The 111,039-nt window shown below is 61.2% G+C and carries 116 protein-coding genes and 6 pseudogenes (2 of these 122 running past the window's edge); 60 read left to right on the forward strand and 62 right to left on the reverse strand.

What is annotated here, in order from left to right; all coding sequences use genetic code 11:
* Window positions 1-674, forward strand: the end of a protein-coding gene (locus tag LB516_RS23540) for an NAD-dependent succinate-semialdehyde dehydrogenase (protein ID WP_140663695.1). Its footprint begins 784 nt before the window's first position; only the last 674 of its 1,458 coding nucleotides appear in the window; its start codon lies off the left edge, out of view; it ends in the stop codon at window positions 672-674.
* A gap of 35 nt (window positions 675-709) precedes the next feature.
* Here LB516_RS23540 and LB516_RS23545 read toward each other — a convergent pair whose 3' ends face one another.
* Both LB516_RS23545 and LB516_RS23550 read right to left on the reverse strand, forming a co-directional pair.
* Window positions 710-1,984 carry an NAD(P)/FAD-dependent oxidoreductase gene (locus LB516_RS23545; RefSeq protein ID WP_140663697.1) on the reverse strand — a complete coding sequence of 425 codons (1,275 nt, stop codon included), beginning with the start codon at window positions 1,982-1,984 and terminating at the stop codon, window positions 710-712.
* A 16-nt stretch (window positions 1,985-2,000) separates the two neighbouring features.
* Entirely contained in the window at window positions 2,001-2,669 is a 669-nt protein-coding gene (locus LB516_RS23550) for a haloacid dehalogenase type II (protein ID WP_140663699.1), read from the reverse strand.
* Between LB516_RS23550 and LB516_RS23555 the strand changes: the two genes are divergently transcribed.
* From LB516_RS23555 to LB516_RS23590, 8 genes are all read left to right on the forward strand, one after another.
* Window positions 2,668-2,808: a hypothetical protein gene (locus LB516_RS23555; RefSeq protein ID WP_181173042.1), complete on the forward strand. Its 141-nt coding sequence runs from the start codon at window positions 2,668-2,670 to the stop codon at window positions 2,806-2,808. The two genes, LB516_RS23550 and LB516_RS23555, sit on opposite strands and share 2 nt — an antisense overlap.
* A gap of 181 nt (window positions 2,809-2,989) precedes the next feature.
* Window positions 2,990-3,829, forward strand: a complete 840-nt coding sequence (locus LB516_RS23560) for a GNAT family N-acetyltransferase (RefSeq protein WP_140663701.1) — start codon at window positions 2,990-2,992, stop codon at window positions 3,827-3,829.
* A gap of 13 nt (window positions 3,830-3,842) precedes the next feature.
* Window positions 3,843-5,216 carry an aspartate aminotransferase family protein gene (locus LB516_RS23565; RefSeq protein ID WP_140722094.1) on the forward strand — a complete coding sequence of 458 codons (1,374 nt, stop codon included), beginning with the start codon at window positions 3,843-3,845 and terminating at the stop codon, window positions 5,214-5,216.
* Window positions 5,217-5,483: 267 nt separating this feature from the next.
* A complete protein-coding gene (locus LB516_RS23570; RefSeq protein WP_411969428.1) occupies window positions 5,484-6,176 on the forward strand; it encodes an HAD-IA family hydrolase in 693 nt (230 codons plus the stop codon).
* Between the two features lie 63 nt (window positions 6,177-6,239).
* Entirely contained in the window at window positions 6,240-7,850 is a 1,611-nt protein-coding gene (locus tag LB516_RS23575) for an ABC transporter substrate-binding protein (protein WP_140663706.1), read from the forward strand.
* Between the two features lie 86 nt (window positions 7,851-7,936).
* Window positions 7,937-8,887: an ABC transporter permease gene (locus tag LB516_RS23580; RefSeq protein WP_140663708.1), complete on the forward strand. Its 951-nt coding sequence runs from the start codon at window positions 7,937-7,939 to the stop codon at window positions 8,885-8,887.
* Window positions 8,888-8,889: 2 nt separating this feature from the next.
* A complete protein-coding gene (locus LB516_RS23585) occupies window positions 8,890-9,735 on the forward strand; it encodes an ABC transporter permease (protein ID WP_140664008.1) in 846 nt (281 codons plus the stop codon).
* Window positions 9,732-11,387: an ABC transporter ATP-binding protein gene (locus LB516_RS23590; RefSeq protein ID WP_140722086.1), complete on the forward strand. Its 1,656-nt coding sequence runs from the start codon at window positions 9,732-9,734 to the stop codon at window positions 11,385-11,387. Before LB516_RS23585 ends, LB516_RS23590 begins: the two co-directional genes overlap by 4 nt.
* Window positions 11,388-11,426: 39 nt before the next feature.
* Here LB516_RS23590 and LB516_RS23595 read toward each other — a convergent pair whose 3' ends face one another.
* The 3 genes from LB516_RS23595 to LB516_RS23600 are packed head-to-tail and all read right to left on the reverse strand — an operon-like array spanning window position 11,427 to window position 13,944.
* Window positions 11,427-11,903, reverse strand: coding sequence for an Lrp/AsnC family transcriptional regulator (locus LB516_RS23595; protein ID WP_140663712.1), 477 nt, complete (start codon window positions 11,901-11,903; stop codon window positions 11,427-11,429).
* 9 nt (window positions 11,904-11,912) lie between these two features.
* Complete coding sequence (locus LB516_RS29075; RefSeq protein WP_318011848.1) at window positions 11,913-12,443, reverse strand: hypothetical protein; 531 nt, start codon at window positions 12,441-12,443, stop codon at window positions 11,913-11,915.
* Between the two features lie 37 nt (window positions 12,444-12,480).
* Window positions 12,481-13,944, reverse strand: coding sequence for an NADH:flavin oxidoreductase (locus LB516_RS23600; protein ID WP_318011849.1), 1,464 nt, complete (start codon window positions 13,942-13,944; stop codon window positions 12,481-12,483).
* Window positions 13,945-14,035: 91 nt separating this feature from the next.
* On the opposite strand from LB516_RS23600, the gene LB516_RS23605 reads away from it, so the two are divergent.
* A complete protein-coding gene (locus LB516_RS23605; RefSeq protein WP_224720454.1) occupies window positions 14,036-14,581 on the forward strand; it encodes a LysR family transcriptional regulator in 546 nt (181 codons plus the stop codon).
* Window positions 14,542-14,823: pseudogene (locus LB516_RS23610) on the forward strand (LysR substrate-binding domain-containing protein); the annotation flags it as partial. The gene LB516_RS23605 and the pseudogene LB516_RS23610, both read left to right, overlap by 40 nt.
* Before the next feature lie 174 nt (window positions 14,824-14,997).
* Here the strand turns inward: LB516_RS23610 and LB516_RS23615 are convergent.
* The gene (locus LB516_RS23615; protein WP_127327820.1) at window positions 14,998-15,474 is read right to left on the reverse strand and encodes an Lrp/AsnC family transcriptional regulator; all 477 of its coding nucleotides are present in this window, start codon (window positions 15,472-15,474) and stop codon (window positions 14,998-15,000) included.
* A gap of 221 nt (window positions 15,475-15,695) precedes the next feature.
* On the opposite strand from LB516_RS23615, the gene LB516_RS23620 reads away from it, so the two are divergent.
* Window positions 15,696-17,021 carry an NAD(P)/FAD-dependent oxidoreductase gene (locus LB516_RS23620; protein WP_140663714.1) on the forward strand — a complete coding sequence of 442 codons (1,326 nt, stop codon included), beginning with the start codon at window positions 15,696-15,698 and terminating at the stop codon, window positions 17,019-17,021.
* A gap of 41 nt (window positions 17,022-17,062) precedes the next feature.
* Here the strand turns inward: LB516_RS23620 and LB516_RS23625 are convergent, their stop codons facing one another.
* From LB516_RS23625 to LB516_RS23645, 5 genes are all read right to left on the reverse strand, one after another.
* Window positions 17,063-18,424 (reverse strand): FAD/NAD(P)-binding oxidoreductase, encoded by a 1,362-nt coding sequence (locus LB516_RS23625; RefSeq protein ID WP_140663716.1) that lies wholly within the window; start codon window positions 18,422-18,424, stop codon window positions 17,063-17,065.
* Entirely contained in the window at window positions 18,421-18,723 is a 303-nt protein-coding gene (locus LB516_RS23630; protein WP_140663718.1) for a (2Fe-2S)-binding protein, read from the reverse strand. Before LB516_RS23630 ends, LB516_RS23625 begins: the two co-directional genes overlap by 4 nt.
* Complete coding sequence (locus LB516_RS23635) at window positions 18,720-20,705, reverse strand: hydantoinase B/oxoprolinase family protein (RefSeq protein ID WP_224720455.1); 1,986 nt, start codon at window positions 20,703-20,705, stop codon at window positions 18,720-18,722. The genes LB516_RS23630 and LB516_RS23635 overlap by 4 nt, the downstream gene beginning before the upstream one ends.
* 4 nt (window positions 20,706-20,709) lie before the next feature.
* The gene (locus LB516_RS23640) at window positions 20,710-22,788 is read right to left on the reverse strand and encodes a hydantoinase/oxoprolinase family protein (protein ID WP_140663721.1); all 2,079 of its coding nucleotides are present in this window, start codon (window positions 22,786-22,788) and stop codon (window positions 20,710-20,712) included.
* 89 nt (window positions 22,789-22,877) lie between these two features.
* On the reverse strand, window positions 22,878-23,783 hold the full coding sequence (locus LB516_RS23645) for a LysR family transcriptional regulator (RefSeq protein WP_140663722.1): 906 nt from the start codon (window positions 23,781-23,783) through the stop codon (window positions 22,878-22,880).
* A 115-nt stretch (window positions 23,784-23,898) separates the two neighbouring features.
* Here LB516_RS23645 and LB516_RS23650 point away from each other — a divergent pair, with 115 nt between their 5' ends.
* The 4 genes and pseudogenes from LB516_RS23650 (at window position 23,899) to LB516_RS23665 (ending at window position 28,081) form a co-directional block, all read left to right on the forward strand.
* Window positions 23,899-25,020 carry an NAD(P)/FAD-dependent oxidoreductase gene (locus LB516_RS23650; RefSeq protein ID WP_140722083.1) on the forward strand — a complete coding sequence of 374 codons (1,122 nt, stop codon included), beginning with the start codon at window positions 23,899-23,901 and terminating at the stop codon, window positions 25,018-25,020.
* 255 nt (window positions 25,021-25,275) lie between these two features.
* Window positions 25,276-26,181 (forward strand): serine hydrolase, encoded by a 906-nt coding sequence (locus LB516_RS23655; RefSeq protein WP_140663725.1) that lies wholly within the window; start codon window positions 25,276-25,278, stop codon window positions 26,179-26,181.
* Window positions 26,182-26,583: 402 nt separating this feature from the next.
* Window positions 26,584-26,982, forward strand: a pseudogene (locus tag LB516_RS23660) (AGE family epimerase/isomerase); the annotation flags it as partial.
* 175 nt (window positions 26,983-27,157) lie between these two features.
* Complete coding sequence (locus LB516_RS23665) at window positions 27,158-28,081, forward strand: nucleotidyltransferase and HEPN domain-containing protein (protein WP_140663727.1); 924 nt, start codon at window positions 27,158-27,160, stop codon at window positions 28,079-28,081.
* 249 nt (window positions 28,082-28,330) lie between these two features.
* Here the strand turns inward: LB516_RS23665 and LB516_RS23670 are convergent, their stop codons facing one another.
* The 3 genes and pseudogenes from LB516_RS23670 to LB516_RS23680 all read right to left on the reverse strand — a co-directional run.
* Window positions 28,331-29,416, reverse strand: coding sequence for a recombinase zinc beta ribbon domain-containing protein (locus tag LB516_RS23670; protein ID WP_210242405.1), 1,086 nt, complete (start codon window positions 29,414-29,416; stop codon window positions 28,331-28,333).
* A gap of 289 nt (window positions 29,417-29,705) precedes the next feature.
* Window positions 29,706-30,197 carry a DUF4142 domain-containing protein gene (locus tag LB516_RS23675; protein WP_140663729.1) on the reverse strand — a complete coding sequence of 164 codons (492 nt, stop codon included), beginning with the start codon at window positions 30,195-30,197 and terminating at the stop codon, window positions 29,706-29,708.
* A 189-nt stretch (window positions 30,198-30,386) separates the two neighbouring features.
* Window positions 30,387-30,611, reverse strand: a pseudogene (locus LB516_RS23680) (efflux RND transporter periplasmic adaptor subunit); the annotation flags it as partial.
* A gap of 343 nt (window positions 30,612-30,954) precedes the next feature.
* Here LB516_RS23680 and LB516_RS23685 point away from each other — a divergent pair.
* Window positions 30,955-31,698, forward strand: coding sequence for a cytochrome c oxidase assembly protein (locus tag LB516_RS23685; RefSeq protein ID WP_224720456.1), 744 nt, complete (start codon window positions 30,955-30,957; stop codon window positions 31,696-31,698).
* Complete coding sequence (locus LB516_RS23690) at window positions 31,679-32,092, forward strand: c-type cytochrome (protein WP_140663731.1); 414 nt, start codon at window positions 31,679-31,681, stop codon at window positions 32,090-32,092. The genes LB516_RS23685 and LB516_RS23690 overlap by 20 nt, the downstream gene beginning before the upstream one ends.
* A 3-nt stretch (window positions 32,093-32,095) precedes the next feature.
* Here the strand turns inward: LB516_RS23690 and LB516_RS23695 are convergent, their stop codons facing one another.
* The 4 genes from LB516_RS23695 to LB516_RS23710 are packed head-to-tail and all read right to left on the reverse strand — an operon-like array spanning window position 32,096 to window position 35,791.
* A complete protein-coding gene (locus LB516_RS23695; RefSeq protein WP_140663733.1) occupies window positions 32,096-32,902 on the reverse strand; it encodes an ABC transporter permease in 807 nt (268 codons plus the stop codon).
* Window positions 32,899-33,624 carry an ABC transporter ATP-binding protein gene (locus tag LB516_RS23700; RefSeq protein WP_140663735.1) on the reverse strand — a complete coding sequence of 242 codons (726 nt, stop codon included), beginning with the start codon at window positions 33,622-33,624 and terminating at the stop codon, window positions 32,899-32,901. Before LB516_RS23700 ends, LB516_RS23695 begins: the two co-directional genes overlap by 4 nt.
* Entirely contained in the window at window positions 33,621-34,583 is a 963-nt protein-coding gene (locus LB516_RS23705) for a PQQ-dependent catabolism-associated beta-propeller protein (RefSeq protein ID WP_140663736.1), read from the reverse strand. Before LB516_RS23705 ends, LB516_RS23700 begins: the two co-directional genes overlap by 4 nt.
* The gene (locus LB516_RS23710; RefSeq protein ID WP_140717010.1) at window positions 34,571-35,791 is read right to left on the reverse strand and encodes an ABC transporter substrate-binding protein; all 1,221 of its coding nucleotides are present in this window, start codon (window positions 35,789-35,791) and stop codon (window positions 34,571-34,573) included. Before LB516_RS23710 ends, LB516_RS23705 begins: the two co-directional genes overlap by 13 nt.
* Window positions 35,792-36,095: 304 nt before the next feature.
* On the opposite strand from LB516_RS23710, the gene LB516_RS28960 reads away from it, so the two are divergent.
* From LB516_RS28960 to LB516_RS23765, 12 genes are all read left to right on the forward strand, one after another.
* Window positions 36,096-36,221 carry a hypothetical protein gene (locus LB516_RS28960; protein WP_263492627.1) on the forward strand — a complete coding sequence of 42 codons (126 nt, stop codon included), beginning with the start codon at window positions 36,096-36,098 and terminating at the stop codon, window positions 36,219-36,221.
* A 305-nt stretch (window positions 36,222-36,526) separates the two neighbouring features.
* Window positions 36,527-36,622: a pyrroloquinoline quinone precursor peptide PqqA gene (locus LB516_RS23715; RefSeq protein ID WP_140717012.1), complete on the forward strand. Its 96-nt coding sequence runs from the start codon at window positions 36,527-36,529 to the stop codon at window positions 36,620-36,622.
* Between the two features lie 116 nt (window positions 36,623-36,738).
* On the forward strand, window positions 36,739-37,677 hold the full coding sequence (gene pqqB, locus LB516_RS23720) for a pyrroloquinoline quinone biosynthesis protein PqqB (protein WP_140722077.1): 939 nt from the start codon (window positions 36,739-36,741) through the stop codon (window positions 37,675-37,677).
* Window positions 37,674-38,432 carry a pyrroloquinoline-quinone synthase PqqC gene (pqqC, locus tag LB516_RS23725; protein ID WP_224720457.1) on the forward strand — a complete coding sequence of 253 codons (759 nt, stop codon included), beginning with the start codon at window positions 37,674-37,676 and terminating at the stop codon, window positions 38,430-38,432. The genes pqqB and pqqC overlap by 4 nt, the downstream gene beginning before the upstream one ends.
* The gene (gene pqqD, locus LB516_RS23730) at window positions 38,429-38,725 is read left to right on the forward strand and encodes a pyrroloquinoline quinone biosynthesis peptide chaperone PqqD (RefSeq protein WP_140717018.1); all 297 of its coding nucleotides are present in this window, start codon (window positions 38,429-38,431) and stop codon (window positions 38,723-38,725) included. The genes pqqC and pqqD overlap by 4 nt, the downstream gene beginning before the upstream one ends.
* Window positions 38,722-39,843: a pyrroloquinoline quinone biosynthesis protein PqqE gene (gene pqqE / locus LB516_RS23735; protein WP_140717020.1), complete on the forward strand. Its 1,122-nt coding sequence runs from the start codon at window positions 38,722-38,724 to the stop codon at window positions 39,841-39,843. Before pqqD ends, pqqE begins: the two co-directional genes overlap by 4 nt.
* 946 nt (window positions 39,844-40,789) lie before the next feature.
* Window positions 40,790-41,785 (forward strand): glycosyltransferase family 2 protein, encoded by a 996-nt coding sequence (locus LB516_RS23740; protein ID WP_140620300.1) that lies wholly within the window; start codon window positions 40,790-40,792, stop codon window positions 41,783-41,785.
* 2 nt (window positions 41,786-41,787) lie between these two features.
* Window positions 41,788-43,572 (forward strand): ABC transporter ATP-binding protein, encoded by a 1,785-nt coding sequence (locus tag LB516_RS23745; RefSeq protein WP_224720458.1) that lies wholly within the window; start codon window positions 41,788-41,790, stop codon window positions 43,570-43,572.
* Window positions 43,573-43,576: 4 nt separating this feature from the next.
* Window positions 43,577-44,800, forward strand: a complete 1,224-nt coding sequence (locus LB516_RS23750; protein WP_140722071.1) for a glycosyltransferase family 2 protein — start codon at window positions 43,577-43,579, stop codon at window positions 44,798-44,800.
* A complete protein-coding gene (locus tag LB516_RS23755) occupies window positions 44,797-46,176 on the forward strand; it encodes a glycosyltransferase family 2 protein (RefSeq protein WP_140663752.1) in 1,380 nt (459 codons plus the stop codon). Before LB516_RS23750 ends, LB516_RS23755 begins: the two co-directional genes overlap by 4 nt.
* Complete coding sequence (locus LB516_RS23760) at window positions 46,094-46,834, forward strand: class I SAM-dependent methyltransferase (protein WP_140663754.1); 741 nt, start codon at window positions 46,094-46,096, stop codon at window positions 46,832-46,834. Before LB516_RS23755 ends, LB516_RS23760 begins: the two co-directional genes overlap by 83 nt.
* Before the next feature lie 15 nt (window positions 46,835-46,849).
* On the forward strand, window positions 46,850-48,070 hold the full coding sequence (locus LB516_RS23765) for a glycosyltransferase family 4 protein (RefSeq protein ID WP_140663756.1): 1,221 nt from the start codon (window positions 46,850-46,852) through the stop codon (window positions 48,068-48,070).
* Window positions 48,071-48,080: 10 nt separating this feature from the next.
* On the opposite strand, the gene galE is transcribed toward LB516_RS23765, so the two are convergent.
* The gene (galE, locus tag LB516_RS23770) at window positions 48,081-49,064 is read right to left on the reverse strand and encodes a UDP-glucose 4-epimerase GalE (RefSeq protein ID WP_140663758.1); all 984 of its coding nucleotides are present in this window, start codon (window positions 49,062-49,064) and stop codon (window positions 48,081-48,083) included.
* Entirely contained in the window at window positions 49,061-50,035 is a 975-nt protein-coding gene (locus LB516_RS23775) for a UDP-glucuronic acid decarboxylase family protein (protein ID WP_140722066.1), read from the reverse strand. Before LB516_RS23775 ends, galE begins: the two co-directional genes overlap by 4 nt.
* Window positions 50,036-50,325: 290 nt before the next feature.
* Here LB516_RS23775 and LB516_RS23780 point away from each other — a divergent pair, with 290 nt between their 5' ends.
* The 6 genes and pseudogenes from LB516_RS23780 to LB516_RS23805 all read left to right on the forward strand — a co-directional run bounded on the left by LB516_RS23780 (window position 50,326) and on the right by LB516_RS23805 (window position 56,124).
* Window positions 50,326-50,571 carry a hypothetical protein gene (locus LB516_RS23780; protein WP_140663761.1) on the forward strand — a complete coding sequence of 82 codons (246 nt, stop codon included), beginning with the start codon at window positions 50,326-50,328 and terminating at the stop codon, window positions 50,569-50,571.
* A gap of 253 nt (window positions 50,572-50,824) precedes the next feature.
* The gene (locus LB516_RS23785; protein WP_224720459.1) at window positions 50,825-50,989 is read left to right on the forward strand and encodes a hypothetical protein; all 165 of its coding nucleotides are present in this window, start codon (window positions 50,825-50,827) and stop codon (window positions 50,987-50,989) included.
* Window positions 50,990-51,777: 788 nt separating this feature from the next.
* Window positions 51,778-52,158 (forward strand): hypothetical protein, encoded by a 381-nt coding sequence (locus LB516_RS23790; RefSeq protein WP_140663763.1) that lies wholly within the window; start codon window positions 51,778-51,780, stop codon window positions 52,156-52,158.
* A gap of 431 nt (window positions 52,159-52,589) precedes the next feature.
* On the forward strand, window positions 52,590-54,482 hold the full coding sequence (gene ligD / locus LB516_RS23795; RefSeq protein ID WP_246671868.1) for a DNA ligase D: 1,893 nt from the start codon (window positions 52,590-52,592) through the stop codon (window positions 54,480-54,482).
* Window positions 54,483-54,547: 65 nt separating this feature from the next.
* Window positions 54,548-54,994, forward strand: a pseudogene (locus LB516_RS23800) (AGE family epimerase/isomerase); the annotation flags it as partial.
* 206 nt (window positions 54,995-55,200) lie between these two features.
* On the forward strand, window positions 55,201-56,124 hold the full coding sequence (locus LB516_RS23805; protein WP_140663767.1) for a nucleotidyltransferase and HEPN domain-containing protein: 924 nt from the start codon (window positions 55,201-55,203) through the stop codon (window positions 56,122-56,124).
* Between the two features lie 57 nt (window positions 56,125-56,181).
* On the opposite strand, the gene LB516_RS23810 is transcribed toward LB516_RS23805, so the two are convergent.
* The 4 genes from LB516_RS23810 to LB516_RS23825 all read right to left on the reverse strand — a co-directional run bounded on the left by LB516_RS23810 (window position 56,182) and on the right by LB516_RS23825 (window position 60,250).
* The gene (locus LB516_RS23810) at window positions 56,182-56,946 is read right to left on the reverse strand and encodes an AAA family ATPase (protein WP_140663769.1); all 765 of its coding nucleotides are present in this window, start codon (window positions 56,944-56,946) and stop codon (window positions 56,182-56,184) included.
* Complete coding sequence (locus LB516_RS23815) at window positions 56,943-57,761, reverse strand: hypothetical protein (RefSeq protein WP_140663771.1); 819 nt, start codon at window positions 57,759-57,761, stop codon at window positions 56,943-56,945. Before LB516_RS23815 ends, LB516_RS23810 begins: the two co-directional genes overlap by 4 nt.
* Window positions 57,762-57,810: 49 nt before the next feature.
* Window positions 57,811-58,725: a hypothetical protein gene (locus LB516_RS23820; RefSeq protein WP_140663773.1), complete on the reverse strand. Its 915-nt coding sequence runs from the start codon at window positions 58,723-58,725 to the stop codon at window positions 57,811-57,813.
* A 601-nt stretch (window positions 58,726-59,326) separates the two neighbouring features.
* A complete protein-coding gene (locus tag LB516_RS23825) occupies window positions 59,327-60,250 on the reverse strand; it encodes an SMP-30/gluconolactonase/LRE family protein (RefSeq protein WP_140722063.1) in 924 nt (307 codons plus the stop codon).
* Between the two features lie 133 nt (window positions 60,251-60,383).
* Between LB516_RS23825 and LB516_RS23830 the strand changes: the two genes are divergently transcribed.
* The 3 genes from LB516_RS23830 to LB516_RS23840 are packed head-to-tail and all read left to right on the forward strand — an operon-like array spanning window position 60,384 to window position 64,077.
* Complete coding sequence (locus LB516_RS23830; RefSeq protein ID WP_140663777.1) at window positions 60,384-61,877, forward strand: sugar ABC transporter ATP-binding protein; 1,494 nt, start codon at window positions 60,384-60,386, stop codon at window positions 61,875-61,877.
* 9 nt (window positions 61,878-61,886) lie between these two features.
* Complete coding sequence (locus tag LB516_RS23835) at window positions 61,887-62,966, forward strand: ABC transporter permease (RefSeq protein ID WP_140722061.1); 1,080 nt, start codon at window positions 61,887-61,889, stop codon at window positions 62,964-62,966.
* A gap of 13 nt (window positions 62,967-62,979) precedes the next feature.
* Window positions 62,980-64,077, forward strand: a complete 1,098-nt coding sequence (locus LB516_RS23840) for a substrate-binding domain-containing protein (RefSeq protein ID WP_140663781.1) — start codon at window positions 62,980-62,982, stop codon at window positions 64,075-64,077.
* An 81-nt stretch (window positions 64,078-64,158) separates the two neighbouring features.
* Here the strand turns inward: LB516_RS23840 and LB516_RS23845 are convergent, their stop codons facing one another.
* The 3 genes from LB516_RS23845 to LB516_RS23855 form a co-directional block, all read right to left on the reverse strand.
* A complete protein-coding gene (locus tag LB516_RS23845; RefSeq protein WP_140663782.1) occupies window positions 64,159-65,151 on the reverse strand; it encodes a LacI family DNA-binding transcriptional regulator in 993 nt (330 codons plus the stop codon).
* 74 nt (window positions 65,152-65,225) lie between these two features.
* Window positions 65,226-66,260: an L-idonate 5-dehydrogenase gene (locus LB516_RS23850; RefSeq protein WP_140663784.1), complete on the reverse strand. Its 1,035-nt coding sequence runs from the start codon at window positions 66,258-66,260 to the stop codon at window positions 65,226-65,228.
* A gap of 73 nt (window positions 66,261-66,333) precedes the next feature.
* Window positions 66,334-67,281 (reverse strand): 2-hydroxyacid dehydrogenase, encoded by a 948-nt coding sequence (locus tag LB516_RS23855; protein WP_140722058.1) that lies wholly within the window; start codon window positions 67,279-67,281, stop codon window positions 66,334-66,336.
* Between the two features lie 77 nt (window positions 67,282-67,358).
* On the opposite strand from LB516_RS23855, the gene LB516_RS23860 reads away from it, so the two are divergent.
* The 4 genes from LB516_RS23860 to LB516_RS23875 are packed head-to-tail and all read left to right on the forward strand — an operon-like array spanning window position 67,359 to window position 69,841.
* A complete protein-coding gene (locus LB516_RS23860; RefSeq protein ID WP_140663788.1) occupies window positions 67,359-68,114 on the forward strand; it encodes an SDR family oxidoreductase in 756 nt (251 codons plus the stop codon).
* Between the two features lie 13 nt (window positions 68,115-68,127).
* Window positions 68,128-68,619: a gluconokinase gene (locus LB516_RS23865; RefSeq protein WP_263492628.1), complete on the forward strand. Its 492-nt coding sequence runs from the start codon at window positions 68,128-68,130 to the stop codon at window positions 68,617-68,619.
* The gene (locus LB516_RS23870) at window positions 68,616-69,503 is read left to right on the forward strand and encodes an NAD(P)-dependent oxidoreductase (protein ID WP_140663792.1); all 888 of its coding nucleotides are present in this window, start codon (window positions 68,616-68,618) and stop codon (window positions 69,501-69,503) included. Before LB516_RS23865 ends, LB516_RS23870 begins: the two co-directional genes overlap by 4 nt.
* Entirely contained in the window at window positions 69,500-69,841 is a 342-nt protein-coding gene (locus LB516_RS23875; protein ID WP_140663793.1) for a hypothetical protein, read from the forward strand. The genes LB516_RS23870 and LB516_RS23875 overlap by 4 nt, the downstream gene beginning before the upstream one ends.
* Window positions 69,842-69,847: 6 nt before the next feature.
* Here LB516_RS23875 and LB516_RS23880 read toward each other — a convergent pair.
* From LB516_RS23880 to LB516_RS23895, 4 genes and pseudogenes are all read right to left on the reverse strand, one after another.
* Window positions 69,848-69,991 (reverse strand): annotated as a pseudogene (locus tag LB516_RS23880) (transposase); the annotation flags it as partial.
* Between the two features lie 463 nt (window positions 69,992-70,454).
* Entirely contained in the window at window positions 70,455-71,216 is a 762-nt protein-coding gene (locus tag LB516_RS23885; RefSeq protein WP_140663795.1) for an ATP-binding protein, read from the reverse strand.
* Complete coding sequence (locus LB516_RS23890) at window positions 71,213-72,745, reverse strand: hypothetical protein (protein WP_140722055.1); 1,533 nt, start codon at window positions 72,743-72,745, stop codon at window positions 71,213-71,215. The genes LB516_RS23885 and LB516_RS23890 overlap by 4 nt, the downstream gene beginning before the upstream one ends.
* A complete protein-coding gene (locus LB516_RS23895; protein WP_140663799.1) occupies window positions 72,742-73,179 on the reverse strand; it encodes a hypothetical protein in 438 nt (145 codons plus the stop codon). Before LB516_RS23895 ends, LB516_RS23890 begins: the two co-directional genes overlap by 4 nt.
* Before the next feature lie 885 nt (window positions 73,180-74,064).
* Here LB516_RS23895 and LB516_RS23900 point away from each other — a divergent pair.
* Window positions 74,065-74,451 carry a hypothetical protein gene (locus LB516_RS23900; protein WP_140663801.1) on the forward strand — a complete coding sequence of 129 codons (387 nt, stop codon included), beginning with the start codon at window positions 74,065-74,067 and terminating at the stop codon, window positions 74,449-74,451.
* 928 nt (window positions 74,452-75,379) lie between these two features.
* Window positions 75,380-75,634 (forward strand): hypothetical protein, encoded by a 255-nt coding sequence (locus tag LB516_RS23905; RefSeq protein WP_140663803.1) that lies wholly within the window; start codon window positions 75,380-75,382, stop codon window positions 75,632-75,634.
* A 383-nt stretch (window positions 75,635-76,017) separates the two neighbouring features.
* On the opposite strand, the gene LB516_RS23910 is transcribed toward LB516_RS23905, so the two are convergent.
* The 3 genes from LB516_RS23910 to LB516_RS23920 are packed head-to-tail and all read right to left on the reverse strand — an operon-like array spanning window position 76,018 to window position 77,245.
* Window positions 76,018-76,461, reverse strand: coding sequence for a hypothetical protein (locus tag LB516_RS23910; RefSeq protein ID WP_140663806.1), 444 nt, complete (start codon window positions 76,459-76,461; stop codon window positions 76,018-76,020).
* Window positions 76,458-76,811, reverse strand: a complete 354-nt coding sequence (locus LB516_RS23915; RefSeq protein WP_140663809.1) for a hypothetical protein — start codon at window positions 76,809-76,811, stop codon at window positions 76,458-76,460. Before LB516_RS23915 ends, LB516_RS23910 begins: the two co-directional genes overlap by 4 nt.
* Window positions 76,808-77,245 carry a hypothetical protein gene (locus LB516_RS23920; protein ID WP_140663812.1) on the reverse strand — a complete coding sequence of 146 codons (438 nt, stop codon included), beginning with the start codon at window positions 77,243-77,245 and terminating at the stop codon, window positions 76,808-76,810. Before LB516_RS23920 ends, LB516_RS23915 begins: the two co-directional genes overlap by 4 nt.
* A gap of 420 nt (window positions 77,246-77,665) precedes the next feature.
* Between LB516_RS23920 and LB516_RS23930 the strand changes: the two genes are divergently transcribed.
* Window positions 77,666-78,184, forward strand: coding sequence for a hypothetical protein (locus tag LB516_RS23930; protein WP_140722052.1), 519 nt, complete (start codon window positions 77,666-77,668; stop codon window positions 78,182-78,184).
* 21 nt (window positions 78,185-78,205) lie between these two features.
* Entirely contained in the window at window positions 78,206-78,502 is a 297-nt protein-coding gene (locus LB516_RS23935; protein ID WP_140663821.1) for a hypothetical protein, read from the forward strand.
* Window positions 78,503-79,531: 1,029 nt separating this feature from the next.
* Here the strand turns inward: LB516_RS23935 and LB516_RS23940 are convergent.
* The gene (locus LB516_RS23940) at window positions 79,532-80,392 is read right to left on the reverse strand and encodes an RNA ligase family protein (RefSeq protein ID WP_140663824.1); all 861 of its coding nucleotides are present in this window, start codon (window positions 80,390-80,392) and stop codon (window positions 79,532-79,534) included.
* 121 nt (window positions 80,393-80,513) lie between these two features.
* Between LB516_RS23940 and LB516_RS23945 the strand changes: the two genes are divergently transcribed.
* Both LB516_RS23945 and LB516_RS23950 read left to right on the forward strand, forming a co-directional pair.
* Window positions 80,514-80,702 (forward strand): DUF3606 domain-containing protein, encoded by a 189-nt coding sequence (locus LB516_RS23945; protein WP_140663827.1) that lies wholly within the window; start codon window positions 80,514-80,516, stop codon window positions 80,700-80,702.
* Entirely contained in the window at window positions 80,689-80,928 is a 240-nt protein-coding gene (locus LB516_RS23950; RefSeq protein ID WP_224720462.1) for a hypothetical protein, read from the forward strand. The genes LB516_RS23945 and LB516_RS23950 overlap by 14 nt, the downstream gene beginning before the upstream one ends.
* 745 nt (window positions 80,929-81,673) lie before the next feature.
* Here LB516_RS23950 and LB516_RS23955 read toward each other — a convergent pair.
* Window positions 81,674-82,351, reverse strand: a complete 678-nt coding sequence (locus LB516_RS23955; RefSeq protein ID WP_224720463.1) for an outer membrane protein — start codon at window positions 82,349-82,351, stop codon at window positions 81,674-81,676.
* A 563-nt stretch (window positions 82,352-82,914) separates the two neighbouring features.
* On the opposite strand from LB516_RS23955, the gene LB516_RS23960 reads away from it, so the two are divergent.
* From LB516_RS23960 to LB516_RS23980, 5 genes and pseudogenes are all read left to right on the forward strand, one after another.
* Window positions 82,915-83,415: a hypothetical protein gene (locus LB516_RS23960; RefSeq protein ID WP_224720464.1), complete on the forward strand. Its 501-nt coding sequence runs from the start codon at window positions 82,915-82,917 to the stop codon at window positions 83,413-83,415.
* A gap of 294 nt (window positions 83,416-83,709) precedes the next feature.
* Window positions 83,710-84,044 (forward strand): annotated as a pseudogene (locus tag LB516_RS23965) (hypothetical protein); the annotation flags it as partial.
* Window positions 84,045-84,056: 12 nt separating this feature from the next.
* On the forward strand, window positions 84,057-84,455 hold the full coding sequence (locus LB516_RS23970) for a hypothetical protein (protein ID WP_224720492.1): 399 nt from the start codon (window positions 84,057-84,059) through the stop codon (window positions 84,453-84,455).
* Window positions 84,456-84,607: 152 nt separating this feature from the next.
* Window positions 84,608-84,895 (forward strand): YodC family protein, encoded by a 288-nt coding sequence (locus LB516_RS23975; protein WP_224720465.1) that lies wholly within the window; start codon window positions 84,608-84,610, stop codon window positions 84,893-84,895.
* A 126-nt stretch (window positions 84,896-85,021) separates the two neighbouring features.
* Window positions 85,022-86,248 (forward strand): AAA family ATPase, encoded by a 1,227-nt coding sequence (locus LB516_RS23980; protein WP_224720466.1) that lies wholly within the window; start codon window positions 85,022-85,024, stop codon window positions 86,246-86,248.
* Window positions 86,249-86,343: 95 nt separating this feature from the next.
* Here LB516_RS23980 and LB516_RS23985 read toward each other — a convergent pair whose 3' ends face one another.
* From LB516_RS23985 to LB516_RS24015, 7 genes are all read right to left on the reverse strand, one after another.
* Window positions 86,344-86,598 carry a hypothetical protein gene (locus LB516_RS23985; protein ID WP_224720467.1) on the reverse strand — a complete coding sequence of 85 codons (255 nt, stop codon included), beginning with the start codon at window positions 86,596-86,598 and terminating at the stop codon, window positions 86,344-86,346.
* Window positions 86,599-86,826: 228 nt separating this feature from the next.
* Window positions 86,827-87,834, reverse strand: coding sequence for a phage tail tape measure protein (locus LB516_RS23990; RefSeq protein ID WP_224720468.1), 1,008 nt, complete (start codon window positions 87,832-87,834; stop codon window positions 86,827-86,829).
* Between the two features lie 2 nt (window positions 87,835-87,836).
* Window positions 87,837-88,280, reverse strand: a complete 444-nt coding sequence (locus tag LB516_RS23995; RefSeq protein WP_224720469.1) for a hypothetical protein — start codon at window positions 88,278-88,280, stop codon at window positions 87,837-87,839.
* Window positions 88,277-88,768 (reverse strand): hypothetical protein, encoded by a 492-nt coding sequence (locus tag LB516_RS24000; protein WP_224720470.1) that lies wholly within the window; start codon window positions 88,766-88,768, stop codon window positions 88,277-88,279. The genes LB516_RS23995 and LB516_RS24000 overlap by 4 nt, the downstream gene beginning before the upstream one ends.
* 427 nt (window positions 88,769-89,195) lie before the next feature.
* On the reverse strand, window positions 89,196-89,564 hold the full coding sequence (locus LB516_RS24005) for a hypothetical protein (RefSeq protein ID WP_224720471.1): 369 nt from the start codon (window positions 89,562-89,564) through the stop codon (window positions 89,196-89,198).
* 16 nt (window positions 89,565-89,580) lie between these two features.
* Window positions 89,581-89,970, reverse strand: a complete 390-nt coding sequence (locus LB516_RS24010; RefSeq protein WP_224720472.1) for a hypothetical protein — start codon at window positions 89,968-89,970, stop codon at window positions 89,581-89,583.
* A gap of 110 nt (window positions 89,971-90,080) precedes the next feature.
* On the reverse strand, window positions 90,081-90,401 hold the full coding sequence (locus tag LB516_RS24015; protein ID WP_224720473.1) for a hypothetical protein: 321 nt from the start codon (window positions 90,399-90,401) through the stop codon (window positions 90,081-90,083).
* An 89-nt stretch (window positions 90,402-90,490) separates the two neighbouring features.
* On the opposite strand from LB516_RS24015, the gene LB516_RS24020 reads away from it, so the two are divergent.
* Window positions 90,491-90,700: a hypothetical protein gene (locus LB516_RS24020; RefSeq protein WP_224598841.1), complete on the forward strand. Its 210-nt coding sequence runs from the start codon at window positions 90,491-90,493 to the stop codon at window positions 90,698-90,700.
* 548 nt (window positions 90,701-91,248) lie between these two features.
* Window positions 91,249-91,425: a hypothetical protein gene (locus LB516_RS24025; RefSeq protein WP_181177916.1), complete on the forward strand. Its 177-nt coding sequence runs from the start codon at window positions 91,249-91,251 to the stop codon at window positions 91,423-91,425.
* 208 nt (window positions 91,426-91,633) lie between these two features.
* Here LB516_RS24025 and LB516_RS24030 read toward each other — a convergent pair whose 3' ends face one another.
* The 14 genes from LB516_RS24030 to LB516_RS24095 form a co-directional block, all read right to left on the reverse strand.
* Entirely contained in the window at window positions 91,634-92,152 is a 519-nt protein-coding gene (locus LB516_RS24030) for a hypothetical protein (protein WP_140663838.1), read from the reverse strand.
* Window positions 92,149-92,475 (reverse strand): hypothetical protein, encoded by a 327-nt coding sequence (locus LB516_RS24035; RefSeq protein WP_140663841.1) that lies wholly within the window; start codon window positions 92,473-92,475, stop codon window positions 92,149-92,151. The genes LB516_RS24030 and LB516_RS24035 overlap by 4 nt, the downstream gene beginning before the upstream one ends.
* Complete coding sequence (locus tag LB516_RS24040; protein ID WP_224720474.1) at window positions 92,459-92,638, reverse strand: hypothetical protein; 180 nt, start codon at window positions 92,636-92,638, stop codon at window positions 92,459-92,461. The genes LB516_RS24035 and LB516_RS24040 overlap by 17 nt, the downstream gene beginning before the upstream one ends.
* Window positions 92,638-92,817, reverse strand: a complete 180-nt coding sequence (locus LB516_RS24045; RefSeq protein ID WP_140663846.1) for a hypothetical protein — start codon at window positions 92,815-92,817, stop codon at window positions 92,638-92,640. The genes LB516_RS24040 and LB516_RS24045 overlap by 1 nt, the downstream gene beginning before the upstream one ends.
* The gene (locus tag LB516_RS24050) at window positions 92,817-93,020 is read right to left on the reverse strand and encodes a helix-turn-helix transcriptional regulator (RefSeq protein WP_140663848.1); all 204 of its coding nucleotides are present in this window, start codon (window positions 93,018-93,020) and stop codon (window positions 92,817-92,819) included. Before LB516_RS24050 ends, LB516_RS24045 begins: the two co-directional genes overlap by 1 nt.
* A gap of 80 nt (window positions 93,021-93,100) precedes the next feature.
* A complete protein-coding gene (locus tag LB516_RS24055) occupies window positions 93,101-93,856 on the reverse strand; it encodes a hypothetical protein (protein ID WP_224720475.1) in 756 nt (251 codons plus the stop codon).
* Window positions 93,857-93,859: 3 nt separating this feature from the next.
* Window positions 93,860-94,246: a tyrosine-type recombinase/integrase gene (locus LB516_RS24060; RefSeq protein ID WP_224720476.1), complete on the reverse strand. Its 387-nt coding sequence runs from the start codon at window positions 94,244-94,246 to the stop codon at window positions 93,860-93,862.
* A gap of 323 nt (window positions 94,247-94,569) precedes the next feature.
* Window positions 94,570-95,466 (reverse strand): hypothetical protein, encoded by an 897-nt coding sequence (locus tag LB516_RS24065; RefSeq protein ID WP_224720477.1) that lies wholly within the window; start codon window positions 95,464-95,466, stop codon window positions 94,570-94,572.
* Window positions 95,463-97,583, reverse strand: coding sequence for an AAA family ATPase (locus tag LB516_RS24070; RefSeq protein ID WP_224720478.1), 2,121 nt, complete (start codon window positions 97,581-97,583; stop codon window positions 95,463-95,465). The genes LB516_RS24065 and LB516_RS24070 overlap by 4 nt, the downstream gene beginning before the upstream one ends.
* 64 nt (window positions 97,584-97,647) lie before the next feature.
* A complete protein-coding gene (locus tag LB516_RS24075) occupies window positions 97,648-99,912 on the reverse strand; it encodes a hypothetical protein (RefSeq protein ID WP_224720479.1) in 2,265 nt (754 codons plus the stop codon).
* Window positions 99,913-99,935: 23 nt separating this feature from the next.
* A complete protein-coding gene (locus LB516_RS24080; protein WP_224720480.1) occupies window positions 99,936-102,188 on the reverse strand; it encodes a DNA/RNA non-specific endonuclease in 2,253 nt (750 codons plus the stop codon).
* Between the two features lie 314 nt (window positions 102,189-102,502).
* Entirely contained in the window at window positions 102,503-102,910 is a 408-nt protein-coding gene (locus LB516_RS24085; RefSeq protein WP_181174547.1) for a hypothetical protein, read from the reverse strand.
* Between the two features lie 37 nt (window positions 102,911-102,947).
* On the reverse strand, window positions 102,948-103,856 hold the full coding sequence (locus LB516_RS24090; RefSeq protein WP_224720481.1) for an ImmA/IrrE family metallo-endopeptidase: 909 nt from the start codon (window positions 103,854-103,856) through the stop codon (window positions 102,948-102,950).
* A complete protein-coding gene (locus tag LB516_RS24095) occupies window positions 103,853-104,179 on the reverse strand; it encodes a helix-turn-helix domain-containing protein (protein WP_140663872.1) in 327 nt (108 codons plus the stop codon). Before LB516_RS24095 ends, LB516_RS24090 begins: the two co-directional genes overlap by 4 nt.
* 154 nt (window positions 104,180-104,333) lie before the next feature.
* Here LB516_RS24095 and LB516_RS24100 point away from each other — a divergent pair, with 154 nt between their 5' ends.
* The 4 genes from LB516_RS24100 to LB516_RS29185 all read left to right on the forward strand — a co-directional run bounded on the left by LB516_RS24100 (window position 104,334) and on the right by LB516_RS29185 (window position 106,383).
* A complete protein-coding gene (locus LB516_RS24100; RefSeq protein ID WP_140663875.1) occupies window positions 104,334-104,555 on the forward strand; it encodes a DUF2188 domain-containing protein in 222 nt (73 codons plus the stop codon).
* A 16-nt stretch (window positions 104,556-104,571) separates the two neighbouring features.
* On the forward strand, window positions 104,572-104,844 hold the full coding sequence (locus LB516_RS24105; RefSeq protein ID WP_140663878.1) for a multiubiquitin domain-containing protein: 273 nt from the start codon (window positions 104,572-104,574) through the stop codon (window positions 104,842-104,844).
* Window positions 104,819-105,994 carry a ThiF family adenylyltransferase gene (locus LB516_RS24110; protein WP_140663880.1) on the forward strand — a complete coding sequence of 392 codons (1,176 nt, stop codon included), beginning with the start codon at window positions 104,819-104,821 and terminating at the stop codon, window positions 105,992-105,994. Before LB516_RS24105 ends, LB516_RS24110 begins: the two co-directional genes overlap by 26 nt.
* Window positions 105,995-106,080: 86 nt before the next feature.
* Window positions 106,081-106,383, forward strand: a complete 303-nt coding sequence (locus tag LB516_RS29185; protein WP_411969429.1) for a DUF6527 family protein — start codon at window positions 106,081-106,083, stop codon at window positions 106,381-106,383.
* Window positions 106,384-107,774: 1,391 nt separating this feature from the next.
* On the opposite strand, the gene LB516_RS24120 is transcribed toward LB516_RS29185, so the two are convergent.
* The 5 genes from LB516_RS24120 to LB516_RS24140 form a co-directional block, all read right to left on the reverse strand.
* Window positions 107,775-108,581 carry a hypothetical protein gene (locus tag LB516_RS24120; protein WP_140663882.1) on the reverse strand — a complete coding sequence of 269 codons (807 nt, stop codon included), beginning with the start codon at window positions 108,579-108,581 and terminating at the stop codon, window positions 107,775-107,777.
* 103 nt (window positions 108,582-108,684) lie between these two features.
* Window positions 108,685-109,113 (reverse strand): hypothetical protein, encoded by a 429-nt coding sequence (locus LB516_RS24125; RefSeq protein WP_140663885.1) that lies wholly within the window; start codon window positions 109,111-109,113, stop codon window positions 108,685-108,687.
* The gene (locus LB516_RS24130) at window positions 109,110-109,952 is read right to left on the reverse strand and encodes a hypothetical protein (RefSeq protein ID WP_140663886.1); all 843 of its coding nucleotides are present in this window, start codon (window positions 109,950-109,952) and stop codon (window positions 109,110-109,112) included. The genes LB516_RS24125 and LB516_RS24130 overlap by 4 nt, the downstream gene beginning before the upstream one ends.
* A gap of 231 nt (window positions 109,953-110,183) precedes the next feature.
* Entirely contained in the window at window positions 110,184-110,876 is a 693-nt protein-coding gene (gene scpB / locus LB516_RS24135) for an SMC-Scp complex subunit ScpB (protein ID WP_140663889.1), read from the reverse strand.
* Between the two features lie 2 nt (window positions 110,877-110,878).
* Window positions 110,879-111,039 carry the 3' end of a DUF1403 family protein gene (locus LB516_RS24140; RefSeq protein ID WP_224720483.1) on the reverse strand. 796 nt of this gene lie beyond the right edge of the window, so only the last 161 of its 957 coding nucleotides appear in the window; the start codon falls outside the window, past its right edge; the stop codon is at window positions 110,879-110,881.

A 111,039-nucleotide genomic window follows, 5' to 3' on the forward strand; every position in this document is an offset into this window, starting at 1 on the left:
CCTTCATCGTCTTCGACGACGCCGATCTCGACCTCGCCATCGAGGGTGCACTCGTCTCGAAGTTCAGAAACGGCGGCCAAACCTGCGTCTGCGCCAACCGCATCCTCGTCCAGTCCGGCGTCTATGAAGCCTTCGCCGCCAAGCTATGCGCCCGCGTCAACGCCATGACGGTCGGACCGGGCACGCAGCCCGGCGTCGCCATCGGGCCGATGATCAACATGGCAGCGGTCGAGAAGATAAACCGCCACGTCGAGGACGCGCTCGCCAAGGGTGCTGCGATCATCACCGAGAAGCCGGCATTGCCCGACGGTCCTCAATATGTCGCGCCGCTGGTGCTGACCGGCGCCACGAAAGAGATGCAGCTTGCCGGTGAGGAAACGTTCGGCCCGGTCGCGCCGCTTTTCCGGTTCGAGACGGAAGAGGAGGCGATCGCGCTGGCCAACGGCACGCCCTACGGGCTTGCTTCCTACTTCTACACCGAAAACCTGAAACGCGCCTGGCGCGTCGGCGAGGCGTTGGAGTTCGGCATGGTGGGGTTGAACACCGGCTCGGTTTCGATCGAGGTCGCCCCTTTCGGCGGCGTCAAGCTGTCCGGCCTCGGGCGAGAGGGCGCGCAGGCCGGCATCGAGGAGTATCTCGAGATGAAGAGCTTTCACATCGGCGGGCTCAGCTGAGGCAATTTTTTGCCCAAGCCGGGCCAGACCGGCGATCACTGAATCCGGTCGAGCGCCTTGTAGTAGAGGCCGACCATCGGCAGGAACCAGGGCTTGCCGGAGTAACCGGGAATGGACGGCCATTCGAGCCCCTTCATCGGATTGCGGTCCTCGCGGCCGAGCATGGCATCGGCCAGGATCATGCCGAGATGGGTGGAAAGCTGCGCACCGTGGCCGGAATAGCCCATCGCGAACCAGACACCGTCATGGTAGCCGGCGCGCGGGAAGCGGTCCTTGGTCATGTCGACCAGCCCGCCCCAGCAATAATCGATCTCGACCTTGGCCAGCTGCGGAAAGATCGCCGCGAGGCCTGCCCGCAAGATCTCTCCGCTCCTGGCGTCGGAGCGCTGGTCCGATGTCGCCGAAAAGCGCGCGCGGCCGCCGAAGATCAGGCGCCTGTCGGGCGAAAGCCGGAAGTAGTTGCCGATGTTCATCGAGGTCACGCATGTCCGGTTGCCGGGCATGGTGGCGGCGATCTCGGCGTCGCTCAACGGCCGCGTGGCGATGATGAAGCTGCCGACGGAGATGATCCGGCGGCGGAAATAGCCGAAATCAGGCGTCGTATAGGCGCCGGTCGCCACCAGCACATTATCGGCGCTGATCCGGCCACGCGAGGTGGTCAGCTCATGCCTGCCGCCGGCCTGCTTGCGGCCCGTCACCGCCGCGTTCTCGTGGATCTCGGCGCCGTGGCGGGCGGCTGAAGTGGCGAGACCCGCGACATAGCGGCCCATATGCATCATGGCGCTCTTCTTCGACAGCATCGCGCCGTGGAAGGGTGAACCGATCTCGGACTTGAGATCCGTCGCCGACAGCAGCGCCGTGTCCGGATCCACCTCGGCGTGAAGGGCTTCGAAATTGCGGGCGATTGATGCAAAATGCTGCGGCTTGGAGGCGAGCTTCAGCTTGCCGGCGCGGCGGAAATTGCAGTCGATGCCTTCCTCCGCGACCAGCGCCTCTATGGTGTCGACGGAGTCGTCCAGCGCCCGGTAGAGCGCGATTGCGCGGTCCTTGCCGAGCTCCGCCTTGGCGGAGAGATAGCCGTGGGCAAGGCCGTTGTTGAGGTGCCCGCCATTGCGGCCGGATGCGCCCCAGCCCACCCACTCCGCCTCCAGCACGACCACCTTGGCGCCGGCCTTCGCCAATTGGCGCGCGGCGGCGAGACCGGTGAAGCCACCGCCGATGACGGCGGCATCGTAGTGCCCCTCGACCGGGCCTTGCGCCCCGCCGGAAAAGGCAGGGGCGGTGTCGTGCCAGTAGGAGACGAACTTCATCGGGAATCCGCCTGTTTCAGAGACCGACCACGCCTGCAAGACCCGAAATGTCCGATATTTCGACATAGCCGTAATACGGGTTGGCTGGTTCGTGGCCGCGATTGACCCAGACCTTGTTCTTGATGCCGAGGTCGTGTGCCGACATCAGGTCGTAGCGGAAAGAGGACGAACAGTGAAGAACGTCCTCGGGGCCGCAGCCCAGCCTGTCGAACATATACTCGAAGGCTTGAAAACGAGGCTTGTAGGCCTGCGCCTCCTCAGCCGTGTAGACGGCATGGAACGGCGCACCAAGCTTTTCGACATTGGACATGATCTGCGCGTTCATGGCGTTGGACAGGATGACCAACGGAATTTCCTTGGCGACCTTCGCCAGGCCGGCCGGAACGTCGGCGTGCGGCCCCCAGGTCGGGACGCGCTCATAGATCACTCTGGCATCGTCGGCGCTGAAGGCAACGCCGTTGCGCTTGCAGGCGCGCTCGAGCGCATTGTGGACGACATCGGCATAGGGCTTCCAGTCGCCCATGATCTCGTCGAGCCGATACGCCGCGAAATTCTTGATGAACTCCTGCATGCGCGGCTCATCGAGCCGGCTGCCATAGAGATCGCGCGCCGCTTCCGCCATCTGGAAAAAGGTCAACGTGCCGTAGCAGTCGAAGGTGATGTATTTGGGCCTGAAGGAAGCCATGTCCGTCGATCTCCGGTGGAAGCACATCCGCGCTGGGATGTATTTCATCATAGGGCCGCCGGTGGCGACCCACCTGACCGAAATCGCCCTCCCGAAAGCAGAAAGTTCCGTATCCACCCGCTGGTTTGGCACGCTGTAGCATCTGGCGTGCCGATCGCGGCGCCGCGACCGGCGTGAAACGCATCCGCCGCGGCCAGTGCCAGCACAAGATGCGGTGCACCGCTTGCGCTACGGCGAAAGATACCGCCGAAGCCGATGCCTTCAGATGATCTGCGGCGCGCCGATGGCCGAGACTTGGGCACTAAACGGAAGGATGCCTCATGCAGCAGGGCGAGATCGAACTCCAGACCTTCGGGCCGGACCATATCGAGGGCGCCGTAGCGCTTTCTCGCCAGGAGAATTGGCCGCATCGCCCGCAGGACTGGCAGATGGCGCTGCAGCTCTCGAACGGTGCGGTCGCGCTCGACGACCAGGGCCGCGTCACCGGAACCATCCTGGTAACGCCCTATGGCATGGATTGCGCCATGATCAACATGGTGATCGTCGACAGGACTGTGCGGGGCAAGGGGCTTGGTCGCCGGCTGATGGATCAGGCCTTCGCCCTTGCCGGCGACCGTCCGTTGCGGCTCGTCGCGACAGCGGACGGCATTCCTCTCTATGAAAAGCTCGGCTTCGTGCCGTCCGGTACGATCCGGCAACATCAGGGCAGCGTTTCCAAGCTTGGTGCGCCCGACGGCGTGGAAGCTGCGGACACCGCCGATCTCCCGGACATCAAGGCGCTGGACCGCGACGCCTACGGCGCCGACCGTGAAGCTCTCATCGATGCGCTGGCGGAGCGCGGCCAATTCGCCGTCATCCGCCGCAACGGCGCCATCGAGGCCTATGCCGCAATCCGCCCGTTCGGACGCGGCGAGGTGATCGGTCCGGTCATCGCGGGAAGTACCGACGAGGCTAAGGCCCTGATCGGCTTCTTTGCCGCGCCACGTCCCGGCGCCTTCCTGCGCGTCGATACCGGCAGCGGGACCGGCATCGCCGGCTGGCTGGAGGACATCGGCCTCGCCCATGTCGGCGGTGGCGTGGCCATGGACCGTCCACCCAAGACGAACATGGAACAGGCATGGCCAAGAGTTTACGCCCTCGCCAACCAGGCGCTGGGCTAGTCCGGAGGATAGAATGCTCGCCAATTCCCTGATCGAACTCGACCGCGCCCATCTCGTCCACCCGGTCTCTTCATACCGTGGTCATGAGGCGCAAGGCGTGCGCGTCTTGAAATCGGCGAAGGGGGCGACCGTGACCGATGCGTCCGGCCGGCAACTTCTCGACGGTTTCGCGGGACTGTGGTGCGTCAATGCCGGCTACGGCCACGACAGCATCGTCGAGGCGGCTGCCCGGCAGATGCGCGAGCTTCCCTACGCCACCGCCTATTTCGACCTCGGCTCTGAGCCGGCCATCCGGCTCGCATCGGAACTGGCCGAGCGCGCGCCCGGAGATCTCAATCACGTCTTCTTCACACTTGGCGGGTCGGACGCGGTCGATAGCACGGTCCGTTTCGTCCGCTACTACTGGAATGCCAGGGGCGAGCCAAAGCGCGACCAGTTCATTTCCATCGAGCAGGGCTATCACGGCTCGTCGGTGGTCGGCGCGGGCCTGACCGCCCTGCCCGCCTTTCACGCCGGTTTCGGCATTCCCTTCGAATGGCAGCACAAGATCCCCTCCCCCTATCCCTATCGCAACCCGGTGGGCGAGGAAGGGAACGCGATCATCGCCGCATCACTCGCCGCGCTGAAGGCCAAGATCGAGGAGATCGGGCCGGAGCGGGTCGCTGCCTTCTATGCCGAGCCGATCCAGGGCTCAGGCGGCGTCATTGTTCCACCGAAAAGCTGGATCAAGGCGATGCGCGAGCTCTGCCGGGAATACGGCATCCTGTTCATCGCCGACGAGGTGATCACCGGCTTCGGCCGCACGGGACCCTTGTTCGCCTGTACCGATGAGGACATCGTTCCCGATTTCATGACGACCGCGAAGGGGCTGACCTCGGGCTATGTTCCCATGGGCGCCGTGTTCATGGCCGATCATGTCTACGACGTCATCGCCGATGGCGCGGGCTCCTCGGCGGTCGGTCACGGCTACACCTATTCCGCTCATCCCGTCAGCGCCGCCGTCGCGCTCGAAGTGTTGAAGCTCTATGAAGCCGGCCTTCTGGAGAATGGCATCAAGGCCGGCGCTCGCCTGATGGGGGGCTTGGAGGGCCTGAGGGACCACCCGCTCGTCGGCGATGTGCGCGGCCGCGGCATGCTTGCCGCGATCGAACTGGTGGTCGACAAGCGGAAGAAGACACCGCTTCCGGCGTCGGCCATGCCGGCGCGGCGCGTCTTCGACAGGGCATGGGACAATGGCCTGATCATCCGTGCCTTTGCGCATGGGGTTATCGGCTATGCACCGCCGCTCTGCTGCACCGACGGCGACATCGATGCGATCATCGAGCGCACGCGCCGGACGCTCGACCAGACACTGGACGATCCCGACATCCGCCAGGCCCTGGCATGACGGCAGACCAATGCCCCGTGTTTCGAAATAGCGCCGGGGCAGACGATTTCGCAATTTTGTGCCGCCCCCTCGCGCCTTTTCGGCGAATCCAGCGCGGGGGAAGTGCCAGACTGCTTATAAGACAAGGCCAGAAAGCTTGGATTTCCGGGCCTTCGAAAAAGGCCGACGCCCCTGACAGCACGGAATTTTGTTCTGTTCAACACATGCAATTCGGCCGTACGCAGAGGAGACCCAGTCTTGGCCAGGGGCTTTAGCGAATTCAAATACATGACCTTCGATGTCGTCGGCACGCTGATCGACTTCGAAGGCGGGATAACGACCTGCCTGGCCGGAATCGCCGCCGAGGCCGGCGTTTCGCTCGATGGTGAGGAAGCGCTGAGCCTTTACCGGCAGGCCCGCTACATGCCCGATGCGAGCCTGTTTCCCGACGATCTCCTACGTGTCTACATGGTCATCGCGCCACGGCTCGGCCTGCCGGCCGAGGAGAAATACGGCATCCGCCTGCGGGACTCCGCCAGCGTCTGGCAAGGCTTTCCTGACAGCGCGGCGGCATTGGCCGAGCTTGCGAAATCGCACAGGCTGATCGCCATGACCAATGCCCGGCGCTGGGCGCTCGATCATTTCGAGAAGCAACTCGGATCGCCCTTCTTCGCCACCTTCACGGCCGACGATACCGGCACGGAAAAACCGGACCCGGCCTTTTTCCAGAAGGTCTTCGATTTCGTCGCCTCAAGGGGCGACAGCAAGGATGACATCCTGCACGTCGCGCAAAGCCAGTATCACGATATCGGCATATCCCGGGCGCTTGGCTTGACCAACTGCTGGATCGAGCGCCGGCATGCCCAGAAGGGCTATGGCGGCACGATCGAGCCCGAGCGCTTCACCGTGCCGGACTACCACTTCACCTCAATGGCCGCGTCGGCGTCGGCCGTACGGGAAAGCCTGAAGCAACGAACCTGAGCCCAAGCCCGGAAAGCCGCGTCAAGACGAGCAAGCCGGAAAACAAACAGAAAGGGGAATGATATGACCGACAAGATCACGAACTGGACCAGCGCAGACGATGCCATGGTCGAAAATGCCATTCGGCGGGGCGCGAGCCGCCGCGAACTCCTCAAGATGCTGTTGGCCGGCGGCGCCGCGGTTGCCGCGGGCAGCATGGTGCTTGGCCGCGCCACCAATGCCGTCGCCGCCACGCCGGTTTCCGGCGGCAGCTTCAAGGCCGCCGGCTGGTCGTCCTCGACCGCCGACACGCTCGATCCGGCAAAGGCGTCGCTGTCGACCGACTATGTCCGCTGCTGCTCGCTCTACAACCGCCTGACTTTCCTCGACAAGGATGGCGTCACGCAGATGGAGTTGGCCGAAAGCTTCGACAGCAAGGACGCCAAGACCTGGACGGTGAAGCTGCGTAAGGGCGTCACCTTCCACGACGGCAAGGCCCTCACCGCCGACGACGTCGTCTTCTCGATGAAGCGCCATCTCGATCCGGCGATCGGTTCCAAGGTCGCCAAGATCGCCGCGCAGATGACCGGTTTCAAGGCCGTCGACAAGTCCACGGTCGAAATCACGCTCGCCGATCCGAATGCCGACCTTCCGACCATCCTGGCGCTGCATCACTTCATGATCATCGCCGATGGCACCACCGACTTCTCCAAAGGCAACGGCACCGGCGCCTTTGTGCTGCAAACGTTCGAACCAGGCGTGCGGTCGGTCGTCACCAAGAACAAGAACTACTGGAAATCCGGCAAGCCCTACCTCGACTCGTTCGAATTCATCGCCATCAGCGATGACAGCGCCCGCGTGAACGCCCTGCTTTCCGGTGACATCAACTTCGCCGCCTCGATCAATCCGCGCGCGATGAAGCTCATCGGCGGCCAGCAGGGCTTCGAATTGTCGAAGACGACCTCGGGCAACTACACCGACCTCAACATTCGGCTCGACATGGATCCCGGCAACAAGGCCGACTTCGTGACCGGCATGAAATACCTCGTCAACCGCGAGCAGATCGTCAAATCGGCATTGCGCGGCCTTGGCGAAGTCGGCAACGACCAGCCCGTCTCACCGGCGAACATCTTCCACAATGCCGACCTCAAGCCGAAGGCCTTCGACCCGGACAAGGCCAAATTCCACTTCCAGAAGTCGGGCCTGCTCGGTCAGTCCATCCCCGTGGTCGCCTCCGATGCCGCGACCTCGTCGATCGACATGGCGGTGATCATCCAAGCCGCCGGTGCCGATATCGGCATGAAGCTCGATGTCCAGCGCGTCCCGTCCGACGGCTACTGGGACAATTACTGGCTCAAGGCGCCGGTCCATTTCGGCAACATCAATCCACGCCCGACGCCGGACATCCTGTTCTCGCTGCTCTACGCCTCCAACGCGCCCTGGAACGAAAGCCAGTACAAGTCGGAGAAGTTCGACAAGCTGATGATCGAGGCGCGCGGCTCGCTCGACCAGGCCAAGCGCAAGGAAATCTACGGCCAGATGCAGACCATGGTCTCCGAAGAGGCCGGCACCATCATCCCAGCCTACATTTCCAACGTCGATGCCCTCTCCAGCAAGGTGAAGGGTTTGGAGGCGAACCCGCTCGGTGGCATGATGGGCTACGCAATGGCGGAATATCTCTGGCTCGAAGCCTGAGAGGCGCCTGCCAGGGACCGGACAGCCGGTCCCTGGCACTTATTGCGCAACATGGCTTGGCCGAACGCAACCGCAGGAGCGCTTCCATGACGTCTGGGGTTCTAAACCTCGTGTTGAAGCGGCTGGCAATCGCGGTCATCACGCTTCTGATCGTCCTGTTCGCCGTTTTTTTCGCCACCAGCATGCTGCCCGGCGACACCGCGTCGATCCTGCTCGGCCAGGCGGCGACACCCGAAGCCGTCGCCGGCCTGCGCGAGGCCATGCATCTCAACGATCCGGCAATCCTGCGCTTCCTGCGCTGGCTTCTCGGCCTGCTCCACGGCGATCTCGGCACCTCCTATGCCAATGAGATGCCGGTCGCGGCACTGATCGGCGGGCGCTTCATCAACACCATGGAGCTCGCCGGCATCACCACGCTGCTCTCGGTCCCCCTGGCGCTGACGCTGGGCATCACCGCCGCCATGCTGCGCGGCTCGCTCTACGACCGCACCGTCACCATTCTTTCGATCGGCGTCATCTCGGTGCCGGAATTCATGGTCGCCACGCTGGCGGTCCTGCTTTTCGCCGTTTATCTCAAATGGCTGCCAGCGCTTTCCTCGGTCAATGAGGCGCATACGCTGACCGACCTCGTGCGCATCTATGCAATGCCGGTGATCACGCTCACCTTCGTCATCTCCGCCCAGATGATCCGCATGACCCGCGCCGCGGTGATCGAAACGCTCTCCACGCCTTATGTCGAGATGGCGCTTCTCAAAGGCGCCTCACGCGGCCGCATGGTGCTCAAGCACGCACTCCCCAATGCGCTCGGGCCAATCGTCAACGCGGTTGCGCTGTCGCTGTCCTATCTGGTCGGCGGCGTCATCATCGTGGAGACGATCTTCAACTATCCCGGCATCGCCAAGCTGATGGTCGATGCCGTCGCGACCCGCGACCTGCCGCTGATCCAGAGCTGCGCGATGATCTTCTGCCTTGGCTATCTCTTGCTCATCACCGTCGCCGACATCATCGCCATCATGTCCAACCCGAGGCTCAGGTGACGATGGCGCGCGTGGCAGCTTCCCGACGGTCATTTCTTGGCCACAGCTACAATCTCGTGGGCGTCGTGGCCGCGCTGGTCATCCTGGCGTGGACGCTGATCGCCATCTTCGCGCCTTGCATCATTCCCCATTCGATCGGCGATATCGTCGACGACGATTATTTCGGCCCGATGCGTCAGGGCCTATGGCTCGGCTCGGACTATCTGGGCCGCGACATGCTCTCGCGGGTGCTGATGGGCGCGCGCTACACCGTCGGCATATCGCTCGCAGCCGTCGCCATCGCCTGCTTCTCGGGCGTCGTGCTGGGGATGATCGCTGCCGTCACCGGCGGCTGGCTCGACAGCTGCCTTAGCCGCTTCCTCGATGCCATGAACTCCATCCCCAGCAAGCTGTTCGGCCTTGTGGTCGTCGCCGCTGTCGGCTCGTCGATCCCGGCGCTGATCCTGACGCTCGCCGTCATCTATATTCCCGGCGCCTACCGTTTCGCGCGGGCGCTCGCGGTCAACATCAACAGCATGGACTTCATGACCGTCGCTCGCGTCCGCGGCGAAAGCACCGCCTATCTCATCGGGTCCGAGATCCTACCCAATATCATGCGCCCGGTTCTGGCCGACTTCGGCCTGCGCTTCGTCTTCATCGTGCTCTTGCTCTCAGGCCTGTCCTTCCTCGGGCTCGGCCTGCAGCCGCCGCTCGCCGACTGGGGCGCGCTGGTGCGCGAGAACATCGGCGGCCTGCCCTTCGCGGCGCCCGCGGTCATCATTCCGTCGCTGGCGATCGCCAGCCTCACCATCAGCGTCAACCTGCTGATCGACAACCTGCCGCAGAAGATCAGGGACAGGGACGCATGACCAATCTCGTCGAGGTCAGGAACCTAAGGATCGAGGCGACGACCGACGCCGGTCGTGTCGTCGAAATCATCAAGGGCGTCAGCCTCGACATCGCCGATGGCGAGATCGTCGCCCTGATCGGTGAGAGCGGTTCCGGCAAGACGACGATCGCGCTCTCGCTGATGGGCTATGCGCGGCCTGGCTGCCGGATTACCGGCGGCGAAATCAATGTCAACGGCAAGAACATGGCGGCATTTTCCGAAAAGCAGCGCGCCAGGTTGCGCGGCACCGACATTGCCTATGTTCCGCAAAGTGCCGCCGCCTCCTTCAACCCCTCGTCCACCATCATGGAGCAGGTGATCGAGGTTACGCGCATCCACGGGCTGATGTCGCCCGAGCAGGCGCGCAAGCGCGCGGTCGAGCTGTTCCGGGCCTTGTCGTTGCCGGATCCGGAAGGGATCGGCGCGCGCTACCCGCACCAGGTTTCGGGCGGGCAATTGCAGCGGCTGTCGGCGGCCATGGCGCTCACCGGCGATCCCAAGCTGATGATCTTCGACGAGCCGACGACGGCACTCGACGTGACGACGCAGATCGACGTGCTGAAGGCATTCAAGTCGGTCATGCGGGCGGGCGGAATAGCGGGGGTCTACGTTTCCCACGACCTCGCCGTCGTCGCCCAGATCGCCGACCACATCGTCGTGCTGAAGGGCGGCGAAGTGCAGGAGACAGGCACCACGGCTCAGATACTTTCGGCTGCCCAGCACCCCTATACGCGCGAACTGCTGGCTGCCTTCGAGCCGAAACCGCGGCAAGCGCATGCGGACGCGGATGCCGGGACGAAAGAGCTGCTGCGTATCGACAATGTGACCGCCGGCTACGGCGCGGTGCGGGGTGACGGACTGCCGATTATCCGCGCGGTTGATTCCGTCACCCTAGTCGTCGAGAAGGGACGCAATCTCGGCGTCATCGGCGAATCCGGCTGCGGAAAATCGACGCTGGCGCGCGTCATCGCCGGCATCCATCCGGCGGCGGCCGGCGACATCGTCTTCGACGGCAAGGAATTGGAGCGCACTGCGGGGAAACGCAGCCAGGACCAGCTGCGCGAGATGCAGATCGTGTTCCAGTATGCCGACACCGCGCTCAATCCAGCCAAGCCGGTGGAGGACATCATCTCCCGCCCGCTGGCCTTCTATCACGGGCTCGACAGACAGGCGCGCTCGAAGCGCGTCGACGAACTGCTCGACATGGTTCGCCTGCCGAGGGGCCTGCGCTATCGCCGTCCGTCGGAGCTCTCGGGTGGCCAGAAGCAACGCGTGAACTTCGCGCGCGCTCTGGCGGCCGACCCCAAGCTCATCATCTGCGACGAAATCACCTCGGCGCTCGACACGGTGGTCGCGGCCGCGGTGATCCAACTGCTCAAGGAGTTGCAGCGCGAGTTGGGCCTTTCCTATATTTTCATCAGCCACGACCTCTCCGTCGTCGAAGCGATCTGCGACGAAATCATGGTCATGTATAATGGGCAGCGGGTGGAGCAGATCACGCCCGACAAGTTGCAGGCGCCCACCCACCCCTATTCCAAGCTTCTGTTCTCCTCCGTGCCGAAGCTCGATCCGACGTGGCTCGATGGCCTCGTCCGCGATCCCGAGCTTGTCAGCCAATACGGCCATCGCTAGAGCCGCTCAGCATTTTACGGAAACGGTGAGCCGCTCTGACTACATCGGGAACAGGCTGGGCAACGGCATGTGCGCCTTGACGATGGGAGATTTCAGCACCACGAAGCTGAAACACTTGTCGATGCCGATATCCATGTCGCTCAGCCGCTCCATGATCTCCTGATACTCGCCGATGCCGGCGGCCACGAATTTCATCAAATAGTCGTAGCGGGCGGAAACGCGGTGGCATTCGACGGCCGCATCAACCTTGTCGACGGCGGCAAGGAAACGCGCGAAGTCGATCTGTCGATGGTTCTTTAGCGTGACTTCCGTGAAGACGGTGAGCGTCCGTCCCAGCTTTGCGATGTCGATCTGCGCCGAATAGCGCACGATATAGCCTTCAGCCTGCAGCTTCTTTACCCGCATCAGGCATGGGCTGGGGGAGAGACTGACCCGTTCGGCCAACTCCACATTTGTGATGCGGCCGTTCTTCTGCAGCTCGTACAGAATCTTGATGTCGATCCGATCGAGTTTCATGGGCCTTGTCTACAATTGCGAGCAGAGCCGGTAGGCCTCATAGATCGACGAGTAGATGTCCCGGCTGGCGACCGCGTCTCCTATGCGGTGCAGGACGAACGATCCGGCAGCTTGGGAACTATTATCCCCGTCCGTTGCCGTTCCCGTCATCAGCGCTATGTCGGTGACGCCGTTGTTGGCGGAGCGCGCACGCAGTTCCTGGTAGGTATCCTCCATGGGCACGGTGCCGCGCTCGACAATGAGTTGGGCCGCGGTCATTTCTGTTTCCGCACCAGTGAGTTCATGCCGGAACGTGGCGGCGATGCCGTTGCCCTGGCGCGCTGCCTTGACCAGACGCATATCGCTGACGACGCGGATGCCGCGTTCCGAGGCGCGTTTGCGGAAACTCACCCGGTCCGGATAGGGCGTCTCGATCGCCAGCGTGTCGTCCGCTATGGCCAGGCTGGCCACGCGCCCGTGTTGGGCGAGATGCAGGGCGCAGGAAATTGCGGCCTGGCGTCCGGTCTCGTCGTAGATCAGCACATCGTGCTTCGCCGGCACGACTCCGGTCAGGACGTCCCATACGCTGTCGCAATGTTCAGCGAACGCCGCCGGTGGCGACGATGACCGCGCCCGGTTCCGCAGCAATGACGATTTCTGCCTCCGCATAGGTGTTGAGACGGACTTCCACTGCAAGCCGCGCGAGTTCGTCTACGCGCCAGTCGACTATGCCGATGAGATCCCTGCGATCGGACGCCGAGGCCGCGATGAGCACTTGCCCACCAAGCCGCGCCCCAGCTTCGAGCAGGCTCACTCTGTGGCCGCGCTCGGCGGCGACCCTTGCCGCTTCCATCCCGCTCGGGCCACCGCCGATCACTACCACCCGTTTCGGCGTTTCAGCCCGCATGATGGTATGGCTGATGATCGTTTCATGGCCGCTCGCCGGGTTGTGAATGCACTGCACCTTCTTGTAGAGGCAGTAGGACGCGCCGACACACGGGCGAATGCGTTCTTCTTCGCCGCGCATCACGTTGTTGACGATATGGGGGTCGGCAATATGCGCTCGGGTCATGCCGACCAGGTCGACAAGGTTCTCGCGGATGGCATGGCGGGCCGTCGCTATGTCCCGAATGCCTGCGGCGTGGATCACGGGCAGCCTGGTTTCCCGTTTGAACTGTCCGACCAGCGGCAAGAACGGCGCGCTCTGGCTGAACATGCCGGGCATGTTCTGCTCAGCCAGCGACAGATCGGTGTCCATGCGGCCAAAGATGCAGTTGAAGAAGTCGATATGGCCTTCCCGCTCGAACAGCCTGGCGAAGGCAAGGCATTCCTCGAAATCCGAGCCATCCTCGACCGCCTCGTCGATCACGAACCGGATGCCGACAGCGAAGTCGTCGCCCACCGCGCGGCGGATCGCCTCGTGAACCATCAGGCCGAAGCGTGCGCGGTTTTCCAGCGAGCCGCCGAAGTCATCCGTGCGCCTGTTGGTTCTGAGCGAGAGGAATTGCCCGATCAGATGGCCGCCGGTGACGGTTTCAACGCCGTCCAGACCGCCGTCCACGCAGCGCCTAGCGGCACTGGCGTAATCCTTGATGATCCTGTCGATGTCGGCGGCGTCCATCTCCTTTGGAAAATTCCGGTTCCGCGTCTCGCGAACGCGTGACGGCGCCACCGGCGGCAGCCAGTTTCCGGCATAGGCGGTAGCGCGCCGGCCAAGGTGTGAGACCTGGCACATGATGGCAGCGCCATGGCGATGCACCCGCTGCGACAGCGACTGGAGATGAGGCACGATGCGGTCGGTCGAGAGGTCCAACTGACCGCCGCCCCAGCTCGAGTCGGGCGACGTCATGGCCGAGCTGCCCACCATGGTCATCGCCAGGCCGCCGCGCGCTTTCTCCTCGTGGTAGCGTTGGTAGCGCTCGAGCGGCAGGCCGCCATCGTCCAGCATCGAGGCATGGCTGGTGCTGACGACGCGGTTGCGCAGCGTCAGACCCTTGAGCCGAAACGGCTGAAGCAGAGGATCGCTGGATGTGCTGCCCGCTTGAGATGCCGCTGCCTTCACGTCCTGCTCCCCCATTCATCAGGGTTATACTTCGCCATTTCCGAGATCGTAGAAAGCTTGTAAATTGTTGGGGTCGCTATACGCTGGGCGTATGGCTGGTTTCGCAAAACTCGTTCCTTCCGCGCGCGGACTGCTTGTCTTCGAAGCTGCTGTCCGGTCGGGTAGCTTCACGGCGGCGGCGCGCGAGTTCAACGTCACGCAACCATCGATCAGCCGCAGCATTGCCCAGCTCGAGGCCGATTTTGGTGTTGCTCTTTTCACGCGGGGTCCTGCGGGGTTGACCCCGACCCCGGAGGGACGTGCCCTCTATTCGGCGGTGCGGGAGGGATTTGACGGCATTGCGGAGGCGATCCGCAGGATCAGGCAGAACAGCGCTGCAAAGCCGGTGGTGACTCTTTCCCTTTCGAGTTCTCTGGCAACCTATTGGTTCGTTCCGAGGTTAGGGGCATTCAACACCAGGTTTCCTGACGTCGACCTGTGGTTCGAACTGATCGCGGGCGTTCTGCGAGGACCCGCCGAGACTGTCGACCTTGCCACGAGGCTGATGACGACACCCACTATCACCATTGGGCATTCTCGCCGGAGATCATCGTTCCGGTGTGCAGCCCATCCTATTTGTCGGCCCACGGCCGGCTGATCCATGCCGGAACCGGGGAAGGTCATGCCTTGCTTCACCTGACCGACGCCAAGGAGCAGTGGCTGGACGCCTGGGGCAGTGTGGCGGACCGCAAGACCAGCAGGGCAAAGTGGCTCGAATTCTCGGACTACGCGGTCGTGCTTCAAGCCGCGATGAACGGGGAAGGCGTGGCGCTCGGCTGGCTCAGCAACGTTTCAAGGGCATTGCTTCAGGGAACCCTTGTCCCGGCCTCGGACAGGCAGATCAAGACGGGTCGGATCCATCAGCTGATAGCGCCGCGCTCAAGGCCGGTACGGCCTGTCGTCTGCCTGGATGATCGCCGAGATGCAAGCCGAATTGAAGGCACTGCACCGGATATTGCGGCCGGACGCCTTGTAGCGGGCCGCAGGCGACAAGCGCGGCGCGGTCGCCGCGGACTACCTCGGAAACAGGCTGGGCAGCGGCATGTGCGCCTTGACGATCGGCGACTTCAGCACCACGAAGCTGAAATACTTGTCGATGCCGATATCCATGTCGGTCAGCCGCTCCATGATGGTCTGGTACTCGGCGATGCCGGCGGTCACGAACTTCATCAAATAGTCGTAGCCACCCGACACGAGGTGGCATTCGATGACCTGGTCGATCTTCTCAACCACGGCGAGAAAGCGGGCGAAATCCACCTGGCGATGGTTCTTCAAGGTGATTTCGGTAAACACGGTCAGCGTTTGGCCGAGCTTGCCGATATTGATCTGCGCGGAATAGCCCTCGATGTAGCCCTCCGATTGCAATCTCTTGACCCGCATCAGGCACGGGCTTGGCGACAGGTGCACCAGATCAGCCAGTTCCACGTTGGTGATGCGGCCATTCTTCTGCAACTCGTACAGAATCTTGATATCGATCCGATCCAGTTTCACTGTCGTCTCCGCAGAACATGCCGCAGCACAAAATGCTGCCTTGCTCATAGACATTGACACTACCACAGCCCGTGGGTCTGTCCATCCAAGCGGAGAGCGCTTTGAAACGCAGCGGCTCCCGATTTTGACTGCGTTGCCGGAATAAAATTCTGCTTCGGCCGCAACTGCGGCAGCGGCTGCCTGCGCAACGCGTTAAATTGGCGCGTCAAGGCAGAGAGACCATGCGCGCACCCCTACAGAAAATCGAGACATCCGGAGACCTGCCACGGATCGCGGACGCGGTGGTGATCGGCGGCGGCATCGTCGGTATCTTCGCGGCCTACTACCTGGCACGGCGCGGCATGAAGGTGGCGCTCGTCGAAAAGGGACGCATCGGCGCCGAGCAGTCTTCCAGGAACTGGGGATGGTGCCGCCAGCAGAACCGCGACGCGCGCGAGTTGCCGATGGCGACAAGAAGCATCGACCTGTGGGGCAGCTTTGCGGCGGAAACCGGCGAAGAAACCGGCTTTCGCCGCTGCGGCCTGCTCTATCTCAGCAACGACGATGCGGAACTGGCCGGCTGGGTGCGCTGGCGTGACTTCGCCAAAACGGCTGGCGTCACGACGCATATGCTCGACGGCGCCGAGGCCTGCGAGCGGGGCCGCGCCACTGGCCGGACATGGAAGGGCGGCGTCTTCTCGCCCACCGACGGCACCGCCGATCCGTCGCGGGCAGCACCCGCGGTCGCCCGCGCCATCCTCAAGCTTGGCGGCTCAGTGCACCAGAATTGCGCCGCGCGCGGTATCGAGACCGAAGGCGGCCGCCTGAGCGGCGTGGTCACCGAAAGCGGAACGATCCGGACCAAGATGGCTGTGCTGGCCGGCGGTGCCTGGGCCTCCTCCTTTTGCCGGCAGTTCGGTTTCCGTTTTCCGCAGGCGTCGATCCGCTCGTCCATTCTGTCCGTCTCGCCAGGCGCGGAAGGTCTGCCGGATGCGCTGCACACGAAAGGGATCTCGGTCACGCGTCGCGGCGACGGCGGCTACACGCTCGCCATAAGCGGACGCGGGCGCGTGGACGTTACGCCGCAGCAGTTGCGCTTCTCCTCGCAGTTCCTGCCGATGTTCCTGAAACGGTGGCGCAGCCTCGCGCCTGGCGGCCTGCAGGGCATGCGCTCGGGTCACGAAACGCTCCGACACTGGCGGCTCGACCAGCCGACACCGATGGAGCGGATGCGCATCCTCGACCCGGTTCCGGACCAGGCGACCATCCGCCTGGCCCACGCCCGGGCGCTCGAGCTGCTGCCGGCACTGCGCCAGACCAGGATCAGCGCGACCTGGGCCGGCTACATCGACAGCACGCCCGACGGTGTGCCTGCCATTGGGGAGATCCATATCGTTCCGGGTTTCTTTTTGGCTGCCGGGTTCTCGGGGCATGGCTTCGGCATCGGACCCGGCGCCGGGCATCTCGTCGCCGATCTGATGACCGGCTCCAAACCGATTGTCGATCCGCAATCCTATGATCCCAGGCGCTTCGACGCTTCGTCTTGGGGGAAGGTCGCCGACTTCTAGACGTGATACAGGCAGACATACCAGGTCGGCCCAGAATCGCATCAGCCGTCCCGCAGAAAGGCGCCGATAGGCGCCGGGCGGACAGGCGCTTGCCCGCGGAACCGACCGACAGCGCCAGGCGTGCAGCCGGTCTGCGCCGCGATGAGTTCGACGGCGGCCAGCTGACAATAGCGCCCCTGGCATCGCCCCATGCCGACGCGCGACAGCGATTTCACCCTGTTGGCTTCGCTACCGCCGAAATCAGTGCTCTGGCGTAGGGCCGCGGCGGTCACGTTCTCGCAGCGGCAGACGACCGCGTCGGGGAGTGCCCGCGCCATCGCCGTCGGCCAGGGAAAGGCGCGAGCCAGCCCGCGGGCAAAGCGTTCGAGCCGTGCGAGTTTGCGCAAATCGGACGCGGTGGAGGGCGCTGGAAATCCGAGATCGGCAAGGCACGCCACCGCGGCAAGACGCCCCGCGATCTCCGCGCCGTCTGCTCCCAGAAGACGAACTCCATCGCCCGCAAGATAGACTCCGTTGCCGGCGCGGCCCATCTCATCGGTCTTTGGCAGCCATTGCCGCCACTGCTCGTCATAAATGAAGGCACATCCCGCCAGGTCGGCGAGATGCGTTTCGGCCCGCAAGTGCCAGCCCATGCCTATCGTGTCGCATAGCGTGAGATGTTCCCTGCCGCCGGCGTCGTGCCAGCGGATCGCGGTGACACCTTTGCCGTCGGCCTCGATCCGTTCGAGCGTCACGCCGGCATGATAGCGGCCGCCGAGCCTCGCCCGCGGGGCGAGACCGCGCAGCGCGACCAGCGGCCGGGCGGCAAGGTCCCAGAGTCCCCGCATCTGCTGGCGCCGGGAAGAGGTGTCGAGCACCGCCACCACATCCGCTCCAGCCTTGACGAGTTGGGCGCCAACCAGCGTCAGCAAAGGCCCCGATCCGATCAGGACGATGCGCTGCCCCAGCGCCACGCCCTGCGCCTTGAGCGCGATCTGCGCCGCGCCAAGGCTGTAGACGCCGGCACTCTGCCAGCCCGGGACCGGAGCGACACGGTCGGATGCGCCCGTCGCAAGGATCAGGCGGTCATAGCTGACCAGCTGTACGCCGCCCTCCCCCAACACGTGCAGCCGCCCCTCCTGCAAGGCGATGACCGAGCTTGCCGCGCAATGGGTGAGGCGCCCCTCTTCGGCCAGCCGGTCGAAGAGGGCATGCAATGCGACCGCTTTCGCCGCCTCCGACCCGTAGAGCTGCTCCGGCGTGCGGACGAACCCGGCAGGTGGGCGGCGGTAGATCTGCCCGCCGGCGCGCTGCCCTTCATCGATCACCACCGGGTGGAGCCCGGCCTCGACCAGCATGGCCGCGGCCCTTATGCCGGCGGGACCGGCGCCGACGATCACGATCCGCGGCGAGGTCTCGCTCACGGCCAGCTCTCCGGCTCCGTTGTGCGCAACCGCATGCCTTCGGTGATCGGGGCCGAGCACGCGCGGATGCGCGGTCCCTCGTCCTGCCATATCCAGCAATCCTGGCAGGCTCCCATCAGGCAGAACCCGGCGCGCCACTCGGGTCCGAACTCGGATTTTCGCAGCGCGTGTCCTGATGCCAGCATGGCGGTCAGCACGGTGTCGCCCGCCAATGCGCTACACATCTGTCCGTCGAGAAAGAAATGCAGGTGCGCCCGCCCGAATTCGGCCAGCCGGACGATGCGGCCGGCGGTGATCATTCCGCCGCCTCTCGCACCGGGCCAGGACGAGGCAGTTCCGGGAACCGTTCGCAAACAGCGTCGAACGCCTGCTGGACGCCTTCCGGCCCCGAACGGCCCTTCATGCGGCGGAAGATCTCCGTCTTGGTGAAGAACCGCCAGTGGATCGGCAAATCTCCCAGTATGGCCGTGAGCCGGTCATAGGCGGCCGGCGTCCACTGCGCTTCGTAGCCGTCGCGCTCCGGACCGAAATGGAAATGGCCGGCGGCAGGCGCCGGCCGCGCGCGCAATTGCCCCGTTGCCTGCTCGTCGCTCTCGCCGCCGCGGATGACGACGCCATAGCCGTGCTCGGCCGCAGCCGGCGAGACATAGCCTCGCCGCACATCCTGCGCGACCCGCCAGGGTTCGCGTTGATGCGGATCGCCGCGCCCGCCGCCTCCGGCGGAGCGTATCTCAAGCACGTCGCCGGGCTGCAGCACAGTGGTGTCGATGTTGCCCAGCCGCCGCTCATGCTCGGTCCCTGGATTGACGATCATGTCCGACAGGCCGGCCGCCTTGCCGCCCAGCACGCCCCAGGGACGAAAGAAGCTGCGGTCGCGGTTGCGCGCCGTGATCCTGGAATCGGGGGCAAAGACACGGAAGGCCATTTCGGTCGCCAACCCGCCGCGCCAACGCCCCGCCCCGCCGCTATCCCTGGCGAGCCCGTATTTCACGAATTCGACCGGGGTCTCGGTCTCGGTGATCTCGATCGGCGTGTTCTTGAGATAGGCGGCATCCGCGCCCGATCCATTGGTTCCGTCGCGATGCGGCATCGCCCCGCCGCCGCCGACCACGGGATTCACCGCCGTGATGACGGTCCGGTAAGTGCGCTCGTCCGTGGTCATGACATTGACGATGCAGTTGTTGCCGGCCGGAGCTGCTGGCAGGCGCTCCGGCACCGTTTGCGAGAAGGCGCCGAAGATGACCGACCGCAGCCGGGCGCAGGTGAGCGAGCGCATGCCCACGGCGGCGGGGTGTACCGGGTTCAGCACGGAGCCCCGGGGCGTGATGCAGGTAAACGGCCGGGTAAGGCCGGTGTTGAGCAGGATCTTCGGGTTGAGCGTGTAGAGCACGTAGTAGACGCCAACCAGCAGCATGGTGTGTCGCGGGTCACCGCCCGAAGGCACGTTGAGCGAGGAGCCGAGCTGCGGATCGGAGCCGGTGAAGTCGAGCACCGCCTCGTCGCCCTTGATCGTCAGCGTCAGCTTCAGCCGGCACGGATTGGCCTCGACGGAATCCTCATCGGCATAGTCGCAGAAATCCCATGTGCCGTCGGGCATGGAGCGCAGCACGTCGCGCGCCTGCGCTTCCGCCTGGTCGAGAAGAGCGGAAACGCCTTCGATGAAGCCTGCCTTGCCGAACTTCCTCACCATTGCCTGGATCTTGCGCTCGCCGGTGTTAAGCGCGCCGACCAGCGCCTTGATGTCGCCGATGTTGAGGTCGGGCTTGCGCACATTGGTGCTCATGATCCGCAGGATAGTCTCGTCGAAGACGCCCTCTCTCACCAGCTTCATCGGGGGAAAGCGGATGCCTTCCTGATGGATTTCGGTCAGCGCCCGGCTGAGCGAAGCCGGCACGGCGCCACCCATATCGGTGTTGTGGATATGCCCGCCGGTCCAGGCGACGATCTCGCCATCGACGAAGACCGGCTTCCAAAGATGCGTGTCGGGCGCGTGCGTGGCGACGTGTCCGGAATAGGGATCGTTGGTGAAGGCAATATCTCCCGGCCGGTAGTCATCGACCATGGCGATCGCGCGGTGATACGAAAGCCCCGGATACCAGGTGGCGCCGAGCTCCATCGGCACGGCGAAGGTCGCGCCTGAACGGTCCATCAGCATCACGGTAAAGTCCTGCGTCTCCTTGACGAAGGCGGAGTGCGCGGTGCGGTGCAGCGTGTGCGCCATGTTCTCTGCGGCCGCGCGGGCATGGTTCGCCAGAACCTGAAGGTTTGTCCGGTCAAACAAGGCATCACTCCGGGAAGGTCAGCAAAAGGTTGAGATGGCGGTCGACCCTTGCCTGCGCTCCCGCGGGAATGGCAAAGGTGGTGTCTTCCTGAACGACCACGGCAGGCCCGTGAAACATGCTGCCCGGCACGAGGGCTTGCCGGTCGTGGAGGTCGACAGTCTCGACGCTCGCGCCCGTGTAGACGGAGAGCCGGCGCGCCGGAATGGCCGGAGCATCGACCTCGTCGATTTCCGGGAAGGAGAGTTTCGGCCCTGCGCCTATGGCCGATAGCCGGACATTCACAAGTTCGATCCCGCCCTCCGGGTCGTGGAAATCGTAGAGCCGCTCATGGGTGAGGTGGAAGGCCTGCGCGATGGCGGCCACATTGCCCTCCGCCAGCCATTCCGGCTGAAGGACGACCTCGATCTCATAACTCTGCCCGACATAGCGCATGTCGCAGGTGAGACTGAGCTCCGCCGCCGCATCGTGCCCCTGCGCCGCGAGCCAGTCGCGGCCCTCGCGCGTCAACGCCTCGAAGGCTTCGCGAATTCCGGCAAGCGCCACGCCAGACAGCGGGCTGAAGATGGTGCGAATGAAGTCCCCGCGCAAATCCGCCACCAGTCCGCCCAGCGCCGACACCACACCGGGCCGGCGGGGCGCCATGACGCGCTTCATGCCGAGTTCGCGGGCAAGGAATGCGCCCAGCATCGGCCCGCCGCCGCCGAAGGGCATCAGCGTGAAATCGCGCAAGTCCACGCCGGCGCGCGAGGCAAGCTTCTCGACCTCGACGAACATCTCCGACACCGCGATGTCGAGGATCGCCTGCGCGGTCTGCTCGATGGGGCGGTCGAGCCGGGCGGCAAGCTCGCCGACCGCGCGATGCGCCAGGCCGGTGTCGATCCGCAACTGGCCATAGGCCATCTCGCTGTGACCGAGCCATCCGCACACCACCATGGCGTCCGTCACCGTCGGCCTCTCGCCGCCACGACCATAGCACGCCGGTCCTGGCGTCGAACCGGCCGATTCCGGTCCGACCCGCAGCACCCCTTGTGCATCGACACTGGCGATCGAGCCGCCGCCGACACCGATCGAGCTTACCGACACGGAAGGGATGTGGAGCGGAAATTCGCCGATCAGTTCGCCGGTGCCGAATTGCGGCTCGCCATCGATAATGAGCGCGAAATCGGCCGAGGTCCCGCCAATGTCGAGGGTCAGGATCCTGTCCTCTCCGGCCTGGCGCGCCAGCCACGAGGCGCCCATGACACCGGAGGCTGTCCCCGACAAAAGCATGTTCACGCAGGCGCGCTTGCCTTCGGCAGCGTTCATCAGCCCGCCATTCGATTTGGTCAGCATGGGGCGGGCGGGTACACTGTGGTCCTTCAGCCGCTCTTCCAACGCCGTCAGATAGCCGGAGACGCGCGGATGGACATAGCCGTTGAGGATGGCGGTCGAGCTGCGCTCATATTCACGGATGACCGGCCAGACCTCGGCCGAGGAGAAGACGAACAGGTCGGGCGCAAGACGCGTGATCCTCGCCTTCACCGAAGCTTCCTGAGCGGCATTGCGCCAGGAATGGAGGAAGGACACGATGATGCCTTGCGCTCCGTTCGCTTTCGCCACCGCCACCGCCTTTTCCACCGCCGCCATGTCCGGCGCCCGGGACTCGCTGCCATCGGCACGCATGCGGGCCGGAATGCCGAAAACCATGTCGCGCGATATCAGCGGGTCCGGCCGCGAGCAGAACAGCGAATACATGTCCGGCATGCGCAGCCGCGCCAGTTCGATGACGTCCTCGAAGCCGGCATTGGTGAACAGCGCCAGCGGTGCGCCCTTGCGCTGGATGATGGTGTTGATGCCAACGGTCGTACCGTGCACGAAGCGCGTCATGCGGGCAGGATCAAAGCCTTCACGCTCGGCCATAAGCGTGAGGCCCGTTATCAGTTCGGCACCCGGATCTTCCGGCGTCGTCAGCACTTTCAGCGAGGCGACGCGCCCCGAATTTGCTTCGAGCGCGCAGAAATCGATGAATGTGCCACCGATATCAACGCCGACCTTCCAGTCGGCTTCGTTGCTCGCCTCGTCCGCCACGATGGCACCATCCATGATGCGTCCCTTCCTGTCTGCCAACCAAAGCTGACACGACAGGATGGCCAGGGTCCAAGACGTATGACGAGCGGGACTATAAGTCTTGCTTATGCCCTTGCTCTGTCACCGCCCAGCACGGCGGAACAGGCCGCGCGGACTTGCTCGCGCATCATCTCATCGGCCCGCGAAAGCGCCCGCGTGCGCGAGGTCAGCAGCGCGATCGGAAATTCCGGCCCCGCCGCGAGCGGCCTGACGGCAAGGCCGGCAAACTGGTGCCATGGCAGCAGCGCGTCGACGAGCGCGACACCCAGGCCGGCCTGGACGAAGCCGACGGCCGAGATGGAGACGTCGATCTCGAGCGACGGCGAAAGCACCACACCCTGCGCGCGGGCAGCGTGGGCCAGTTCGTCGGCGGGACGGGTGTTTGCGCGATAGGATATCAACTCTTCGCCGGCGAGATCGGCGAGCGTCAGCTCGGTCTTCCCGGCCAACGCATGCCCCGTGGGCAGCAGGCATGAGAAGCCGACGCTGCCGATCACTTCCGCGTCGATATCGGGAGGCAGGCGGTCGTCCATGGCGACGCCGAGGCTGGCATCGCCGGCGCGCAGCATGTCGATGATCGCGGCGATCGGCGCCATGTGGGACCGTAGCAAAATGTCGGGATGCTGCGCCCGGAAGCTGGTGAAGGCGCGCGGCAAGATCGCCATGGACGGCGGCGGCGAGGCCGCGACCCGCACCAGCCCCGTCCGGCCCAGCCGAAGGTCGGTGGTCTTGCGGCGCAAGCCCTCCAGCCCCGCCGACAGCCGCTCGGCATCGGCGAAGATCTCGAGCGCCTCCGGGGTCGGCCGCAGCCGGCCCTTGACGCGCTCGAACAGCGTGAAGCCGAGTTCGTCCTCGGTGTGGATCACGATCTGGCTCAAAGCGGGTTGGGAAATGTTCAGCATCCGCGCCGCGGCGGTCACCGTGCCCGCGCGCATGACGGCGATGAACACTTCGAGCTGACGGGCCCGCATTGCCACTCCATAGGTTCGGCTTATGGCTGTTGTCCAAACTCATCTTTGACGCAATGAAGCGGTGCCGACAAGATCGGCGTCTTCAGGGAGTATCCGCTCCGCACAAGGAATAACCATGGACGTGATCGTGCTGGGCGGTGGACTGATGGGGACGGCTTCAGCCTATTTCCTCGCGAGGCGCGGCGCGCGCGTGACGCTGGTCGAGCGCAAGCGGATCGGCACCGGGGCGACCGTCGCCTCCTTTGGCAACATCCGGCGCACGGGGCGCCATCTGTCCCAGCTTCCGCTGGCCCACCGCTCGCTCAGGCTGTGGGGCGAGGCTGAAGAGATGCTTGGCCGCAACGTCGAGTTCCGCGCCACCGGCCATATCCGGCTGATCTTCGATGAAGGAAGCCTTGCCGATATGCGGGCCTATGCCCAAGCCGCGCGGCCGTGGGGGCTCGAGCTGGAAGAACTCGGCCCGCGTGAGATCCGTTCCCGGTTTCCCGGCCTCGGCCCTGACTCGATCGGAGCGTCGTTCTCTCCGCAAGATGGCAGCGGCAATCCACGGCTGATCGCACCCGCCTTTGCCGAGGCGGCCCGCAAACTGGGGGCGCAAATCATCGAGGGAGCTGAGGTCGAGAAGATCACCCACACGGGTTCTGGTTTCCTTGTCACCAGTTCGAAGGGTGCATTCGCCGCCGAGTGCCTGCTCAACACCGCCGGAGCCTGGGGCGCGCGCATTGCCGCACAGTTTGGCGAAGAGGTCCCGCTCGACGCCCGCGGTCCGCAGATGGGTGTGACCGAGCCGCTGCCGCATCGGATTCTGCCGGTGCTCGGCATCTGGACGCGCGACAAGGACCATGGCGCCTATTTGCGTCAGGTCGAGCGGGGCAACATCGTTTTCGGCGGCGCCGCCGAAAGGGTGTCGGTGAACCTCGATCCCGGCCATGCGGCCGCCGATCCCATGCGCCTTCCCCTGCAATTGCGCGCCGTCGCGCGGTTGTTGCCGGCAATCGCGCGGGTCGCGGTCATCCGTACATGGTCCGGCTGCGAGGGCTATATCAGGGACATGCTGCCGGTCATGGGCCGCTCGGCCACGACGCCAGGCCTGTTCCACGCCTTCGGCTTCAGCGGACATGGCTTCCAGCTTGGTCCGGGCGTGGGCGACGCCATGGCCGAGCTCATCGCGACCGACCGTTGCGAAACGCCGCTCGACGATTTCATGATCAACCGCTTCAGCCGCGCTGCTGCATGATGGTTACAGAGAAGAATCGGGTCGCACGAAACGGTTGTGACGCGGTCATCCGTAGCTCTATAACCCTCGACAACACTCAATGCGTTGCAGTTCGCGCTCGCTCATCGATGACCGGTTTTGGGATCAGTGCTTTGCTGCCCTGAACGAATATGTGAGGCGCAAAGCTTCCGTTCAAAACGTAGCACACTTGGAGTCGTGCTGACGCGCCATGGCGCACTTGCCAGAAGTCGATGCGTTCAAAGCAGATTGGAGCGGTTGGCGAGGAAATCGTGCGCACAGCGTTGGACGGCTTCGCCTCCCGCGGGCTGGCGGAAGACAAATTCGCTTTCACGCTGTTGGTCCATCCCTGGGGGGGAAGAGAAAGCCTATGGCGAGGGTGGGACGCTGCCGACAGGTTACTCCTACAACGGCGATGCCCCCTTCTATCCCTGCAGCGTAATCAAGGTCTTCTATCTTGTCGCCACGCAGGCTGCCCTTGACGCAGGAAAAGTCCAGGCGACGCCTGAGCTGGAGCGGGCCATGCACGATATGATCAAGTGGTCGAGCAACAACGCCACCAACTACGTCATCGATACTTTGACCGGGACGACCGGCGACACCGAGCTGGGCGAAGAGGAGATGCGGCGCTGGATGGCGGCCCGAAACGGCATCAACGCCTATTTCAAGCAGCTCGCCTTGCCGGAATTCGACGGCATCAATGTCTGTCAGAAACTGATGGACGATGACCGCTATGGCCGCGAAAAGATATTCGTCGAGGTTGGTGGCAACAACCACAACCGCCTCACGGCCGACGCCTCCGCGTCCGTCTTTTCTCGCATCATGGATGGCGCGATGATTTCGCCGGAACGCTCGCGCATTATGGCCGACTTCTTGTATCGGCCGCGCGACCCCGGCTTCGTCAAACGCCCGTTGTCGCAGGTGCTCAACTATATGGGCGCGGACCTGCCGGAGGGGGCCAAACTGTGGTCGAAAGCAGGCTGGACGGGCTGGACAGGCGATCCCCGCGCGAGCTACCGCCGCCACGACGCCATTCATGTCGAGCTGGCGGACGGCAAGCGGTTCACCTGCGTCGTCTTCACTCAAGGCGAGCAGATCTCGGCGAACGTGACAATCCTGCTTGCCATAGGAAAGCACACTGCCGAGCTCGTCGCGGCCCTCTAGCGAGTCAACGAGGCCGGTTACGGACTCCGTCCAAAAAGCCGATGTGATCGGAACGATGCTTCTGCTGCAATGCCCGCCTGCCCTGCCCCGGGGCGTCGATCCAGGAGTTCGACACCCCCGCTCCCTCACCGACCTCGATGCCTTCGAGGCAAATCTCCGTCGTTCGGCGGGGCTCGTCACTGCCGCGTTTGCGCCTGCGTCAGCACGCGATGGCCCATAAATCGCCCGTCCCGTCTTCAAATCCAGCAGAAGGTGCACGATCGGCGCAGCGCATCCAGCGAGCCTTGGAATCTCTTAGGCAGATCATTGTCCTATGGCCGGTCGCAGAAATTCTTGCTGCTTCGAAACTGTCCACTCTCCGAGCGGCGACTTTGAGACATGCGGCTTTCGAAGGCCGTTGCGAAGGGCGGCTTCTTCTACACGCTGGACTGGGCCGACAAGCCGGCATTCCGGTTCAAGCCCTGGTGGCCGATCGCCGAGGCTGCGGGCGCGGCCTCCTTCCTGGTCGAGCACCGCCCGAGCGCCTTCCATGAACAATGGTGCCGGCGCATCTCGAACACCATCGCCGTGGCCTATATAGACCGCGAGCATGGCGGATGGTTCGAGGAGCTGGATGAGGGATTGCGCCGGCGCATTCGCTGTTTGTCGGCAAGGCCGGCTTGTACCACGGGACTGCAGGCGTGCGTGATACCACTCTATCCGGCGCAAGGGAGCCTAACGAACGTGATCAGCAAACTGACGATCCCCCAACAAAGATTTCTTAGCCCGTACCGGAACCGCAACTCACCGAGGCGGCTGTGACTCGAATCAGGACCACGGCGCCTTTACTCTCTCCCGACATCACAACTCCTCTGGAAGAACATGTTTATATTTTTGCAACATCTTTTACGTTGCTTGGCGCGGCCGGAAGGGGCTATTTACAGAACGAAAGCTTGGCCTTGCCTATCAATGCCATATGGGCGATAGATCATTGTTCATGAAATCCAGCATCGACCACCTTCCTCCCCCGAAGCAGCGTGAGCTCAAAAAGGCAGTCGAGCTACTGCTTGGGGAGTTCGACGACGCTGTGAGAGGAGGAACCGCCGATTTCAAGAAGCGCGGGCGCATTCTGAAGATCATACTCTTTGGATCCTATGCCCGCGGCGGCTGGGTCGACGAGCCGCATACCAAGAAGGGCTACCGTTCCGATTTCGATCTGCTGGTGGTGGTCAACAATCGAAAGCTGACCGACTTCGCCAGCTATTGGCAGCCTGCAGCCGACCGTCTGATGCGTGAGATCAATACGCCCGTTAGTTTCATCGTGCACTCGCGCCGGGAAGTGAACTCGGCGCTTAAGGAAGGCCAGTACTTCTTCGTCGACATTCGCCGCGAAGGAATCGTGCTCTACGAGCTTGACGACGAGCCGCTGGCAGACCCGACACCGGTACAACCCGTCGAGGCCTTTCGAGTGGCGACTGAACATTTGGAGGACCGTATCCCTCATGCAAGGAAGTTCGCGAAGGGTGCAACATTCTACCGGAATGAAAAGGACTACAAGGAAGCGGCGTTTCTCCTTCATCAATCCATCGAGCAAGCGTACTCGGCATTGTTGCTAGTCCTGACGAACTACAGCCCTGCCTCTCACAACTTAAAATTTCTTCGGAGCCTTGCCGAGGATCAGGTCCAGGAACTTGCCGAAGCATGGCCTCGTGACCAACAGCGCTTCGTCGCCTGGTTCAACGTTCTCAATGAGGCTTATGTCAAAGCGCGCTACTCGCGACATTTCGAGATCACGAATGAAGCACTTCAATGGCTCGCAGAGCGCGTCTCGGATCTTATCGATCGGATTGAATCAATATGCCGATCCCGACTTGAAAAGTTGAAAAACGAAGCAAGCACCGCAGTTCTGCGAGCCTGTTGAGGGCATGCTAGTATCAATTCCAGACTGCCATCTATGCACCTTCAGAGTACAAAAAGCAAAAGACTTGCGCCTATACGTTTCGACGTCAGCAGCCCGAGTGCCAAAACTACTTCAAGGCAGCAGGATATGATCAGGATTAAGGAGGATTTGCTCCAGCACTCCCATCGAGTGTGCTGCATCCACCCTCTGCCGCGCCGCGCGGATTGGTGCCCGTCAAACAAAAAAGCCGCCTCGATCAGATCGAGACGGTTAATGATTATGGTTGCGGGAACCCGCAACCCCTTTTGTCATAACATCGTCGGCCTGGTCATTTGGGTCAGATTTCGCGAGTTCGAGAATGCCGAACAGCTCGCCACGTAGCTCAGCATGAACCTCGCCTCGCTTGTCGCCTGGCGTGAGCACGATCTCTCCGATCAGCGAGCGCACCGCCTCGGCGGCTGGACGTCCGTCCTCGTGATCGGCGAGTGCTTGCGTGAGTTGCTCGACCCGCTTGCGGTAGAGAGTGGCGATATTGGGATGCAGGTCGGGCACGTCAGTGGGCGCCGACGCCAGACGCGCGGTGATCTCCGCCTTCTGCCTCTCCAGGTCTTCCATTCTCGCCTTCATCGCAGGTTGGCAAAGGCCATCCTCGATCGCGGCCATGATGCCCGCGATGGCGCGCTCGATCTTGTCGAGCGCCTTACGGTCTTGTTCGCCTTGCGCGCGACGCTCTTGGTTGAGGCGGTTGGTCTCCTGCGCATAGGCTCTGATCGCCTCGGCCACGGCCTCGGCCGAGACGAGCCTTTCCTTCAGGCCCGCGAGGACCCGTTGCTCAATCTTCTTGCGGGCGATTGTGCGGCCGTTGTCGCAGATACCCCGGCGCTGATGGTTGAGACACGCATAGCGGTCGCGTGTGAACAGGACATAGCGCCCGCCGCAGCGGCCGCAGGTGAGCAAGCCGGAAAGCAGAGAGACCGGACGCCTCATGGTGTGCTGTTTCCTCGCCCGGGCCTTGCGCGTGCCGATCGCCACCGCCTCGAACTGGCTGGCGACGGATTTCTGTCTCTCCTTCACGGCCTGCCACAGTTCGTCCCCCACCATCCTGAGATGCGGCACCTCGGTGCGGATCCATTTGGCTGGCGGATTGGCCCGTGAGACGCGCTTACCGGTGGCGGGATCCTTAACGAAGTGCAGGCGGTTCCAAATCAGCACACCGGTATAGAGCTCGTTGTTGATGACGCCGGTTCCCGGATGGCATGCCCGCGCACGCTGGTGTCGCCCCAGTGTCGACTGAGCGGGCAATACGAAGCCCAGCATGCTCTCTGCGGCAAGGAAAACATATAGGACGATGTACATCAGCTGGGAGAGCGTTCCCGAAAGTCCACCTCTGGCGTCAATTGCCGGCCTCCTGTCAGCCGCCAGACGATCCGGACTAGAATTAGGACGGCGAACAGGATCCCGAGTGAGACATGAGTGCCCTCCAACAGGGGCGCCAAGTTCGGTCACGCGGCGTGACGTAGTTCCATACCAGCGAAGTACCGAACAACAGGACGACAAAAACCACCGTCAGCCAATGAAACCAGAGTGTCGGCCGGTCGTAGTATTCCAGCTCGATCGTCCGACTTTCGACGCCGGACTTCGCTCATCACGGTTTGGCCAGCGACTGCGCCATTTTCAAGTGCTTCTCAAGTGTCGGCAAGGTCTTCTTGGCGAGCTTAGCGACCTTGCTGCTGCCGGTCTTCACCTCATCCTGGAACTCGGCGATATCCTTCTGGTGGTCTGACACCATGTAGGTTGTAAACTCCTGATCGAAAGCCGCCCCCGAAAGTCCGTTCAGCTTCGTCATCTCGGCCGTCGCTTCGTCGGTGAGATCGTCGGTTTCAGCAACACCCAGTTTCTTGCCGACCGCCAGTGCCTGCTTCTTGGCCTTGCCATGGTCTTTTACGAGCGTTTGGCCGAATGCCTTGACGCCTTTGCTGTCGCCCTTTTGCCTGGCAAGGGTACCAAGAGCGACTTCGGAATTGTCGCCTTTGATGGTGTCGGTCAGAAAATCTGAATCGCTTTTGGCGAGTGCCTGGTTGCTGGCAATGATGCCGGCTGCGAATGCTACGGCAGCGAAGATGCGATGTGTGGTCATGACAGAGAGCCTTTCGGAGAGCTACGAGCCGACCCGAACGGATGCTCACGATCCTTGTTCCATCAACCGCCAAAAAAACGCCCCAAGGGTCGTGACGGTCAGGAGTGAGGAGGGACGTCAGAGGGAGAAACACCGGCCACCACGCTCAAACACAAAAAACCCGCGCGCGCCCTGCCCCGTTCAGGAGGCCCCCAGATTTTTCTCATCCATCTGCAGCACCGGTTGCATGTCTCCGGCCGGCGCGAGAACGAGCAGCGCCGCTCCAGGCTCGACGTTGCGTGTGATCAGGATATCGTCGTGCGGCGACTTTGTCGTGGCGTAGCCCAGACGTGCCTGGGCAGTGGCGAGGTTCGCCTTCGCTTGATTGAGTTGAGTTTCCGCCATCACATAGCCGCTCCCGCCCGGCTGCGAGGTTGGTGGCTCCCTCGGAGGCTTGGTTCGTGCCGAATCCTGACCTGAAGAGATCCTCAGCCCGCTGGTAGCGCCCTGCGTGTCGACCAGATTGGCGTCCGCCTGCTTGAGAGCCTGCTAAGGCGGAGCCCTTGTGTTCTTGCGGGTCGGGGTTTGATGTGAACCGGCCGCCGGAGTGTTTCCTCTTCGACACGGTTGATCCGGCTCCTCGCCTTGACGCATGGAGCCGGATCGCAGAGCGATCAGTCGTCCTGCTGGATGACGACAGGCCGATTGTGGTGGTGACGGTGCATCGAACTGGTGACGACGACGGTGTCCGTCGGTGGTGACGGTGCCGCCACGAGCGATGGCCGTTGTCGTAGAATGCTTCCTGGCCGTGATGCCGGTGGTGGCGCTTTTCTTCACCGCCGGCTGGGGCGTGCTGACCGGAGCGCTGGTCAGCCCGATCCATGCGCTTGGCGAACGGGTGTTTGCCGCCCACATGATCGAGCATGAACTGCTGATGGCGGTAGCGGCGCCACTCCTTGTCGCCGCCTGCCCCGGCGCAGCCCTGATATGGGCATTGCCGACCGGACTTCGCCGAGGGACGGGAAGGCTCACGCACGGCAGGATTCTCCAGGCGATCTGGACCGTGGCCAGCCGCCCCCTCAACGCAACCGTCATCCACGGTATCGCGATCTGGATCTGGCACGTTCCCGTCCTGTTCGAGGCAGCGCTTCAGCAGGGCGTGCTGCACTACGCCCAGCATGCGAGCTTCCTCGGCACAGCCCTGCTGTTCTGGTGGGGGATTCTGCCGCGTTCCGGCCGCCAGCAGGCCTATGGCAGCGCGGTCATGCATCTCTTCTTCACGTCACTGCACACTGGTCTGCTCGGCGTGCTGCTGCTGTTGTCGCCCAGACTCTGGTACCCGCAGAATGCCGCCGGCGCGGCGCTCTGGGGTCTAACCCCGATCGAGGACCAGCAGCTCGCCGGACTGGTGATGTGGGTTCCGGCTGGCCTGATCTATGGCGGAGCCGCCTTGCTGCTTGCCGGCCTTTGGATAAGTAAGAGCGGAATCAGGGAGGCAAGCCATGCGCTCCGGCCTGGCTAGGATGGTGGGCAGCGCGCTCGCCGCGATCCTGCTGCTGACCGCGGCAGTCGCCGCAGCGACCTTGTGGTCCGACCGGCGCGATCGTGTTCGCCACGAATCGGACATGGCGACCGGCGGCTTGGAAGCGCGCGCCATTCCGATCATGATCGCGAACGGCTGCTCCGGATGCCATACGATCCCCGGCGTGCCGGGGGCACAAGGCCAGGTTGGTCCGCGCCTCGATTCCAGCCTTGCCGACCGGGTCTTTATCGCCGGCATACTGGCGAACAATCCGGAGAACCTGATCCGCTGGATACGAGCGGCCAGGGAGATCAATCCGCACACGGCCATGCCATCGACGGGGATCACAGAGCAGCAGGCGCGTGATATCGCTGCCTACCTCTACGCCCTGTAATGATCAGCCCTCGCCGCCGCGCCGGGACCACAGGCCGCGGCCGGGGTCGTAGCCGACCACCGCCGCCAGGAAAAACACGACGAGGCAGGCGAGAACGACAAGGGCGGAAACGAGATCGAAGCGCAGATAGAGAGTGAAGCGTATCAGTTCGACCGCCGAACTGAACGGGTTCCATGCGGCGATCGTAGCCAGCACCGGCCCTGCCTCGGCGAGCCGCCATATCGGATAAAGCGCCGTCGAGGCGAAGAACGTCGGGAAGATGACGAAGTTCATCACGCCGGCGAAGTTCTCCATCTGCGTCGAAACTGACGATACCAGCAACCCGAACGCGCCCAGCATCAGGCCTGACAGGACCAGCGCCGGAAACACGGCGAGGTAGCCTAGAACCGGCGGGCGCACGTCCCAATAACGCGCGATCAGCAAGAACAGATAGACCAGCGGCAGACCGACGATGACGCTCGCCAGCAGCCGCGCGGCAAGCAGATACCAGCGTGGAAGCGGCGCGGTCAGCAACAGGCGCATGCTGCCCGTCTCACGGTCATAGACCATCGCCAGCGAGCTTGCCATGGCATGGAAGAGCAGCATCATGGCGGCCAGCCCGGGGACGACATAGACCTCGTAGAGCACGTAGGTCTGATAGGGCGGCGTGATTGACAGGCCAAGCACCGAGCGGAAGCCGGCGGCGAAGATGGCGAGCCAGACCAAAGGCCGTATGATCGCCGAGAGCAGCCGGCCGCGCTGCCGAAGCGTTCGCAACATCTCCCTGCGCAGGATTCCCAACAGCGCCCGCAGCGCGTGACGTGTCTTCATGCCGTCTCCGTCAGCAGATCGAATGCATCGGCCAGGCTGCCGACCGCAAGATCCGCGGCGACGCGGCCGGCGCCGCCGGCCCAGCGCAGCCTGCCCTTGTGCAGCACCACCAGGTCGTCGCCGGCCGACACCTCTTCCAGGAAATGCGTCGCCCAGAGAACAGCAATACCTCGTTCGCGGCATAGCGCGCGTACGTGCTGCTCGATCGCCCGGCGCCCAGGCACGTCGAGCCCGGTCGTCGGTTCATCGAGCAGCAGGATACGCGGCCGGTGCATCAGCGCACGAGCGATTTCGACGCGCCGCCGCTGACCGCCCGATAGCGAACGGACCGGCTCGTCGCACCTGTCGAGGACCTCCAGCCGGTCGAGTTCCTCGCGCAATCTCGTTTCGCTGATGCCGGTCTCCAGCCCATGCAGTGAGGCGTGATAGCGCAGATTTTCGGCAGCGGTGAGGTCGAGGTCGAGCGTCTGCTGCTGGAAGACCACGCCCATCTGGGCAAGTGCGGCGGCCGGATCGGTCCGCATGGAGTGGCCGAACACATCGATCTGGCCGGATCGGGCATGATAGAGGCCGGTGACCAGCGAGAACAACGTCGTCTTGCCGGCTCCGTTGCGTCCAAGCAGTACGCACATTCCGCCTTCAGCGACCGAGAACGACACGGCATCGAGGACCCGCCGCTCTCCGAAGCTGTGTCCGAGGCCCTCGAGCGACAGCGCCTTCATGGACCGATCACCACTCCCCAGGGGCCGCGTCCCACCGGCACCGACTTCACCACCTCCTCATTCTCCAGATCGATGAACGAGATGTCGCCGGAATTGCCATTAGCGCTGACCAGGCGCTTCTGGTCATCGGACAGCGCCAAGTGCCACGGCCGCTGGCCGACGAGATAGAGGCGGCGCACCGCCAGCGTCTTGGTGTCGACCTCTGCAACCCGGTTGGCCGGACCGAGCGCGACATAGGCAGTGGCGCCGTCGTGTGCCATTTCGATGCCGACCGCCTGGACGCCCTCGCGGCGGATGCCGGGGACCTCGAACTCGACTTTGCCGGTCTCAGCACGAGACGTGGTGTCGAAGACGGTTACCGTTCCGCGTATTTCGGAAGACACCCAAAGCTGCTTTCCATCCGGCGAGAACGCCGCAGCGCGCGGGCGGGTGTCGACCAAGAGATTGTCGACGAGGTCGAGCGTGCCGGCATCTATGAGATGCACCATGCTGGTGGTCTCCGAGGTGCAGGCAACGTAGCGGCCGTCGGCACTGACCGCCATGCCCTCGGGTTCGACGCCGACGTCGACCGTACCAATAACCTTGGCGGACGCGACATCGACCACCGAGACCAGATTGTCGTTCTCATTGGCGACGAACAGCCGTTTGCCGTCGGGATGCACGACAAAAAACTCCGGATCGGCTCCCGAGGGGAGTTGGCCGGTCACCTGCCGTTTGGCGAGATCGAGAACGTCGATCCGGTTGTCGTCGCCAACAGCAACGAAGAGCACTTTCTTGTCTGCCGAAAGCGCCATTCCGCGCGGGCGCCTTCCGACATTGATGGTCGTGGACAGGTTCATACTGGCGCCATCCACCACCGCCACCGTGTTGTCCTGCTCGTTCGATACGTAGATCGTCTCGGCGGCGGCAGGTCCGGCCACGATGGACATCGAAAGCAGGATCGCGATCAGAACCTGCATGCGCTTTCCTCCAGGTCGATGCCCAGCGTGTCGAGCGGCGTGCGCTGGTGCAGGAAACCCGGCTGCGGCGAACTGGAGACGAGCAGTCGCGGTCCGGCTATGAGGACGGGTTGCCGCATCTGGCCGTCCCATGGCCGGAAGCTCAGACCCTGTCCTTTGAATCCGGCGAGCAGGAAATCGTTGCTGCGGAGATACTTTCCGATCGCAATCGGATCGAGGCTGTGCAGGCGCGTTGCCGCCTCGCCGATGCTTCGCACGGCGAGCCAGGCGGCGTAGTCGCTGGGCAGCATCCAGCGCCCGGCCTGCTTGTGGAAGCGATCCTGGAGTTGCGTGGCACCCCACTCTTCGTTGACCGCGCTCCAGCCGGTCGCGACCAGACCCTGCGTCCCGGCGACCGGCCGCGGAAATGCGGTTCGGCCTTCGAGATAGGCGCCAAACTCGTCCGCCTCGTCGGCAACGACGAGCACATCATAGTCGCTGACCTGCGTGGCAGCGGGAATCTCGGTCTGCAGCGTGACATGTCCGGTATCGGCGCGCCCGTTGGCGGGCCTGAACGTCCAGGGCTGGTCGATGGTGATCTCTGCTCCGAAACGCGTCGCCGCGCGTCGAAAGGCAACCGCCATCGCCTGGTCCTCGGGATGCGCCCCGACCAGCAGGAACCAGTGCTGCCAGCGCTTCCAGACGAGATATTGCGCCAGCCCGTCAGCGAGCATCGCGCGGCTCGGAACGGTGTGCAGCACGTTCTTGCGGCAATCCTCCTGGCGTAGCCGCTCGTCAGGAGCGCGACTGTTGAACAGCGTCATCCTCTCGGCGCCTGGAGCGTCGCTCGCCTGCAGCAAACGGGCGGCATCGAGATCGGCGATGAGGAAGCTGATGCCGGCGGCCGCGAATTCCTTGACCGCTTCGGCTGGCATCTCGCCGGGCTTGAGGGTGATTTCCTGCAACCGGAATTGCTGACCGAGAAAGCGGCCGGTGCTGGCATTGTCGGCGATGCCGAGCCGGGCACCTTGCAGGCCGTCGTCGGTGACGACCTCGTCCAGTGGCCCGAGCGGCAGAGGCGGTTTGCGCTGTTCGCCGAGATAGCCGATCACCATCGTCTGGGGCTCGCCAAGCCCGGGCGCGACCAAAGCGAGCAGCACGAGAAATGTCAGCGCCAGCCTCATTCGGCCCAAGGCGGGCAAGCCAAGTGGGACGTCAATAATCGGCATGTGCGCTCCAGGATGGAAGCGACCCTAATATTTTGGACAAAGGAATGTTCCTGGATTCCAACAAAGTGAGCCCGCCCCATTTCCGCATTTGGGGCGGGCTCCATGCCTTGGACCGGTAGAGGGAGGACCGACCCGACCCCAACTGCTGGAAATTCCGATTGTTCCTTGGCCGCGCTCTTTCCCAAGTCGCAGCCGGTCCCCTGAGCGGCACGCCTGCTCTCACCGCTTCTCGCTTGCGGCTACCGGCGGGCCTGCGCCCAGCTGGTCTAGCATTGCAAGCGTTTCAACTCTATCAGGAACGATCATGAAGCGTGGCGATGCTCCTTCTCGGCACCGGTCGGTCGACGGTGCTTTGACCGGTCACTACGACACGGTGGCAACGCGCGATTACGGCGCGCTTGAAATCTGGCCACCCGGCCTGAAGCTTTGACACGCGCATTGCGCGATTCTTTGGCAGGGACCGATGCCAGCCGCCCGACTAGCTCGGGCCCTTGGCATGCATCACTATGAAACGCACGAGGCGTGACCGCATTCATATTGACAATCGGATTACGGTTGCGGCTCGACATTTCACGCCTGTTCGAGGAAAGTTAAGGCTGGTTCATTCGAAAACCGGGCTGGTGATGAAGGAACAACTGAAGCTGCAACACGTTGTAGCCTCCAAGAGTGCCCATTGTCAGGTAATGGCATCGATAGCGTGACCGGCCCGTTCGGCTGGCGCAAGAGGAGAACGCGATGAAGAAGATCTGGAAGAAACCGACCATGTGTCAGGTCTCCGCCGGTTTAGAGATTTCGCGATACCTGCCCGCAGAAAATCCGCCCAAGAAGTAGGCTGCAAATTGCATGTGCCCTTCAACGGCGGCATGCAATGCCTTGTCCGTAGGAAAATTGGACGCGGGTGCTTTTGAGAACGTCCTGCTAGTTCCATAGGGCTTCGGAGCGATGGTATGCTCGTGAAGATCATCGGATCGGCGGCGGGAGGCGGCTTTCCGCAGTGGAATTGCAATTATCGTTTGAGCCGCGCGGCTCGCAGCGGGATGCCCGGCGTTCGTCCACGAACCCAATCATCCATTGCCGTGTCGGGTGACGGGGCAGGCTGGGTTCTCTTCAATGCGTCGCCCGACATTCGCCAACAGATTGCGCAAACGCCTGAACTGCAGCCGCCAGCCGATGCGCCGCCGCGCTCGACGCCTATCCGCGCCGTGGTGCTGACCAACGCCGACGTGGACCATGTCGCCGGCCTGCTCAGCCTGCGTGAACGACAGCCTTTCGCAATCTATGGAACAGCACAGGTGCTGGAGACGCTGGAGGCGAATTCGATTTTCAACGTTCTCGATCCGTCGATCGTATCTCGGCGCCTGCTGGGGCCAACGGGCGAACTGGCGATCCGCGACGCGTATGGCCGCGAAACTGGCGTTGTGGTCGACAGCTTTCCCGTACCTGGGAAGATCGCGCTCTACCTCGAGCAAAAGGCCGGTCCCAGCGCCGATTTCAGTTCCGACCCGGGTGACACAATCGGAGTCCGCATCACTGCGACCGGCAGGTGCGGCGCCATCTTCTACATTCCGGGCTGCGCGCGCATCGATGCCGCCCTGCGCACTCGTGTTACTGATGCCGCCTGCCTTCTGTTCGACGGCACCGTCTACACGGACGACGAGATGATTATTGCCCGCGTCGGCCAGAAAACCGGCGCGCGCATGGGGCACATCGCAATGTCTGGAGAGGAGGGCTCGATTGCCGGCTTAGCCGATGTGAAAATCGGCCGTCGTATCTTCATCCATATCAACAACACCAATCCTGTTCTCGACGAGAATTCCGCCGAACACGCGGCGGTCAGAGTGGCTGGTTGGGAAGTCGCCAGCGATGGGATGGAGATGGAATTTTGAGCGATTTCCACGAGGCTGCGAAAGATGGCCTGTCCAGGAGCGAGTTCGAAGCCGTGCTGCGGCAGGTCGGTGAAGAACGATATCACAACCGACATCCTTTCCATCACAGTATGACCAGTGGCGCTCTGTCGAAAGCCGAAATGCAGGCCTGGGCGCTCAACCGTTATTGCTACCAGGCCGTCATTCCGCGCAAGGACGCCATGATCCTGGCGCGTGCCGAAGATCCGGCGTTTCGCGCCGCGTGGCGCAAACGCATCGAGGATCATGACGGCGACGACGGCTGGAGCGGCGGCATCGCGCGCTGGCTGCATCTGGCCACCGCACTGGGGCTCGACGCCGAAGTGGTCAGGAGCGAGCGTCTGGCGCTGCCGGCGACCCGTTTCGCGGTGGGCGCCTACCTTTCCTTCTGCACCAACCGTACGCTGCTCGAGGCGGTCGCATCGTCGCTCACGGAGATGTTCTCGCCCCGCATCATCGGCGAACGAGTGCCGGCGATGCTGGCCAGATACGACTACATTACGCAAGACACGCTGGCCTATTTCAGCTGGCGGCCCGAACAGGCATCACGCGACGCGGACTTCGCGCTCGCCTACGTGCTAGAACATGCCGACACGGCCGAACGTCAGCAGCAGGCGATCGATGCGCTGGTGTTCAAATGCCACATATTGTGGGCGATGCTCGACGCACTTCAGCATGCCTATGGCGCGCCTGGAAACATACCGCCCGGCGCCTTCCGCCCGGAGGCGGCCTCATGACGGGACTGCGCGAAAGAGCCATCGTGTCGTTGCGATCGGCGCCGTCACTGCCGAAGCATGTTCGCATCCAGTACGACCCTGTGCGGCGGGCCTTCGCCGTGCTTTCGCCGGAGAAAGTCTTCTGGCCGGACGAGGTCAGCCTCGACATCTTGCGCCGCTGCGACGGGAGATCCACGGTCGGCCACATCATCGCCGACCTTGCGGCCGACTATGACGCCGGTCAGGATGCGGTAGCGGCCGACGTCGTCGCCTTCCTGCAGGAATGGTCGGACAACCTTCTGGTGAAACTATGAGCGAGCCTCTCCTGCCTCCGATCGGCATGTTGGCGGAACTGACGCATCGCTGTCCGCTGCAATGCCCTTACTGCTCCAATCCGCTCGAATTGCTGAAGGCCAATCGGGAGCTCGACACGCGGACCTGGCTCGATCTGTTCTCGCAGGCCGCCGATCTGGGCGTTCTCCAGGTGCACCTGTCCGGCGGCGAGCCGACGCTTCGCCGCGACCTTGAGCAACTGATCGCCGCGCTTTCGTCGCGCGGTATCTACACCAACCTCATCACCGCTGGTGTTGGCATTGCCGAAGGCCGTATTGAAGCCTTTGCCGATGCCGGTCTCGACCACCTGCAACTGAGCTTTCAGGGTGCCCGTCAGCCGACCACCGACCGTGTCGCCAACCACAGCGGCAGCCACGAAAAGAAGCTGAAGACGGCACACCGCGCCCGCGCGGCCGGGCTGCCACTCACCATCAACGCACCGATCCATCGTCACAACATCGAGGAGGTACCCGAATTCATCGATCTGGCTCTTTCCTTGGGCGCCGATCGGCTCGAGATCGCCAACGTGCAGTATGCCGGCTGGGCGCTGGCCAATCGCGATATGCTGATGCCCGAATGTGGCGCGATAGACCGGCAGGCGGACATCGTCGCAGCCGCGCGCGAAAGGCTCGCCGGCATTATGAACATCGATTTTGTCACGCCGGATTATTTCGCCACATATCCCAAGCCATGCATGGGCGGTTGGGCGCGCGACGCGTTAGTGGTTACCCCGGACGGTACTGTATTGCCGTGCCACGCCGCGCAGACGATTCCTTCGCTTCGCTTCGAACGTTTTGGAGCGAAACCGCTGGCCGACATCTGGGCCGCTTCACCCGCATTCAATGCCTTTCGCGGCACCGAATGGATGCAGGAGCCATGCCGAAGCTGCGAGCGGCGTGAGATCGATTGGGGCGGCTGCAGATGTCAGGCGTTGGCGATTGTCGGCGATGCCGCTGCGACAGATCCGGTCTGCATCAAGTCGGAGGCACACGCGCGCATGGCTGCGCTGGTCGATGAAACCCGGCGCAACGTCGCCAATGCCGCAGGGGACGAAGCTTTCATCTATCGCCGGATAGGAATCGTGAATGACATTGCGTGACATAGGTCCGCGGAACGATCTCAGGAACTCGATGTGAACCAACGCCGATCCTTCATAGGGTCACGCAGGGCGACGCCAGGATCACCGTCATCCGGGGGTGGATGGCCATCCGATGGTTCGGCTCGTTCGGGCGAACGCAGCGCTCTCAGATGTTTCCGCGCTTCTAGCCACGCGGACAGCTTGGCCGGATCGAGCCTTCTCTCCTAGGTGCAGGCCCCGCACCTCGCTGCCCCCTGGAGCACGCGTTTCTCGCGCAGAAACGGTGGCCACGCGGCGGGTTTGCTTGATGCGGTTCCGTGGCGAACCCTACTCGTCTATTCGAATGACGCCAGTCCACACAGCCACATAGCGATCGCCTTCGGCCGCAGGATAGGCAGATAACCAGTAGCGCCTTCTCCTCCTCTCTCGGCTAATCGTCGCGGCTTGAGTGCGGCTGCGGGTGAGTCCTGTCTCTTATTGCAGCCCTGCCGATCTCTTCCCCGTCGCGCATTGGCGTTGCAAGCCAGGTCGGAGCTTTATGTCGGTCGCTGAGGTTGGCTCGTGAAGACGCGCCAGTACCTCATCAGGATCCCGGTCAGGTTTAAGGCTGCGTAGTAAGACGCCCGCCTCTTGAACAGCCAATCTCAGCTTAGCGGTGGGCGGGACGCCGCGCCGGACGGCGGCGTTCGCGGTAACGGCGCGCGCTGGTTCAAGCGCTGTTTCGGGCCGTAAGAAAAACTGATCCTGCAAACCGGGCTTTAGAGATGATTAAATTAGCAATATTGCGCATTGCGGTGTAATTTGTGTTGCAGTGCAGCATGCCGCCGTGACTCACACTTCCAGGTTCCCGCACGACGGCGTAGTCGGCAGAGCCATCGAGGCCAGGGGGTGCGTGTCGCGGAGAGGCTCGCCGGCGCCCGGTTACAATGCCTGTCTAGCCAACTGTTTGCGGAGACAACAGAGGCCCATGATCAAAGACAATGCCACGGTGGGCGTCGTGGTGCCGATGTTCAATGCGGAACGAACGATTCGCGCGACCCTGAACAGCATCTGCGGGCAACAATACCAGGCGCTGGACATTGTCGTCGTCGACGACGGGTCGACGGACCTTTCTGCCTCGATTGTGGCCTCCTATGCTGAACAGGATAGCCGTATCCGCCTGATAACGCAGTCGAACGGCGGCGTCGCGAATGCGCGCAATCGTGGAGTTGCTTCCACCGATGCGGAGTTCCTGGCGTTTGTGGACGCCGACGATCTTTGGGCCCCATCCAAAATCGCGCTTCAGATGTGCACCTTACAGCAAGGCGGCTCTTCGGCAGGCCTGGCATATTGCTGGTTCGCCGATATAGACGGCGACGGCCGGGTATTCTCATTGCATAACCGGCCCGATGCCGAGGGTCGCGTGCTCCAACGCATGTGCAGGACGAATTTTGTTGGCAACGGAAGTTCAATGCTGGTCCGACGCGCCGCGTTCGAGCGAGCGGGAGGCTTCGACCCTTCCTTGAGGGCCAGGAACGCACAAGGCTGCGAGGACCTGCTGATGTGCCTCAGAATAGCCGAAAGGTACGAGTTTCGCGTCGTCCCTCAGTACCTCGTGGGTTACCGGATGACGAACGCCAACATGTCGAGCGATGTCATGCAGATGCTTCGTTCTTGTGAAATTGTCCTTGCCGAGTTTCGCCAGAAGTACCCGCAGTTCGGGGACGATCTCGACGATCATCTGATCGACATGCTGCATTGGCTCGCCGTACGAGCCTTGATCTCCGGGCGGCTTTCGGCAGCGTATGGCCTGATGAAGAAACTCTTCCTTATGGAGCCAGGGACGGCGATTTCTCGCCTGCCAAGAATGATGGACATTTATTGCCGTGCCAGACTGGTCCCTCGGTGGGTCAAAATCCGAGTGAAAGGGATGCGAAACAAGAACGCCGAGTTCCAACCCCACTACGCAGAGAGCATCTGGTGAGAATGGTGGTGCGCTTGCGGCGGCTCTTTCGCCTGGCGGCGGCGCCAGCCTGGGCTGGGCCGACCGTGGTGGGGCTTGGACTGGTCGCAGCGGTTCTGGAAGGTACGGGTCTCGTTCTGTTCATTCCCCTGCTGCAGAGCCTGGGAGCCTCGCCGCCTCAGCCCGGCAGATGGCAGCCCGTCTTTGACAGGATCCTGTCGCCCATCCCGCATCATTACCTAACCGCCTTCCTGGTCGGAGCGCTTTGCGTCAGCATCGTCCTCAAAAATGCGGTCCATCTCGCCAACACCTGGGTAACCAGATACGTCGACGGCCTCGTCGCGCACCGATTGCGATCCAGGGTTTTCGATCAGACGATAAGTTCGTGCATCGACTACCGTGTCGAGAACAGACGAACGGACATCATCACGACAATTGCCAACAATACCTGGAAGGTCAGCCAAGGGCTGAGCCTGGCCTACCGGTTGATGATCTGCCTTTGTACATTCGTCGTCTTCGTTTTCTTGATGCTATTGATCTCGATCCGATTGACCTTTTTTTCGATGATTTTCCTGCTTTTCGGAGCAATGGCCATTCGTCTGGCCACCCGGCGCGCTGACGAGACCGGCAAGGCCGTCGTCGAGGAAAACAAGCAGTTCGGCCTCAGGATGTGGGAAAGCATCAATTCATTGCAATTAATCCGTGCCTTCGCACAGGAATCCTACGAGCATGACCGGTTCGTTCATACATCGGACAAGGTAAGGCGTCGTCTGTTGAGGCTCGACATGCTTTGGGCAACCCCCGGGCCTGTCTCGGAGATCTCGATCACGATCCTGATCGGTGCACTTGTTCTCATTGCCGAATCCGCAAGCATAGGAATCGCGGCTCTCGCAGCTTTCCTGTCGCTGCTTTATCGTCTCCAGGGGCCCACACGGGAATTGCTGCAGTCGAAGATTGCGCTGGACGGGCTTGCGGGCGCGATTGACGATGTGGACGAGTTCCTGCGCACAACGCAAACGCCGTTTCTCAGCCAAGGCTATCTGCCGGCGCCTGCACTCAAGACGGCCGTCGAATTTCGCGATGTCTGCTTTCGGTATGCGCCCGATCAGCCTTTGGCGCTGAAGGATGTGTCTTTCAGTATCCCCGCCGGCAAGACCACGGCAATCGTTGGCGAGTCGGGTGCCGGCAAGTCGACCGTCATGGCCCTGCTCTTTCGCTTCATGGACCCGACGTCGGGGGAAGTCCTTGCCGACGGTATCCCGCTCTTAGGTTTCGAGTTGCGCAGTTGGCGCAAGCGGCTGTCGCTGATGTCCCAGGAGGTATACCTGTTCAACGACACCATCGCGGCCAACATCGCTTACGGCGATTTCGACGCCGGTGAGCACGAACTGCGCCAAGCGGCCCGCATTGCGAAGGCTGACGATTTCATCCGCTCGCTTCCGGAGGGCTACGAGACGCAGATCGGCGACCAGGGAATGCGCGTGTCAGGGGGCCAGAGGCAGCGGATCGCGCTGGCCCGGACCATACTTCGCAATCCCGACATTCTCCTTTTGGACGAAGCCACGAATGCGCTCGACGGCGAGACGGAACAGGCGTTCCAGATCGCCCTCGAGCAATACTCGCACGATCGCACCGTGGTTGTCATTGCGCATCGCCTGTCCACCGTCCAGGCCGCTGACCAGATCATCGTGATGTCCAAGGGACGGGTGGTCGAGATTGGTTCGCCGGATCAACTTCTGAAGCGAGCGGGCCATTTTTCAAAACTTCACGAGTTTCAAAACGGTCGTGTTGCCATGGGTGCGAACTAAGGCGATGGGCTACAAGATTGTCGACATCGAACTGTCAAGTCCGCTGGCCCCGATTGAGCTTGCGCCAGAGCACGAGGGCGTTGGTCTCATTGCCCGCTGGCAGGGCCGGCTTGTCGGCTTTGAGATGATCGCGCTCGCCTCCGCCGCGATGCTGTCGGCGGAGCGACTGAAATCCATTGCCGATGAACGTTTCGCCGATCGCATCCTGGTCGCGAAGATGGATCAGGAATTACTGCGCCGAAGACCGGTTGGGCAATTGCCCCTGCCGAGCCTCTCCATCGCGATATGTACGAAAGACCGCGCCGAACGTCTTTCGAGGTTGCTGGGTTCGCTCGAAAGCATCCGACGCACAACCGCTTTTCCGAGCGTCGAAGTCGTCGTGGTGGACAATGCGTCTGTGGATTCAGCCACACGCGAAGCAGTCGAGCGCTTCGAGGACGTTCGTTACGTGTTCGAACCGAGGCCCGGGCTTGATTTTGCACGAAACGCGGCTCTTCACTCGGGCACCGGTGGCCTGATTGCCTATCTTGACGATGACGTGGTCGTCGACCGCAACTGGCTTGACGGGCTTGCCAAAGCCTGCCGGGACAATCCCGGTGCCGGCGGCTTTACGGGTTTGGTGCTGCCGCTTCGCCTGGACACCGAGGCGCAGATCTTTTTCGAACGAAGGGGCGGATTTGGCCGCGGCTTCAGGGGCAATGAATTCCACAACACCCGTTTCGACAATGCGCTGCACCCGGTAGGGTCTGGTATTCTCGGCGCCGGCTGCAACATGGCTTTCGACCGCACGCTGCTCGTATCGCTGGGCGGTTTCGACGAAGCCCTCGATACCGGAGCACCGCTGCCTGGCGGTGGCGATCTCGACATTTTCTATCGCGTGCTGCGTTCGGGCAGGGCCATGATCTATGAACCGCAGTATGCCGTTTACCACGAGCATCGCGAGACGATCGACCAATTGAGACGGCAATATTGGACATGGGGACTTGGTATGATGGCCTTTCTTGTCAAAAGCCGTCGGACCGACGGAGAGCTCAGGGCACGTCACCGTGCCATGGTTTGCTGGTGGTTTTTCGATCGGCTGAAAGCGCTGGCACGGGCCGCGCGCAAGCTTCAAGGTCGTGATTTTCGTTTCGGCATTGCAGAGTTGTGGGGTGGAATCTGCGGCCTGGCAGGCGAATATGATCGCTCACGTATCCGCGTGCAGAGAATCCGGGAGCAAAACCGGTGAATGGCGAGGCCTTCCGTGTCAGGCAAATCGATCTCGGCTCCGCCTGTGCGGACGCCGATGTGGGAGATACCCCTTCGCTATCGATCTTCTGGTGGAAGGACTTGCCGCTGGGAATGCGAGCGTCCTTGCCTGACGAATTGCCCTACAGCGAGGCAAGTCTGCGGCAGTTCGCGGCGGAGTTTTCGGCAGCACAATTGGCCGCCCGCAGCACCTCGCTGGGCGCCCCCTTGCGGGCGACCTATGAAGGATCGCCAAAGTCCGCTCTCTGTTTGACGGCGGCGCTCGAGGCCAAGGACCTTGTCGGCCGCCTTGATGAACTTGCAACTGCGTCTTCCGCGTCGGCCCGGCACATCTCAGTCGTAATTTGCACGCGCGACCGCGGCCCCGCCCTGGCGGAGTGCCTTCAAAGCGTTGCAAGGCAACGCAGCGCCCCGGGCGAAGTCATCGTCGTTGATAACTCCCGCGACGGCAACGCTCGGCTGGTATGTGTCGGCTTTCCTGAGATCCGTTACGTTCATGAGCCGCGGCCCGGATTGAGTGTTGCCCGATCCGCCGGCATCCGGGAAAGCCGTCAAGACATCATCGCGTTCACGGACGACGACGTCGAGGTTCATGCTGGCTGGACTGCCGAAATCGCACGCGCCTTTGAAGAAAGGGACGTCGAGGCCCTGACCGGCCTGGTGCTGCCAGCGCGGCTCGATACGATCGCCCAACGCCGTTTCCAGTTCGACATGGGCGGTTTTGGGTCCACCTTCGTGCCGCTTCTCTTCGACCACCGCTTCTTCGAAGAGACCCGGCCAAGCGGAGCGCATGTTTGGAAAATCGGCGCCGGGGCCAACATGGCCTTCCGGCGATCGGCCTTCGATCGGGTAGGCTCGTTCGACGAGCGCCTCGGCGCCGGTGCTGCCGGATGTTCCGAAGATTCGGAGCTATGGTACCGGCTGCTGGCCGCAGGAGGGACTTGCCTGTATGAACCTCGCGCCGTTGTCTTCCATCATCATCGCCGCGATTGGCCGGGCTTCCGACGGCAAATAAGAGCCTACATGAAGGGCCACGTCGCAGCTCTTGTCACGCAATATGACAATTTTGGCAATCGCGGAAACATCGATCGCATCTGGAAGCAGCTGCCCGCATATTTCTTGAGAACATTCGTCAAGGCGCTTTTCGAAGGCCCCCCCGGCAGGACCAGTATCCTCGCGGCAGAAGTCGAAGGCTGGCTGGCTGGTCTTCAATTCCTCGTCCGTTTCGGCTGGCGAAAACGGCGAACATCAAATTGGTTGAGGAAGAAAATCGATGATCCGCAAGGCGCCGCTCGGACAATTCCTGTCTCGAAATCCCTTTCCAAACGCTCTGACGGACGGCCTTTTCTACCGTGAGAAGATGCGCGCAATTCATCGCGTCGCGCCCGCGGCGATCGACGGGCCCGGCCGGATACTGGAAATTGGAGGCGGGCGCAGCGGGATGGCAAGTATCCTCTATCCGAACGCTGAAGTCGTTAACCTCGATCTCGATCCCGAGTTGGGCAACTACCAGCCAGATTGGGCGAGGTCGACCTTCGTCTGCGGCGATGCCTGTGACCTCCCCTTCGCGAATGACAGTTTCGACGTGGCGACGCTCTTCGACGTGCTTGAACACATCGAGGATGACCGTAGTGCCGCACAAGAGGCCTTGAGGGTCGTGCGCCCAGGCGGGTATGTTCTTGTCTCGACGCCACATGCGGAGTGGCATTACCCTTATTTCCGCTTCATGAAGCCCTATTGCCCGCATGAAAGCGAACTGATGCAGGAATGGGGTCACGTTCGTCGCGGCTATTGGGATCCCGAACTCGCAGCGCTCTTCGACCGTGCGCCGGAACGCCGCGCCACATTTATCAACCCAGTGACGGCACTCTTTCACGACGTCGCATTTTCTCGTCTGGGACGCCGTCGCCGCAAGATACTTTACGCTCTTGCGGCGCCGATCACGGCTGTCGGCTACGTGCTGCACCACCGCTCGACACGCGGCACGGAGACGGCTTTTTCCTGGCGTAAATGAATTTTGGGGCATTTGATGGGCCGCCGCGCTTCCCTCGTCATCGCCCTCTTTCCATGGGGCGACGTCCTGGAGGAATTCCTCGATCCGATAGGATTGCGGCTTAAGGATTTCGTCGAACAGATGACCGGCGGCTGGCTGTTCGGTTACGTCTCCGCCCTGCAACTGGCCGGCCACAGGCCGGTCATTGTGTGCGCTTCCGAGCATGCCTCGCAGATAGAATGCCACTACCATGCCGGCACGGGCGCGCCGATCTGGGTCGTTCCCGGCGCGCGCGCGCGTGAAGGTCACTCCGCAGCGGGTCACAGTCTGCGGCGCTGGTCCGCGACGCCGCTCCCGGCATTCCGGAAGGTGCTCGCCCGATCGCAATGTGATGCAATTCTCGTTCAGGAATATGAATATACGCGGTTCGATGCGCTTGCCTGGCTGGCAGTCCGTAACCGCATTCCGCTCTATGCAACGTTCCAGGGCGGCGACCGGACGCTCTCCTGGATAGAGGCGATCGCCAGGCAGGCTTCTCTCCGTGCCTGCAGCGGCCTGATCGTCGCATCGGCAGCGGAGCGTGAACGCCTCGCCAAAGCTTACCCGCACATGGCGCTCAACATCGCAAATATCCCCAACCCCATCGATTGCGGAGAGTGGATAGCAATCGAGCGTCGGCAGGCGCGGCAAGATCTCGGTTTGGCGAGCGGGAATTTCATCGTTGTCAACCACGGACGCATCGACGTTCGCCGGAAGGGGCTCGATGTGCTCCTGAACGCATGGTCCCTCTTTTCGGGCGATGCTTCGTCAGAACTGGTTATCATAGGCTCGGGGCAGGACCGAGACGTTTTTGCCAGGCTGTTGAGCGAGGCCGCTCTACCCAATGCGAGATGGCTTTGCGACTACACCACGGACCGGGCTTTGATACGGCGTTGGCTTTCGGCGGCGGATGCCTATGTCATAGCGTCCCGCACCGAAGGTATGCCCGTTGCGCCGTTGGAGGCGATGGCCTGCGGCCTTCCGATCGTTGCCACCGACGCACAGGGCCTACCCGACATCTTGGCAAACGGCGAGGCATCCGGCGGCCTCATTGTTCCAAGGGACGAGCCGGCGGCCATTGCACAGGCGCTGAAGAAACTTAACGACGATCCGATTATGCGAGAGCGCCTCGGACAGGCGGCGCGAAAGCGGATAGAGGGAAACTTTTCGCTCGGCGCGGTTGCTGGCGCACTTGATCGCTTGCTGACCGCGCGGTAGCCCACATCCGCTATATTTTTTCCAATCGGCTGCGATACCAAGCCAGTGCTGTCTCGACGATCCTGTCGATGCCCGATTGTTCGGGCACCCAACCGAGTTCCCGCTCGGCCTTGCCGGCCGCGGCAACAAGCGCTGGCGGGTCGCCTGGCCTGCGCGGCCCGTAAGCCACCGGAAGCGGTATCCCCGAAGTCCGTCTGACGGCGTCGACCAGTTCGGCCACCGTTGTACCGGCTCCGGTTCCGAGGTTGTAGACGTGGACGCCCTTGTCCCGGAGAAGCTTCTCCCCTGCCAGGACGTGGGCGCGCGCGAGATCGACAACGTGGACGTAGTCCCGCACGGCGGTTCCGTCGCGGGTATCGAAATCGGCTCCGTTGATGACGAAGGTGCGGCCTGGCCTCACTGCCGCCTCTATGGCCAGCGGGATGACATGTGTTTCCGGTTCATGCTTTTCGCCGATTTCGCCGTCGGGGTCGCATCCGGCCGCATTGAAATACCGAAGCACGACCGCATTGAGGCCACGAGCAAGCGAGATATCCTCGACCATTCTCTCTATGATGAATTTGGACCAGCCGTAGGGATTGATGGGCGACTGCCGATGCGTTTCGTCTATCGGAGACCGCGTCGGAATCCCGTAAGTTGCGCAGGTGCTCGAAAAGATCAGCTTGTCCAGGCCGGCCTTCAGCATTTCCTCGAGCAGGACCAACGTGCCGAAACTGTTGTTTCGGTAGTAAAGCTCCGGCCGCTCGACTGACTCGCCAACGTAAGCGTAGGCAGCGAAATGCGCCACAGCGTCCGGCCGATACTGGTGCAGGGCGACCCCCACAGCCGCGGCGTCGGAAATATCCGCCTCGATCAACGGTCCCCATTTCACCGCGTCGCGCCAGCCGCGCGAAAGGTTGTCAAAGGCAACAACCGACCATCCAGATTCCGCAAATGCCTTGCAGCAGTGCGACCCGATATAGCCGGCCCCGCCAGTGACCAGGACCGTCTTCATTCGGCTGCGGCGGGCCGAATGTGCCCAGATGAAACCACGTCCTCGAAATACGCAATGGTCTTGGCAAGGCCAGCACGCAATGCAGTTCTTGGCTTCCATTTGAGTTCGCGGGAAGCATATCGGATATCGGGCTGCCGCTGCTTTGGATCGTCGACGGGTAGAGGCGAAAATCTGATCTTCGATCGGCTTCCGGTAAGTTCGATCACCAGATTTGCGAGCTCGAGCATCGTGAATTCCGCCGGGTTGCCGAGATTGACAGGACCGGTGATGTCGTCGGCAGTCTGCATAAGACGTACCAGACCGTCGATGAGGTCCTCGACGTAGCAGAATGAACGCGTCTGCTGGCCAGTGCCGTAGACCGTTATCGGCTTGTTTTGCAGCGCCTGCACGATGAAATTGGAAACGACACGACCGTCGTCGGGACGCATCCTTGGACCGTAGGTATTGAAAATACGGGCTACCTTGATCTTCAGCTTGTGCTGTCGCCAATAGTCGAAAAACAGAGTCTCGGCACATCGCTTGCCTTCGTCATAGCAGGAACGAGGGCCAATCGGGTTCACTCTGCCCCAATAGTCTTCCAATTGCGGATGAACTTCAGGGTCGCCGTAGACTTCGGAGGTGGACGCCTGCAGAATCTGTGCGCGAACCCGCTTGGCCAGTCCGAGCATATTGATCGCGCCATGAACGCTGGTCTTCGTCGTCTGGACGGGGTCGGACTGATAGTGGACGGGGCTCGCCGGACAGGCGAGATTGTATATTTCGTCAACTTCTACGTAGAGTGGAAACGTCACGTCATGACGAATAATCTCGAACGATCGGTCATCGAGGAGATGAGAGACGTTTCTGCGGCTTCCTGTGAAGAAGTTATCTGCGCAAACTACCTGATGGCCCTCAGCAAGGAGCCGCTCGCACAAAAATGAGCCCAGGAAACCTGCGCCGCCTGTCACCAGGATTTGTTTCGCCTGCTGCATTTTCAGGGTCTCCGGCTAATCTTAGACAGGACTAATATATTAAACTGACGCAGGGCCATATGCCACCGGCCTGCTTTCAATTTACGTTACGGGCAAGACATTGTTCTCGATGGACCAGGGGCTGCGATTATCGCTCAAAGGCGGCTGGAGCGTCCTATTTGCACGCCAGGGTAGCCCTTCTGCAATCAAAAGCTGGACATCGGGCTTTCCCCTTGGTGGGGCGCCTGCTATTTCGAACGCGTTCACAGAAAGTGCCACGCGTTCGGACAGCTGATTAGCGGATCAAGGTGATGAAGAGCGACACCCTCTCCTACCCCCCACGTGGCCTGTCGCGGGATGAAGCTGCCCGCTACGTCGGCGTAGGCGTAACAAAGTTCGACCAGATGGTCTTGGACGGGCGGATGCCAAAGCCAAAGAAAATCGACACTCGTGTGATCTGGGATCGCCTTAAACTGGAGGCTGCGTTCGCGGATCTGCCCGGCGACGATGACGACAATATCGTCGACTTTCTCTTGAAAGGGAATCATCGAGGGTAATAGCCTGGTTCTGCCATGGAACAGCGTCTTAAAGACGAATACCCAGGTGTGTCCTCCTATAAGGATCGTCATGGGAAGACGCGCTGGCGCTACCGCGCCAATGGGCGCCTGGTGCCGCTGCCTGCCCCGAACGAGAGAGGTTTCAAGGAAGCCTATCGGGCTGCTGTCGAGGGTCGCAAGATACGAAAAGCGCCGGTTGTCACAACGCCGGGTGCTTGCCTTGCCAGGGACGTTCGGAGCAGCCGAAAGGAGATTGAAGGCATCGGTGAAGTGGCTCGCTCATGATGACAGCACGAGATTCAAGAACAGCCGCCTGATCGAGGAATTTCTGGCGTTGCGGGTGGTCCCGGACCATCCGCTGACATGGCGCGACGTGCCCGTTAAGAACTTGCGGCGCGGCCACGTGAAGAGCTTCTAGGGCACTTCATCGCGACACCACGCAAGGCCAAGCTCCTGCTGGTCGCGATACGTAAGCGCGTCTATGTCGCGATGAGACTGGACTGGATTGAAATCGATCCTACCGCGGCAGTCGAGTGGCGTCCTGCCTACACGGGCTGGAAGGCTTGGCCTAATGAAGCAATGCAGAAGTATGAGCAGCGCTGGCCGCTGGGTACGGCTGCGCGCACCTGTCACGGGCTGGCGCTCTGGCTAGGCAATAGCGCTGGTTCTGTAGCGAGGCCGAGGCGAAGGCCGCCGGATGGTGACGAGCAAGGCGATGACGAAGGAGGGCAAAAAAACCTAGCGTCTGGGATAGGCAGCGGTTCGCAACACCACAGCCCTGTTGAATGGCTGGATCGATGAGCTGCGAATCACTGCGGCGCGCTAGCGCCGCGCCGGGGGTCGCCGTAACAGCATGAAATCATAGTTGATCCTTGCGCGGCTCGATTCGGCCGCGTTAACGATGTTTGTTCGGGTTTGTTTAAATCGCAGCGCAGATTGTCATCGCATGTGGAAGATCAACCCGATTTGCGCCGCTCTTCTGCTGACGCCTCTCGCTTTCGCTGTCGCGTTGTTCGTGCTCGCCACGATCTCAGACCGGACGCATCCCCCTCAGCCTGATCCCAGGTTCACGTCGTCTATTCGATAGGGGAGGATGCACGCTGTCGCGCGTCTCGTGGCCATACTGTGATTCTAAGATGACTGCGGTATGCGGATGTTCAGCCGTGGCCATTGCCAATTTTAGCGGACCGCGCACTAGTCGCCAGCATGGTGGCTGGACACGTTGAAATGGTCCTGTTTGAGCAATCGATCGCCGATAGCGATGGCTTACAGCGACCGTTTTCCGACAGGGTGGCCGATGCTGCGGATAAAACGGCGGGATCTGTCTTGTTCGACGTCCGCATCGATGGGGACGCCAACATTCAGCGGATGGCCGCAATAGGGTACGGTGAAGCGGATGCGGCGATAGTCGTGCTCGAGAAGGGTGGCCGCCTCAGATGCGCGTCAGTAAATGGTGACGCTTCTCATTTCGTCGCCGAACTGGCTGCTTGGGAATCGTATCCGTTGAGCGAGCATGTGCGCGCTGAGTACCGCGGAACCGCAATGACCCTGCTGGCGAAGCTGCGCAGTTCCGGACACTTCAAATAATCAGGGATTCACCGAGTTGCCGCCCACGAGGCTGCGTAGCCCCGACACCTATATCCCAGACCTTCACATCAACAACATCAACGTCACGACGCGAGAAGGTGAAACGCCGAATTCTTGCCCGGCTCAGGATCGCAAGCCATCCCAGAGCGTTACAAGTGGAACGTCGTGACGGCGCGCCTGTGGAACAGGGGAGACGATAATAGCAGACAACAAATTCGAAGCGCGGCGCCGCAGACCGTCGGCAGGTCTCCGGCGGTGAAGGCTGCGAGGGCGATTATTTCGCGCGCAAGTATCAGGAGAGCAGGCCGAAGACCTGATTACGCGGTCGGCAACGATCGCGACATGCTCAACGACGGCGCGGAGAAACGAAGATATAGCTGGGTGTTGGAAATGATGCATTGCACAGTTCGGTCTGAACAGGGTCAACTCAAGTGAGCAAGTCAGCTTTGCGTCGGCCCTCAGTCAAAGGATCTTCATCTCCCCTTGCGGAGCCGGCGTCCGACGGCGCAGCCAAACTCGCGCCGCCCGCATTCCGGCCGGTCCAGCTCGCAAAACTGGTGGACACGGTTCCTCCCGGCGACCGCTGGATCCACGAAATGAAATATGATGGCTACCGTATTCTTGTCGCTGTGGGCGGCGGCGAGGCGCGCGCCTATACGCGCTCCGGTCTGGACTGGTCGGACCGCTTTCCCTCGATCCTCTCCGAGGCACGCACACTTAACGTTCGCTCCGCCCTCATCGACGGAGAGGCCGTCGTCATCGACACCGAGGGACGATCCAGTTTTCAGGCGCTGCAGAACGCGTTGAAGGCTGCTCCCGCGAGCATCGATTTTTATGCCTTCGACCTGCTCCAACTCGACGGGGAAGACCTGACGAGGCTGCCGCTGCTGGAGCGTAAGGAGAAACTGGAGACAATCCTCCCGACGAAGAGCCCCATCCTTCGCTACTCCGATCATATCCAGGGCCGGGGGGAAGAATTGCTGAACCGCTTCTGCGGCGCCGGCCTCGAGGGGGTTATCTCGAAGCTGGCGGATTCGGACTATGTTGGCGCCCGCGATGGAAGCTGGCTGAAGATCAAGTGCATCAAACGTCAGGAATTCGTGCTCGTCGGCTGGACCCCGTCAGACAAGGATCGCGCGTTTCGATCGCTGATCCTTGGGGTCCATGATGGCGGAAAGCTGCGCTATGCCGGCAAGGTCGGGACCGGTTTCGATACTTCCGAGATGGTCCGGCTGATGAAGACCATGGCGCCACTCGAGCAGAAGGCCGCCACGGTCGAAGCGCCGCGCGCGGAGGTTCGCGGCGCGCACTGGCTGCGTCCCATGCTTGTCGCCGAGATCGCCTTCACCGAGATGACCAACGAAGGAACACTGCGTCATCCAAGCTATCTCGGCCTGCGCGAGGACAAGAAACCGGAAGCGGTCGTGCTCGAGACGGAACACCGCACAGCGACACTGCCGCCGCCGGCAATCGCGATTAGCAATCGCGACCGCGTGATCTACCCTGAATCCAACATCACCAAGGGTCAGCTTGCCGATCATTACCGCGACGTCGCCGCGATCATGCTTCCCTGGGCCGGCAGCAGGCCGATTAGCCTTGTCCGCTGCCCGCAGGGCCGTGCAAAGAAATGTTTTTTTCAAAAGCACGACGCGGGGAGCTTCGGCGACAAGGTCCATCACGTCGGGATCACCGAAAAGGATGGTCACGAGGAGCCCTATCTTTATGTCGACGACGCCGAGGGGCTTGTGACCTGTGTCCAGATGGGAACGATAGAGTTCCATGGATGGGGAGCGCGCATCGAAGACGTCGAGAAGGCCGACCGCCTTGTCTTTGACCTGGACCCTGACGAGGGATTGGATTTCGAGGCGGTTCGCGCTGCCGCATTCCAGTTCCGGGATATACTGAAATCTCTTGGGTTGACCACCTTCCCGATGCTGACGGGCGGCAAGGGCGTGCATGTAATCGCGCCGCTCACGCCGCGAGCTGAATGGCCTGAGGTAAAAGCCTTCGCCTTAGTGCTTGCACAGGCGGTCGCGCAGAGCGACCCTGCCCACTTCACGGCCGTGTTGTCGAAGGCCAAACGGAAGGGACGGATCTTCGTCGACTATCTGCGCAACCAGCGCGGCGCAACGGCGATCATGCCTTATAGCGCCCGGTCGCGGCCAGGCGCCCCGGTCGCGGCACCAGTCACCTGGGCGGAGATGAAGACAATCGATGCGCCCTCCCGTTTCCATGTCGGCGATGTACCCGAGTTGAAGAAGCGCGCCGCATCGAAGGCCCTCGCGGGATGGGGCCGAGCCGATCAGTTCCTGCCGGATCTATGAAGCCCTGAAGATCGCCACCTATAACGTCAACGTTCGCCTGTTGGTGCTGCTGCAGTGGGGGTGCTGGCCGGCAAGAACAGGACTGGATGTCGGAGGCTGCGGAGACGCTGTTCCGGCGCTCAGTGGAATTGCGATGGGATAAAGCCAGGGGCGGCTTCTTCTCCACGCTAGACTGGGCCGACAAGCCGGCATTCCGTTTCAAGCACTGGTGGCCGATCGCCGAGGCCGCGGGCGCGGCCTCCTTCCTGGTCGAGCACCGCCCGAGCGCCTTCCATGAAGAATGATACCGGCGCATCTGGAACACCATCGCCGAGGCCTGTATAGACCGCGAAAATGGCGGATGGTTCGAGGAGCTGGATGAGGGATTGCAGCCGGCGCATCCGCTGTTTGTCCGCGAGACCGACTTGTACCACGCACTGCAGGCTTGCCTGATACCGATCTATCCGGCGCAAGGGAGCCTAACAAACGTAATCAGCAAACGGTACGACGCTCTCTCAACCAGGATTTCTTAGCGGTCCCGCAACTCACCGAGCCGGCTGTTGCCCGAATCAGGAACTTGCAGACCTGTACTCTCTCGTGATGTCGCGTTTCCTCTAGAATAGTATGTTTATATTTTTGTAACAACTTTTACGTTGCTTGACGCGGCCGTAAGAGGCTATTTAGACAACGAAGGCTTGGCCTTGACTATTCATGCCATATGGGTGGTAGATCATTGTTCATGAAATCCAGCATCGACCACCTTCCTCCCCCGAAGCAGCGTGAGCTCAAAAAGGCAGTCGAGCTACTGCTTGGGGAGTTCGATGACGCTGTGAGAGGAGGAACCGCCGATTTCAAGAAGCGCGGGCGCATTTTGAAGATCATACTCTTTGGATCCTATGCCCGCGGCGGTTGGGTCGACGAGCCGCATACCAAGAAGGGCTACCGTTCCGATTTCGATCTGCTGGTGGTGGTCAACAATCGAAAGCTGACGGACTTCGCCACCTATTGGCAGCCTGCAGCCGACCGTTTGATGCGTGAGATCAATACGCCCGTCAGCTTCATCGTCCACTCGCGCCGGGAGGTGAACACGGCACTAAGAGAGGGGCGATATTTTTTCGTAGATATTCGTCGTGACGGGATCGTCCTGTATGAGCTCGACGAAGAGCCCCTCACGAACCCCGTCGCTTCGGGACCCGCGGAGGCCTTCCGACTGGCAGAGGACTACTACACGGAACGACTCCCGCAAGCTAGGACGTTCGCCGAGGGGGCGGAATTCTTCGCCGCCAGAGGAAGGCTTAAGGAGAGCGCGTTTCTCCTTCATCAATCGATCGAGCAAGCGTACGCGGCATTGTTGCTAGTGCTGACGAACTACAGCCCTGCCTCTCACAACTTGAAATTTCTTCGGAGCCTCGCCGAGGATCAGGTCCAGGAACTTGCCGAAGCATGGCCTCGTGACCAACAGCGCTTCGTCGCGTGGTTCAACGTTCTGAATGAGGCTTATGTGAAAGCGCGGTACTCGCGACATTTCGAGATCACGAATGAGGCACTCCAATGGCTCGCAGAGCGCGTCTCGGATCTTATCGATCGGATTGAATCTATATGCCGATCCCGACTTGAAAATTTGAAAAAAGAGGCGAGCAGTGCAATTCAGCGAGCTGGTTGAGGGCACGGCAGTCTCAATTCCAGTGTGATGTCCGGAATTATCTGTCGTCGTCCGGAATTAAGTGGGGCCGCTGACGTCGTGTGCGAAGTCTTTTCGGCGCTCGTGTAGAAGCTTGAGCGCGTCGCTGCCGCACGACGTGACACGGAGCGTGGTCTCGATCCGGGAAAGACGAATGCTGCCAACGCCGTTGGTAACGGCAGCGCAGTTCTGGAGTAGGTGGCAAAGCGCGCGAAGGGAGGTGTTTTCACCGTAGGTGGCGATTGCCTCGTAGCCGTCGGCCCCCTCAACGTTGTATTCGACGCCGATCCTTATGCAGTCCTCCCGCGTCGGCTGCCCGATCTCGAAACGCATGCCGATACGGCTTTCTATCTGATCCATTGCGTGGATATCGCGCCTCGTGCCCGCTAATCGATGAGTGTTGCCGGCGAGCAGTAAAGGGAAGCCGCAGCGCTCCTGAAGATGCAGCAGCTCCCGCAAAACAGTGGGTGTGAAGTTCTGATATTCGTCCACGAGCAACGGACGCGTCGGGCCGTATCGGGAGCCCAAAAAGTTCATGCAATCCTTCGCAAGATCGTATGTGTGCTTGCTGTCCTTTTGGACGCCGTAGGCGTCGTGCAGCATCAGGAACATCGGCCTGATAGCCTTGGTATGCTGCGCAACCTCACAATAGGCAGCTCCGCTTTCGGCGGCCATCGAGTTGAGCGCTACAGTCTTTCCGAGTCCCGCTTTGCCGACCGCAAGCACCGGATATCGCATCTTGACTGCCGTATCGAATGCGGCCCGCACGGTGAGCACAGCCCGGGTTTCAACGAATATCGTCATCCGACGATCCTCTTCACCAAATCCATCTGAGCGGCTATGCGCTCGTCCTGTTCGCGTCGGCGCTCTTCGGAGAGCAAGGGCTTCTTCGGCATCACGATCCGCGCCAGCCGCCGAGACGGGTCGAATGATAATTTGCCCGCCGGCTCGTTGGGGGTTACTTCAGGTTGATCCTGACCAAGCGCTATCAGCCGAGCTGCAACGTCGATTTTCGGGACCGAGCGAGCCATCTCCACGATCGCGCTGCGATGCGCCCTCGCCCGTGCTGCCGTGCATTGGGCGCCCCGATGATCAAGCGGATGAAGTGCAACATCGGGGGTGGCGATCCCGAGCCTGTTGCCCTTCATGTCCAGCACAAGCAGCTCGGCCGGCGCATGATAGACCGGCTCGCAGACCAGAACCTTATCATGCGTATACCGCCACAGCTCTTCGCAGGACCACCGACGCCCACGGATCTGAAACGCGCCTTGAATCACAGTGCGCTCGACATGGCGCGCTACGGATGCGCGGACCTCATCGCGGCTCATAGTGATCGCTGACCAGCCTGCAGCAACGTGCTGTTGAAAAATGGCGTTGGGCGAAAGTCCCTTGAGGCCGCTCTGCTTTCCCGTGGGCACGCTGTGATAGGCCTTTAGGAGACCGAAGAACGCCGGAACGAAGTCTTCGAAGGTGCCATAGGGCGCAACCGTCCGGCCGATCGCCTCCTGGCGCTTGTTCATACGGTTGCCGGCAATCCAGCCCGGTACTGAGCTCAGATAGCGAGACTCGAAGTCCCCGAACCAGCGTTCGATTGGCTTCGCCGCGGCGTTGTAAGGCAAGCATTGACAACCCTCACCGTGCGAGCCGGCCCATGAAATCCGGGCACGGTCAGTGTCGCGGCGGCGTCCAGGTATACGTCGCGAACCCATATTCCTTGCCGTTATCGATGTAGAGGGCTTCAGGCAGGCCGAAGGCAGGATGCTCCACCATGGCCGCGAAGACTTCGATCACATCACGATTGTTGACGCCGCCGCGCTTGTTAAATGCGATCAGATCACACCAGACGCGCCCGGTCGCCCAATCGAGAAACGCAATCAACTTCGCTGTACAAATCGAGCCCTCAGCCCGCGTCAGGTGGATGTCGATCGGGTGCACGTCTCCGACGACCAATTCCATCGGGCGCATGCCTTCGATGGAGCGCCGGCCGCGGGCGGCTGTCCTCGTAGGCTTTGCGGTTCGTTCGGAACTGGTGGACTTCCGGTAATGCAGCTCTTGCGAAACGAGCGTCCACGGGATCGAACAAGCTTGCTCGAAACTCGCAAAATCGCTGGTGCGGAACCCCCATGACCGGGTGGTCTCTACCAGGAAGTTACGGGCTAATAGCTTGACGTGTCCCCAAGCTGCGCCGGCTGCCAAAAGCCCTCGGATTTCCTGTTTTAGGTCCTCTGCAATTTTGGCCTTTGTGCTAGGGTCGAAGGGTACCAAAGCATCCCACTGCCGACTGATGACTACGCGTTTCTTGCCTTTATCGGCTCGGCCATGCCGGCCTCGGCATGCAATCGGCTTCGGACCTTTTCGAACCGTCGTTTCAATGGGCTTCAACCGGAGTTGCAACTCGGGTGGGAGTGAAGCCAAATTGACGAGATAATGCTTGCCCGCGTTGCCACCCTTACCCTGAACAACGCGCACCTCCAGGGCGTGCCCTCGCCAGTCGCCACGCTGACAGGCCTTCCAAACTGCCTGCCGCGAGATTCCTGCCGACTTGGCGAGCAGGTTGAGTGGGACGAACTCTTTCTTCGACATCGTGCGCTAGTCCCTAGCGGCGGAACGGAAACCACCGGGTAGCAACTGGAGTTATCTCTGTCGTGACAGCCAAACCTTGGATCTCCACGCAGCCTCAGGAGGCCGTATGTCAGCCATTGGCCGCAGTTCGTTTCGCGAGGGTATGGAAGAGTGACCGGTGGGGAGAGCTGGGCCTGGCCGATAGGGGTGCGGCGTTGGTTTACCAATCCTGGGGTCTTGGGTTGACCAATCCGCTGCCAACCGTAAGCGGGTTTACCAACAACGGCGGCCAGGTTCGATGCAAATCCAACCACTTGATGCCAGTCCAGAATTAAATGTCATTGAGGCCATTGGTAAACCTGATCTTAGGATCAGAAACTCCTACCTCGGCCTGAAAATGCTCTTGTTTTCAATCACATAGGCCACACACACGCAAGCCATAATTCCGGACTGGTAAACCCCACGAAATGCCAAATAATTCCGGACATCACACCATGTCACATATTTGTGCGATTCTCGAGCACAAATGAGGAACATAGCCTCCGCCATTGAGCGACTGGGACTATCGGCCAACGTCAGAAGGGAAGCGCATTTGAACCTTGAGCCAGGATCCTCTTCGTCCTCATGCTCGTGCTGCCGCATTGGCGACCACAAAGACTGCGTAGAGTGACTGGCGCGCGGTGATGAACAGGCGGTTGCGCTTGGCGCCGCCGAAGGTCAGGTTCGCCACCGTCTCTGGGATGCGGATCTTGCCGATCAGCGTGCCGTCGGGATCGAGGCAGTGGATGCCGTCGCCAGCGCCCGCCCAGATGCGGCCCGCTGTGTCCACGCGGAACCCGTCGAACAGGCCGGCCGTGCAAGTTGCGAAAACGCCGAGTTCCCCGAGCGTCGCATCTTCGACGGCGAACTTGCGGATGTGCCGCGGCCCGTCCTTCTGGTGCGTGATGCCGGTGTCGCCGACATAGAGGATGGCCTCGTCCGGCGAGAAGGCGAGACCGTTTGGCTTGGCCATCGTCGAGACGACCCGCGCCACCTCGCCCGTTAGGGGGTCGGCGCGGTAGACGTGGCAGCCCTCGATCTCCTGCTCGGAGCGGTCGCCCTCATAGTCGGTCGCGATGCCATAGGGCGGATCGGAAAACCACACAGTGCCGTCCGAGCGCACCACCACGTCGTTTGGCGAGTTCAGCCGCTTGCCTTCGAAACGGTCGGCGATCACCGTGATCGATCCGTCATGCTCGGTGCGGGTGACGCGTCGCGCGCGATGCTCGCAGGTGACCAGCCGCCCTTCCGTGTCGACTGTGTTGCCGTTGGCGTTGCTGGAGGGCGCACGAAACACTGAGACCACGCCGTTGGTATCGTCGTATCGCATGATGCGGTCGTTCGGGATGTCCGAGAAAACCAGATACCGCCCGGCCGCGAACCATGCCGGACCTTCCAGCCAGCGCCCGCCCGTCCACAGCCGCTCGACCGCCACATGGCCGACGAAACAGCTCTCGAACCGCTCGTCGAGAACCTCGAAGCCAGTGCCCTCTATGTCTCCGAACATGCCTCATCCTCTGCGAAACCGGAGCTATCGATAGCCTTCGGGGCGAGCCATTTTCAAGACTTGACCCGCAAAAATGTTAGCGATAACATCAGTGCCAATTCAGATCCGTTTGTTTGGCTTGGGAGGGCCATGGATGCGGCCCAAGCTCATAGAATTCATCGACATCTCCAAGCGCTTCGGGGGCACGCTGGCGTTGAAGTCGGTCTCGCTCGACATCCACGAGGGTGAGATCGTTGCGCTGCTGGGCGAGAACGGCGCCGGCAAATCGACTCTTATCAAGACGTTGGCCGGCATCTACAAGCGCGACCAGGGCGCGATCCGCTTTCGCGGCGAGGACTATCATCACCGCCCGCCTCGCCCCAACCTGCCGCAAAAGGTCGCCTTCATCCATCAGGATCTCGGCCTCATCGAATGGATGACGGTGGCCGAGAATGTCGGCATGGCGCAGGGTTTCTCGCGCCGCTCGGGCCTGATCGACTGGCGCGACACCGAGCGTCGTGCCGAGAGCGCCCTGGCCCTGGTCGGCTGCGCCTTCGATCCGGCGACGCGCGTCCAGGATCTTTCGCGCACCGAGAAATCGCTGGTTGCCATCGCCCGCGCGCTCGCTACCGAAGCCGACGTGCTGGTGCTCGACGAGCCGACGGCAAGCTTGCCCGCGGATGAGGTCGAACGCCTGTTCCAGGCACTGCGACCGTTGCGCGAGCGCGGCGTCGGCATGATCTATGTCTCGCACCGCCTGGATGAAGTGTTCCGCATTGCCGATCGGGTCGCCGTCATGCGGGACGGCCGCATGGTGGCGGTCAAGCCGGTCGCCGAGACGACGCCGCAGGAACTGGTCGATCTCATCGTCGGCCGCCCGGCGCACCAGATGTTCGCCAAGTCGCGCTGGCAGGACGGACCCGAGCGGCTGAAGGTCGAGGATTTGCGCTGCGGCAATGTCGGACCGGTCCACTTCGAGGCGCGGTCTGGCGAACTTCTGGGACTGGTTGGCCTGCGTGGTGCTGGACAGGAGGCCGTCGGCCGCGCGCTGTTTGGCGCCGAGCCTTTCGACGGCACTGTATTACTCGACGGCAAACGCCTCGACCTGTCCTCGGTCGGTGCGGCCCTTGCCGCCGGTGTCGGCTTGATTGCGCGCGACCGCACCGAGGAGTCGGTAGCGCTGTCGCTGTCCGTGCGCGAAAACATGTATCTCAATCCGTCCGCCGTCGGCCGCGGGCTTTTCTCCTTCATGACGCCGGCGCGGGAAAGCGAACTGACGCAGGAGCTCGGTACCCGGCTCGGGCTGCGGCCGAACGACCCGCACCTGCCGATCGAGGCGCTTTCCGGCGGTAACCAGCAGAAGGTGGTCGTCGGCCGCTGGCTGGCGACGGGTCGCAAGCTGCTGATCGCCGAGGATCCGACGGCGGGTGTCGATGTCGGCGCCAAGGCCGAAATCTATCGGCTGATCGCGGCAGCTGTCGAAGCCGGACTGGCGGTCGTCGTCGTTTCCACCGATTTCGAGGAAGTAGCGCATATCTGCCATCGCGCGCTCGTCTTCTCGCACAACCGCATCGTGCGCGAACTGGCCGGCGATGCCTTGACGACTGCTACGCTTATCCATGCCGCCTCCGTGTCCGAAGCCGCCTGAGGAGTATCCATGAACTCGATCAAATCGACGGCGCTGGAGCCGACCCGCTCGGAACTCTCAGGGCTCAGCCTTGGCCAGAAGGCGGCGCGCTACCTGCCGGTCTACGGCCTGCCGATCCTGACGCTGCTGCTCATCCTGCTGTTCTCGCTGCTCCTGCCGCGCACCTTCCCGACGCTGCTGAATTTGCGTTCCATCGTCTCCGACAAGGCGATCATCGCCTTGCTGTCGCTGGCGGCGATGATCCCCATGGCCTCGGGCCGCATCGACCTGACGGTCGGCTACGGCATCGTGCTCTGGCATATCCTGGCCATCAGCCTGCAGACCGCCTTCGGCATCCCCTGGCCGATCGCGGTGCTGATCGTCCTGCTGCTCGGCGTCGTGACCGGCTTCATCAACGGCCTGCTGGTCGAGGTGGCACGCATCGATTCCTTCATCGCCACGCTCGGCACCGGCACCGTGCTCTATGCACTCGCCATGTGGTACACGGGCGGCCGGCAGGTTGTCGGCGTGCTTCCCGAAGGCTTCCTCGCCCTCAACGGGACGATGCTGTTCGGCCTGCCGATCACTGGCTACTACGTGATCGTCCTGGCACTGGTGATGTGGCTTGTGCTCGAATACATGCCGATCGGCCGCTACCTCTACGCTATCGGTGCCAATCCCAAGGCTGCAGCGCTCAACGGCATACCGGTGCAGAAATTCGTCATGGGCGCGTTCGTCGCCTCGGGCGCGCTGACGGCGCTTGGCGGCGTGCTGCTCGCCTCCAAGCTCCGCATCGGGCAGGCCAGCGTCGGCCTTGAATATCTGTTGCCGGCGCTGGTCGGCGCCTTCCTGGGATCGACCACCATCAAACCCGGCCGCGTCAATGTCTGGGGCACGATCATCGGCGTCGTCATCCTCGCCGCCGGCATTTCCGGCATCCAGCAGTTCGGTGGCTCGTTCTGGGTCGAGCCGCTCTTCAACGGCGTCACCTTGCTCGTGGCGATCGGCATCGCCGGCTACGCGCAGCGCCGCCGCGGCGCTGTCGTGCCGCCGCCATCCACCGGCCAATCACCCGCGCACCAACCAACAAAGAAAACCGACAATGCTTAATGGGAGAAGAAACATGCATCGCAGAACAGTCCTTCAGCTCGGCGTCGCCTGCCTGGCGCTCAGTATCGCCTCGACCGCCCGGGCCGACCCGATGGCCGACGCCAAGGCAGTGGTCGGCAAATATGCCAGTAAGGTCGACAAATGGGATGGCCCGACGACCGGACCGAAGGGCGCGGCCGGCAAGACGATCGTGGTGCTTGGCGCCGACATGAAGAACGGCGGCATCCTTGGCGTCACCAAGGGCGTCGAGGAAGCAGCGGCAGCCCTCGGCTGGACCGTCAAGACACTTGACGGCGCCGGCTCCATCGGCGGCCGCACCGCGGCCTTCGGCCAAGCGCTGGCGCTCAATCCCGACGGCATTATTATCAACGGGTTCGATGCCGTCGAGCAGAAGCCGGCGCTGGAGCAGGCCAGGGCGGCCAAGATTCCGATGGCGGCATGGCATGCGGCGCCGACGGTCGGTCCGATCGACGATCTCGGCATCATCGCCAACGTCTCGACCGATCCGATGGAAGTGTCGAAGGCTGCCGCCGACTGGGCTTTTGTCGACGCCAAGGGCAAGCCCGGCGTCATCATCTTCACCGACTCGACCTACCAGATCGCCATCGCCAAGGCCGACCGCATGAAGAAGGAAATCGAGGATCTCGGCGGCACAGTGCTCGAATATGTCGACACGCCAATCGCCGAGACCTCGCAACGCATGCCGCAGCTCACCACCTCGCTGCTGCAGAAATACGGCGACCAGTGGACTCACTCATTGGCGATCAACGACCTCTATTTCGACTTCATGGGACCGTCACTGGCGGCGGCCGGAAAGTCCGGCACCGACGCGCCGATCAACGTGGCGGCAGGCGACGGTTCCGAATCGGCTTACCAGCGCATCCGCTCCGGCCAGTTCCAGAAGGTGACGGTTGCCGAACCCCTGAACCTGCAAGGTTGGCAGCTCGTCGATGAGCTCAACCGCGCCATGGCCGGCGATAAATGGTCCGGCTACATCTCGCCGCTGCATGTTGTGACGTCGGACAATGTCGAATTCGACGGCGGGCCGGATAACCGGTTCGATCCGGGCAACGGCTACCGCGACCAGTACAAGAAGATCTGGGGCAAATAGGCGCCGACGAGTACCTCTGCCAACGGGCAGGACGGTCAACGGCCGGCGGGAAAACCGCCGGCCGTTCTGTTTTGCCCAGTCTCAGGCCGTATGACGCGCGATCACCTTCGGCGTCATGCCGACGACCACCCGGTCGTCAGGCGCCCGGCGCCCGTTGAGCAGGTCGAGCACGAGTTCGGCGACACGGATGCCGATCTCATGCGCCTCGACATCGATCGTGGTGATCGAAGGCACCGACTGTTCGGCGAGGTCATAGGCGCCGAAACCGGCAATCGCGACGTCGTCGGGAACGCGGATGCCGCGCCTCACGCATTCCATCAGCGCGCCGAAAGCCGAAAGATCCGACACGCACATCACGGCTTGCGTGTCCGGCCAGCGCGAGATCATCTCGACCATGGCGGTGGCGCCCTCGCGCATCGATATCGGCGGCACGCCGGAGGCAATGATGCGCGAGCCATCGAGGCCGCGTTCCTGCAGGGCCGCGACGAAGCCGCGCCGGCGATCGAGGCCACGCGTGTCGCGCGACGTGTCGCCGCCGATGAAGCCGAGCCTCGAGTAGCCACGCTGAATGAAATGATCGACCATCAGCCGTCCGGCCGCGGCGTTGGAGAAGCCGACGACGTGACCGATCGGATCGTCCGGCAGGTCCCAGGTCTCCACCACCGGCACGCCGGCATTCTCCAGCATCTTGCGGCAGCGCGGCGTGTGCCGGCCGCCGGCGACGATGATTGCTTCCGGCCGCCGCCTCAGCAGTTGGCCGACCAGGCGCTCCTCCTCCTCGACATTGTAGTCGGTGAAGCCAAGCAGGATCTCCAGCCCGCTGTCACGCAGGCCCTCGGTCATGCCGCGCACCGTGTCGGCGAAGTTGGCGTTGTTGATCGAAGGGATCGTCACCGCGACGAAACCGGAGCGGCGCGACGACAGGTTGGCGGCGATACTGTCGAAGACATAGCCGAGCTCTTCCGCCGCCTGCAGGATGCGGTCGCGCGTGTCGGTGCTCACCGACGCGTCGCTCTTGAAGGCGCGCGACACCGTCATCGTCGAGACGTTGGCGCGATGCGCGACGTCGGCCATGGTTGGGCGTTTGGGCGGAGGCTGCATCGCCGTACGTTATCGATATCACTGCGGAATGCAACGCGCCGCGATGCTTATGAAAAGGCGATCTGAACCTTCATCGCCCGGCTGCGGTCATTGGCAAGTTCGAAGCCGGACAAGGCCTCGTCGCAGGCCACGGTGTGGGTGATCAGCGGCTTGACGTCGATCAGTCCCTTGCGCATCAGCTCGACCCCGACGGCGAATTCGGGGTGGAAGCGGAACGACCCGTTGATGGACAGTTCCTTGGCGGTGACCACCGACATAGGCAATGCCATCTCCGCACCACCAAGGCCGAGCTGAACGATCGTGCCGCGCGGCCGCAGCGCCGCGATGCCTTGCGCCAGCGCCGCCGCCGCCCCCGAGCATTCATAGAGGATGTCGAACGTCCCCTTGTCGGCGAGATAGGGCGCCAGCCCTTCCGGATCGGTTTTTGTGTTGATGGTCTTGTCGGCGCCGGCGCGCATTGCCATCGCCAGGGTGAAATCGGTGATGTCGACCGCGACGATCTCGGCAGCGCCCGCCCGCCGCGCGCTGAGGATCGACAAGAGGCCGATCGGTCCGCAGCCGGTCACCAGCACGCGCTTGCCGAGTATTTCGCCGGCCCGGCGTGTGGCGTGGAGACAAACCGCCAGCGGTTCGGCCATCGCCGCCTCGCCGGCGCTCAATCCGTCGGCCGGGACGCATTGCAGCGCGTCCGCCACTAGCATTTCGCGGAACGCACCCTGGATGTGCGGAAACGGCATGGCGCTGCCGTAGAAGCGCATGTTGAGGCACTGGTTGTGCATCCCTTCGCGGCAGTAGCGGCAGCTGTAGCAGGGCCGCGACGGCGACACCGCGACCAGTTGGCCGGGCTTGAGCCCGCTGACGCCAGAACCCAGCTTTTCGATGACGCCGGACACCTCGTGGCCGAGAATCATCGGCTCCTTCAGGCGCACCGTTCCGAAGCCGCCATGATTGTAGTAGTGCAGATCGCTGCCGCAGATGCCGCCGGCGGCGAGACGCACCAGCACCTGGCCCGGGCCCGGCGCCTCGACCGGACGGTCCTCGATGCGCAGGTCCTTGGCGGCGTGGATGACGATCGACTTCATGGTCAGCGAACTCCTCGGGCAATTCCAGGAACAATGTGCAGCGGTTTTCCGTCCGAATCTGCGTGAGACAAGCCTAGAGCACCGGCGTGAGCAATGGCTGGCCGGCGAAATGGGCGGCAAGATTGTCGCGCACCAGTTTGCCCATCGCCTTGCGCGTTTCGATGGTGCCCGACGCATGGTGCGGCTGCAGCAGCACATTGTCGAGCGCCAGGAAGCGCGGATTGAGCTTCGGCTCGCCTTCGAACACGTCGAGCGCGGCGGAGCCGAGCACCTTCGTCTCGAGCGCATCGAGCAACGCGTCCTCGTCGATGTTGGAGGCGCGCGAGATGTTGATCAGCATGCCGTCCTCGCCGAGCGCCGCGAGCACATCCTTGTTGACGATGTGGCGCGTCGCGGCCGATGCGGCAAGCGTCACGAACAGGAAATCCGAACGCCTGGCCAGTGCGTCCGGATCGGCGACGAATTCCCAATCCGGGGCGAAATCCTTCGGCGCGACGTCGCTGTAGGCAATGTCCATGTCGAAGCCGGCGAGACGCTTGGCTACCTCGTAGCCGATGCGGCCGAGTCCAAGCACGCCGGCCCGCCGGCCCCAGACGCGGCGCTTGAGCGGGTAGAGCCCCTTCGCCGCCCAGCTGCCGTCGCGCACCCACCGTTCGGCACCGATCATGCCGCGCGACTGGCACAGCATCATGGCGATGCCGAGATCGGCGACGTCGTTGGTCAGCACGTCCGGCGTGTTGGTGACCCGCACGCCTCGCTCCCGGCATGCCGCGAGATCGACCGCATCGAAACCGACGCCGTAGACGGAAACAACCTCAAGCGAAGGGCACGCCTCGATCATGGCGCGGTTCGCGCCGAGTTCGCCGCGCGTGGCTATGCCGCGCACTTGCGGCCCGATCCCGGCGAGGAAAGCCTGCTTGTCGTCGGCCGCGAAATAGCGGTGCACCGTGAAGGCTTCGTTGAGCGGCTCCTCGTCCCATGCCGGATAGGGTCCAACCTGAAGGATGTGAGGCCGCTGCATCGCTATTCTCTCCACTTGACTTGACAGATGATGTTATCGATAACATAAGACGCTCAGCGACGAGAGGCAATCGGAAAATGTCATCCAATCTGTTCAATCTCGGCGGGCGCACCGCGCTCGTGACCGGCTCCTCTCAGGGCATCGGATTTGCTTTGGCCAAAGGGCTGGCCGAGGCCGGCGCCAGAGTGGTGCTCAACGGCCGTGACGAGGCGAAGCTCACGGTTGCGGCTGGGCAGATTCCAGGCGCTGCGACGCTTGCCTTCGACGCGACCGACCACGACGCCGTCAGGGCCGCAATCGACGCCTTCGAGCAAGCCAGCGAGCCGATCGACGTTCTCGTCAACAATGCCGGCATGCAGTTCCGCACGCCGCTGGAGGATTTTCCCGCCGATGCGTTCGAACGCCTGCTGCAGACCAATGTCGCCAGCGTCTTCCATGTCGGCCAGGCGGTGGCCCGGCACATGATCAAGCGCGGTCGCGGCAAGATCATCAACATCGCCAGCGTGCAGACCGCGCTCGCCCGGCCGAGCATCGCGCCCTACACGGCGACCAAGGGCGCCGTCGGCAATTTGACCAAGGGCATGGCGACCGACTGGGCCAGGCACGGCCTGCAATGCAATGCGATCGCGCCCGGCTATTTCGACACGCCGCTCAACGCGGCACTCGTCGCCGACCCGGCCTTCAGCGCATGGCTCGAAAAGCGCACCCCGGCCGGCCGCTGGGGCAAGGTCGAGGAGCTGGTCGGCGCCTGCGTCTTCCTGGCCTCCGACGCATCATCCTTTGTCAACGGACACATTCTCTATGTCGATGGCGGCATCACAGCTTCGATCTGACGGGCCGCCGCGCATGGTGGTCATGGGCGTTACCGGTTCGGGCAAGACGACGATCGGCGTGGCGCTGGCCCGCGCTATTTCCGCGACATTCGTGGACGGTGACCAACTCCACCCTGAGGCCAACATCGCCAAGATGAGCGCCGGCATTCCGCTGGACGATGCCGACCGGTGGCCATGGCTGTCCAAGGTGGGCGAAACGCTGCGGCTAGGGCCCGCGCCGGTCATCGTCGGCTGCTCGGCGCTGAAGCGCGCCTATCGCGATTTCATCGCCGAGCAGGCGGGCGCGCCGGTGCTGTTCATCCATCTCGACGGCTCGCGCGAGCTGATCTCGAAGCGCATGCATGAGCGCACCGGCCACTTCATGCCGGCCAGCCTGCTCGACAGCCAGTTCGCGACACTGGAAGTGCCGGGCAAGGACGAGAATGCGATCGCCGTGCCGATCGACGCGCCGCTCGACGAGATTGTTGCGGACATAACAGCGAAATTCGGGGAGCGACCATCATGACCAACGCAGTCGCCTTGATCGGCGCCGGCGCCATGGGCGGGGCAATCGGCGAACGCCTGCTCGCCACCGGCAACCGCCTTTTCGTGTTCGATCTCGACAAGGCCAAGGTTGAGGTGCTGCTCACCAAAGGCGCGACCGCCATGGCGAGCGCGGCCGAGGCCGCCGGCGCGTCCGACTACGTGATCCTTAGCCTTAATTCGGCGGCGATCGTGCGCCGCGCCGTGTTCGGCGATGCCGGCGTGGCGGCTGGGGCGAAGCCCGGTACGCTGATCATCGACATGTCGTCCATCGACCCCGACGCGACGCGCCAACTCGCCGCTGACGTCAGCGAGAAGGGTTTACGCTGGGTCGACAGTCCGCTGTCTGGCGGCGCGCCCAAGGCGCTGACCGGAGAATTGACGCTGATGGCCGGCGGCGAAGCCGAGGACGTGGCCGACGCCTACAAGGTGCTGCGCCACGTCGCCACCAATTACACGCATATGGGCCCGGCCGGAGCGGGGCAGACGACCAAGCTGATCAATCAGGTGCTGTGCGCGCTGAACTTCATGGCTGTCGCCGAAGCGACCAAGCTGGCGCTCGACGCCGGCGTCGACGCGCTCAAGATCCCGCAGGCGCTGAAAGGCGGCCGCGCCGACAGCGCCATCCTGCAGGAATACCTGCCGCGCTTCGCCACCCGCGACTACCGGCGAACCGGCCGCATCGACAACATGGTGAAGGACCTCAACGCCGCCCAGGACCTGGCGCGGCGCACGCACACCGCAATGCCGCTGACGGCCGTCTGCGCCGAGGTGCACCGGCTATTGACGGCCGCAGGGCTGGGCGGCGAGGACCAGGCGGCACTGATGGAATTTTTCCAACGCAAGGATGAGGAACCGAGCAGATGATCACGCGCTATGCGTTCTTTGAAGGCAAAGTGAAGGAAGGTCAGATCGAAGCGTTCCGCAAGGACGTGATTGAGACGGTTCTGCCGAAGTGGAAGGCTTTCCCGGGCGCGCTCGACGTTCGAGTCAGCTTCGCGGAAAAACGCGACGATGGTGCGCCTGAATTTCCGATGATCCTGGCGATCAACTACCCAGATATGGCGGCCGTCGACGCGGCTTTGGCCAGCCCCGCACGCGCTGAATCGCGTGCCGCGACAGAGGCTGTGTTGTCCAGGTACTTCGAGGGTCGCATTCACCACCACGTCACCATCGCCAACGAGTTTTCATTGGCCGGAGATTGACGAATCTTAGGACATGTATCTGGCCCACTGCACTTCCCATTCATCGTTCTGCTCGAGCAGGATTGTGCCGACGAGGCGCACGATCGCATCGTCGTTCGGGAAGATTCCGACGACCTCGGTGCGCTGCTTGATCTCGCCGTTGAGACGCTGTGGCGTCCGGAATTATCTGTCGCAGTCCGGAATTTAGTCAAGGCGTCGCTGTCGCGCGCAAGTGCCTACGCTGAGATTCTGACGTCATCTGTCTCAAGGGGTTGTGGGGGAAGTACAGAGCCGTATCTTGGCCGATAAGGCTGCTGCTTTGGTTTACCAATCCTGGGGTTTGGGTTGACCAATTGGTTGCCGACCGCAAGCGGGTTTACCAATAAGGGCGGTTATATTCTATGCGAATCCAATCACTTAATGCCAATCCAGAATTAACTGTCATTGGGGCCATTGGCAAACTCGATGTTAGGGTCGGAACCCCCCTACCCTCAGCCAGAAAAACTCTTCTTTTCAATCACATAGTTCACCCGCCGCCGACCCATATTTCCGGACTGGTAAACCCCGTGAAATGCCAAATAATTCCGGACATCACACCAGTGTGCCGTCCGGAATTATCTGTCGCTGTCCGGAATTAAGCCGGGCTGCGGAGGTCGTCTGCGGCGGCGTTTCGGCGCTCGTGTAGAAGCCTGAGCACATCGCTGCCGCACGACATGCCGCGAAGCGTGGTCTCTATCCGGGGAAGACGAATGCTGCCGAAGCCGCTGGTCCCGGCAGCGCAATTCTGGAGGAGATGGCAAAGCGCGCGAAGGGAGGTGTTCTCACCGTAGATAACTATCGCTTCGTAGGCGTCGGCTCCCTCAACGTTGTGTTCCTCGCCGATCCTCACGCAGTCCTCCCGCGTCGGCTGCCCGATCTCGAAACGCATGCCGATACGGCTTTCGATCTGATCCACAGCGTGGGTATCACGCCTCGTGGCCGCTAACCGATGAGTATTGCCGGCGAGCAGTAAGGCGAAGCCGCAGCGCTCCTGAAGATGCAGCAGCTCCCGCAAAACAGTGGGTGTGAAGTTCTGATATTCGTCCACCAGTAACGGACGCGTCGGGCCGTATCGGGCGCCCAAAAAATTCATGCAATCCTTCGCAAGATCGTATGTGTGCTTGCTGTCGCTTTGGACGCCGTAGGCATCATGCAGCATCAGGAACATCGGCCTGATAGCCTTGGTATGCTGCGCAACCTCACAATAGGCAGCGCCGCTTTGCGCCGCTATCCAGTTGAGCGCTACAGTCTTTCCGACTCCGGCTTTGCCGACCGCGAGCACCGGATATCGCCTCTTGACCGCCGTATCGAATGCAGCCCGTACGGTGAACGCGGCGCGGGTTTCGATAAACGTCATCCGACGATCCTCTTCGCCAAGTCCATCTGAACGGCTATGCGCTCGTCTTGTTCGCGTCGGCGCTCTTCGGAGGTCGAAGCCCCCTTCGGCATTACGATCCGCGCCGGCCGCTTCGCCGGATGGTAAGAGACGATGCCGACAGGCTCGTTGGGGACCGTGTCAGGCTGGGCTTCGCCGCGTGCGATCAGGCGTGCAGCCACGTCGATATCAGGCGCTGACCGATCGAGATCACGCACCGCCTGCCGATGCACCCTTGCGCGTTCGGCTGATGCTTTTGCGCCGCGCTTGTCGAGCGGATGGAATTCGACATCGGGAGAGGCTATGCCGACTCGTTCACCATGCCGGTCAAGCAACAGCAACTCGGCCGGTGTGTGATAGGCCGGCACACGGACCCAAATCTTCTCGTACTGGTAAGCTTGCAATTCCGGGCATGTCCAATGACGGCCACCGACCGATATCGCACCCTGAACAACCGACCGCTCTTCGGTTCGCGCACATGCCGCGCGCACTTCATCGCGGCTCATCGCAGTCGGCGCCCATCCCGCCTCGACGTGTTTGCGGTATGTGGCTTCAGGTGAGAGACCTTTGAGCGCGCTCTTCTTGCCCTGTGCAGTGTAATTATAGGTGCGCACAAAGCCTTCTATGGCTGGCACCACATCTTCGAACGCGCCGAACGGAGCGACCGTCCTGCCGATCGCCTCCTGCTTCTTGCTCATTCGGTTGCCGCCGATGTGGCCGCGCGCCGTGCTGAAATAGCGCGTCTCCAAGTCACCGAATAAACGCTCAATCGGCTTTGCGGAGGCGTTGTAGGGCAAAGCATTGATGACGTGGGTTGATCGGGACGGGCCATGGAAGCCCGGCACGGTAAGCTGCATGGCATCGTCCAGAAAGGCGGCGAAGCCGAATTCTTTGCCGTTGTCGAAATAGAGCGACTGCGGCATGCCCCACGCTTCGATCATGGCTGCGAAGACTTCGATCACGTCGCGGTTTTGCACGCCGCCGCGCTTTTCGAAAAAGATCAGCCCGATCCAGAGGCGCTGCGTCGCCCAGTCTAAGAAGCCGATCAGTCTAGCAGTGGCGACTGTGCCGTCAGGACGAGTGAGGTGAATGTCCACAGGGTGAACATCGCCTACCACCAACTCCATCGGCTGCATGCCGGCGAGGGTGCGACGGATGCGCGGCCGGCGATCATCATAGGCCTTATGGTCGCGCTTAAACCGGTGGACGTTTCGGAAGTGGAGCTCCGCCGAGACGAGTTCGGTTGGGATAGAACAAGCGCGCTCCAGCACGTTGGGATCGCCGGGACGGAAGCCCCAGGCCCGAGTCGCGTCGATCAGGAACTTCTCGGCTTCTTGCAGGGTGTGGCCCCACGACATGCCTCCTTTGAGCAGGCCGCGGATTTCCTGTTTTAGGTCCTCCGCGATTTTCGCCTTGGTGGGGGCGTCGAACGGGACGAGCCTGTCCCACTTCCGGCTTATGACGACACGCTTCTTGCCCTTGTCCGATCGACCATGCCGTCCGACCTTCATGCCTTCGTCAAAGCGTGCGGCATGACGCTGTAGCGTCCGCAGGGAATAGCTGACCGCCCTACCCTCCAGTTCCGCGTTGACTTGTCTGCTCGCTCGGCCAGGGCGTCGGCGCGGGCAGTCGAGTTGGCTGGATGCTGAAGCGCTGGCCCCAGGTAATCGAGCCACCATGCGTGTTCTGCCGTCCTGTCGATGATTGATTTCGAGTGGTTTTCAAGGAGGGTTTGAGAGACCTCTAAACGGTGCTGGTATTCGAGCGGCAGAGACGTGGAATTCACCTGATATTGCTCTCCGGCGTTCCCGCCGCGCCGACCATTGACCTTCCGCACTTCGAGCGGATTCTTGCGCCAGTGACGCCGACGAAGAGCGCGATGAGCGACTTGTCGCCTAATGCCGACCAGCTCAGCAAACTCAACTGTAGACAGCCACTCACCCATAGCTAGCTACCTGGCGTCGACGCGGGGCAATTCCTGAGAATTTTGTGGGGATATGCTTACATCGCGAACGTGTAGGCTATTTGAAGATCGTCCGAGACCAACTCGCGGAGGCAATCTGCAATAGCGCTTGGTCGTGAGCTCGATGACCTCTCCGCTAGGGACTGGGCCAGTTGGATCGCTGATAACCGCCTCCGGATATTCCAGGAGATCGATGAGGCAGATCGCATCGACGAAACGATTAACGACCAATGTCTGGCGAGCCGTCTTGTCGGGTTGGTCATGCGCACCACAGACGGGAATCTGCTGACCGCAGCTGAACTGAAACGAATTCGCCGAAAGGTGCGAGCGCCACTCGCTCGATGAGGGTTACCAAAACCTGTCGCTGGGGGTTACCAATGCGCCTGTGGGGTGGCCTTAGGTTCCCAAACTTGGCCGTAATAAGCTCAATCAAAACAACTCCTTAAAGCCAGTCGGGAATTGATTGTCGTTGGGGCACATTGGTAACCTATTGTCCAAAGGGCATTGGTAACCTCTTCGGGCGAAAGCGGCGGGATATCATCCACTTAGCAGTCCGGCCAACGACAGATAATTCTGGACTCTCGCCCCTACCGACGACAGATAATTCGGGACGCCATACCAGTATGGCGTCGGGAATTATCTGTCGTTGTCGGGAATTAATCCGGACTTCGGAGAGGCCGGGTCCATTACGAAACGATCAATGATCTGTGTGTCTAGCCGCCGCCGCGGTCAGAAATCTGCGGGGTTTCACCGTCCCCGAGTGGGAGCGGTAGTCGCTCGTTGACGGTTACCAAACCTGTCGCTGGTGGGTTACCAATGCGCGTAACGGATGGCGTTGGGTTACCAATCGAGGCTACAATTAGCTAAATGAATGCAACGCCGACATGGGGTGCAGAGTTGCAGAGAAGCTGCGTAGAGCCGCCTGCGACAGTCATCGAAATTACCGGTGTTAACACCAAACATGCACGCGCCGTGGCAAAATTCATGGAGCCGGATATCATCAAGGCATGCCATGAAGGCTATGTGAACCAAGGCGGCTTCGCCTCGCCTGAGGAGTGCATTCGCCAGACGAAAGCGGACCTTCTCGGCGATGCAATTCGTGCGGAAGCAAATTGCAGTAAGGGCACCATCAATTTGGGGCATATGTCCTTCAAAATACCCCTTGAAAATAACTGCGCATCAGGCGGAATTTTTGCCGCACCAGCTTTCACAATGCTCCGCCCCAAATATCGGGGCAAGGTCGTTAAACCGTAAGGAAAGGCCATTGCGCGCACACCGAACTTTTCGAGCGCAAAAATTGCATTCTGATCGTTTGAACAACAAGTGTTCAGTTTGAAAACTGGAGCACGGGAACAGTCTTGTTTCGAAGCCCACCTCTTCTGGCAACACACCGACTCCTGCGCAGCTTGTCCTTGCAGCGCCCTTTCACGGCGGTAACAGGGGTTCGATTCCCCTTGGGCGTACCAGATAAATCAAGCACTTAGCTGTTACCTTTCGGCCCTGTCCAAGATTTGGCCAATATTCATCCAGAATCGCGCGTTTGCCGGCCGGTCCATGCGAAGACGCTAGATGCGCGTAGTGCTATTCTCTCGGCTACCAAAATGTCGCGTCCGCATAGGCCCATCGCCGCTTCGCTCTTGGTCTGATCCGCCGCCCACCTCAATGATTCCGACCAGTGCGCGAACAAACTGAACCATATCGTTTGCCGTGACTGCTGCCTCGTCAGGACTTTGCCCAATGTGCTCGGCGGCTGCGCAACATGACAGGCGGATGAGATCGTAGTGTGAATCCCTTTCATCCTCCGGAAACGCCGCTATTTTAAGGGCTCGGCGATAAATCAACCGCAGCAATTGTTCGAGAGCTGTTCCGACGACACTCATGCGTTTGCTCCGCATTGGTCGAGCGTTTTCCGGCGTCCAGAGCGCGCGTTGTAACGTCGATGAGGGAGGTGGTTTTCCCGTCCCGTGTGTGGAAGGGTGCGTCACAGCCGTTAACATATCGTTTCTTGCTAATATAAGACGCGTCGCAGAAGCCGCCCTGCAACTAGGCTGGGGCCACGTCTCCTCAGAAATTGTTCGTGTGTAGGACCAATGACGGGGCTTCGCGGGCCGATTCTACAATTGACGATGATCTTACGTAGCGTTAACTTCTTATTAGCTTTTGCTAACAAAGAGGGCTTCCAATGAAAACCGCTATCGTTTGCGCGGCGATTGTGCTTGCCGCGTCGAGCGCCGCTATGGCGCACGAGATGAAGAAGCCAACAGTCACTGCCGAAAAGACATGTGCAGGCATGTCGATCAAGGCGGCAGCAGCCGCCAAACTTGACTGCACCGCTACCGGAACCGCCAATTCACCACAGACGGACATGGGCAGTAATTCCAAGCCCCGCCTCGGCTATGAGACGAGCAGTCCCCAGGTGTTCTCTTTCGGGCTCTAGGGGTTGATGGTCGATTTTAGGGAGACGCTCACGCACGAGGCCGGCGAGTTGGCTTTCGCCGAGGAAAGGCGGGCCGGAGCACTACGGCGCAAGCTCGCGCTTCACGATGAAACGGGGGCAAAGCTAAAATCTGCCGTCGACTACGCTGCCTCTGCGGCTGCTCGCGTTCATAGATATCACCCCGTCATTGAGGAAACGCCGCAATGCCCGCGCTGCTGGATATTGCGAGCAAAGAAGGAGCCTTTGAGCAATCAAGTGAGCGGCGAAAAAAACGATTTGTTCAAGTGCCGCGAATGCGGGTACGAGATGCCCTTGGAGCCTTGAGGCCCTTGAGGCCCCGGAAGCCGAAGCGGCCGGGGCCAAAATTGATCAACAGATTTCGATTAATCTTCAAAGACCATTTCGCTGTCGACGCACACCTCCCGCTCATGGTCGCCACGCGCGCCGTCTGCCCAACAGGTTTGATTGTGGTGACGGTTCGGCGCGCCTAGCGTCGGTTCCTCGTTGCCGTCGTCCTCAGTGTCGCAGTCGTCCTGTTCCCGATCGTCGTAAGGGCTGCCCCTGCCATCATCAAAGCCCCTGACGGTCTGCGGGCCGAGCGCACACCAGCCAAGCCAAGGTTCGAGGTCGGCACCGTCTTCCAGATCGCAATCCACCTCCATCAGGTCGAGCGCCGTGATGAGGCTCATGGCGCGGTCGAGGAGATCGTTCAACTGCCTTTCGATCGCCTGCCGCCATGTCCGTGGATCGGTGCCGAGTGGCATACCCAGCGGCTTAAGAACGGCAACAGTCTTCAACAGTTCGCTCACGGTGATGCCGGCATTCATGGCGTCGTCCCCAGTGTCGCCTTGAATTGTGCGAAGACTTTATCGTGGTACCTCAAGCTGCGAATGTAAGCCAAGATATCAGCACGAGGCGCGCCGCTCTCTTGCATCCATACAATGTGGGTAAGCCACTCATGCATCTGCGCACGATAGGCGGCTGCGATATGTGGCGGCAGCGTGTCCAACAGGGCTTCGAGGCGCGCGAGTTTGGCATGAGCGCTTTCCCTGGTGGGCGGTGTGGGCGGTGTGATCAGAAGAGCCAGCGGTGCCGGCAATGCCGCTGTAGCGCCAGCTATGGCCGGCAGACAGGCAATGACGCCGAAGGCGGCGCGCCGTGAGAGGTGCGCGCTCATGACTGCACCTCGAAATAGGCCAACGCTGCGGTAAGGAGCGGGTCGACAATTCCGCTGCGTTCAAATGCCCTATTCTCTTCGGCAATCAGCTTCAGCGCTTCTATGGCGCTGCTGCGCGTCTTTGCTGGCTCATGCCATTTCTCAAGTGCCGCGAATGGCCGTTCGTATGTTATCGCGGCATAGGCGTCAGCCGCATCGTCGTCGTCTGGCGTGCTTGCATTGAAGGCAGCAAGGCCGGCGCGATAGGCACGGATGGAGTCGAGCAGCGGATCTTTGATCCGGATGGCAGTGGAAGCCGCAGTAGCGGCTCCCAGGGCCGGCAGAGAGGCAAGCCCGGCAAGGACGAGCCGGCGAGAAAATCGCCCGGTGATGATGTGCATTCCCTCGACAGCAGGCATAGCTTCGCTGGCCGCCGGAACATGGGTGTTCGGCATGGTGGTTGCCTCCAAATGGTGATATTTACACCATTAAAGGTAATGCCATAGCCGGTTTGCTGTCAACAACGTTTGGTGATAAAAACACCACATGAGACCAGTACAATGCCGTATGGGGCGCGCCGCCCTCAATTGGAGCACTCTCGACCTAGCCAAGGCGGCTGGCGTTGGGGGAAATACAGTCAATCGATTTGAGGCTGGACAGGACGCCCGCCTGAGCAGCGTGGACAAGATGCGCGCGGCACTCGAATCGGCCGGGGTCGAGTTCATTCCTGAGAATGGCGGCGGCGCTGGCGTGAGGCTTCGGAAGGCCTAAAGGCGCAAGTTCGCTTGCACGCGTGCTGGAGTTGCGCAAGTATTGGCGGATTGACTGGGGGAGCATAGTGCTGTGGTTGGGGAAAATTCCTGTGGTTTGCACTAGTGATTGTCGCTGGCGATGCAGAAGCTCAAACCCTTCAGGGCATCGAAAACTGTCGGCAGTTGGTAAACGGCGCGGACCGGCTGGCGTGCTACGACGGCCTAGGAACGAGCGCGCCATCAGTAGAAACAGGCCAAAAATCTGCGGCCCCCGTTACTCTCGCCAAAGCTCGATTCAACATCCAAGCCAAAAATTACGAACAGCAGATTTTCAACCCTCGGATTGAACTGCATATGTCATTTACCAATTCAACGGCCAAGAGAGTATCGGCCCTGGCTTTGGTAGTGTCCATCAAAGATGCGTTCGGCGATGTAGTCCTAAGCGGTGACAGTAAATTGGATGTCAACATCGGGCCGGGCGCGACCGAGACAAGCCCCACCTTCCTAATTTGGGAGGACAACCAGTTCCTTAACGACGATCCCTACAGCAAGATGGTTGGCCCGGTGGATGCGGGGACCGCAACGGCCGAGATCGCAATCAAGAAGGTGGTCTACCAAGACGGAACAGTTGAGTCCTACTAACCAAAAAGGGGGAGGGAAAACATGCCGCACATCGAGCGCATCGAGAAACGTAAGCGCGGTTTCTTCGGAATTATTTTCTGGTGGATGTTCCTGGCCTTCAACGCGCTGATGGGGCTCTGGATATTCTACGCCATCAAGATTTCCAGCGAGCACTACCAAGCCACAACAGATGCAGCCGGACAGGCTGGCACTGCGATCGGCGGGACACTTGCGGTTGGCATGCTGCTTTGGCTGTGGGTGTTCGGCGACATCATTCTCGGTTTGCTGGTCGCGCTTTCCCGAGGGAAGAAAATCACCATCGAGCGGACTGTCGCCTGATGACAACCAGATTGAGATACAGAGCCAACAGAATTTCACTGGCGCCGGCAGCTTTCCGAGCGGTGGGGGCCTGCTGTGGTTGCAGGCGGGGTTACGGCAAAAGGCAGTGACGCACACTTGGCGCCAATGACGGATTGAAGCGTCCAGTTCTTGCCCAATAAACGAGGCCTCTATTCTTTTCCCCCGCCTAATTTTGGTCAGTGCTTGCACTCCTGCCTTGATTGCGCGATTGCTCAGTTAGGGCAACAATTGGGGCGGGGCTGCGTGATACCGATGCGTCGGGTCATCGCGCACGGCGATGGCATGATCACAGACTTATTTCTCACAGCGGTCGCTGCGTTTTCTATTCTGATTCCACTCTACTTCATCCTCAAATGACAGGCGTCGGCTCCAGTTTCGCCGTGAACAAACCGGGGATTCACAGATTCGCGCACCGGGTATATGTTGCCAGGCATGGAACACGCTTTCGATGACATCGCCAGCGCCTTGAAAGCCCCTCAGACTGGCCAGGGAAGCCGCTACAGCGCGTTTGCTCTGAAGATGGCAGCGAACTTGGTCCTCGGCTTCGCTATCGGCCTGGGAATCGCCATAGGCCATGCTGTAGCGGGCTAGCGGCCCATATTTGCGCTATTGCTAATATTAGGCCATGATCCCTTTGCCGGGAGGGATCGCCGGCATGGCCCGGTTGCCGGCCTCCAACCCAAAACACCCCACGGCAGCCGGGTCGCCCGTTTATTACCGGCCGCCCTTAGCGTCCCCATAGAGGTTTTGCCCCATGCCCGACGTCTTGTTGGAATCGGGCGAGTAGATCAGCCCGACCGTCTTGCACTGGCAAACGTCGCATTTCAGCTTTGGCCTCAGATCCCACTCCATTGCGGGCATGTCCGGTCCAAATCGGTGGCGTAGCTTTTCGAGCGGTAGGGTCTTGCAGTGGTTGCAGGCCCGGTTCTGGCAAAAGGCAGTGACGCACATCTTGGCGTCTATCAGCGATTGAAGCGTCCAGTTCTTGCCTATCAAAGCACAGTGTCCCTATTTTTCCCGAAAGTCCTTCAGAGAGGCGTGACGTAGCTTCTCCTCGCCCTTCAGGAACCGCACGCGGCCGACCAGACCCGGCTTCAGCCATTCTGCCTTGTCGCTCTTAAGCCCCCTTGGAACAGGTCCGCCGACCTTCCCCTGCACGCGATCCCATAACGCTTGCCGTTTGTCAGCCTTGAAGGTGACAAAGGCGCCACCGGCATAACGGCCTTTGTCGGCCATCAGCACCATCGCGGGTTTCCCCGCCTCACGCTGCACGCCAATGATGTCCATTTCCTTTTCGGCATAGCACTTGATCTTGCGCCAGTTCATCGTCGGCCCGCTGCGGTATGTGCTGTCCTTGCGCTTTGAAACCATGCCCTCCAGGCCGGCTTGGTCGACAAGGTGATAGACGGCATCGCCGGTCCCAGGCATGGCTTCGCTGAACTGGATGCGGCCGCCGGTCGGGATCAATGCCTGGAGAATGTCGCGGCGGTCTTCCACCGGCATGTCACGCAAATCGTGACCATTGAGGTGCAGGAGGTCGAACGCCACCAGATAAAGGTCGCGCGACTGCGTGCGGCTGGTTACGGCTGATTGCATCGCATGGAAGTCAGACAGGCCAGCTTCGTTGATGGTGATCGCCTCGCCGTCAATGATGAAGTCTTTCGCTTCGATCGCCGCTGCTTCGCCGGCAAGCTGGATATATCGGCCGGTCCAGTCGTAGCCATTCTTGGTGATCAGCCGAATCCCGTCCTCATCCTTGATGACCTGAGTGCGGTACCCATCGAACTTGATTTCGTGGATCCACTCATCGCCTTGGGGCGGGGTATCGACCAGTTCGGGCTCCATCGGCTTAATGAACTTCAGACGCATGAACACACTCGCAAAACCTCGACTCAATTAGCTTTGTCTAAAATTGTTCCGAAGGGAGACGCCGACGCCGAAACAAAGCGACCGATCGCACGTTGCGAATCTCGCCACAGGAGGAACGTTAATGGCCGACGACAAGAGCAAGCGTGATGCCCGCGATCGGAACCGCGTATCGGGTGAAGAGGATTATGAGGTCGCCTATTTCGCCCGGAAATTCCAGCTCACCATGCCGGAGGTGCGAGACCTCATTGCGAAGCACGGCAACGACCGTGAGACGCTAGAGCGAGAGGCAAAAGCGCTTGGAAACCGCTGAGCCCGAGATATTCGAGCGGCTTCGCGCTCTGCCCTCGATGATGATCTCCGCCGAGGACTGTGACGAGGCCCTTGGCCTGATCAGGATGGCAATCGAGGCGACCTGTCCGGCTGGCGTGCTGGCTAGCCGAGAGATGGTCAATGCGCTCTATGGGCCGACCCCGATCCATGAGGCCGAGGCGCTGGCCAAAGCGATCATCGCCACGGTGGAGAAGCTGACCAGCTAGACGAACCACCAAATGGCCGCCAGCACAATTGCTGCAGCGATGAGACCCGCCGATCCAGTCCTGGCATACCTACGACGCGCCGCTTTGCGGGCTGCTGCTGGCGCATACGCGCTGTAAAGACGCTGGCCGTCTTCGGCGAAGCGGTCGCTGTTCGGGTAAGCTTTTTTGGGCTTCTGCCGTGGTCGAAGTATCCCCATGAAGGACGATGATAAACGAGATGCAGAACGCCCGCCACCCAGTGGGCCCGCCTCCTGGCAGTACGGGCAGGGAAGCGGGCCCGGCCAGGGGGGACATCCTGACCAGCAGCGGGGAGCTGCCACGTTTCGAACTTGCCGAGAAATACCAAGTTCCCACATGCGCACAAAATGCCCGCCGGCCGGAGCCAGCGGGCAGCTGACAGAAGTGGAGAACCGCCGGAGTAGCCGGCTGGCTCCCGAACCTTTGACTCTGACGTATGTTCCAGTGAGGCCCGCACCCCACCCCACTGTAGAGCGCGGGCCGGCCAGCGTCGCGAAAGACCCGGACGCGCCGCCGCCTAGGCCGGAACTTGCGACTGGTCGAGCTGTTCCCGACCCGAACACGAAAACCCGCCGGGCGTAGCCCTAGCGGGCTGCTTTGCATGGATCGGCTAGCCGGCCGACTTCGAGATGACGATCACCTGGGCCGCGATCCTCGATGTCCTACCGACGCTTCTTCGGCCCGCACGGAACGAAATAAACTCTATCCTGGATTCGCGCTGACCATCTCAGAATTTGTAGTTAATCTTGGCGACGACAGTGTTCTCGGTCTCGCGAGCGCTGAGCACGAAGGCCGGGCCTGCTAAGCTGCTGGCGCCATCTTTCGAGCCAAAATCGTAATAGTTCCATTCGACGCCAGCGGTCCAATGGTCACTGAAAGCGTAGTCAACGCCGAGGCCAGCAGTCCAACCTACCCGAGACCCACCCCCAAAGGATTGAAGCAAAAGCTGCGTCTCCGCGAACTTGTACTTGCTGAATGCAACGCCGCCATCGCCATAGATAAGCACCCGATCGATTGCGTACCCGAGGCGTCCGCGCACCGAACCCAGATAGTCCTGCTTGGTCTGGCAGACCGACCCTGGCGTAGCCGGACATTGACTATCGCCCTTTACCGAAGAGCCTGCGAAATCGCCCTCGATGCCTATGACGAATTGGTTGATCTGGTAGTTGTAACCGATCTGTCCGCCGTACACGGCTCCGGACCCGTTTGTATTGAAGGGAGCGAAGCTCCCCGGAGGGATTGCCGGCGACCATCGGCTGTCATTCCAGGCGCCTCCGACTTGTGCGCCGATATAGAAGCCGGTCCATGAGTACGGCATCGCGGCGACCGGCTCAACGAAGTCGGCAGCCAGGACTGGAGAAGAAGCTGCCAGAAACGCAACGGAACAGATGAGCGCGAGTTTCATGCCTTCGTCTCCAAATTCATCAACTTGTAGCTTTGCGCATTTTCTCAGGAAGAGTCTGCGCTACTTTTGCAACAGGGCGGATATTCTAGCGCTCGGTCGCGCATTGGATATCGTGCGTTTGCAGGCGCACGCTTTAGGCGTTGCTAGACGCAAAACTGCTGTGCGCCGCTTCAGGACCGATGAGGCAACGACCGCGACGCCGCGTCCTATCGATATGGCCGGCCGGGCGCCACAGTATCAAAAAACAGCAAGCACGCTGCGACCGATAGGACGTCGACTAGCAGTTCGTCCCCGGTCAATCCGAGAAAGTGGGCGAAATCACAAGCCAACACCAGCGCCATCGCACTTTACCGATCATAGAGTCCGGGAACACGTTGCATAGGTGAACCGTTAGAGGGCGCTAATGTTCCGATCTGGACTCCTACGCGGGAACCCGCCAAGAGTTGGGGCGCCGTTCATTCACGGCGGGTCGATCTAGCCCCGATTAACCAGAGTAGACATGCACCCTTGCACAAGGAATAACTTTAGGAGATGCTAATCCTTGGCCTTGGGAGGGCTCGGGGATGAAAATAAATACGTTGATGGCACTTGGTGCCATTGCCACGCTATGTGGCTGTCAGACCAGCAATCAATCTGACTACATGCAGATCGGTTACGGACCGAGTTTCGACGTCGCCCATGCTCAGTGCGAGATGCAGAAGGGCTCGGCAGACCAAGGCTATATTGCAATCGGATCGCCCGGCTTTGTGGCGGGTGCTGGAATTGGCAACGCTCTCGGCAACTTGGCTGCCGAAGATCAGTACATGAAGAACTGCCTCATCCTAAGCGGATGGAAACGCGCGCCTCACGGTCAGGGAACCGCCGCTGTGGCAGCGGTCGCTGCTGGTGCAACACCGACACCCTATGGGATAGCTCGCGCGCCGGGCAGCTGGATCAACACGGCATTGCTGGATTGGTCGGATGCGAACAACAAGTGCGTCGCCGGCGACAAGGCTGCGTGTGCGAGCCGCGCAAATCTAGGCGCGAAGTTAAGGGCTGCCGGCATCAACCCGTCACCGGTCTGAGGTCGCCTACGGGCTTCGGGGTCCTCTACCCATATTAGCGCTTGCTTGCATTTCAAGCGAAGCAGGATCATGCTGGTGGGCGCGGTCGTGAGGAGGCCACCTATCAGATGGTTGAAGGGCTAAATCATGGAATCCGTTTGTTACGTCCCCAGTTATTTCCTATCCAACATCGCCCTGGCGTTTATCGTCATGGCACCGTTCGCAGCTACGCGACTGCTGGTGTTGAGGATGCGCGACAGGTCAGTCGGACAGCAGCTCCAGACCGCTTAGGCTTTACCCAAACCACGTCACCGGGGCGCCAACCAAGCTGACCTCTGGCGGCAGCGCGCAAAGGATCGCCGGCGATCGTGGCGAAGCCTGTACTATCTATTTCCGCTGGTAATGGTGCCTCTCGCTGGCTTTCTCACGTTCAACCCAGGCAGGCTCGAAACTGTCGCCGGCTGGGTGAGCGGATCGGGTGGCAGCGCGGGCAGTTGCGACATCAAGGGCTCGATCAACACCGGCGAGCGAATCTACCACGTCCCAGGCCAGGATTTATTGGGAGACGAAGATCAGCCCTCAATGTGGCGAGACGGTGGTTCTGCAGCGAGGCCGAGGCCAGAGCTGCCGGCGGAAGGCAAAACGATAGCGAGGAGAGGAATATGAAGACCGAACATCATCCTGAATGCGGAACACTCACCGAGGCGTATGCACGGCAAGGTGCGACAGTCCGCAATCCTCGGCGCACCTGGTCAATGGTCACCGACGATGGCAAGGCTGTAGTGGTAACACTCTGGACTGACAGATTTTTGGACGTCGAGCAGACCCACTACAGCACCTTTGGACTCTCTGGGCAGGGTTGGATTGATCGGCCGGAGAACCGCCGGCGCATCGAGCACCTTCAGCAAGCCATGTCGAATCGCGGCGGCCTCTTTCGATCGATCATCGTTACGCCGAGCGATGCCATGCATAGCAGTATCGTCGCACGCAAGGTTGGACCCGAAATGCGGGTGACTAAAATCGACGAAGCAACTGGCCGCTTCGAAGCAGAGCGAGCTTAGTCGCCTCGCTGTTGTGGCGACCATGTCCAGCCCCGAGAATGGGGCGGCGCTGGCGAAATAGTGCCTAGTAGGTAGGCAAGTCCCGGACTCCACTCCATCAAAGGGCGTATTTTCGCATAAGGCATGTTCGCAGCCGCCGGGAGGATTCCGGCATGGCCCGGCTGCCGTCGGCTTGCTTTTGTGTTCGTCTCAGCGCCAATGTTGCCTCAGCAACTTTTCCGCGTGAGGGCAGAGAAGAGATGGCGAAGTTCAAAAAGGCTGAAACGGTGCGCCTGAAGTCTGGTGGGCCGCTGATGACCGTTTCCGACCCCAATATTCCAAGCAATGATGGTAGCGTTCTTTTCATCGAATGTACCTGGTTCGAGCGCGGGAAGCGCTTCGACAGCCATTTCGATGAAGATCTTTTGGTATCAGACGAAGGCACTCCTGCAACCGCCTGAATGCCAGCGACCGTCCAGCCACCGCTGGCGCGGCTTGTCCATCCTCCCCCGATGCGATTATATCCCCTCGGCGCGAGCGGCGCGCAGAAAACAGGGGCGGCGCGCGCGGCGCGCACGGTCAGATAGATGCATAAAGATGACGTCTTTGTCGCTGGAGGACAACCAACGGTTACCTACATTGACCGGCAAGAGCTGCATGTCGAAAGAAGCCTTGCTCGAGCTCTCGCCACTCCGAACCAGATCGTTTCTCTTGCCGGTCCTACGAAGACCGGCAAGACTGTTCTCTGCAAGAAGATGCTCGGCGAGCGAGAGTATGTCTGGATAGACGGCGGTCAGATCAAAACCCCTGATGACCTCTGGAACAAGATCACGGCTGAGTTGAACATCCCGTACGAACGAGCTTCAAGCCACGAACTGGCAAAGCAAGTTGAGGGTGGAGTGTCGGTATCGATTGTCAGCGCGGGGGGGTCGCGGCTGTCTTCCCAGACCGCAGAGACCCTGCATCGCGTTGATGGTATGGCAGAAGCACTTCTCATGATGCAGCAACGCCGCGTCATCTTGGTGATTGACGACTTCCACTACATCGACCCTGAATCGCGAAAAGAGGTCGTCAGGAATCTGAAGGGAGCAATTTTCAATGGCCTCAAAGTGCTGCTCCTTTCGGTCGCTCATCGAGTGTTTGACGCGATATCCGCCGAATCCGAACTAACGGGACGATTTATCTCCGTAACGCTCCCGGATTGGAATCCGGGCGAGCTTGAGCAGATCGCAACACTGGGCTTTCGCGAACTAAAGGTTGATTGTCCGGCTGAGATCGTCTCGACCATTGTGGCGGAATGCCAGTCGTCACCATTTCTGATGCAAAAATTTTGCTGGGAAATTTGCTTTGACAACAACGTCGAAAAGCCGTCGCTGTTTGGCCGGACGAAGATTCCAGATGACTACGACCTGAAGTCAATGTTTACCCGAATTGCTCAGGATGCTGGCCTTCCAATCTACCAGAAGCTTGTCGCCGGACCGCAGGCGCGAAAGGAGCGGCTGAAACGCCCCCTCAAGAGCGGTGAGGAAGCCGACATCTACGAAGCGACTCTCCTCGCCATTGCAGAGACCGGGCCGTTGCCATCGATCAGCTATGACGACCTTCGGTCGAAGATGAGTAACCTCCTTACCACCGAGATGATGCCGCAGAAACATGAAATCACGTCAGCCCTGAAGCACCTTGCAAATATATCCCTCAAGGGTGGACTTTCGTCGGCGGTCGATTGGGATGAAGAACGTCGCGAAGTAAGTGTTGCCGACCCTTATCTTCGGTTCTTTCTCCGTTGGCAGGTTCGCGGAACCGCTCCGATGTAAGCTCCAAGGCCAAAAGAAAGAGCAGCCGAGCCGCCTCAGAAGGGGCACGCCAGCGCCAGCACGACGGCGCACGCAATGAGGGCAATCGCCGGCATTCATGCTTTACCCGCTTCGCCATAGGCGGCCTGGATGATCTCGCCGGCCGACATCATCGCCAACACTTCCATGTCGAAGATGCAGCCCACCCATTCGCCTTTCGGTGCGGGGCCAAGGTGTATGCCGGTGACGTGACGCGCCTTGAAGTCGCCGAAGCGCTCCTGGAACGCCTTCTGATTTGCGCGCACCTTGGGGTCGTGTTGATCGCCGGACTGTGGAATCTTGGAAGGATCGAAGTCGGGAAATTCGGTCATGCTTTCCTCCACCGTTCAGCCAAGATGAATTGTTGCAGGCGGTTCACGGGATCGGCCTGCCCGATCAATTCGATGACCTCCTGCGGGCTCGTGCCGTATTTGAGTTCTAACTTCACCGTCTTGCCGGAGAAGCCGCTGGCCGGCCGCCCGCGACATCATTGCCGAACTGGATGATTGCCGCCGACCAGACCTTGATCCACGGGTTCTTGATGGCCGCTGTGTTGCCGCTCAAAAGGTGCAGCAAATCGCGCCTAGAACGCCGGCCGTCACACGAGCGGCTTCGGCGCCGAATTGCAGAATTGCATCCTTGTTCTGAACGATGATGTCTCGAAAACCTTCGGCCCCAGCCAGGACGATCGGCGCGAACAACAGCCCCAACTTGCGCTTGATGCCGAAGATGGCGCCGGCCAGCTCGTCCAGCGTGTCGCCGAGATTGTCGCCAAGCGCCGTGTCCGCCGCTGTGAGGGTCAGCCCGAGCTTGTCCGCTTCCTTGCCGAGGTCGCGAATTCCGTCTCGCCCTTGGTTCAAAAACGGGATCAGGTCGGCGAACGATTTACCGAAGATTTCCATGCCCAACGCCACCTTGACGGGGCCATCCTCCAATCGAGAGAACGCTTCCGCGAGATCCCCGATGATCGCCTCGGTCGGCCGCAACTTGCCGTTGGCGTCTTTGAGTTTAATCCCCAGGCGATCGAATGCGGTCCCGGCTGTTTCGGTCTTTTCGGCCGCCTTCTCGGTCGCGGCGCCGAACCTGGTCACGGTTACGCCAGACGCATCGAAGGTACCTCCTGCTTTCGATGTCTGCGCTGCCGCTTCCGCGATCGATTTGTTTAATTTCGACATCGATGAGACGAACTGGTCCTGCGAGACGTTGGCCTGTTTCGCCGCAAACTCCAGCCGGCCATAAGCATCGATCTGGAGCCCGGTTTTCTGAGCATTTTTGCCGGCCTCGTCGGCTGATTCCGCAGACGACTTGGCAAGACTGAAGACGGCTGCACCAGCGCCACCCGCAGCAGCAGCAAGTCCCGTGCCCAGCAAGGCGGTGTTCTTAACGAATGCCGCGAGGTCTGTACGAGCCTTGCCAAGAGACGCAGAGAACTTTTCAAAATTCGCCCGGTCCACCGCCGCCATTTGCTTGAAAGCGCGTTCGCCGGCACTACCCAGTGCCTGCAATTGGCTTTTGATCGCCTCGCCGCCATCCAACGAAATTCTTTGAACAATCGTGTTTTTGGCCATGATCAGACACCCCTTGCCCCGTTGCGGCGGGCATAGATGTGTGCCGCCATCCTGCCGAAGCTGGCATTAGTCTTTGCGATCGCCTTTTCCCATGTGTCTGATTTTGGCACCTTGCCGATTTCGGCCTCGATCGCAGCGAGTTCAGGCTTCAGTTGTTCGATCGTTGGCGCCGGCTTCCCAACCGCCAAATTGCCAAAGAAGCGAGGCCCGGCAAGCGCGGCATCCTGTTCTTTTATCGACTCGCGGCGCGCGGCTTCGACCACGGCAGGGAAGCGGTCACGAAGGGTCAGAACGTTGTCCTGCTGATCCTTCGTAAGGTCCGTGAAGCACCCCTGGACCATGCTTGTGGCGCGGAAGAATGCGGCGAAGTCGCTCTCGCCCGTGAAGGCGGAGGCGTCGGCCCGGTCGATGGCGCGGGTCCAGTGGGCAGGGAAAGTGGTGGTCACGTGAATTCCTTCAGGAGTTTGAGTTTTGCGGCGCTGGCCGAGTCGCCCGACTTGCGGGCAATGAATGAGGTTGAGCATAGCCAGTCGATGAGCCAGGGTGCCCGGAGCGTGAAGCCGGCTCCCGTCTCGAAATCGCCGCGCTTGACGTAGGGGAGACCGGCACGCAGCCAGGTCAGCACCGAGGATGCAGGGTGCCCGATGATAACGGCCATATCCTGGATGCTTAGGTCTGGGGGTTCGCCCGAGTAAATTTCGCGCCAGCCGGCCAGCCTGTCGAGCATCGTGCCGAGCGGGCCGTCGGTGGGATCGAATGGCTTCGGCGGTTCGGCCTTCAATGCCTTGAGCGCTGTTTGGAGATACCAGCCGCGATGGGGACCGCCCTTCACAATGCCGTCGGGAACAACCCTATCCAATGCGCTGGCAACCGTGCGGCGGTCGCGGCCAAGCTCCACGGCAAGCGCCGAGATGGAATAAATCTGCTTGGTCATGCCCATGATGTACGGCCCCCTGTGGTGGAACACGTCCGAAGCCTGTGGCTAGGGGAACGATGTGCTACGCCGCCCCGCATACGGTTTATGGGCTGGGAAGTACCTTGGCCTGGTGGGAGCGGGTCGGACGATGCACCCGCAATCATCCGACCCTTGCCGCCAGTCTGCCGATCTTCGCCGGCACAGTGGCAACCTGAATTGAGCGGGCCGGATGAAACCGCTGTTGAACATCCGACCCTATGCCCATGCGGACTGACAGGAACGCATTGGCAATCTGGGGTGCAGGCAGGGCAGCGGAACCAAACGCCGTCCTGCCTGCTGTGCTCACGCGCTATGACGAGGAACGCGCAAGCAATTTTTAGAACCGGGCAGCTTCCGCCGTCCGGCCTGATGGTGTGATACCCAAAGGACATGCCCATCGTCGTGCTTACTCGGCCGCTTCTGCCATGGCAGGGTCGGCGCTTGTGGTCTCGTGATATTCGATGCGGATCTCGCTATCGTTCACCGCTGGTGCGGGGCGCATTGAGGCGATCTTGTCCAGATTGGCTCGCACTGAACCCAGATCCGAATAAGGCAGTGCTTGCCAGAATGGCACGTCCCCTATCTTCAGCCCCGGCATCTTGATGGTGAGGATGCTGTCGGGCCTCTCGGTCTGCGATGCCGGCACATAGGAGCGCTGGATTAGCGAGCGGCGGATGATCACGGAATAACCACCGCTGCTGCCGCTTGAGATCGACGCCCGGTCCACGCCTGGAAATCTGGCATCAAGTTCTTGCTGCTGTTCCGGCGGAAGCACTCGGATATCTGGGGTGTCAAAGCACCACAGGCGGACGCTTACGGCCGATCTCGGGATATTCCTTCGATAGCGCCTTGGCCGCTGCATCAGCCTGGGCCTTGGCGGCGGCATGAAGCGCCAAACGCTCGTTTTGGGAAGCAGACACTTTGGCGGCTTCAAGCCGGCGCTCAATCTCGTCTTTGGCCGCGAATAGGCGCTCGATGTCGCGGTTTGCAGTAGCGATGCGGTCTTCCACGTCGGAGAGCTGTTTGTCGCTTCCGTCTAGCAAGATGCGCCTGCGTTCTGCCTCCAGTGCTTCAGCCGCTGCTTCGGCGCCTTCGATGTCAATCTGCCCCAAGGCGGCCGTTAGATCCCCGACCGTATTTGCTTGGCGGCGCACCAAATTCAAGAAGGCTTTGAAGTCCATTTGTGAGGCTCCGGTTTCCGATGCACCGAATATACGATAAGCGGCGCAGCCAGTCATTTTGGGAAAACTGCAAACCTGCATCGGAAACTGCAAAACATGAACAGACCTGTTCACGGATGATTGGAGACATATTCGAAAAACTCCGCCTTCTTGGTTTCGTATCTTCCACCAAACCTTGTCCCGATACGTCCGCCTTTGCACCACCTTGTGATCGTGCATTCAGACCTCCTTGCCAGATGGCCAGCTTGTTTCGGTGTCAGGATATCTGGCTGAAGAAGCCACTCGGCAGGGAATTGCGGCTCGAAATGGGGCGCAGGTTCCGGCTGCCGACAGGCTCCGGAAGAGCCGTGGCAGATATAGCGACGTAGGTCCGCCAGCGCGGCTTCTGCAGCTGCGACATAGGCTTCCAGTTGCGGATCGAGCGGTGTCATACACTCCTCCCCATCGCAAGCAGGGAACGAGGAACCAAAGCAGAATATGAGGGTTTCCTAATGGAAGGGATTCCAACGGACGCGAAACAATGCTTGAACTTTTCGATCTGGAGCTTGCCAAGGCCAGGCTGAGCGTGAGCCAAGCTGAATCCGAGCTCAAACGTGTCGAGCGGATGCAGGACAAGCGCTACGGCGTGGGCATCGACCTTACCCTCTGTGACACGATACGAGGCGCGCACAGACGTGTCTGTGAAGCCAGAGAGCACCTGACGAAGATCAAGACCGGCAACATGGGCTGAGGTGGTGCTATGATCTACAATTCCGAATTTCACACTCCGACAATGCCCGACACAGATCGGGCAAAGAGGATATCGGCGCTTCGCCGACAGTTGGCGGAGCAAGCCGCACACACGGATGCATCGGCTCGGCTGGTCGAGAAAGCGGTTGCCAGGATGGCTGAGGCAAGCGGCTCTGGAGGCTTCGGACGGCGGCACATTCGCCGCTGGCTGGCATTTGGCAGCTGACCAACTCGGGGGCCGAGCCGGCGGTCGGGAAATTCCTTTGCGAACGTCCTGAAGAAGCGTAGCTTCACAGTGCAGGAGGGCGTCTGGGAGGAGCCCTTTATGTTCGAGGTGCGGAGCTTTGTCGCCAAGCTGGTGAAACGCGAGCGCGTAGCTGCTAAGCAGCACGTAAACTCGCCGATGGTGAAAACACTCGCCAATCGGCCGGTTCACATCAAACCCCGGCCCGCCAGGAACAGACCGGCTCCGCCTCAGCATCACGCAGCCAGCAACATGTAGGCTCGTCGGGGCCGCCGTCGCAGACAAGCTTTTGAGGGAGGACGAACGTGGCTGCCGAATACCAAGGAAACGATCTGACAGTCGTCTCGAAAGACCCGCTTGTTGGCAGCGTGGAACTTATTGGCGACGACGAGGTGATCGAGTTGCAGCTCGATTCCGAAACGGCGGAAGATATTATTTCGGCGTTGATACAGTTCTTCCAATTAGGCCAGCGAGTTTCCTGACGCGAGCCGACGTTCGATCCTGGCTCCCTCTTTCTCCAAAGCCCTCTTGCGGCGCTGATGGCGGGTTGGGCCTTTGCGATTTGAGCCAGTCTCAGGTCTCGGTCTAAGGTCTCGGTCTTGGTCTTGGTGTGTGCACACCCTGTCACAGGGTGTAAAACTACCCCTACAGAGGGTGTGCACAGGGTCACTACAGGGTGTCTACAGGGTCTCATTGGCCACCCCGCATCAATCGAGTGCCCATCAGACGCGAAGTGGTTCCGATGGTCTCAGCCACCGATCTGGACATTCCAGCGGCCTTTGCGGCCTTGTCCGCTGCCTTCTGTGCTTCCCGTTCGATACGAGCCGCGTTGACCTCATCGAAGCCCGCGACGGCCTTCTCTCGCAACCGGTCGCTCTCGATTGCCTGGAGGCGGCGCCGTGTGCCTATGGCGTGGTCATCGTTGGTCGGCGGGTTATGCTTGAACCAGCGTTCTATGAGGATCACGTCGCGGTCGCGGTCGATCAACTCAACCTCGACCAGCTCGCGAAGTGCGCTCTCATACGCCGCATCAGTCCAGCCGAGATCCGCGCAAGCGTACCCAGGCGGGAGGTCGTAGACCCCGGCACTCGTCACATGGGCATTGGTGAGGAGATAGAGAAATCCCACCTTCGCCTCGTCCGGCAAGCTGATAAACCGCCGGGAGCGCCAGACGGCCGGCGCTACCTTGGTGAAGCTGCGGGCGCTCATTCGGCTGCCTCGCACCGAAGGCGCCGATGCTCTGCCTGATGGTCACGCCGGCAAAGCCAATCCACATCCATCGGCCGGTCATAGTCCGGATGATGTGCTTCGGCATCGAGATTGCCGCAGACCCTGCACGGCTCCTGAATGACCAGCCCCCGCTTCAAGGCACTCCGCAAGGACTGTTGAGCCCAGACTTTTTTCGGGTTGGCGCGCTTCCACCTCTCTTGCGGCGTAATGCGGTCGGCGTTAGACTTACGCGTCAACCTTCCTTTGCCGCCGTTCCCGACTGCAATCGGGGCGGCGGCCTCGTTTTCAAGAGGCGTCTGCATTGCTGATGCCTCCCTTCACGATCTTGAACAACGTCAACGCTTCGTCCGGTGTCAGTTTGAAGCGCTGCGCCAGCATCTCCCGCGTGGTCCAATGGGTCCGGCCTTCGCCAGCATAGGCGATGAACCAAGAGGCCTTTTCGATCATGTCATCGATGAAGGTCATCAATGCGCCCTCGCCAAACGAAGGGCGTTGGCGAGGCGAATGGCCTCGATTGCCTGGGGTGCCGTGATGCCGAAGCGGCTGCGCAACTCAGGAACGGTTGCCGCGCCGGTCTTGCCGCCACCGGCGAGCCATTCGGCTGCGTGCTGGACTTGCTGGTCGGGATTGAGATCGAACTGCATTATGCGGCCTCCGCCTTGGCCGCGCCAAGTTCGCAGGCTTTGCGCCAATCCGCCGCCGCTTCCCTAGAGATCAGGACGCGGGCACCCACCTTCATGGTGCGCGGTGCATGACCATCGTTGACGAGATTGTAGAACGTCGCGCGGCTGATCCTATGAGCGGCGCAAAACTCGGGAATGCTGTAAGCTTCGAAAGAGTAGTCCATTTGGGTTTCCCTGTGTTGTTACAGGCCCAAGGTGGACGACGCTTTCCACTGTCGCTAATTGTCGATGGTGGTAGATAGTTTCACTTAAACTCCGACAATTCCCGACGAGCGCGGCGGCAAGTATCGCGGGAAGCTTTAAACTGCGCGACCATGGCTTCCTCGGTCATGGTGTCGAGAATGGCCCGGTCGAAATCGGCCATCGCCGCCTTCACACTGAGAAGTTTTTGCGGTGCAGGCCCTCGCCGCCGCGCCATCGGCGAATCGGCAACGGTTGCCGATTTGGTCGGCAATGCTGGTTGCTTGGAACTGGCGCGATCAATGTCGGTGCGGACCTGATCATCGGCCGCAACAACCGCCTGTTTGGACACGCTCCAGTACTCGACCCATGCATCGAGATCGGCCTTTCGAACTTGAACGTCGGTGCCGATTTGTACCGCCAGGAGATCCTTGTCTACTGCCGGATGAGCTTGGGCCATAGATGGCGGATCGAACGTGAGATGGCCACGATCATCGTAACGTGGATGCCCGTGCGGATTAGTTTCCTCGCCGCGTCGGGGATCGATGGTTACACCATCAGATGACCACTCGAACACCGCTTGCTCATGAAGCGATGACGGCAAATCGACATTGGCGGCGGCGCCTAACGTTCCGGCTTGCACAGCTACGGTTCCCGATCGCCAGCATGACAGAAACATATCCCGCGCAAACTTTGACCGATCGGCCGAGCGAGCGGCCCGAGCATATGGCAAGAGGCGTTCGGATTTTTCCGATGCCGGAATGAGTGTCGTTTCCAACATGGCGACCGCAAATTTGAGGGGGACCCATTCAACGGTCATCGCTTAAAGCCCTCCCATCGAGACGACGTTTGTATTCTGCACGGTGCCGAACCGTGGCGCCCCTGCCCTCACCGCATCGGCCACATAGGACGGCGCCAGATGACCGTAGTGCTTTTCCACCATCCTCGTATCAGTGTGCCCCAGGTTCTTTGCCACCACCAAAAGCGGCATTCCATTCATGACGGAAAGGCTTGCCCAAGTGTGCCGAAGACCATGGAAACCGATCGCCGGAACGATCTTGGCGTTCTTGCAAGCTTCGTTCATCGGCCGGAACTGATGCGATTTCTCCCATAGCCGCGCGCCCCAATGCGCCCCGTATTCAGGATTGAGTTCCTGATCTCTGCGGATCGGAGCAAACCAGCGATTAAGTTCAACAAAATCCGTGGACATCTGGTCGTCACCCAACAGTTCGGTGGGCTATTTTAGCCAAATCACCGGCTCCCTCATGCAGCTTCTATGGTAGCCACCGATTGAAATCATTTGCGCGCGATTCACCGAGCCGCCTTCGGAACGTAACCCAGTTCGTCTTGACAGGAGATTGACCGTGACCTCGGGAGGTTCGAACAAATATGTGGGTCGTAACCCGCCGGGCATAAGGCCCTTGTAGAAGCGGACATCGCGGAACACCAACTGAAAATGATGAAATGACTTGGCTAATGCGGCGGCGGTCATACTCAGCGACCCCTCGCTCGTCGACGTGACTCTCCTCGCGCCTAGGGCGCCGATCCGTTCGAGCGGAAGTCTTCGAGCCACTTTCGGAAGTATGCGCGACACGAGGCGGCATACGGGTTCATCCAATGGAGGTAGTCCCGGACGATTTGGTTCAGCGCTAGTCTTCCATTCTCCTTGAGCCTGTCCTTTTTTGCCTGGTGATCCTCGTCGTCCGCTAGGCTGTAGAGTAATTCGACGTTGTCGATCGCGCTTTTCATCCGCTCGATCATCCGCTTTCTCGAATATGCAAGCCGTGGCCTGTTCAGTCCGTAGATTTCGATCGAAGCACGGCCCCTTGGGTCCTCCGCCCCGAGCGCACCGATGGTCGGCTCGACGACGCTCTCGCTGCGTCCCGACGGCGACTGCTTGTAGACGTGGTTCAGATGCGCGGCGGGGTCTTCGGCGGCGGGATCGATTAACAGGGGTTCTTCAGTGGCGACAGCGGCCGGTGTGGTCGCCGGCATCGCACCTCCCTTCAACGGGAACAGGTTTTCCTTGCCATATTTATAGTGCGAACCGTCCAATTGGTGCCATCGCCCTCGGTTGCAGTCGATACAAGATGGCAGGAGATTCGCCCATGTCGACGCGAGCCACCAATAGCCTGGAAATAGCAGGTTACCAGCCGGTCCGACTACGCGTCCCTTTGGGCGAAAATGCTCTACATCGACAGGCATCCCTGGGCCGAAGTCTGTTTCACAGTATGCGCACTTGTAATTGAACAGCTCGTTGAGACGGTGCTTCACCTCGTCGTTGCCATATGCGCTGAACGTCATGCTCGCGGTCGGCAGAGGTAAAGCGTTGTAGTATTCGTGTGCCGCTTGCCGTTCTGCGGCCGCCGGCGAGCCGACGTCTGCGAGGACGTCCGGCGCGTTCACAAGGTGACGCGGTCGCCTGATCATGTCTCGCGCTTTGTATCTTGCTCGATTGCATCCCTCTCGGCGAGCTCGAAGAGGTTTACGAGTTCGTCGATGGTCTGGACGCTCATCTTTTCGACTCGCGAGCCCTCATGGCGAGAGAGATAGGTGTCGATGATCCTGTACATGAGCCTCTCGCGCGGATTGTCGCCGAGCGGGACTGCCGACGGAAGTGCAGCCTCAGCAGCGACGAGCGCCTGGTCTTCAGCTTCCGAACGGACCGGCCGCGCAAGGAGGGAATAGTACCGGGCCAGCCGGTCGGCAGTAGTGATGTCGAACGTCGTGGTCAGGCCGAACAGGTCGGACGTCAGGATCTGGTCGACGCTCATCCCGTCCAATCCGAGGACAGCAGGTCGCTCGATAGTGGTTCCGTTCTCGCCGCGGTCGAGGATGACTACTTCGCCTTCGATCAACCCGCGCAGCGGAAGTGGGTCGTGGGTTGTCATCAGGAACTGTGCAAGTGGGAATGTCTCACGCAAGGCTTCCACCACTGCCAGCCGCCACGACGGGTGGAGGTGGGCATCGATTTCGTCGATCAGGATGAACGCCTGCGCGGAGGTCATCCCGTTCCACACCTCATACATGACATCCATAATATCGGCCGTGATCGCAACGATGCTCTTGAACCCTGAACTAAGCTCATCGAGCGGTTGGGCTCGTCCATTCTCATCCACGATTAGTCGGTTGCCCGCGCCCAAGCTTGCCTTCGCCCTGCCTCGGAGTACGGCGTTGAGGGCGCGAGTCGCGTCGTTTAGTCGCTCGACATCGGGTTCGCCGTTCGCTCGTCTGAGGTGCTGGCGAAGTCCAAAGGCGCCGTTCACGAGCGCACGCTCCGAGAAGAGGCTCTGGATGCGGAACTCGTACTCGCTGCCGCGATGGGTCAGCTCGCGCCGCGCCGCCATACGGTATGCACCGTATCCAAGCACCATCACAGGCACCTGCGCGTGGCCGTCGAACGCCGGCGACGAGGAGTTGAACGAAACGCGGTTTGTACGCTCTGTTCCCCAGAACTCGACGACGATCTCGCCCTCCTCCTCCCCTTCGGTGAGGCACCAGTTCGGCGTGACGTTGGCATCCAACGCACGTTCCGGACCGAGACAACCGAGTGCGGCGGCCTGCAGCACGGACGTCTTTCCAACACCGTTGTCGCCGAGCACTACCACCGACCCGGCCGCTTTGACCTGCTCCTTGCCGCGCGGAGGAAACTCGAGGACGGCTTGGACAAGGCCTCGAAAATGCCTGACCGATACGCGGCGCACGTAGCGGCGCCGTCGGCGTCCTTCATCAGGCCGCCATCCATCGTCGATCAAGTCTGGGTCTTCAGGGCTGAAGGCGTTGGTGATTAGGTTGCCGAGAGTCCGCCTGTTCGTCGGCCGCCGCCGCATCCTCGCGCGTGCCAAGTAAGGCGGAAACCGTTCGAGGAGAGCGAGCCAGGCAGCACCGGAGTACGGGGCACGAGGCAGGAGCCTGTCGATCCGCGCCGACATAGGTTGGCGTGGCGATAGAAAGACCCGTAGCACCCCGCTACGCGCCTCGATAAGGGTCGGCCGGTTTAGGTCGAGGATGTCGATCGTCATCTCCCCACGCGACGTCTTGCCGATTAGGTTGCCCCGGTGATCGATGGAGAAGTGGTCTGCGGGAAGATCGGCACACGGGTCAATCAAGGTCTCGCGTTCGATGTTGCGGAGTTGTGCGACGGAGCGTCGGATGGGTCCGCGGGGGTCCGCGGGGAAGCGGTTGCGCTTCTCCCGCAAACAGTCCGGACATGCAAGATAGAGGTTCGCCCAGTCGAGCGCGAGCCAACAGTAGTGCTGGTAGTGCACCTCCCCATCGCCACCTTCCGCACCCTGCTGTGGTCGGAAATGGTCGATCTCGCCCCCCGTGGTCACTGGCGTCTCGCAGTATGCGCAGGCTCCTTCAAACAGGCGATCAAGCGAGCGACGAAGTTCTCGGTCTTCCAGCACCTCGAACGGCAGCTTGGGCGGTCGCTCGCCTCGATTTCCCTGACTGAGATATCGATCTACCCGGACACGATAGTCCTGCGCCAAAGTCGATCGCAGGGCGGCAGGACCTGCGACACGGCGTCTGTCGATATAGCGCAATCACCCCTCCCTCTTCTGTCCGACCAATAACGCCCGCTAAAGTCATATCTAATGCGATTGCGCCTCACGGACTGGAGCAAGGCCGTCCCATCGGGGCGGCGGTTCCTGACAGCCGAAAATTGATTGAGCATGCGACACAGCTGTTGGTTAGAGCAGCATCACTGATATGGCGAATTAACTCTTCATCGGATGGCGGTGTGCCGGCACGCAACTCGGGCAACTCGATGACAGCCGCATGCCTGCAGGAAGCAGCATCACCGACCTGAGCCGATATCATTCGCTGCGTCGCATTGGCTAGCTGCCATGTGAGCGGCAGGGACAATGCGGCATTCAGTTTGACGAGGGGAGACGGTGAGGAAAAATCGCCTGTGGTTCCCGCTGTCGAACCGTGCTGGGGGTTTAGAAGCGTCCTGATGCGATGGGTCGCCATGTCGGCCCTCGTGATCCTCGAGGCAAGGAGCGTGCGCACTGGCGAAAGCAGGTCGCCAAATCCCTCGACTGCTCCCGGCCGCAGAACGCCTTCCGACGTGAGCGTGATCAAATGGACTTCGAAAGGGGGCACCTGCCCAATCGTGAGCTTTCCACCTAGCTGCTGAACCTGACGAAGCTCCATGATAAGGTCAAACGCCGTTTCATCGCCGGAGTTGTCAAGATAACCACCGTCGACCAGCCGGAACTCGGTTCTGCTGGTGATGACGCGGGCCGCCGGCATGACCCACGGAAAACGGGCGCTCAGCCCCAGTGCGGTGCTAAGCTTAATGTCCTCGTCTGCACCCAACGCCTCCCATCCGTCATCGACGAGCTCGCCGTTAAAATAGCGCGTGTAGCGCGCTCTCTGATGGAGTGTGCCTGCCTCCAGCGGGCCGTCGATTGACATAAACGGTGCCACCACCACGCGCATACCGTTTTCGACCTGAGTCGTGTTCGCCAAGATTGCCGGCGCAGCACCATCTGGCCTCCAGAAACCCAAATAGGGTGCAGATAGCGGATTTTGGATGGCCGGCAGTACATCGCTCCATGCGCGCTCGAGTCCGGTGTCGAAGACGTCAGCCCTATCGTGGCGCGAAATCAACGCTGGAACTAACGTCGCCGGCAGATCGCTGAAGAGCATCGACGCCATCACTGGTGCGAGGAAATCGCGATCGAGAATCTGGCGCGTGGTTCGCTCGAACATGCCCGGGGCCATCGTACCAACGGCGCATTCGGCCCAGGGCCCGTTGGCGGCAAACGACTTCGCTAGCGCCGCAAAGACGCCCGCGCCGATTGAACCGCCGGAAACCGAACTTATTGCGAAGATGTGCTGGGAGAAGCTTGGGCAGCGATCCTGAACGCGAGCAAGGAATGTGGCGGCAAAGTCTGCGGCGTAGTGCCCGCCGCCTGCCGCGGAGATGATGAATACCGGATATGGACGTCCCGAACTCAGGAAATGATCGCGGTCACCGCGAGCCGAGAGCCAAGCATAGAGCGCTGCGGCAGTCGGTTGAACACCTGCGGCACCCTCGGGACGTCGCACCTTCGACGGAATATGGTTGTCGCTGACGTTCAACCACGAAAGGTAGACAGCGACGATCAGCAGGATGGAGAAAGCGGGAATGTTCCAACGGTCGCGTAACCGAAAAAGGACGCTCAGGAACCCTCCTGTAACCAGCAAAAAGAAGAGCACTATGGCCATGCTGCCCAACAATACAGGGAGTCGGTACGGGGCAAGTGCAAACGCGACCCAACCTACTGAGCCCAAGCCGCATATCGGACCGAGGATCCGAACAAAACGCGGACGGAACGTTCGCCCGACGCACAGGAAAAGGGCTGCGACCAGCGCACCCAGAAATGCCACTAAGAGGGCGGCTAACACGAGGTTCGAGGGAAGGTCGGATATCGAATCGAAGATTGCGGAAAAGGCCCCATCGAGCGCGCCGGCAGGTTGCCCCGCGCCCATGACCTTTGTCCTCGATCCCGCTAGGAAAAGCCCGCTGGCGGCGCCTAGAAATGGTAGCAAAGCGATCACAGCCACCAACGCCGCTCTAAATCGACTGCCAGGTTGCGTGAGGGCCAAACCGAGTAGCGAAAGTCCGACCGCCAGGCTCAGCAGCGCCACAAGGGCGAATATCAACGGACCGACCTGGCCTTGTGTATCCAAAGCAAGAACCCGGTAAATCTCATGAGTCTGCTCGGGAAAAGTCAGGGCCGCGGCAGAAACGGCGGCAACCACTACCGGTGCTCTGGCTTCGCGAACAAGCCTCAGGCGGGTGGTGAGGCCGCCTTTCCATTGTAGAAACTTCGCTCTAAGTTGAGTACCAATTCCGTGCCTCAACTCTCTCCTTCCACTCATCCGCCTATTGTTCACACACGGACCTACTTTATGTCTGGGTTGGAAATTGCCTCGTCGTACTTGTCGATGGCGATCAGTTCGGACAGGTCGATCCAACCACGCATCGCGTCCTGGATGGCGCTGATGCGCTCAAGCTCGCCCTTCCAGTTGGGCGTGATCTTGAACTCATCCTCCGTGAACGGGATAACATCCTGCTTGAGGACGAAGCCGTAGGCACCGGCGGCGCTGCCTTGTTTGTTGACCACGATCTTCCAATAGGCGCGCGGTATCTGCACGCGGATACCGCCGTCGTCGTCACGTCCGTTGAACCAACGATCCTTGGCGCCGAATATTGGACCCGCATAGATCACGACTTTCTCTTTGTCCTTGTCAGGGCCGGTCTGCTTCTGGACCAACACTTCGAGATCGCCCCAGTTATCCTCTCCCTTAGGGGCCTGATTGAAGGCACCGATCTGCGGTGAGCAGTTGGTGACGTGAAAAGTGTCGCCGTTGGCCATCTGGATGTCGTCGAAAGTGTCGCCCCAGCACACATCGTCGCGCCGCACGATGTGGCCCTTGTCGAATGCGCCTGCCTCCGACCCGGGCTTGTAGTAGTCCTTGGTGAAGAAAATGTCGGGGAGCTGGTGTCTGGCAGCGATCCGCGGATCAGTCACCCATTGCTCGTAGATCCTCTTGTCCGGAGGGAACCCGCAGAGCGTGTCCCGGTCAGTCGGCTTTTCGTCGACAGTTTTTGGCCGGTCGCGCCAGTCGACGTTGGACGCGGTAAAGAGCGCTATACGCCGCTCGGCGTGCATCCAGATCGAGAACTTGTTGTACTTCAGCTCGGTCCCACCACCATCGAGAAGCGGTGCCGCGATTGCTTCCCCCTGAGGCGTCAACTTGGGCATGGGGGCGCTCTTGCCCAGAAACTTGCGCTTGAAGCCCTGGCGGCTCGGCAGGTTGTCGAAGATCACCGGAATTTGGAATGTCGCCGCCTCGGTAGAGTCGACGAGCGGCTCGGCCTTGACGGTCGTTTTCTCTGGCGCCGTGACGACAGGCGCGACGTCACTAGGCGCGCCGACCAAACTCACCCTGAGGGCCAGCGGCAGGATAAGCCCGCCCAAACCATCGCTCACCGATCCGGCTGCGGAGACTGCAGGCTTTTGCGTCACTTCCTCGACCAATTTACCTTCCCTCCCATCCGAAATCGGCGCGCTGCTGTTGCCCTTTCTGGCGATCGCAGCGCTAAGCACGTCGCCGCCCGCCATTGCCGCCTCGACGACCGGTCGCCAACTCCCCGGTTGCGCCGCTGCCATCTCGGGTAGAATTGCACAGATGCGGCTGATGCGAATGCCGACGTTGAACTCCCAGACCACATCTGATTCATCGCGATCGTCGACGCTCGCGACATATTCACCGCTCTTGAGCAGGAATTGGCCCGCCTCGTTGCGCTTGATCCGGCCGCCAGAGTGAAGCGCCGCGATCTGAAAGCTGTCGTTGAATACTGGCGCACCTGACGAGCCATGAGCGGTGTCGGCAGTGTAGCGGATGACGAACTCCTCCTGGGACGCCGTGACGACCTTGTTCTCGCGGAGCGCTATTTGCATATAGTCGCCGTCGGGGTGCTGCACGATGGTGACGAACTTGCCCTCATACGTTTTGCCAGTGCCAGGGCTGAGCTTGAGGTAACCGCGCTCGCTCAGCGCAACCCCGTTGGTCGCCGTCGGAGAGAGAGCGACCACCGCAAAGTCGAGCTCCTTATCGTTGACGAAGAAACGGTCGGGTTCCATCGCAAAGGTCACGGTCGGATTGTCCCCGCCGGCTATGTCGTGCCAGTAGCCAAACTGTGCAAGGCCGCCAATCGCCGCTTCCGCGTTTGGAAGCACATGGTGATTGGTCATCAACAGGCCAGGTGCGACAAGGAATCCGGTTGCTTGCTCTCGGCCCCGCTCAGAGTCGATTTGCAACCGGGCAATACAGTTCATGATCAGATTGCAGCGAGGAATGAAGTTGGCATCGACAAGATCGAAATCTTCGATCATCGCCTCCATCTCGATCCGCGTGGGACGCTGTCCTTCGGACGATAAATTGCGGATGGCGACGATGGCTGGATCCGCTGCGGCCAGCTGCGCTCGCGCCGACTTGCTCACGGCAGCGACCGATTGTCGGCTGGAGATAGCCGGCGCACCGCTTTCCCAGCGCGCCTCCTTGACCTCGCGGATTTTCACAATACCCCCTTCAAAAAAATACTTGCGCCGCCAAGTATTCAATGTCGCAGCTGTTGCTGTAACAAACAAGCGGCAGATTCTACAAAAGGTTGTCGGCTCACCTGACATTGTAGGCAGTCAATGAGCGCCAGAAGACGGACCGCCACTGCCGAGGCATCGCCACCAACTGTTTGTGGACTCACCAGCTTTGCCCAGTCGGGCCTCTGTCGCAGTGAATATTGAGTCAGTCGATGAACAGTCTGGTTTATGCCATCACTTGGTCGAGGCCGGATCATCCCTGCAGCATCGAGTGCAATATCGCCTGCATTTGCCCTTCCAGATCGAGCTCTCCCCGTGCCTCAACAGTCAACAGGTACCCATCCTTGGCCCGGCGATCGCGTCGGCTAGTAGCAGGATAGGAACAGATGCCAGCAATGCTTGCTCTTCAATTCGGTCTGCCCGTTGGCGGTCGTGCCACCTGCTGCCCACTTGATGAACGACCGCATGGAGTGCGTTGCAGCATTGCGGACCTCACCATATCCAACCCGCGTCCCTTTTACGAATCGAAGGAAGGAGCATATTTGGCCGAGGAATTCATACAGCTTGGCGGCCTTCAGGGGTCTGCCATCCAAGGATCGAAGCAGCGCCCGATGTGAAATCGTGGGTACCAGCGGAAGCCGGACACCCCCGCCGCCCAAGGCCAGGAAGTGGTCGAATGGCTGAACGGTTACCGCGAGATTGCCGAATTCCAGTGCGATGCCGACCTTCTTTGGATGGATTGCCGGACCGCATGAAGTGACGGCTTCCACCAATCCCTTGGATTTCCCGGCGAGATCCAGAGGCGAGTCCTCACCGGTCGGAAAACAGGCGGCGTTTGAGCCGTTCTGCCGAGGTCATTTCGGCTTCCTCGTCAACATCTTCCTCATCGGCGGCGACTGCGTCCCGCGACAACATGATCAGCGCGTAACCTTGCCGTTGCAGAAGAATCTGCTCATAGAGCGGCGCGGGTTGGCGACCCCTTTCGACAGGGAGCCACACGCCGGCGTCAGTCTCGTCGATCTCACTGGGCACGCCCATCTCATGCTTCCGGCGATGCAGCAGCGAGTGTGCGGGAACCATGGCCCCGGTCGGGATTGCAAGTCGGGGAAACTTGAGCGAGTCGCGATAGTCGCGCAACAACTTGCCGTTCTGCGTCACGACGAGGGCGACAGGTTCTTCGCGAAATCTGACGTATGCGCGGCCGGCCGCCTCCTTGCTGACGTCGTACTTCTTGGCGATGGACGACAGTTGGCGGATGTCAGGGTCTTTGCCGACCGCGACATCCATCCGGAACTTCGGGGGCGGCATCAGGAGCTGCGAGGCAAAGCGATTGGCCTCTACTTCCATTTTCAGGCGCCGGTCCGACTCCCCGCCCTTCAGCTCGCGCATGTCCTGCAACTTACACAGGAAGCGGCCTTCCGCCGAGGGTACGTGCGACGGGATGAGAAAATGCCCAAGCTCGTGGGCGATGGTGAAGCGCCGCCGCTCCCGTGGGCTTGCCTCGTTGAAAAGAATCGATCCGTTGAACTTGTCGGGCGTGGTGATGAGCCCGCCTTCATAGCTATGCGTCGTGAGTGGCACGATTTCGTGAATGTCCAGTCTCAGGCACAATTCCTCGATCGGCACCGGAATCGGCAGCTGCGGCTCGAGCTTCAGGATCTCGAGAACGAGGCGCTCGGGGCTGCCCGCGTCGGCAAGGTCCATCCGCGTGATCTTCATGATTTTCGGCTGGCTTTCAGCCGCTCGGCAATGAGCGCTATGGTCTCGCGATCCTCAGGCTCCAGTTCGCTTAGGTTGCGATAAAGGGCAATCAGGTCAGGCTCTTCCTCTGCGCCCGTCGGATCTTCACCCACCAATTCAGCCACGCCAATCTTGTAATAGTCGGCAAGGCCCTTCAGCAGGACCAGCGACGGGTTCTTGCTGGCGCCGCGTTCGAGGTCCCAGATATGCGCCTTGGAGGCCCCCACCGCATCAGCGACCTCCTGCAAGGATTTCGCCTTCCTCAGGCGCAGCTGCTTCAATTTGACGGCCAATTCTACCATTCAGTCCTTCTCCACGAGTCATATCGGCGCGCACGCTTGCGCGGCACGCCGTCTGATAAGGCATTACAACATCATACCGTGGGCATTGACGCAAGCCTCACCGTACGATATAGTTGTACGAGTTTGTAGCAAACAGGTTTTAACGGAGACTTTCATGGGCAAAAATCAGCATGTGGTACCTCGTGACGGACAATGGGCGGTGCTCGGCGCCGGCAACAGCCGTGCAACTTCCCTTCACCCCACCCAGGCCGACGCCATCTCTTCGGCCCGGGCCATCGCGATCAATCAATACAGCGAAGTCGTGATCCACCGCCCCAATGGCCAGATCCGCGACTCCAACTCGTACGGCAACGACCCCTACCCTCCCAAGGGCTAACAGAAGGAAACACACAATGACTGACGCCGCCGACAAGAAGGACGATCACGACAAGACCATCACCATCGTGGTGAACGGAACCGCGCACGAGGTGCCGAAGAACGACGACCTGACCTACGCGGAAGTAGTGACGTATTTCGACCCGACCTACCCGCAGCATCCGCAGACGATCTATTCTGTGACCTACACCCGCGGCGACAAGCCCAAGGAAGGCACTTTGGCGCCCGGCGGGTCGGTCAAGGCGAAGAACGAGATGGAGTTCCATGTTATTCCAACTAGCGAGTCATAATGCCGACATCCAAAAGCTGATCGACCGGGGCTACGCGCTCCGGCTCGACAGCGATTACCTTGTCGTAAGGGACATCCCGTACCTCGACGTCGAGGGCAGCCTGTGCTGGGGCGCGATTGTGACCGTGCTCAAGGACATCGATGGCAAGCGGGTTGAACCCGTCGATCATCAGGTGTTTTTCGCCGGCGGCGTGCCGCACGGCCTTGACGGCAAGCCGATACCTTCTCTGGGCGGCGGCGCCGCAAGCGTGACGTTAGCCAAGGCCGATGTGGTGGTGCAGCGGTCCTTTTCCAACAAGCCGCCAGGCGGGCTGCCCGACTTCTTCGTCAAGATCGAGCACTACCTGTCAATCCTCTCGGGGCCAGCTATTCACAAATACCCTGAGGCCAACCCCTTCACGTTCAACGTCGACGAGGATGCCGGCCCCGAAAGTGTTTTCCATTTTCGCGACACCCTGACCAGCCGTGCGCTGATCGGCGACCTTGCCGCGAAGTTCGCCCGTGAAGTGGTCGCCGTCATTGGACTGGGCGGCACCGGCGCTTATGTGCTGGACTTCCTCGTGAAGACCAATGTGCTTGAAATCAGGGGCTTCGATCCAAAGCCCTTTCACGTTCACAATGCGTTCCGCTCACCCGGGCGGCTGCTGCAGGACGAGCTCGACAAGCCGAAGGCGCAGGTCTACCGGCAGCGCTACGAGAACTTCCGCAAGGGGCTGCATTTCGAGGTCAAAGCCATCGACGGCGACTGCGAGGCGGACTTCGCAGGCGTAACCTTCGCGTTCGTCTGCGTCGACAAGGGTACCGCACGGGCGGAAATCTTCGACCTCCTCATGCGTCTGGGCATTCCCTTCATCGATGTCGGAATGGGGCTGGTCCGCCAAAACGGCGCACTCGCCGGCATGGTCCGCACGACCACGTTCCTGCCTGAAAACGCCGCCGAAGTCCGCGGCAAGGGGCTGGTGCCCCTCACCGACCCGCCGGGCGACGAGTATCGGCTCAACATCCAGATCGCCGAACTCAACGCCCTCAACGCAAGCATCGCCATGTTGCGCTACAAGCAGCACTGCGGATTTTACGCGCACGCGCTGCCGGCCTATCAATTGCTGATGAACACCGTCATGCCACACCTGTTTGCGGAGCCCCTCGAGTGACGGAACTCCGCCTCGAGAAGGTCCGCTACGTTCCCGGGGAGCCGGAGGCCGGTGTTTTGTACGTCTCCGACGAGTACAAGATCGCCGTGCACCTGTGCGCCTGCGGTTGCGGCAGCAAGGTCCCGATTCCCCTCGGGCCGGCCGGGTGGAGTGTCAGGGAGCGCGATGGAAAGCCTACCGTCTGGCCGTCAATCGGCAACGGACAGCTGCCCTGCCGGTCTCATTACATCATCACTGACGGAAAGATTCATTGGGCGCCTTCCATGAGCGCTGCCCAGGCCGTGACCGCCTTGCAATACGACCACCGTAGGCGCGAAGCCTACTATCGGACGCCGAGGTGGTGGATACGGGTATGGAAGACGGTTCTCGGATGGATTGGCCTCGGCTAGCCGTTGCCATCAGGGCACGCAGATATCTATGACCTAAAGCGGTTCGCGGCTGCGGTGAATGCTGCAAGGCTTGTGCCGATCCGCACTTTCTTTCCGGAGCGCTTCAAGGAGCTGTTCCAGAACGTCGCCCGTACCGAAGATGGGATTTGGCAGGAGGTTTGATGGCAAAGGGTCCGGGCGTCCTTGTGCGAGGTTTGAGCGAAAAGAAAATCGAATCCTTGTGGGCTTTGACGATGCGGCCGGAAGGGCATTGGTGGCAGGACCTTCCGCGATCCTGGGCGCCGTCGGGAGCGCCGCTGGAGGGGCACCGACAGCTTGGAGGGGCACCGACAGCTGCGACTGGCGGTCCGCGACGAATACCTCAACTTCTATCATTGCGGACAATCAGTCGCCAGAGTGTCCCTAGACAGGATGGCACGGCCCAGGCTGGAGGTGCACCAAGTACGTTTTCGACGACGTGCCCGGCCAAGCGTACATGACCTGTCCGACGGGACCGTCCGCTACAGATCGGGAAACAATAGCGAAGTCCCGTACCAAGGGCTTCAGACCATAGCGGCCTGGATCAGGCGAGCGGATAAATATTCCGGTTATGAAAAGTCCGGCATGGAATGCGTCGTCGCGGCAAACGACGTCGTCATAGATCTCGAGATGGGAATTCCTTGGTGGCCGGAACAGTCGACGGGCGCGGGCACACCGGAACGGACAGGCAAATACGCTCCACGCATGGACATGGTAGCATTGGAGGATGGCCCTGGCGGACGCATCGATATCGTTTTCTGGGAGGCGAAAACTCTGGGCGACAGCAGGCTGCGCAGCAGGAGCAATCCAGAGGTCATCCGGCAGCTGCAGGTTTACAACAAGTACCTCAGCCGCCCCCGCCTACCGGGACGCGGCTTCCGCAGCCTATGTCGAGACGTGCAAGCTTTTGGAGACCATCCAACAGATGGCTGCGGGGCTTCGCAGAGAAACAGCGCTCCCGCGGCTCGGCAACATTGTGTCCCGGATTGCGGCGGGAGCCGAAATTCCTGTAGTCGATCCGATGCCGAGGCTGTTGATATTCCCCTCCGAGTTGGAAGCGGGAAAATTCGAGCGGCAGGTATCAACCTGGAGCAGCCACCTTGCGAGACTCCGGAGCGCGTTCCCGGTCTACTGCGTCGACGACCCGAAAACTGCCGCCCTGGTTCGTCATACTCTTTAGCCCGCTGGGCCGACCTTGTTGGCATCGCTGTCCTCGTGGAAGGCGATCGAGGAATTCGATGGAGGTTTTCGCGTTGCCGAGAGCGTCCCTATGGCTTCGGCCCAATTGAATACGCGCCTTAGACCTTGCGGCCTCAACTGGAACATCCGCTTCGGGCTCGGGCACCGCAAGCGACGGGTGTTCAAGTCGTCTCCTAGCGCGGTCTCATGGGCAGATTTACGTCCACGGTCTTCGCTGCACCCGGATAGATAATCTCCGCTGACCTCACCCATTTTCCGAGTTCACCAATATAATGATTGATCGATGGGCTGGATCTTAACGCCTCAATCGTCGCGAGAAGCTCAAGGTAGACGTGGTTCAATTGAACTTTCTCCCTTCGAGAGCTCTCAATGGTGATCGACATGTGCGACCAGGCTCGATCAATTGCCTGTTCGCTTGCGTGCTTCCGACGATCTGAGACGTGAGCGGCCTTCTTGTCCGCTACGTATTTAATGACTTCTCGCCTTCGCACCGGTGTCCCCAAAACCGCAATCGCGAGGCCTTCCAGATACTCGGAAAGAGAGACATCGGCATTGTCGCGATAGCTCCAGATGGCTCCAGCCAACGGTGGCACCCCCTTCACGGAGAACTCAGCGGCCACACCTTCAAGGCGGTCCCCGGCCCAAGGATAGTTGCCGCACGTCACCAGCACGGCAGGATGGATCGGATTGAAATCCAGCATCCGCGCGCGAACTCTCAACTCAGTGCTCGGCGGCAACAGGCGCCCCATATTGAACAAGTCCTTCTCGGACAGCAGGCGTCGCAAAATAGTGCTTCGCGCCCGGATTTCGGCAGGCACCTCCGCCAGGTTTTCCGTCATCTCTTTGGTGACGAACCGAAAATCTTCCACCGTGATCCGCGCCAGATCGAAGTCTGCTTCCGAGAGGACGCGGTCCGGGGATTTCAGCCGAAACTGCGGCTTCAGCAAATACGAGAACAATGGGGTGGCGGAATTGTTCATCACGGGTCATTCGATTCCGGCGTTTGTTACGAGAGAGAGAGGGCAGTGACCAGAGTGGTGTCGTGGCGAGTTTTATCGAACCAGCCCTCCAGGTTGGCGACGGCTAGTCTACAGGCTCGGCCCATTGTGCAAGGGCAAACATGGTGGCGAACAGGATCGTCATCGTTGCCGCGACGATGCAGCCTACGCCGGTGAGATCCCACACAGGCACGACCAACTCTTGGAGCACGCGCGACCTTGGATGGTTTAGGTAGACGGAGCAACCTATAGCAAAAATACCAAGGATCACCGTTATCAGCAGCAACTTCAACGCAGTGGTCATTAGCCTGTCGGCGGCCCTTGTTCGGAACAACAGTGCGCAGGCGATGGCCAGGAAGGATGCGATGGCAATGCCGGTCTGCTCTGCGTGTCCAGCATATTGAGGTCGCAGGATCGATGTGCCCGTGAACACATCAAACCACGCTGTGACAAATGAGATGATCAAACTAGGCGTGACACTGGCGAGCGTTCCGAGAAAACCCGAGATCTTCATTTTTTGGGTTCGCCGAACAGGGGCATTGGAATCGCCGACAACAGACGGTCCTTTTTGTCACGGAATTCATAATAGGCGGGCACCGGGGCCCAGCTTTTGAAATCGCCGGTCACGTTCCATTCGACCGACCCGTCGGCAGACAGCGGCACGCCATCCTTGTTGGTCGCAAAGAATGCCGGAGCGAAAAACTGCTCCTGCTCGGGGAATCTCGGCACGACCTTCACATCGTCGATATTGCCCTTCGTCCGCCCCGCATACTGTTTCGCGGAGTACGAAAAGAACGTCTTGAAGTGCCTCGTCCCCTCGGTGCGGAGTCCTATCCTCCCCACTAGCTCCAGCATGGAGTCATGGGAATTGTCAGGATCACTGGGAAAGAAGATGCGCACTTCGTCCGTCCAGCCTTTTGGGGGGAGCTCGCCATCCGAAGAGCTTACCTGCTTGGCCGTTGCGCCATGCCTGCAGAAATCGCCTTCGTCGTTGCGCTCATCGTCGCGCGCTGTCCCCATGAACTGCGCAGGCGTGCGCTCGCCGCTGTGGCCGTACTCGATACAGCCGTTGATCGGCCTGGGATTCAGGTCGTCGCTCATCCGCGGTGTCTTGGCCTCTTCCGTCGCTGGAACGTACGACTGGAAAGGGCCTGCTATGAACCACGTCACCATCAGGTCGCTATTCGGGTCGAGGTTGGAGACGCAGGACACATAGCGCCGCATGTTGTCCACCGTCTCGACCCAGGAACTGGTAAGAAAGTTGAAGTTGCCTACATGGTGAGGCTGTGGGGCATCACCATCCTTGCAATCCTTTGCCTGAGTAGCCGGAGCCGGAAAAATACCCGAAGCCAAGACCAAAGCCAGTATAGAAAGCCGCGAGCAGTACATTTGTCTTCCCCCTACCTGGCGGATTAATGTGCCAGAACGTCCGAAAACTGCAATCTTGCTTGACCTTCATCGACAAGCGGACGCGTGCCGCCACCTCCCTTCCGTCACGCGAAGGACCCAGACGGCGTGCGTGGCGCAATCTTCTATCTGACGAGCGGCGAGATCGCGTGGATTGTCCCGCCGTGATGGGATCATCTATTCGTCGAGCGCGGCGCTGGCGCCATCGATATCTGCAAACCCTGGGATGATGTTACCGGCCAGCAGCTTCTCCTTCGACAGCAGCCCGGCGTCCTCGAGCGCCTCGAAATCCGGCAGCTGGCGCAACGTGTCGAGCCCAAACTGCGACAGGAAATTTTTCGTCGTCACATAGGTGTAGGGCGCGCCCGGTTGCGGCGAGCGCGGCCCGGAGGCGATGAGGTCCTGCGCCCGCAGCACGCCGATGAGATCGCGCGACACCTCCTTGCCGAAAAAGCTCGACAGCTCGCCACGCGTGATCGGCTGGAAATAGGCAATGCACATGAGGACAAGCGCCTCCGTCTGCGTCAGCTCTTTTGCACCCTCCGCCGCCGGCGTGCCGAAGGCGACGTGGATGGCGTCGGCAAAGACCTTCTTGGTCCGGTGCTGCCAGCCGCCAGCGACCGCGACCAGTTCGTAAGGGCGGCCGGCGAGCTCGGCGCGGATGTCGTCGATGATCAGCTCGAGATTGCAGTTTCTTCCCACCACCCGCGCGAGGACACTACGTGTCACCGGTTCATTTGCCGCAAAGATCACAGCCTCGACCCGGCCCATCCACTCGCGCCAGCGCAGCTCGGCCGGCAAATGTTCGAGTTCCGTGTCCAGCAACGGCGGCTGATCGTTTGCTTTGCGGCGAGCAGACGCTTCGCTCATCGCTACAGTCCAAACAGCCGGAAGCTGGGGCGGCCGGAGAGCTCGCGCACGACCTCGAGTTGCTGCAGCCGCTCGAATAGGCGTCGAGCCGCAAAACGCGACAGGTTCTTGGTCGTCAGCGAGCCAGAAACAGCATCGTCGTCGAGCAGTCTTTGGATGACAT

Origin of the sequence: Mesorhizobium sp. CO1-1-7, assembly GCF_020164885.1 — a bacterium.
In the GTDB taxonomy this organism is placed as follows: Bacteria; Pseudomonadota; Alphaproteobacteria; order Rhizobiales; family Rhizobiaceae; genus Mesorhizobium; species Mesorhizobium australicum.

Coding starts and splice junctions, on each gene's coding strand:
- LB516_RS23545 (WP_140663697.1), bottom strand. CDS start 1,984: ATGAAGTTCGTCTCCTACTGGCACGACACCGCCCCTGCCTTTTCCGGC.
- LB516_RS23555 (WP_181173042.1), top strand. CDS start 2,668: ATGTCCGTCGATCTCCGGTGGAAGCACATCCGCGCTGGGATGTATTTC.
- LB516_RS23550 (WP_140663699.1), bottom strand. CDS start 2,669: ATGGCTTCCTTCAGGCCCAAATACATCACCTTCGACTGCTACGGCACG.
- LB516_RS23560 (WP_140663701.1), top strand. CDS start 2,990: ATGCAGCAGGGCGAGATCGAACTCCAGACCTTCGGGCCGGACCATATC.
- LB516_RS23565 (WP_140722094.1), top strand. CDS start 3,843: ATGCTCGCCAATTCCCTGATCGAACTCGACCGCGCCCATCTCGTCCAC.
- LB516_RS23570 (WP_411969428.1), top strand. CDS start 5,484: ATGACCTTCGATGTCGTCGGCACGCTGATCGACTTCGAAGGCGGGATA.
- LB516_RS23575 (WP_140663706.1), top strand. CDS start 6,240: ATGACCGACAAGATCACGAACTGGACCAGCGCAGACGATGCCATGGTC.
- LB516_RS23580 (WP_140663708.1), top strand. CDS start 7,937: ATGACGTCTGGGGTTCTAAACCTCGTGTTGAAGCGGCTGGCAATCGCG.
- LB516_RS23585 (WP_140664008.1), top strand. CDS start 8,890: ATGGCGCGCGTGGCAGCTTCCCGACGGTCATTTCTTGGCCACAGCTAC.
- LB516_RS23590 (WP_140722086.1), top strand. CDS start 9,732: ATGACCAATCTCGTCGAGGTCAGGAACCTAAGGATCGAGGCGACGACC.
- LB516_RS23595 (WP_140663712.1), bottom strand. CDS start 11,903: ATGAAACTCGATCGGATCGACATCAAGATTCTGTACGAGCTGCAGAAG.
- LB516_RS23605 (WP_224720454.1), top strand. CDS start 14,036: ATGGCTGGTTTCGCAAAACTCGTTCCTTCCGCGCGCGGACTGCTTGTC.
- LB516_RS23620 (WP_140663714.1), top strand. CDS start 15,696: ATGCGCGCACCCCTACAGAAAATCGAGACATCCGGAGACCTGCCACGG.
- LB516_RS23630 (WP_140663718.1), bottom strand. CDS start 18,723: ATGATCACCGCCGGCCGCATCGTCCGGCTGGCCGAATTCGGGCGGGCG.
- LB516_RS23640 (WP_140663721.1), bottom strand. CDS start 22,788: ATGGATGGTGCCATCGTGGCGGACGAGGCGAGCAACGAAGCCGACTGG.
- LB516_RS23645 (WP_140663722.1), bottom strand. CDS start 23,783: ATGCGGGCCCGTCAGCTCGAAGTGTTCATCGCCGTCATGCGCGCGGGC.
- LB516_RS23650 (WP_140722083.1), top strand. CDS start 23,899: ATGGACGTGATCGTGCTGGGCGGTGGACTGATGGGGACGGCTTCAGCC.
- LB516_RS23665 (WP_140663727.1), top strand. CDS start 27,158: ATGAAATCCAGCATCGACCACCTTCCTCCCCCGAAGCAGCGTGAGCTC.
- LB516_RS23670 (WP_210242405.1), bottom strand. CDS start 29,416: ATGTACATCGTCCTATATGTTTTCCTTGCCGCAGAGAGCATGCTGGGC.
- LB516_RS23675 (WP_140663729.1), bottom strand. CDS start 30,197: ATGACCACACATCGCATCTTCGCTGCCGTAGCATTCGCAGCCGGCATC.
- LB516_RS23685 (WP_224720456.1), top strand. CDS start 30,955: ATGGCCGTTGTCGTAGAATGCTTCCTGGCCGTGATGCCGGTGGTGGCG.
- LB516_RS23690 (WP_140663731.1), top strand. CDS start 31,679: ATGCGCTCCGGCCTGGCTAGGATGGTGGGCAGCGCGCTCGCCGCGATC.
- LB516_RS23695 (WP_140663733.1), bottom strand. CDS start 32,902: ATGAAGACACGTCACGCGCTGCGGGCGCTGTTGGGAATCCTGCGCAGG.
- LB516_RS23700 (WP_140663735.1), bottom strand. CDS start 33,624: ATGAAGGCGCTGTCGCTCGAGGGCCTCGGACACAGCTTCGGAGAGCGG.
- LB516_RS23705 (WP_140663736.1), bottom strand. CDS start 34,583: ATGCAGGTTCTGATCGCGATCCTGCTTTCGATGTCCATCGTGGCCGGA.
- LB516_RS23710 (WP_140717010.1), bottom strand. CDS start 35,791: ATGCCGATTATTGACGTCCCACTTGGCTTGCCCGCCTTGGGCCGAATG.
- LB516_RS28960 (WP_263492627.1), top strand. CDS start 36,096: ATGAAGCGTGGCGATGCTCCTTCTCGGCACCGGTCGGTCGACGGTGCT.
- LB516_RS23715 (WP_140717012.1), top strand. CDS start 36,527: ATGAAGAAGATCTGGAAGAAACCGACCATGTGTCAGGTCTCCGCCGGT.
- pqqB (WP_140722077.1), top strand. CDS start 36,739: ATGCTCGTGAAGATCATCGGATCGGCGGCGGGAGGCGGCTTTCCGCAG.
- pqqD (WP_140717018.1), top strand. CDS start 38,429: ATGACGGGACTGCGCGAAAGAGCCATCGTGTCGTTGCGATCGGCGCCG.
- pqqE (WP_140717020.1), top strand. CDS start 38,722: ATGAGCGAGCCTCTCCTGCCTCCGATCGGCATGTTGGCGGAACTGACG.
- LB516_RS23740 (WP_140620300.1), top strand. CDS start 40,790: ATGATCAAAGACAATGCCACGGTGGGCGTCGTGGTGCCGATGTTCAAT.
- LB516_RS23745 (WP_224720458.1), top strand. CDS start 41,788: ATGGTGGTGCGCTTGCGGCGGCTCTTTCGCCTGGCGGCGGCGCCAGCC.
- LB516_RS23750 (WP_140722071.1), top strand. CDS start 43,577: ATGGGCTACAAGATTGTCGACATCGAACTGTCAAGTCCGCTGGCCCCG.
- LB516_RS23760 (WP_140663754.1), top strand. CDS start 46,094: ATGATCCGCAAGGCGCCGCTCGGACAATTCCTGTCTCGAAATCCCTTT.
- LB516_RS23765 (WP_140663756.1), top strand. CDS start 46,850: ATGGGCCGCCGCGCTTCCCTCGTCATCGCCCTCTTTCCATGGGGCGAC.
- galE (WP_140663758.1), bottom strand. CDS start 49,064: ATGAAGACGGTCCTGGTCACTGGCGGGGCCGGCTATATCGGGTCGCAC.
- LB516_RS23775 (WP_140722066.1), bottom strand. CDS start 50,035: ATGCAGCAGGCGAAACAAATCCTGGTGACAGGCGGCGCAGGTTTCCTG.
- LB516_RS23780 (WP_140663761.1), top strand. CDS start 50,326: ATGAAGAGCGACACCCTCTCCTACCCCCCACGTGGCCTGTCGCGGGAT.
- LB516_RS23790 (WP_140663763.1), top strand. CDS start 51,778: ATGGTGGCTGGACACGTTGAAATGGTCCTGTTTGAGCAATCGATCGCC.
- LB516_RS23805 (WP_140663767.1), top strand. CDS start 55,201: ATGAAATCCAGCATCGACCACCTTCCTCCCCCGAAGCAGCGTGAGCTC.
- LB516_RS23810 (WP_140663769.1), bottom strand. CDS start 56,946: ATGACGATATTCGTTGAAACCCGGGCTGTGCTCACCGTGCGGGCCGCA.
- LB516_RS23820 (WP_140663773.1), bottom strand. CDS start 58,725: ATGTCGAAGAAAGAGTTCGTCCCACTCAACCTGCTCGCCAAGTCGGCA.
- LB516_RS23825 (WP_140722063.1), bottom strand. CDS start 60,250: ATGTTCGGAGACATAGAGGGCACTGGCTTCGAGGTTCTCGACGAGCGG.
- LB516_RS23830 (WP_140663777.1), top strand. CDS start 60,384: ATGCGGCCCAAGCTCATAGAATTCATCGACATCTCCAAGCGCTTCGGG.
- LB516_RS23835 (WP_140722061.1), top strand. CDS start 61,887: ATGAACTCGATCAAATCGACGGCGCTGGAGCCGACCCGCTCGGAACTC.
- LB516_RS23840 (WP_140663781.1), top strand. CDS start 62,980: ATGCATCGCAGAACAGTCCTTCAGCTCGGCGTCGCCTGCCTGGCGCTC.
- LB516_RS23845 (WP_140663782.1), bottom strand. CDS start 65,151: ATGGCCGACGTCGCGCATCGCGCCAACGTCTCGACGATGACGGTGTCG.
- LB516_RS23850 (WP_140663784.1), bottom strand. CDS start 66,260: ATGAAGTCGATCGTCATCCACGCCGCCAAGGACCTGCGCATCGAGGAC.
- LB516_RS23855 (WP_140722058.1), bottom strand. CDS start 67,281: ATGCAGCGGCCTCACATCCTTCAGGTTGGACCCTATCCGGCATGGGAC.
- LB516_RS23860 (WP_140663788.1), top strand. CDS start 67,359: ATGTCATCCAATCTGTTCAATCTCGGCGGGCGCACCGCGCTCGTGACC.
- LB516_RS23865 (WP_263492628.1), top strand. CDS start 68,128: ATGGTGGTCATGGGCGTTACCGGTTCGGGCAAGACGACGATCGGCGTG.
- LB516_RS23870 (WP_140663792.1), top strand. CDS start 68,616: ATGACCAACGCAGTCGCCTTGATCGGCGCCGGCGCCATGGGCGGGGCA.
- LB516_RS23875 (WP_140663793.1), top strand. CDS start 69,500: ATGATCACGCGCTATGCGTTCTTTGAAGGCAAAGTGAAGGAAGGTCAG.
- LB516_RS23885 (WP_140663795.1), bottom strand. CDS start 71,216: ATGACGTTTATCGAAACCCGCGCCGCGTTCACCGTACGGGCTGCATTC.
- LB516_RS23890 (WP_140722055.1), bottom strand. CDS start 72,745: ATGAAGGTCGGACGGCATGGTCGATCGGACAAGGGCAAGAAGCGTGTC.
- LB516_RS23895 (WP_140663799.1), bottom strand. CDS start 73,179: ATGGGTGAGTGGCTGTCTACAGTTGAGTTTGCTGAGCTGGTCGGCATT.
- LB516_RS23900 (WP_140663801.1), top strand. CDS start 74,065: ATGAATGCAACGCCGACATGGGGTGCAGAGTTGCAGAGAAGCTGCGTA.
- LB516_RS23905 (WP_140663803.1), top strand. CDS start 75,380: ATGAAAACCGCTATCGTTTGCGCGGCGATTGTGCTTGCCGCGTCGAGC.
- LB516_RS23910 (WP_140663806.1), bottom strand. CDS start 76,461: ATGAATGCCGGCATCACCGTGAGCGAACTGTTGAAGACTGTTGCCGTT.
- LB516_RS23915 (WP_140663809.1), bottom strand. CDS start 76,811: ATGAGCGCGCACCTCTCACGGCGCGCCGCCTTCGGCGTCATTGCCTGT.
- LB516_RS23920 (WP_140663812.1), bottom strand. CDS start 77,245: ATGCCGAACACCCATGTTCCGGCGGCCAGCGAAGCTATGCCTGCTGTC.
- LB516_RS23935 (WP_140663821.1), top strand. CDS start 78,206: ATGCCGCACATCGAGCGCATCGAGAAACGTAAGCGCGGTTTCTTCGGA.
- LB516_RS23940 (WP_140663824.1), bottom strand. CDS start 80,392: ATGCGTCTGAAGTTCATTAAGCCGATGGAGCCCGAACTGGTCGATACC.
- LB516_RS23945 (WP_140663827.1), top strand. CDS start 80,514: ATGGCCGACGACAAGAGCAAGCGTGATGCCCGCGATCGGAACCGCGTA.
- LB516_RS23955 (WP_224720463.1), bottom strand. CDS start 82,351: ATGAAACTCGCGCTCATCTGTTCCGTTGCGTTTCTGGCAGCTTCTTCT.
- LB516_RS23960 (WP_224720464.1), top strand. CDS start 82,915: ATGAAAATAAATACGTTGATGGCACTTGGTGCCATTGCCACGCTATGT.
- LB516_RS23970 (WP_224720492.1), top strand. CDS start 84,057: ATGAAGACCGAACATCATCCTGAATGCGGAACACTCACCGAGGCGTAT.
- LB516_RS23975 (WP_224720465.1), top strand. CDS start 84,608: ATGGCCCGGCTGCCGTCGGCTTGCTTTTGTGTTCGTCTCAGCGCCAAT.
- LB516_RS23980 (WP_224720466.1), top strand. CDS start 85,022: ATGCATAAAGATGACGTCTTTGTCGCTGGAGGACAACCAACGGTTACC.
- LB516_RS23985 (WP_224720467.1), bottom strand. CDS start 86,598: ATGACCGAATTTCCCGACTTCGATCCTTCCAAGATTCCACAGTCCGGC.
- LB516_RS23990 (WP_224720468.1), bottom strand. CDS start 87,834: ATGGCCAAAAACACGATTGTTCAAAGAATTTCGTTGGATGGCGGCGAG.
- LB516_RS24000 (WP_224720470.1), bottom strand. CDS start 88,768: ATGACCAAGCAGATTTATTCCATCTCGGCGCTTGCCGTGGAGCTTGGC.
- LB516_RS24010 (WP_224720472.1), bottom strand. CDS start 89,970: ATGGACTTCAAAGCCTTCTTGAATTTGGTGCGCCGCCAAGCAAATACG.
- LB516_RS24015 (WP_224720473.1), bottom strand. CDS start 90,401: ATGACACCGCTCGATCCGCAACTGGAAGCCTATGTCGCAGCTGCAGAA.
- LB516_RS24020 (WP_224598841.1), top strand. CDS start 90,491: ATGCTTGAACTTTTCGATCTGGAGCTTGCCAAGGCCAGGCTGAGCGTG.
- LB516_RS24030 (WP_140663838.1), bottom strand. CDS start 92,152: ATGAGCGCCCGCAGCTTCACCAAGGTAGCGCCGGCCGTCTGGCGCTCC.
- LB516_RS24035 (WP_140663841.1), bottom strand. CDS start 92,475: ATGCAGACGCCTCTTGAAAACGAGGCCGCCGCCCCGATTGCAGTCGGG.
- LB516_RS24040 (WP_224720474.1), bottom strand. CDS start 92,638: ATGACCTTCATCGATGACATGATCGAAAAGGCCTCTTGGTTCATCGCC.
- LB516_RS24045 (WP_140663846.1), bottom strand. CDS start 92,817: ATGCAGTTCGATCTCAATCCCGACCAGCAAGTCCAGCACGCAGCCGAA.
- LB516_RS24050 (WP_140663848.1), bottom strand. CDS start 93,020: ATGGACTACTCTTTCGAAGCTTACAGCATTCCCGAGTTTTGCGCCGCT.
- LB516_RS24055 (WP_224720475.1), bottom strand. CDS start 93,856: ATGACCGTTGAATGGGTCCCCCTCAAATTTGCGGTCGCCATGTTGGAA.
- LB516_RS24060 (WP_224720476.1), bottom strand. CDS start 94,246: ATGTCCACGGATTTTGTTGAACTTAATCGCTGGTTTGCTCCGATCCGC.
- LB516_RS24065 (WP_224720477.1), bottom strand. CDS start 95,466: ATGATCAGGCGACCGCGTCACCTTGTGAACGCGCCGGACGTCCTCGCA.
- LB516_RS24075 (WP_224720479.1), bottom strand. CDS start 99,912: ATGAGTGGAAGGAGAGAGTTGAGGCACGGAATTGGTACTCAACTTAGA.
- LB516_RS24090 (WP_224720481.1), bottom strand. CDS start 103,856: ATGAAGATCACGCGGATGGACCTTGCCGACGCGGGCAGCCCCGAGCGC.
- LB516_RS24095 (WP_140663872.1), bottom strand. CDS start 104,179: ATGGTAGAATTGGCCGTCAAATTGAAGCAGCTGCGCCTGAGGAAGGCG.
- LB516_RS24100 (WP_140663875.1), top strand. CDS start 104,334: ATGGGCAAAAATCAGCATGTGGTACCTCGTGACGGACAATGGGCGGTG.
- LB516_RS24105 (WP_140663878.1), top strand. CDS start 104,572: ATGACTGACGCCGCCGACAAGAAGGACGATCACGACAAGACCATCACC.
- LB516_RS24110 (WP_140663880.1), top strand. CDS start 104,819: ATGTTATTCCAACTAGCGAGTCATAATGCCGACATCCAAAAGCTGATC.
- LB516_RS24120 (WP_140663882.1), bottom strand. CDS start 108,581: ATGAACAATTCCGCCACCCCATTGTTCTCGTATTTGCTGAAGCCGCAG.
- LB516_RS24125 (WP_140663885.1), bottom strand. CDS start 109,113: ATGAAGATCTCGGGTTTTCTCGGAACGCTCGCCAGTGTCACGCCTAGT.
- scpB (WP_140663889.1), bottom strand. CDS start 110,876: ATGAGCGAAGCGTCTGCTCGCCGCAAAGCAAACGATCAGCCGCCGTTG.